This window comes from Candidatus Clostridium eludens (genome assembly GCF_045310515.1).
Taxonomy (GTDB): Bacteria; Bacillota; Clostridia; order Clostridiales; family Clostridiaceae; genus Clostridium_B; species Clostridium_B eludens.
Genome location: NZ_JBJHZX010000025.1, coordinates 1 through 81,165 on the forward strand (window position 1 = coordinate 1; position 81,165 = coordinate 81,165).

General features: G+C 31.3%; 74 protein-coding genes and 4 pseudogenes. 71 read left to right on the plus strand and 7 right to left on the minus strand.

Features of this window, described 5'->3' with window-relative positions:
* Window positions 1-241: 241 nt before the first annotated feature.
* From ACJDU8_RS16000 to leuB, 4 genes are read left to right on the plus strand one after another with little or no spacing between them, the layout of a single operon-like run.
* Complete coding sequence (locus ACJDU8_RS16000; RefSeq protein ID WP_406793156.1) at window positions 242-1,792, plus strand: 2-isopropylmalate synthase; 1,551 nt, start codon at window positions 242-244, stop codon at window positions 1,790-1,792.
* Window positions 1,793-1,819: 27 nt separating this feature from the next.
* Window positions 1,820-3,085, plus strand: a complete 1,266-nt coding sequence (gene leuC, locus ACJDU8_RS16005) for a 3-isopropylmalate dehydratase large subunit (protein WP_406793157.1) — start codon at window positions 1,820-1,822, stop codon at window positions 3,083-3,085.
* Window position 3,086: 1 nt separating this feature from the next.
* A complete protein-coding gene (gene leuD, locus ACJDU8_RS16010; protein WP_406793158.1) occupies window positions 3,087-3,581 on the plus strand; it encodes a 3-isopropylmalate dehydratase small subunit in 495 nt (164 codons plus the stop codon).
* Complete coding sequence (leuB, locus tag ACJDU8_RS16015) at window positions 3,578-4,642, plus strand: 3-isopropylmalate dehydrogenase (RefSeq protein WP_406793159.1); 1,065 nt, start codon at window positions 3,578-3,580, stop codon at window positions 4,640-4,642. Before leuD ends, leuB begins: the two co-directional genes overlap by 4 nt.
* Window positions 4,643-4,714: 72 nt before the next feature.
* On the opposite strand, the gene ACJDU8_RS16020 is transcribed toward leuB, so the two are convergent.
* The 3 genes from ACJDU8_RS16020 to cooS are packed head-to-tail and all read right to left on the minus strand — an operon-like array spanning window position 4,715 to window position 8,329.
* On the minus strand, window positions 4,715-5,977 hold the full coding sequence (locus ACJDU8_RS16020; RefSeq protein ID WP_406793160.1) for an NAD(P)/FAD-dependent oxidoreductase: 1,263 nt from the start codon (window positions 5,975-5,977) through the stop codon (window positions 4,715-4,717).
* Window positions 5,974-6,429, minus strand: a complete 456-nt coding sequence (locus tag ACJDU8_RS16025) for a 4Fe-4S dicluster domain-containing protein (protein ID WP_406793161.1) — start codon at window positions 6,427-6,429, stop codon at window positions 5,974-5,976. Before ACJDU8_RS16025 ends, ACJDU8_RS16020 begins: the two co-directional genes overlap by 4 nt.
* 19 nt (window positions 6,430-6,448) lie before the next feature.
* Window positions 6,449-8,329: an anaerobic carbon-monoxide dehydrogenase catalytic subunit gene (gene cooS / locus ACJDU8_RS16030; protein ID WP_406793162.1), complete on the minus strand. Its 1,881-nt coding sequence runs from the start codon at window positions 8,327-8,329 to the stop codon at window positions 6,449-6,451.
* 264 nt (window positions 8,330-8,593) lie between these two features.
* Here cooS and ACJDU8_RS16035 point away from each other — a divergent pair, with 264 nt between their 5' ends.
* The 5 genes from ACJDU8_RS16035 to ACJDU8_RS16055 all read left to right on the plus strand — a co-directional run bounded on the left by ACJDU8_RS16035 (window position 8,594) and on the right by ACJDU8_RS16055 (window position 14,719).
* Window positions 8,594-9,718: an SLC13 family permease gene (locus ACJDU8_RS16035; protein WP_406793163.1), complete on the plus strand. Its 1,125-nt coding sequence runs from the start codon at window positions 8,594-8,596 to the stop codon at window positions 9,716-9,718.
* A 176-nt stretch (window positions 9,719-9,894) separates the two neighbouring features.
* Entirely contained in the window at window positions 9,895-10,356 is a 462-nt protein-coding gene (locus ACJDU8_RS16040; RefSeq protein WP_406793164.1) for a DUF4342 domain-containing protein, read from the plus strand.
* Between the two features lie 130 nt (window positions 10,357-10,486).
* Window positions 10,487-11,170, plus strand: coding sequence for a response regulator transcription factor (locus ACJDU8_RS16045; protein ID WP_406793165.1), 684 nt, complete (start codon window positions 10,487-10,489; stop codon window positions 11,168-11,170).
* Between the two features lie 205 nt (window positions 11,171-11,375).
* A complete protein-coding gene (locus ACJDU8_RS16050; RefSeq protein WP_406793166.1) occupies window positions 11,376-12,335 on the plus strand; it encodes a sensor histidine kinase in 960 nt (319 codons plus the stop codon).
* 125 nt (window positions 12,336-12,460) lie between these two features.
* Window positions 12,461-14,719 carry an MASE3 domain-containing protein gene (locus ACJDU8_RS16055; protein ID WP_406793167.1) on the plus strand — a complete coding sequence of 753 codons (2,259 nt, stop codon included), beginning with the start codon at window positions 12,461-12,463 and terminating at the stop codon, window positions 14,717-14,719.
* Between the two features lie 61 nt (window positions 14,720-14,780).
* On the opposite strand, the gene ACJDU8_RS16060 is transcribed toward ACJDU8_RS16055, so the two are convergent.
* Window positions 14,781-15,692 carry a peptidoglycan-binding domain-containing protein gene (locus tag ACJDU8_RS16060; protein ID WP_406793168.1) on the minus strand — a complete coding sequence of 304 codons (912 nt, stop codon included), beginning with the start codon at window positions 15,690-15,692 and terminating at the stop codon, window positions 14,781-14,783.
* A 317-nt stretch (window positions 15,693-16,009) separates the two neighbouring features.
* Here ACJDU8_RS16060 and ACJDU8_RS16065 point away from each other — a divergent pair, with 317 nt between their 5' ends.
* The 8 genes from ACJDU8_RS16065 (at window position 16,010) to ACJDU8_RS16100 (ending at window position 30,809) form a co-directional block, all read left to right on the plus strand.
* Window positions 16,010-17,959, plus strand: a complete 1,950-nt coding sequence (locus ACJDU8_RS16065) for a DNA gyrase/topoisomerase IV subunit B (RefSeq protein ID WP_406793169.1) — start codon at window positions 16,010-16,012, stop codon at window positions 17,957-17,959.
* A gap of 141 nt (window positions 17,960-18,100) precedes the next feature.
* Window positions 18,101-20,977: a DNA topoisomerase IV subunit A gene (locus ACJDU8_RS16070; RefSeq protein WP_406793170.1), complete on the plus strand. Its 2,877-nt coding sequence runs from the start codon at window positions 18,101-18,103 to the stop codon at window positions 20,975-20,977.
* A gap of 319 nt (window positions 20,978-21,296) precedes the next feature.
* Complete coding sequence (locus ACJDU8_RS16075; protein WP_406793171.1) at window positions 21,297-21,857, plus strand: DJ-1 family glyoxalase III; 561 nt, start codon at window positions 21,297-21,299, stop codon at window positions 21,855-21,857.
* A 34-nt stretch (window positions 21,858-21,891) separates the two neighbouring features.
* The gene (locus ACJDU8_RS16080) at window positions 21,892-23,127 is read left to right on the plus strand and encodes a M16 family metallopeptidase (protein WP_406793172.1); all 1,236 of its coding nucleotides are present in this window, start codon (window positions 21,892-21,894) and stop codon (window positions 23,125-23,127) included.
* Between the two features lie 95 nt (window positions 23,128-23,222).
* Window positions 23,223-25,010 (plus strand): single-stranded-DNA-specific exonuclease RecJ, encoded by a 1,788-nt coding sequence (gene recJ, locus ACJDU8_RS16085; protein ID WP_406793173.1) that lies wholly within the window; start codon window positions 23,223-23,225, stop codon window positions 25,008-25,010.
* 290 nt (window positions 25,011-25,300) lie between these two features.
* Complete coding sequence (locus ACJDU8_RS16090) at window positions 25,301-26,362, plus strand: undecaprenyldiphospho-muramoylpentapeptide beta-N-acetylglucosaminyltransferase (protein WP_406793174.1); 1,062 nt, start codon at window positions 25,301-25,303, stop codon at window positions 26,360-26,362.
* Between the two features lie 300 nt (window positions 26,363-26,662).
* A complete protein-coding gene (nifJ, locus tag ACJDU8_RS16095; protein WP_406793175.1) occupies window positions 26,663-30,172 on the plus strand; it encodes a pyruvate:ferredoxin (flavodoxin) oxidoreductase in 3,510 nt (1,169 codons plus the stop codon).
* Between the two features lie 283 nt (window positions 30,173-30,455).
* Window positions 30,456-30,809, plus strand: coding sequence for a DUF1292 domain-containing protein (locus ACJDU8_RS16100; RefSeq protein ID WP_406793176.1), 354 nt, complete (start codon window positions 30,456-30,458; stop codon window positions 30,807-30,809).
* 95 nt (window positions 30,810-30,904) lie between these two features.
* Here the strand turns inward: ACJDU8_RS16100 and ACJDU8_RS16105 are convergent, their stop codons facing one another.
* Window positions 30,905-31,546, minus strand: coding sequence for an HAD-IB family hydrolase (locus tag ACJDU8_RS16105; RefSeq protein ID WP_406793177.1), 642 nt, complete (start codon window positions 31,544-31,546; stop codon window positions 30,905-30,907).
* Between the two features lie 204 nt (window positions 31,547-31,750).
* On the opposite strand from ACJDU8_RS16105, the gene ACJDU8_RS16110 reads away from it, so the two are divergent.
* From ACJDU8_RS16110 to hepT (ACJDU8_RS16320), 43 genes and pseudogenes are all read left to right on the plus strand, one after another.
* A complete protein-coding gene (locus ACJDU8_RS16110) occupies window positions 31,751-32,590 on the plus strand; it encodes an aminotransferase class IV (protein WP_406793178.1) in 840 nt (279 codons plus the stop codon).
* A 157-nt stretch (window positions 32,591-32,747) separates the two neighbouring features.
* Window positions 32,748-34,700, plus strand: a complete 1,953-nt coding sequence (locus ACJDU8_RS16115) for a DUF342 domain-containing protein (protein WP_406793179.1) — start codon at window positions 32,748-32,750, stop codon at window positions 34,698-34,700.
* A 93-nt stretch (window positions 34,701-34,793) separates the two neighbouring features.
* On the plus strand, window positions 34,794-35,240 hold the full coding sequence (locus tag ACJDU8_RS16120) for a chemotaxis protein CheW (RefSeq protein ID WP_406793180.1): 447 nt from the start codon (window positions 34,794-34,796) through the stop codon (window positions 35,238-35,240).
* Window positions 35,241-35,265: 25 nt separating this feature from the next.
* Window positions 35,266-35,754 (plus strand): chemotaxis protein CheD, encoded by a 489-nt coding sequence (locus ACJDU8_RS16125; RefSeq protein ID WP_406793181.1) that lies wholly within the window; start codon window positions 35,266-35,268, stop codon window positions 35,752-35,754.
* 23 nt (window positions 35,755-35,777) lie between these two features.
* The gene (locus ACJDU8_RS16130) at window positions 35,778-36,857 is read left to right on the plus strand and encodes a protein-glutamate methylesterase/protein-glutamine glutaminase (protein ID WP_406793182.1); all 1,080 of its coding nucleotides are present in this window, start codon (window positions 35,778-35,780) and stop codon (window positions 36,855-36,857) included.
* 4 nt (window positions 36,858-36,861) lie between these two features.
* Window positions 36,862-37,629 (plus strand): CheR family methyltransferase, encoded by a 768-nt coding sequence (locus ACJDU8_RS16135; protein WP_406793183.1) that lies wholly within the window; start codon window positions 36,862-36,864, stop codon window positions 37,627-37,629.
* Window positions 37,630-37,644: 15 nt separating this feature from the next.
* The gene (locus tag ACJDU8_RS16140; RefSeq protein WP_406793184.1) at window positions 37,645-39,717 is read left to right on the plus strand and encodes a chemotaxis protein CheW; all 2,073 of its coding nucleotides are present in this window, start codon (window positions 37,645-37,647) and stop codon (window positions 39,715-39,717) included.
* A gap of 11 nt (window positions 39,718-39,728) precedes the next feature.
* Entirely contained in the window at window positions 39,729-40,328 is a 600-nt protein-coding gene (locus ACJDU8_RS16145) for a chemotaxis protein CheC (protein ID WP_406793185.1), read from the plus strand.
* Window positions 40,329-40,360: 32 nt separating this feature from the next.
* Complete coding sequence (locus ACJDU8_RS16150; protein WP_406793186.1) at window positions 40,361-40,723, plus strand: response regulator; 363 nt, start codon at window positions 40,361-40,363, stop codon at window positions 40,721-40,723.
* Between the two features lie 163 nt (window positions 40,724-40,886).
* Window positions 40,887-41,288, plus strand: coding sequence for a chemotaxis protein CheW (locus ACJDU8_RS16155; RefSeq protein ID WP_406793187.1), 402 nt, complete (start codon window positions 40,887-40,889; stop codon window positions 41,286-41,288).
* Between the two features lie 82 nt (window positions 41,289-41,370).
* On the plus strand, window positions 41,371-42,366 hold the full coding sequence (gene fliM / locus ACJDU8_RS16160) for a flagellar motor switch protein FliM (protein WP_406793188.1): 996 nt from the start codon (window positions 41,371-41,373) through the stop codon (window positions 42,364-42,366).
* Window positions 42,359-43,552: a flagellar motor switch phosphatase FliY gene (gene fliY, locus ACJDU8_RS16165; protein ID WP_406793189.1), complete on the plus strand. Its 1,194-nt coding sequence runs from the start codon at window positions 42,359-42,361 to the stop codon at window positions 43,550-43,552. The genes fliM and fliY overlap by 8 nt, the downstream gene beginning before the upstream one ends.
* 223 nt (window positions 43,553-43,775) lie before the next feature.
* Complete coding sequence (locus ACJDU8_RS16170) at window positions 43,776-44,048, plus strand: flagellar biosynthesis anti-sigma factor FlgM (RefSeq protein WP_406793190.1); 273 nt, start codon at window positions 43,776-43,778, stop codon at window positions 44,046-44,048.
* Between the two features lie 29 nt (window positions 44,049-44,077).
* Entirely contained in the window at window positions 44,078-44,485 is a 408-nt protein-coding gene (gene flgN / locus ACJDU8_RS16175) for a flagellar export chaperone FlgN (protein ID WP_406793191.1), read from the plus strand.
* Window positions 44,486-44,506: 21 nt separating this feature from the next.
* Window positions 44,507-46,450, plus strand: a complete 1,944-nt coding sequence (gene flgK / locus ACJDU8_RS16180) for a flagellar hook-associated protein FlgK (RefSeq protein ID WP_406793192.1) — start codon at window positions 44,507-44,509, stop codon at window positions 46,448-46,450.
* 159 nt (window positions 46,451-46,609) lie between these two features.
* Window positions 46,610-48,022 carry a flagellar hook-associated protein FlgL gene (gene flgL, locus ACJDU8_RS16185; protein WP_406793193.1) on the plus strand — a complete coding sequence of 471 codons (1,413 nt, stop codon included), beginning with the start codon at window positions 46,610-46,612 and terminating at the stop codon, window positions 48,020-48,022.
* Between the two features lie 31 nt (window positions 48,023-48,053).
* Window positions 48,054-48,485, plus strand: coding sequence for a flagellar assembly protein FliW (gene fliW / locus ACJDU8_RS16190; protein ID WP_406793194.1), 432 nt, complete (start codon window positions 48,054-48,056; stop codon window positions 48,483-48,485).
* The gene (gene csrA / locus ACJDU8_RS16195) at window positions 48,486-48,701 is read left to right on the plus strand and encodes a carbon storage regulator CsrA (RefSeq protein ID WP_406793195.1); all 216 of its coding nucleotides are present in this window, start codon (window positions 48,486-48,488) and stop codon (window positions 48,699-48,701) included.
* A 41-nt stretch (window positions 48,702-48,742) separates the two neighbouring features.
* Window positions 48,743-49,126: a flagellar protein FlaG gene (locus ACJDU8_RS16200; RefSeq protein WP_406793196.1), complete on the plus strand. Its 384-nt coding sequence runs from the start codon at window positions 48,743-48,745 to the stop codon at window positions 49,124-49,126.
* A 128-nt stretch (window positions 49,127-49,254) separates the two neighbouring features.
* Window positions 49,255-49,557 (plus strand): hypothetical protein, encoded by a 303-nt coding sequence (locus tag ACJDU8_RS16205; RefSeq protein WP_406793197.1) that lies wholly within the window; start codon window positions 49,255-49,257, stop codon window positions 49,555-49,557.
* A 120-nt stretch (window positions 49,558-49,677) separates the two neighbouring features.
* Window positions 49,678-50,067 carry a flagellar export chaperone FliS gene (fliS, locus tag ACJDU8_RS16210; RefSeq protein WP_406793198.1) on the plus strand — a complete coding sequence of 130 codons (390 nt, stop codon included), beginning with the start codon at window positions 49,678-49,680 and terminating at the stop codon, window positions 50,065-50,067.
* 26 nt (window positions 50,068-50,093) lie between these two features.
* Entirely contained in the window at window positions 50,094-52,406 is a 2,313-nt protein-coding gene (fliD, locus tag ACJDU8_RS16215; protein WP_406793199.1) for a flagellar filament capping protein FliD, read from the plus strand.
* A gap of 37 nt (window positions 52,407-52,443) precedes the next feature.
* On the plus strand, window positions 52,444-52,788 hold the full coding sequence (gene fliT, locus ACJDU8_RS16220; RefSeq protein WP_406793200.1) for a flagellar protein FliT: 345 nt from the start codon (window positions 52,444-52,446) through the stop codon (window positions 52,786-52,788).
* 130 nt (window positions 52,789-52,918) lie between these two features.
* Window positions 52,919-54,595 (plus strand): flagellin N-terminal helical domain-containing protein, encoded by a 1,677-nt coding sequence (locus tag ACJDU8_RS16225; RefSeq protein ID WP_406793201.1) that lies wholly within the window; start codon window positions 52,919-52,921, stop codon window positions 54,593-54,595.
* Between the two features lie 146 nt (window positions 54,596-54,741).
* The gene (locus ACJDU8_RS16230; protein ID WP_406793202.1) at window positions 54,742-56,850 is read left to right on the plus strand and encodes a glycosyltransferase; all 2,109 of its coding nucleotides are present in this window, start codon (window positions 54,742-54,744) and stop codon (window positions 56,848-56,850) included.
* A 23-nt stretch (window positions 56,851-56,873) separates the two neighbouring features.
* Window positions 56,874-58,262 (plus strand): glycosyltransferase family 1 protein, encoded by a 1,389-nt coding sequence (locus tag ACJDU8_RS16235; RefSeq protein ID WP_406793203.1) that lies wholly within the window; start codon window positions 56,874-56,876, stop codon window positions 58,260-58,262.
* A 15-nt stretch (window positions 58,263-58,277) separates the two neighbouring features.
* Window positions 58,278-59,240 (plus strand): NAD-dependent epimerase/dehydratase family protein, encoded by a 963-nt coding sequence (locus ACJDU8_RS16240; protein WP_406793204.1) that lies wholly within the window; start codon window positions 58,278-58,280, stop codon window positions 59,238-59,240.
* Window positions 59,233-60,336: a DegT/DnrJ/EryC1/StrS family aminotransferase gene (locus ACJDU8_RS16245; protein WP_406793205.1), complete on the plus strand. Its 1,104-nt coding sequence runs from the start codon at window positions 59,233-59,235 to the stop codon at window positions 60,334-60,336. The genes ACJDU8_RS16240 and ACJDU8_RS16245 overlap by 8 nt, the downstream gene beginning before the upstream one ends.
* 37 nt (window positions 60,337-60,373) lie before the next feature.
* Complete coding sequence (locus tag ACJDU8_RS16250) at window positions 60,374-61,015, plus strand: acetyltransferase (protein ID WP_406793206.1); 642 nt, start codon at window positions 60,374-60,376, stop codon at window positions 61,013-61,015.
* A 6-nt stretch (window positions 61,016-61,021) separates the two neighbouring features.
* Window positions 61,022-61,891 carry an NAD-dependent epimerase/dehydratase family protein gene (locus ACJDU8_RS16255; protein ID WP_406793207.1) on the plus strand — a complete coding sequence of 290 codons (870 nt, stop codon included), beginning with the start codon at window positions 61,022-61,024 and terminating at the stop codon, window positions 61,889-61,891.
* A gap of 8 nt (window positions 61,892-61,899) precedes the next feature.
* Entirely contained in the window at window positions 61,900-62,571 is a 672-nt protein-coding gene (locus ACJDU8_RS16260) for a metallophosphoesterase family protein (RefSeq protein WP_406793208.1), read from the plus strand.
* A 19-nt stretch (window positions 62,572-62,590) separates the two neighbouring features.
* Window positions 62,591-63,610, plus strand: a complete 1,020-nt coding sequence (locus ACJDU8_RS16265) for an ATP-grasp domain-containing protein (protein WP_406793209.1) — start codon at window positions 62,591-62,593, stop codon at window positions 63,608-63,610.
* A 143-nt stretch (window positions 63,611-63,753) separates the two neighbouring features.
* Window positions 63,754-64,633, plus strand: a pseudogene (locus ACJDU8_RS16270) (AAA family ATPase); the annotation flags it as partial.
* A gap of 79 nt (window positions 64,634-64,712) precedes the next feature.
* The gene (locus tag ACJDU8_RS16275) at window positions 64,713-64,964 is read left to right on the plus strand and encodes a hypothetical protein (RefSeq protein WP_406793210.1); all 252 of its coding nucleotides are present in this window, start codon (window positions 64,713-64,715) and stop codon (window positions 64,962-64,964) included.
* Between the two features lie 113 nt (window positions 64,965-65,077).
* Window positions 65,078-66,172, plus strand: coding sequence for a glycosyltransferase (locus ACJDU8_RS16280; protein ID WP_406793211.1), 1,095 nt, complete (start codon window positions 65,078-65,080; stop codon window positions 66,170-66,172).
* Window positions 66,173-66,347: 175 nt separating this feature from the next.
* A complete protein-coding gene (locus ACJDU8_RS16285; protein WP_406793212.1) occupies window positions 66,348-66,590 on the plus strand; it encodes a transposase in 243 nt (80 codons plus the stop codon).
* Between the two features lie 260 nt (window positions 66,591-66,850).
* Window positions 66,851-66,997, plus strand: coding sequence for a hypothetical protein (locus ACJDU8_RS16290; RefSeq protein ID WP_406793213.1), 147 nt, complete (start codon window positions 66,851-66,853; stop codon window positions 66,995-66,997).
* A gap of 266 nt (window positions 66,998-67,263) precedes the next feature.
* Window positions 67,264-67,512 carry a hypothetical protein gene (locus tag ACJDU8_RS16295; protein ID WP_406793214.1) on the plus strand — a complete coding sequence of 83 codons (249 nt, stop codon included), beginning with the start codon at window positions 67,264-67,266 and terminating at the stop codon, window positions 67,510-67,512.
* A 203-nt stretch (window positions 67,513-67,715) separates the two neighbouring features.
* Entirely contained in the window at window positions 67,716-68,141 is a 426-nt protein-coding gene (mntA, locus tag ACJDU8_RS16300) for a type VII toxin-antitoxin system MntA family adenylyltransferase antitoxin (protein WP_406793215.1), read from the plus strand.
* Window positions 68,128-68,556, plus strand: coding sequence for a hypothetical protein (locus ACJDU8_RS16305; RefSeq protein ID WP_406793229.1), 429 nt, complete (start codon window positions 68,128-68,130; stop codon window positions 68,554-68,556). The genes mntA (ACJDU8_RS16300) and ACJDU8_RS16305 overlap by 14 nt, the downstream gene beginning before the upstream one ends.
* A 78-nt stretch (window positions 68,557-68,634) precedes the next feature.
* Window positions 68,635-68,826 (plus strand): annotated as a pseudogene (locus tag ACJDU8_RS16310) (PD-(D/E)XK nuclease family transposase); the annotation flags it as partial.
* Window positions 68,827-68,834: 8 nt separating this feature from the next.
* The gene (gene mntA, locus ACJDU8_RS16315; RefSeq protein WP_406793217.1) at window positions 68,835-69,260 is read left to right on the plus strand and encodes a type VII toxin-antitoxin system MntA family adenylyltransferase antitoxin; all 426 of its coding nucleotides are present in this window, start codon (window positions 68,835-68,837) and stop codon (window positions 69,258-69,260) included.
* Between the two features lie 28 nt (window positions 69,261-69,288).
* Entirely contained in the window at window positions 69,289-69,561 is a 273-nt protein-coding gene (gene hepT, locus ACJDU8_RS16320; protein WP_406793218.1) for a type VII toxin-antitoxin system HepT family RNase toxin, read from the plus strand.
* 165 nt (window positions 69,562-69,726) lie between these two features.
* On the opposite strand, the gene ACJDU8_RS16325 is transcribed toward hepT (ACJDU8_RS16320), so the two are convergent.
* Window positions 69,727-70,302, minus strand: a complete 576-nt coding sequence (locus tag ACJDU8_RS16325; RefSeq protein WP_406793219.1) for a Uma2 family endonuclease — start codon at window positions 70,300-70,302, stop codon at window positions 69,727-69,729.
* Window positions 70,303-70,571: 269 nt separating this feature from the next.
* On the opposite strand from ACJDU8_RS16325, the gene ACJDU8_RS16330 reads away from it, so the two are divergent.
* The 9 genes and pseudogenes from ACJDU8_RS16330 to ACJDU8_RS16370 all read left to right on the plus strand — a co-directional run bounded on the left by ACJDU8_RS16330 (window position 70,572) and on the right by ACJDU8_RS16370 (window position 76,856).
* Window positions 70,572-70,958, plus strand: coding sequence for a nucleotidyltransferase substrate binding protein (locus tag ACJDU8_RS16330; protein WP_406793220.1), 387 nt, complete (start codon window positions 70,572-70,574; stop codon window positions 70,956-70,958).
* 45 nt (window positions 70,959-71,003) lie between these two features.
* On the plus strand, window positions 71,004-71,183 hold the full coding sequence (locus tag ACJDU8_RS16335; protein WP_406793221.1) for a YjfB family protein: 180 nt from the start codon (window positions 71,004-71,006) through the stop codon (window positions 71,181-71,183).
* Complete coding sequence (locus ACJDU8_RS16340) at window positions 71,183-71,440, plus strand: hypothetical protein (protein WP_406793222.1); 258 nt, start codon at window positions 71,183-71,185, stop codon at window positions 71,438-71,440. Before ACJDU8_RS16335 ends, ACJDU8_RS16340 begins: the two co-directional genes overlap by 1 nt.
* A gap of 218 nt (window positions 71,441-71,658) precedes the next feature.
* On the plus strand, window positions 71,659-72,075 hold the full coding sequence (mntA, locus tag ACJDU8_RS16345) for a type VII toxin-antitoxin system MntA family adenylyltransferase antitoxin (protein WP_406793223.1): 417 nt from the start codon (window positions 71,659-71,661) through the stop codon (window positions 72,073-72,075).
* Window positions 72,068-72,469 carry a type VII toxin-antitoxin system HepT family RNase toxin gene (gene hepT / locus ACJDU8_RS16350; protein ID WP_406793224.1) on the plus strand — a complete coding sequence of 134 codons (402 nt, stop codon included), beginning with the start codon at window positions 72,068-72,070 and terminating at the stop codon, window positions 72,467-72,469. Before mntA (ACJDU8_RS16345) ends, hepT (ACJDU8_RS16350) begins: the two co-directional genes overlap by 8 nt.
* A gap of 213 nt (window positions 72,470-72,682) precedes the next feature.
* Window positions 72,683-74,602, plus strand: a complete 1,920-nt coding sequence (locus ACJDU8_RS16355; protein ID WP_406793225.1) for an OPT family oligopeptide transporter — start codon at window positions 72,683-72,685, stop codon at window positions 74,600-74,602.
* The gene (locus ACJDU8_RS16360; protein ID WP_406793226.1) at window positions 74,592-74,942 is read left to right on the plus strand and encodes a PqqD family peptide modification chaperone; all 351 of its coding nucleotides are present in this window, start codon (window positions 74,592-74,594) and stop codon (window positions 74,940-74,942) included. Before ACJDU8_RS16355 ends, ACJDU8_RS16360 begins: the two co-directional genes overlap by 11 nt.
* Before the next feature lie 69 nt (window positions 74,943-75,011).
* A pseudogene (locus ACJDU8_RS16365) lies at window positions 75,012-76,331 on the plus strand (D-serine ammonia-lyase); the annotation flags it as partial.
* Between the two features lie 6 nt (window positions 76,332-76,337).
* A complete protein-coding gene (locus ACJDU8_RS16370; RefSeq protein ID WP_406793230.1) occupies window positions 76,338-76,856 on the plus strand; it encodes a GNAT family N-acetyltransferase in 519 nt (172 codons plus the stop codon).
* A gap of 67 nt (window positions 76,857-76,923) precedes the next feature.
* On the opposite strand, the gene ACJDU8_RS16375 is transcribed toward ACJDU8_RS16370, so the two are convergent.
* Entirely contained in the window at window positions 76,924-78,405 is a 1,482-nt protein-coding gene (locus tag ACJDU8_RS16375) for a nicotinate phosphoribosyltransferase (RefSeq protein WP_406793227.1), read from the minus strand.
* 141 nt (window positions 78,406-78,546) lie between these two features.
* Here ACJDU8_RS16375 and ACJDU8_RS16380 point away from each other — a divergent pair, with 141 nt between their 5' ends.
* Window positions 78,547-80,553: an ATP-dependent helicase gene (locus ACJDU8_RS16380; RefSeq protein WP_406793228.1), complete on the plus strand. Its 2,007-nt coding sequence runs from the start codon at window positions 78,547-78,549 to the stop codon at window positions 80,551-80,553.
* Window positions 80,554-80,622: 69 nt separating this feature from the next.
* Window positions 80,623-81,165, plus strand: a pseudogene (locus ACJDU8_RS16385) (tyrosine-type recombinase/integrase); the annotation flags it as partial.

Here is an 81,165-nt window from a genome sequence, read left to right on the forward strand (position 1 = left end):
TCAGTGTGCGAGTAGCACAGCCAGTAACATGCCCTTATAGGGCTGAGCAAACCACCCGTTTTACGGGTGGTGATGATATTTAAAATAAGTGTATTTTTAAGGGTTATAAGTAAAATTTAACTATTAGCTTAATAAAAACTGTAAATTCTAAACTATGAATTGTAAATTACAAGCTGTAATTGCGAAATGTGAACTGTGAATTGTGAATTGTATATGTGTATTGTAAAAAAGGAGGATTTTTATGACAAAGAAAATATATATATTTGATACTACCTTAAGGGATGGAGAACAAACACCTAAAGTGAGCCTGAATATAAATGATAAACTTACCATTGCAAAGCAACTTCAAAAATTGTCCGTAGATGTTATAGAAGCTGGATTTCCTAAAGCTTCAGAGGGAGATTTTAAAGCGGTTAAAGCTATTGCTGAAAATATACAGGGACCCGTCATAGTGGGACTTGCAAGGGCTGAAAAAGGAGATATAGATTGTGCCTGGGAAGCTCTTAAAGGTTCCGCAAAACCTAGAATTCACGTTTTTCTTGCCACATCGGATATTCATATGGAGCATAAATTGAAAATGAAACCAGAAGAGGTTTTAAAAAGGGCAGCAGACATGGTAAGGTATGCTAAAAGTTTATGTCCTAGTATAGAATTTTCACCAGAGGATGCCACAAGAACCAGGCCAGAATTTTTGTATAAAGTTTTAGAAGCTGTTATAGAAGCAGGAGCAGATGTAGTAAATATACCAGATACAGTAGGGTATACTACTCCAGGAGAATATGGTGTATTTATTAAAGGAATTAAAGAAAATGTAAAGAACATTGATAATGCAATTATAAGTGTGCACTGCCACAATGATTTAGGCCTTGCTGTAGCAAATTCTCTGGAAGCTATTGGGAATGGAGCGCAGCAAGTTGAATGTGCAGTAAATGGCCTGGGAGAGAGGGCAGGAAATGCTGCTTTAGAGGAAATAGTAATGGCCATTAGTACTAGAGCAGATACTTTTAACTGTCATACAGATATTGTAACAGAAGAGATAACTAAAACTAGCGGTCTTGTAAGTCATATAACCGGTATGCAGGTTCAAGGAAATAAGGCAATAGTGGGAGCTAATGCTTTTGCCCATGAATCAGGTATACATCAGCATGGGGTATTAAACTGTAGAGAAACCTATGAAATTATGACTCCAGAGTCTGTGGGATTAAAGCAAAATTTTATAGTTCTTGGTAAACATTCTGGAAGACATGCTTTTGTAGAGCATTTACATGAACTAGGATATTCAGATTTAGATAAAGATAAAATAGATGAGATTTTTAAAAAATTTAAAGAGCTGGCAGATAAGAAGAAACATGTGTCAGATGAGGATATAGAAAGCCTTGTAAAAAATGAAATATTTCATGTGCCAGAAGTGTTCAAATTAAAGTATTATCAAGTTTTTACAGGAAATACCGTAGCATCCACATCTACTGTAGAAATTCAATGTGAGGGAAAAAATATAAGAGAAGCTTCCTGTGGAGATGGACCTGTAGATGCTACATTTAAAGCTATTGAAAAGGCTACAGGTATAGATGTAACCTTAAATGATTATTTTATAAAAGCAGTGGGAAGTGGGAAAGATGCACTAGGAGAAGTTACCGTAAGAATTGAGAAGGAAGGAAAAATATTTTCCGCCAAAGGGGTAAGTACAGATATTGTGGAAGCCAGCAGTATAGCTTTTATAAATGCTGTAAATAAATTGTACTATGCAAACAATTCAAAGGATTTACAAAAGACTTCAATAATGAACAATTAATATAAAATTTTGATAGGAGTGATTTACATGGGAATGACCATGACGCAAAAAATACTAGCTTCTCATGCAGGGATAGATAGTGTAAAAGCAGGACAATTAATAAAAGTAAAATTGGATTTAGTACTTGGAAATGATATAACTACCCCGGTAGCTATAAATGAATTTAATAAGATTGGAAGCCAGAAAGTTTTTCACAAAGACAAAGTAGCTATTGTTCCAGATCATTTTACTCCTAATAAGGACATAAAATCGGCAGAGCAGTGCAAGTGTGTAAGGGAATTTGCCAGAGACATGGATATCAAAAATTATTTTGAAATTGGTCAGATGGGAATTGAGCATGCACTGATTCCTGAAAAAGGATTGGCTGTATGCGGAGATGTAATAATAGGGGCAGACTCACACACCTGTACTTATGGTGCTTTAGGGGCTTTTTCCACAGGAGTGGGAAGTACAGATATGGCTGCAGGAATGGCCACTGGAGAAGCCTGGTTTAAAGTGCCTGAAGTTATAAAATTTGTATTAAAGGGAAAATTAAGTCCCTGGGTAAGTGGAAAAGATATTATTCTCCATATTATTGGAATGATAGGAGTAGATGGAGCTCTTTATAACTCTATGGAATTTACAGGAGAAGGGGTAAAAGAATTATCTATGGATGATCGATTTACCATATCTAACATGGCTATTGAGGCAGGGGCCAAAAATGGAATTTTTCCAGTAGATGAGAAGACTATAGAGTATGTAAAAGAACACTCAAATAAAAGTTATACTGTATATGAAGCAGATGAGGACGCAGAATATAAGAAAGTTATAGAAATAGATTTATCTAAAATTCGTCCTACAGTAGCATTTCCGCATATACCTGAAAACACTAGAACTATTGATGAGGTTGGAGATGTAAAAATAGATCAGGTGGTTATAGGATCCTGTACCAATGGAAGAATTGGGGATCTTAGAGCTGCAGCTAAAATTCTGAAAGGAAAAAAGGTGAATTCTAATGTAAGGACCATTATATTCCCTGCAACGCAAAAGATATATCTTCAAGCCATGAAAGAAGGACTTTTAGAAATATTCATAGAGGCAGGAGCTGTGGTAAGCACACCTACTTGCGGCCCATGTCTTGGAGGACATATGGGCATACTGGCAAAGGGAGAAAGAGCTGTAGCCACTACAAATAGAAATTTTATAGGAAGAATGGGACATGTAGAAAGTGAAGTCTATTTAGCAAGTCCAGCAGTAGCAGCAGCTTCTGCTGTAACAGGAAAGATTTCATCACCAGAGGAGGTAGTAAAGTAAAATGATAAAGGGAAAAACTATTAAATATGGAGACAATATTGATACAGATGTTATAATTCCAGCTAGATATTTAAATACCAGTGATGAAAAGGAACTTGCTTCTCACTGTATGGAAGATTTAGATAAAGATTTTTTAAAGAAGATAAATAAAGGAGATGTAATTATAGCAGGTAAAAATTTTGGATGTGGTTCTTCAAGAGAACATGCCCCTATAGCTATTAAGGCAGCGGGAATTAGCTGTGTAATAGCAGAAACTTTTGCCAGAATATTTTTTAGAAATTCTATAAATATTGGGCTTCCTATAATGGAATGTGAAGAAGCCGCAAGGGATATAGAAGAAAAGGATGAAATATCTATAGATGTAAATTCAGGAGTAATTACAAATATAACCAAAAATAAAACCTATAAGGCATCACCTTTTCCTGAATTTATGCAAAAAATAATAGAATCCCAGGGACTTATAGGTTATATAAAAAAAGAGGTGGAAAACAAGTGAAAATAGCTATTATACCAGGAGATGGAGTTGGAAGAGAGATAATTGTACAGGGAAAGAAAGTTTTAAAAGCTGTGGCTGATAAGTATAAATTTGATTTCCAATATGAAGAGGTACTTCTAGGGGGCAGTGCAGTAGATGAAAAGGGAACTCCTCTGCCAGATGATACTGTAGAAGTTTGTAAAAATAGTGATGCAGTACTTTTGGGAGCAGTAGGGGGACCTAAATGGGACAAATTACCGGGGAATTTACGACCTGAAGCGGGGCTGTTAGGTATAAGAAAAGCTTTGGGAGTGTTTGCAAATCTAAGGCCAGCTATATTATTTTCTGAACTTAAGTCTGCCTCAAATTTAAAGCCGGAGGTACTGGGAGAAGGACTTAATATAATGATAGTTAGAGAGTTAACTGGAGGGGCATATTTTGGAGAAAAAAATAGGGTAAATATAGAAGGAGGACAAAAAGCTTGGGATACTATTAGTTATTTCAGTTTTGAAATAGATAGAATTGCCAGAAAATCCTTTGAAATTGCTAGAAAAAGGGACAAAAAACTTACTTTAATAGATAAGGCAAATGTGCTTGAGAGCTCTAAATTGTGGAGAGAAGTTGTAGGTGAGATTGCAAAAGAATATAAAGATATAGAATTAAATTATATGTACGTAGATAATGCTGCCATGCAGCTTATCAAGAATCCCAAACAGTTTGATGTAATTTTAACGGAGAATATGTTCGGGGATATTTTAAGCGATGAGGCTTCGATGCTGACAGGATCACTTGGAATGCTGCCTTCTGCCAGTGTAAGAGAAGATTCTTTTGGATTATATGAACCTATACATGGCTCTGCACCGGATATTGCAGGTCAGGACAAAGCCAATCCCATTGGCACATTGATGAGTGTGGCCATGATGCTTAAATATAGTTTTAACATGGAGGCTCCATCACAAAATATAGAAAATTCCATATCTAAAGTGTTAAAAGAAGGCTATAGAACTTTAGATATTGCCACAGAAGGTTCAAAAATTGTGGGAACAGAGGAAATGGGAGATTTGGTAGTTAAAAATCTGTAGTTTACATTATAATGAAGGAACTGTATAAAAAGATTTATTTATGTTTTTATACAGTTCACTTGATGACTTGATTTACACGCTCAGTTTATAGCTGTACTCACCATCTTCTTTTACATTATAAAAGTCAGAGTAATCTATATCAAAAATATTTTTGTGAATATGACTTATATCTATTTTATTCTTTATAAGATGTTCAAGTACTCCGCAGTACGATATATCACCTACTAACAGAGAAGCTGTAATTATACCGTTTTTGTGAATTATCTTTTTATAAACACCCTCCCATTCTAGGATGTTTACAGTATAAGTGTCATCGAAGGTATTGACTTTTCCAAGGGATACGCAAGGAACCCCCAGTAAATTCATAGAATTTTTCATGCCAAAATTATCATCCAATTCTTTTTTTATAGATGCCATGTTGTAAGCAGCAATTATACCTTGTTTTACTGCTATGGGCCATATTGGTGCAGTGAAGGTCACGTCTCCTGCTGCATATATGTCATCTGCTGTAGTTTTACAGTATTTATCTATTAAAATTCCCTTTTCAAATTTTATATCTGTATTTTTTATAAAGTCTATATTGGGACGTACACCAGCAGCTACAATTATCATGTCACAATCTATAGAAGATGAATTTGACAGCACTGCTTTTTGAACATAACCATCTTTATCTAGAATTACTTCTTCCAATTTGGTTGAGGTAAATATATCCACATTTTTTTCTTTCAAAAGTTTTTCGTATATTGAGGAGGCCTTCTTGTCAAGCTGAAGAGGAAGAATTTTATCTCCCATTTCCACCAGAGATATTTTAATATCTTTTTCCATAATACCTAAAAGTGCGTCTATTCCAACTAATCCGGCACCAAGTATTACTGCATTTTTGGACTCTTTGACTCTTTCTTTTATAGAAATCACATCTTCAAAATTTCTAAGACAGTATACGCCCTTTCCTTCCCTTAAATTTTTAACAGGAGGAACAAAAGAAGAGGCTCCGGAAGCTATAAGAAGCTTGTCATATTTAAAGTTCCTTGTATCTTTCAAGTTTACTTTTTTACTTAAACTGTCTATATGGTCAACTTCAGCACCTTCTATCCAATTTATGTCGTACTTTTTGAAGAAGTCATCTTCTATAAAACTTATGGTGTTTAAATTTCTGCTTCCATCAAGTACTCTGTGGAGCATGCACCTTGAATAGATACTTTTGTCTTTTGATATGATTGTTATGCGGGAGTTACCATCCAGTTTTCTCAAGGTTTTGGCAGCATTTATTCCAGCGGCACTGGCTCCTATTATCACATATTTGTTGGGGTGCAGTTTTTTTATTAAATTCTTCATAAAAGTTCTTCCTCCTTTTCCACATAAATTGCTCCTGTAGGACAATTTTCAACACATCTTGGAGTATCTCTGTCACCGCACAAATCGCATTTCACCACTTTACTCTTTGTTTTGGTATCTGGTTTCAAGACTCCATATGGACAGGACATAACACACATGAAGCAGCTGGCACATTTGTCTTCATCATAGGAAACCAGGCCAGTTTCAGCATCCTTGGTCATAGCTCCACTCATACAGGTTATCACACATTCAGCATCATCACAGTGGCGGCAAAATATGGGAAGTTTATTTCCATATTCATCTTTGGCTATATGATTTCTGCTTTCAAGAGAAATGTCCTCAAGATCCATAACAAAAAAGGATTTACCATTTTTGTTATGCTGTGCCATACAGGCCAAAGTGCAATTTAAGCATCCGGTACATAAGTCTTTATTTATCATTATCCTTTTCATAAAAACCACCCTCTAAATTTTAATTAAGACCTAAACTTTTTCTTCTTTCAAGTATGGTTTCTTCTAATTTGTCCGCAGCTTTTACTATATCGTCCTCCACTATAAGTTTTCCACCTGTAAGATTTACCATATCTTCACAGAGAACTTTTGTAACAACTTTGCTTCCTCCTATGAATGGAGATATGGCAAGATGAAGAGGGAGCCCAAGTGCAAGTCCGAAACTTCCGTCTGCCAGAGCTTGTTCTTCAAGCCACTGAGGTGCTGAAAGAACTAGTGGAAGCTGAGGAATATCTATATTTAAGTACTCGGCCAATTCCTTTGCTACAATTTCAAGTCTTCCAATGGCAAGACAAGGACCAAAATTTAATACAGGCGGTATACCAAGACTTTTACATACTTCTTTTAAGCTGTCTCCTGCAAGTTCGGAAGCTTTAGGTGACATAAGCCCTACATTTTCAAGACCACCGCTGGAACACCCTGCAGAGAGAATAATTATATTTCTCTTTATAAGTTCTTTTGTAAGTTCTACTGTAAATACATCGTGGCCTTTAGCGGTTAGATTTGAGCAGCCTACTATTGCCGCTACACCTTTTATTTTTCCAGCAGCTATGAGATCCACAAGAGGTTTCCAGCTGCCCCCTAAAAATGATTTCAGTGAAGTTTCACTTACACCAGTTATTACATCATCAAAACCATGATTTTTAGGAATATTAATTTTGATCTTAGGTCTTCTTTCTTTATAGCTTTCAAGTGCTTCATCTATAATATGACTGCTTATTTTTTCTCTATCTTTGTAGGAGTATTCTATATATTCTGCATTGGATTTTTTACTTACATCGTCAAGACATATCATTTTAACCAGGAACTTATCGGTTATTGGCTCAATACCAGGAAGAGTACAGTTAAATTCTGATACTATGGCATCTATGCCTCCTGTAGCTATTAGAGCTTCACTTGTAAAGTTATTTCCGGCATGACCTGAAAAAACTTCAGCATAGTGTTTACCTCTTAATTGTAAATCCTGTCCAACACAAGTACAGCCTACCAATCTAAAGCCTTTTGCACCAGCTGCCTGAGCTTTTTTGATAACTTCAGGTTCTATAAGCTTATCCTGGAGATGAGCAATCATGGAGTGCTGGTGACCTGTTATCATCAAGTTTATATAATCCGGATCTACTACTTTAAAACCAACCTTTGCAGGTCTTATTTCAGGCTCACCTAAAATGATGTCGTTTAATAAATTGGTAAGGGTAAGGCCGTAAATTCCAGTGGATATTCCAAGTTTTAAACAGGTTAAAAGCATGTTGACAGGATCACTATTTAAATTGGTGGAGGTTTCTACTATGCCGTCAAAAACCTCTGATTTTGCACCTCCAGGCATTATGTTTAATTCTTCCCAGTTCTTCAGTCTAGGTCCATAGGCTATTTTATTTATAACTTCCATTTTTTCGAATTTTGGCTTGTATAAATCCTTCAGTACTTCATCAGCTACTAATACAGCCTTTTTGTGGCTATCTGCTTCTGTTATACCGAGTTTTTCTGCCAGATTATTTAAGGCATTCATTCCTTTTATCTCTCCACCGGTTTCTCCTAGGGATTTTATATTCCTAGCTGTGTTTTCCACTATATGAATATAACATCCGCTTCCTGCAGCTACAGCTCGTAGAAAGTTTCTGGCAACTATGGTATCTGCATTAGCACCACATATTCCTTTTGGTGATGCAGGTGTTATTCTACAAGGACCGTTGGCACACAATTTGCAGCATACCCCTAGTTGTCCAAAACCACATTTGATTTTCTGACTGTCCACCCTATGGTGTGAAGTTTGTACATTATCTAAAGAGCTTATAAAATTTTCTAATACTTTATCTGCTGATTCACAAATTTTATTATTTGACATATTAAAACCTCCAAAATTAAACGTTGTTAATATTACTTATTATTAAATATAAATAATCTACAAATATTATTTATCCATAGCTTCACTATAAACCCTTATAAAAGTTTTGTCAATATAAAACTGTAAAATAATCCAAGGCAATATCATATGGATATATGCGTTTTTAATATATAATTTCTGCTATAATAGTTATTGTTGCTTTTACAAGTCATATGGTATTTATGTACTTTTAAAATACAAGAAATATATCATAAGGAGGAATTTATGCTGAATATTATTCATATATTTATGGCGAAATTAAAAAAAGAAAAAATATTTAGTATATCATTAGTACTGGCAGTTTTCACTTCTCTTTTAGTACATCCCCAAATATCCTATATAAACTTTAAAGTCCTTGTATTATTATTTAATTTAATGATAATAATTTCTGCTTTTCAGAATTTAAAGGTTATGGATAAGATTGCCCTAGAAATTTTATTGAAATGTAAGAATACCAGAATGCTTTCTATGGTATTTGTAATAATAACCTTTTTTGCTTCCATGTTAGTGACAAATGATGTGGCACTGATTACTTTTGTTCCTCTATGTATACTTACATTTAAAAAGGCAAAAGAGGATTCGATGAAAACAATAATATTTCAAACGCTAGGAGCCAATATAGGAAGTAGTCTTACACCTATGGGAAACCCACAGAATTTATTTTTATTTACCTATTATAATTTAGATGGAGTTCAGTTTTTTTTCGTGACAATACCTTTTGTTGTCTTTGGTGTGTTATGGCTTATTTTATTGAACAAAAGAATTTTAAAGCAAGAAATTCAACTCTACCCAGAGATTGTGCATACAGAGGATAAAAAGAGAATTATAATATATTTAATTCTTTTTGTGATGATAATATTTTCTGTATTTAATGTTATAAACTACATGTATGCTTTTTTGGTTACAACTATATGCATAATTTTTATGGATAAATATTTAATAAAACAAGTAGATTATTTTTTATTAGCTACTTTTGTATGTTTCTTTGTATTTATTGGAAATATTTCTAATATTGAATTTATACAATCATATTTAAGGTATTTTTTACAAAGACCAGATATGCCATATTTCTTTTCATTGATATTGAGCCAAATAATAAGTAATGTACCTTGTTCTATATTGGTGTCAGGATTTACTGATAACTGGAGAGAAGTGCTTTTAGGAGTTAATATTGGAGGTATGGGGACACTTATAGCTTCGCTGGCAAGTCTTATTTCTTACAAAATATACATAAATGAATATAAAGAAAAAAATAAAATGTTTTTTAATAAATTTAACATATATAATTTTATAAGTTTATTTTTGTTTGCTTATATAAACTATTTGTATATTCACCTTGTATTTAAATAATAAAGTCTAAATTAATTTTCTAATCAAATTCTAATCTTTTACTAATTTCCCTCTAATGAAGTCCCTTTATTATATGAATATAGACATACATCAAATGAGATTGGCTATAAGCGCTATTAAAGCATATTTGAATAAAATTTAGTAGCTATAGTAAAAATGAATTGGAGGAGTTTAAAATGTCAGTTACCATTGAACAAATTGATCTATTAAGAAAAAGAGCTAATGTAGGGTATAAGGAGGCAAAAGAAGCACTTGAAAAATGTAATGGAGATGTAGTTGAAGCACTTTCCTATCTTGAAGAACAAAATAAGATTAAGCCTGAACAGGAGCCTTTTAAAAGTTCTACTTTTGTTAGAAAAGTTAAAAATTTAATTTCTAAGGCTAATAAAATAAGACTTGTAATATCGAAAGATGAAAAAACTATATTGAATTTACCATCTACTTTAGCAGTAGCGTTTGTTGTATTTGCAATGCCTGTTGTAATAGTATCCTTAATAATTACTTTAGTTACAGGTTGTAAAATAAGATTTCATAAAGAAAATGGAGAAAATTGCAGTATTAATAATAAAATAGATAAGGTTACCAATGTAGTTACCAGCGTTAAGAATAAAATAACAGAAGAATTCAATAATGCCTAAACCGATGCCTGCTTATGATTTTTCATAAAGCAGGCTTTAAATTTTGTAGTATGTAGTATAATGAATTTAGCATACACTAAGTATAGTAAATTGTGCATTGTGAACTGTGAATTGAAAAGAGGTGCATATAATGGCTGATAAAAAAATTCTTATTATTGAAGATGAAATAAAAATAGCTAGATTTGTTCAGCTGGAACTTCAACATGAAGGATATATAGTTGAACAAACTCAAGATGGAAGAGTGGGATTAGACAGAGCCTTAAAGGGAAATTATGATCTTATAATACTTGATGTTATGCTTCCATCTCTTAATGGAATGGAAGTGCTTAGAAGATTAAGGCAAACTTCAAAAGTTCCCGTTATTATGCTTACTGCAAGAGATGAGATTACAGATAAGGTTATGGGGCTTGATATAGGTGCAGAAGATTACATGACAAAGCCTTTTGCAATAGAAGAACTTCTTGCGCGCATTCGTGTTATTTTTAAGTTTAAAAGCAATACTAATATTAAATCCCATGTTATTAGTTCCGGTAAATTACAAATTGACACCAGTAAACACATTGTTACATATGAGGGTATCACTATAGATTTGACAAAAAAGGAATTTGATTTGCTTAGCTATTTAATGCTAAATAAAAATATTGCACTTACAAGGGATAATATTTTAGAAAGGGTTTGGGGGTATGACTATCAGGGTGATACAAATGTAGTAGATGTGTATATTCGTTATCTAAGAAGTAAAATTGATGATAAATTCAAGGAAAAATTCATTTATACTATCCGAGGAGTGGGGTATCAATTTAAATATGAATAGTATAAAGTCTGTTTTCAAATTAATATGTAAAATTATAAAATTTTCTTTTTTAATTGCAAGGCTAATCATAAATTTTTTATATAGTACAATAGATAATATTATTGAAAACATTGCAGAAAAGTTTAGATTTTCTATAACTTTTAAAATTACAATAACTTATATTTGTACCTTTTTTATAATTTTTTCACTAATGAGTGGAGCCATAATGGCTAGTTTTAGATATTATATAGACAAGGGAATAAATGTTGATTATGTGTCAATTTTAGGGGCTATTCTCGTAATATTCAATATTATAGGCTTATTTATTATTATTTTTATTGGTTCAAGAGCTAGTAAAAAGTTTTTATCTCCACTGCAAAATATGACTGATACTGTAAAAGAAATATCTATTAATGCATTAGATAAACGTATTAATGTAAAAGGTTCAAAAAATGAACTGAAGGACCTGGCAAAAACGTTCAATGAAATGCTGGACAGAATTGAAAGTTCTGTAGAACAACAAAATCAATTTGTGTCTGATGCATCTCATGAATTAAGGACACCTATTTCTGTAATACAGGGATATGCAAACCTTTTGTACCGCTGGGGAAAAGATGACAGAGAAATTCTTGAAGAATCTATTTCTGCAATTAAAAGTGAATCCCAGAATATGAAAGAACTTGTGGAAAAGCTTTTATTTCTTGCACGAGGAGACAAAAATGCTCAAAAAGTTGAAAAAAAAGAATTTGTACTTAGAGAGCTTATTATGGAATTAATAAAAGAAACCAAATTAGTTAATAAAAATCACCAAATAGAAAGTGATTATAATGAAAATTTTATTATTTATGCAGACAGGAAGCTTATTAAGGAAGCTTTAAGGATTTTTATTGATAACAGCGTTAAATATACTCCTGAAGGAGGAGTCATTAAGTTAGACTGCTATTTGAAATACAATACAGCTGTTATAACTATAGCAGATACAGGTATAGGTATTTCAAAAGAGGATATTTCCCATATATTTGAGAGATTTTATAGGGCGGATAAGTCTAGAACAAAATCCAGTGGTGGAACAGGACTTGGGCTTTCTATTGCAAAATGGATACTTGACAAACACAATGGAAAAATAGATGTCTGGAGCAAATTAGATATAGGAACAGTTATAAAGATTGGGATTCCTGTAAAGTAAAAAATGTATAATAAAATATGTTTAAAAAGATTACATATATTTACATAAGCTATTCCGTTAAATGTATATTTATGATATTATAAACAATATATACATTTTTTAAATTTAAGGGGGGAGCAAAATTAATGCTGGCTGATATTACTATCCGTAACTCAACAAATTCTATAAAATCCTTAATGCTGCAATACTTTGAAACGCTAGCTCTATCTTTTTTTATTGCATTATTTATACATAATACTTGGATTGAATCTCTAGATATATATCATACAATATTAGAGTTGATCTGTGTATTTATAGCCATGGCCATATTTGTATCTGTATGGTTCTTATATAACCGCAATTCAGTAAGCTGTAATGTACTGGGTCTTGGTTATTTAGCAATTGGCATTTTTGATATTTTACATACCTTTTATTTTCTAAAGCTAAATTTAGTTTCTAGCTCATACTTTGACCTTTCTACAAAATTTTGGATATTAGGCAGACTTACTGAAGCAGCAGTTTTACTGTTATCAGTACAGCTGGTTTCACTGAAATTGAATAAATGGATAAACTTACTTGTTGTTTTGGGAACAACTTTAGGTATATCCTGTTTTATAGTTATTTATGGAAATCACTTGCCTGTATTATTAACTTCTCAGGGAGTTACTCCTCTAAAGATGATGCTGGAGTATGGAATTATTTGTTTATATGCAATAAGCCTATATAAAATAAAGGATAAGTTAGACTGCAGGGGAGTAATAACATATAAATATATTTTCATATCGCTGCTTATGAGTATTTCCTCAGAATTTTGCTTTACCATATATACCTCGGTAGATTCAATTTCATGGACTGTTGGACATATCTTAAAAATTACTTCTTACTTCTTTCTTTTTAGGGGGATTTTTATCAGCATAATAGTTTATCCATATAATCAATTGGAAGCTGGGCATAAAAATTTAGAGGAAACAACCAAAAAGTTAAAATACACCAGTGAAACTTTAAGTGATTTGTTAGATGCGCTTCCAATAGCGGTAAAAGAACATGATCTTAGTGGAAGAGTAAAGTATGTTAATAAAAAATTTGAAGAATTATTTGGCTGTGGAAGAGATGAATTATATGGACTTACAGAGGAAGAACTTTTAGAAAAGTTTCCAAGAATTGAAGGAGATGAAAGGCAGCTTCCTCATAGGGTGATCCAGGATGGAAAAGATACAAAGACTATAGTGAGAACTTATAGGGATCTAAAAGGTGACAATATTAAGCTTTCAATAAATTCCGAAAGGGTTAGAAATGGTGTTTTGATATTTTTTAGTGAGACAAAAAAAGAGCAGGAGCTTGAAAATTTACATATACAAACTGAAACTATACTTGAAGCTGTAGATAATTGCATATTGATGGTAGATAAAAATGAAAAGGTTGTTCTTTGCAATAGAGCACTGGAAGAAGTTCTTGAAACAGATAAGAAATATATTTTAGGTATGGATATAAATAAATTTAAAGAATTAATACAATTTCAGCTTAAAGAAAATCCTTATTTAATTTCAAAAGATTACATAAAAAGACGACTTTATGAGGTGTCTTTAGTTTCTTTAAAAGGAAGCGAAAAGCATATGCTGCTTTATTGTACCAATATTAGGAATGTTGATGGAGATCTAATTGGAAATATAAACATAAGTACAGATATAACTACACTAAAAAAAGAACAGCAGAAGCTAATGCAGCAGGAAAAACTAGCGCTTCTCGGTCAAATGGGTGCAGCAATTGTGCACGAAACTCGAAACTTTCTTACAACAATTAAGGGAAGAAGTCAATTGATAAGTTCATTGGCAAAAAATGAGGATGTTAAGAAGCATGCTCTAAAAATCAATGAAGAAGTTGATGAGGTGAATAGAATTATTAGTGAATTTTTGTTTCTGTCAAAGCCAAGAAAAACTGAGATGACGGAAGTTTCTATGATTGATATATTTCAATCTATAGAAAGCATGGTCAAGTCATCCTCTCTTGTAAAAGGCATTGATGTTGATTTTCAGTTATCTAAAGAAGAACGCTATGTTATGTGTGATGAAGCAGAATTAAAACAGGTGATATTAAATATTTGTAAAAATGCTGCAGATGCCATGGCTGATAAAAACAATGCAAGGTTGAAAATTGAAACTGGATTTAATGAATCCACAAATGAGATGTTCATAAGAATAACCGATAATGGAGAAGGCATATCTGAGGAGAATTTAGCCAAAATAGGTACTCCTTTTTTTACTACAAAGAAAAATGGTACAGGCTTAGGTTTAAATGTATCTTATAAAATAATAAAAGAACATAAAGGAAAAATAGAAGTAAAAAGTAAGCTTGGAGAAGGAACAACTTTCTCTATTATACTGCCTGCTATAGATGATGAGGAATAGCATGGAGATGTCAGCAGGTTAAAATGTTTGCTAAATGGCATTAGCAAACATTTTTTATGTACTAAAATATTTTTATAGTTGTCCCACTAGGAAGACTGCTTAAAAACTCAGCATCTTCCTTCGAAACTCTAATGCCATATCCCGAGTCTGATGCTGCAGAATAAAAAACATTCAACCCGTCAATTTGGACGAAGTTCTTCATTTCTATTCCATTAAAATTAATATGTTCGCCATGAATTCCCAGTCCATAAGTTCCATTATTGATTTTTCCAGAAAATATATTAAAACATCTAGTTTGTGTCCATTTATTCTCAGATTTTTCGTAAATTTTGCAAATATGATCTTCGGAGTTAACTAATATATAGTAACTAGTATGGGAACTGAAATTTACTGTTTCATCTGTATTTTCTTTAGTCTTTTCATTTAGCTTATCTACCAGGTTAATATCTACTTTGCCTGTTATAGGAAGACAGTTTTTATTTTGAAAGTCCTTTAAAGCAGTGACCGTATCCATACTAGATAAATCTCCATTTACTTTTATATTATAGCCTAATAATAGAAGTTTTTCTTGAATATAAGTTGGTACGGGACTATATCCATCATTGTTTAATTTAGGATAATTATTGTCAATATAGTTTAATAAAGCATTAGCTGTGACAGCTCCAAATATACCGTCTACATTTACACCTAATATTTTTTGTACATTTTTTACGGATTCTGTGGTTAGTTTTCCATATATGCCGTCTTCAGCAAGTCCAGCTCCAAAATATAGGTTTAAAGTACTTTGGATGTTTTTTATAATTTTTTTATTATAGTTTTGTTTTTGAGTTGTTATAAAATTTACATCTAAATTATATGAAGGTTGTTCTTTAATTTGACTGGTTGATGTTTGTTGTGCATGCACGGATTTCCCACTTAAGGTGATACCTGCTGTTATTGCAGCTATCATCAGGAATTCTTTAGCATTTTTCATAGTTAATATCCTCCTTAAGGTATATTGAATGTAGTAATGTTTGTGTAACATTATAGAAAGTAATTCAACATTTAGTGATAGTTTTTTTGTGGATAAATGTTGAAACATACTATACATATATTACTTACGAAATAAATTGTAGAAATTAGGGGGTACACAATAATCTAATAAATTTTTTAATGATTTGTTCATATTCTTAAAATAAATTTGCATAATCCAAATATTATTTATATAATGATTTTAAAGTTGTATGCCTTCTCCATTTTTTAGAAGGTATTTTTTCTTAGACTAGTATGAGTACTTGAAGGAGGAATTTTGTGGAAGGTAAGGTAAGTAGTGTTTATGACGTTAATTCATTAACTTCACTAGAGAAACTTGAACCGGTACGTGTCAGGCCTGGTATGTATATAGGATCTACCGGTAGTAAAGGTCTTCACCATTGTATATGGGAAATTCTAGATAATTCTATAGACGAAATTTCCAATGGATTTGGTGATAGTGTATGTGTGGTGTTAAATGAAGGTGGAAGTGTATCTGTAATAGATAATGGAAGGGGAATACCCACGGGAATTCATCCCATAAAGAAAAAAAATGGAGTAGAGATGGTGTTTACATCCCTTCATACAGGTGGCAAGTTCAATAATGATGTATATAAAACTTCAGGAGGACTTCATGGTGTTGGAGGGGCCGTGGTAAACGCTCTATCCAAGTGGATGGAAGTAGAGATAAGTCAAAATGGACATATATACAAGCAGAGATTTGAATATGCTTATGATAAATCACTTAAAAAAAATATGCCGGGAACTCCTGTAACTGGCCTTAAAATAATAGGAGATACAGATAAAACGGGAACTAAAGTTACATTTATGCCGGATAATGAGGTGTTTTCTACAGTAGACTTCAATTTGGACATGATAGACGAAAGATTAAAAGAACTGGCTTTTCAGAATAAAGGTATAACTCTAAAATTTATATATATGGAAGGAAAAAGTGAAATTCAAAGAGAATATCATTCAGAAAGGGGACTTCTGGATTTTATAGAATATTTAAATGAAAGTAAAACTCCTCTGCATAAAGAGCCTATATTGTTTCAGGGGGAAAGAAGCGTTGATGATATAAAAATGCAGGGAGAGGTGTGTATTCAGTTTACAGATTCTACTACATATCACATAGCAAGTTATGTAAACAATATTCCAACTACAGAATCAGGAAGTCATGAAAGTGGATTTAAAACAGGTATGACCAGGGCCTTTAAGGAATGGGCTAAAAAGTTAAATTTATTAAAGGAAAAAGACAGGGAATTTGAAGGTGAGGACTTAAGAGAGGGAATGACAGCTATAGTCAAGGTAAAGATAAATAATCCTGTATTTGAAGGTCAGACCAAGACAAAGCTTGGAAATAGCGAGGCATATACCATGATGAATGATCTTTCTTATACTAAACTTTCAGAGTGGATAGAGGATAATAAAAATACTGCTTCTATTATAATAAACAATGCCCTTCATGCTGCGGCAAGAAGAGAAAAAATAAAAAAGATAAATGATGCCGAGAAAAAGAAAGTAGGTAAGGGGGCAGCACCTCTTGCAGGGAAAATTGCGGTATGTACTTTAAAAGATCCTTTAAAATGTGAATTTATAGTGGTGGAAGGAGATTCGGCGGGAGGATCTGCCAAGCAGGCAAGGGATAGAAGATTTCAGACCATAATGCCTTCTAAGGGAAAGATAATGAATACAGAAAAACAGAAATTGGAAAATGTTCTTGGAAGTGAAGAACTAAAAATATTTAATACAGCTGTAGGTACGGGAATACTTAAAAATTATAATGAAAAGGATCTTAAATATGATAAAGTTATAATATTAAGTGATGCGGATGTGGATGGGTATCATATAAGAGCTCTTTGGATGACCTATATATATAGATATATGAGAGAACTTATTTTAAATGGACACCTGTACATAGCACTGCCTCCCCTTTATAAGGTGTATAAACAGGCTAAGGGTAAGGAGACAGTTAAGTATGCTTATAGTGATAGCGAGCTCCTGCAGGCAAAAAAAGAAATAGGCTCCAAAGCTCTGATACAAAGGTATAAGGGTCTGGGAGAGATGAATTCAGATCAACTATGGGAGACCACCTTAAATCCTGAAACCAGGACGCTGCAGCAAATAACTATAGATGATGTTGTAAAAGCAGAAAAAATGGTATCTTTGCTTATGGGAGACGTGGTAGCACCTAGAAAAAAATATATGTACAAACACGCAGAATTTTAGACAATTCACAATTTACAGCTCACAATTGATGAAGTTTTGCCCTGAGGCAAAATCAATCCAATTAATTTTTCAGCACAAACTGAAAAATTTCCACAATTGTGAATGGTGAATTATGCATTAAACAAAAAGGGGGAATTTTCCTTGGTAAAAAGTACACTAATTCCAAAAGATAATAATATAATAAAAATTCCAATAGAAGAAGCAATGCCGGATAATTATATTCCCTATGCAGTGGAAGTGGCAAAAGACAGAGCACTTCCTGACGTTAGAGATGGATTGAAACCTGTACATAGAAGGATAATATATGGAGCGTATATATTAAAGGCATTTCCAGATAGGCCCTATTATAAATCTGCCAGGATAGTAGGGGATATACTTGGGAGATATCATCCCCATGGAGATACATCTGTTTATGATGCCATGGTAATACTAGCTCAAAATTTCACCACTAGAATGCCTATCATAGACGGTCATGGCAATTGGGGGAGTCAGGATGGAGATAGTGCTGCAGCTATGCGTTATACAGAAGCTAGGCTTACACCTATTGCTATGGAAATGATTGAAGGTATAGAAAAAGATGTAGTAAATATGGTAGACAACTATTCAGGTTCTGAAAAAGAACCAGAAGTTCTTCCAGCAAGATACCCTAATTTACTTGTAAATGGAGCTTTTGGAATAGCTGTAGGACTTGCTACTAATATACCGCCTCATAATTTAAAAGAAGTAATAGAAGCTGCCTGTGCTTATATTGACCAGCCTGAAATCAGTACGGAAGAACTTATGGAGTATATTAAAGGGCCTGATTTACCTACAGGAGGGATAATCATAGGTAGGAAATCTCTGATTTCTGCCTATACTACAGGAGAAGGCAGAGCTACCCTAAGGGCTAAAACTTCCATAGAAAAGTTAGAGAATGGTAAATTAGGAATAGTTATAACAGAGTTTCCTTATAGGAGGAGCAAGGCTAAGTTACTTCAGACCATTTCTGAAATGACAGCAGATAAAAAACATATGAAAGTACTAGAACCAATATCTGATATAAGAGATGAATCTGATAGAAAAGGTATAAGGGCAGTAATAGAATTTAAAAAGTCTACTGATATAGATTTAGCTGAAAAGGTATTAAAGTACTTATTAAAAAAGACAGATCTTCAGTGTAATATATTTTTTAACATGGTAGCCCTAGCTAACGGGAAGCCTGTTACTATGGGATTAAAACTCATACTTAAACACTACATAGATTATCAAAAGGAAATAATAACAAGGAGAACTAAAACAGAATTAGATGCAGCAGGGCGTAGGTTTCATATTGTGGAAGGATTTATAAGAGCACTGGCAGTAATGGATGAAATTATCCAGACTATAAGGAGTTCTAAATCCAAAAAAGATGCTGCCTCAAATCTTATGGAAAAATTTCAATTTACCAATGAACAGGCAGAAGCTATATTAGAACTTATGCTCTATAGACTTACGGGGCTTGAAATAATATCCTTTGAAAAGGAGCATAAAGAACTTTTAAAGATTATAAAAAGACTTACAAAAATATTGGATAGTGAAAGAGAAATTTTAAATATTATAAAAAAAGAACTATTAGAAATTAAAGAAAAACATGGAGATGAAAGAAGAACTCTGGTTATTGAAGAGGAGGAAGAGGCAAAAATAGATGTAGAAGAGCTTATAATAGATGAAGATATAGTTATTACCATGTCTAATGAAGGATTCATAAAAAGAATTTCTTTAAAAAGCTTCAATCGCTCTACCAGAGAAATTAAAGATATAGAATATAGAGAAGGAGATTTTAATAAATATTTTATAAATTCCAGTACCAAAGATATAGTTGTGTTTTTTACTGATAAAGGAAATATGTATAAAGTAAAAGGAATAGATATTCCGGAATTTAAGTGGAGAGAAAAAGGAGAAAAACTTGGCAATATAATAAAAGGTATTAACCTGTCAGAAGAAAATATTGTGGCAATTTATAGTATAGATGATTTTAATTCTGCACTGGATGTAGTGTTTTTTACTACTCTTGGTGGTATGAAGAGGAGCAAAATAGATGCCTTCGTTACAAAATATACGAAACTCATGGCATTAAAATTAAAAAAGGAAGAGGAACTTGTAGATATAAAATTGGTGGATAGAAATAAAGAAATAAACTTTGTTAAAATAAATACAGAAATTGGACTTGAATTTACTGTAAAAGTTCCTGAACTAAACTTAGAGGACAGAAATACAGTTACTACAGAGCTTTTTCCTTTAACTTATGAAGATAAAGTAATAAAAGTAGACTTTTCAGAAAAACCTCAGTATAAAAAATTTCATATAAATATAAATAAATCAGGAATAATTAAAGCTTCAAACAGCGGCAGGGCTTTTAAAAATACCCTTACAAGTTCCTCAAGTACGGTATTAATATTTACAGTAGAGGGGAAAGTTTTTTCTATGCCTGCTTTTATGATTCAGGAAATTGAAAATAGAGGTATAAGTATTAAAAAATTAATGGGGGATATAAGTGCCTCCGATATATTAAAAATAATTTCTATAGAAAATTTTAATTGTGGACATATTTATTTTTTTACTAAATATGGTATGATAAAAAAGACAGAACTTAAAGATTTTAAGGATGTAATTCAATGGAGCATAGCTTATAAATTTAAGGATAATAAAGATTATCTTATAAATGTAGAGTACAGTGAAAAAGAAAAAAATGAAATACTTTTAATAACTGAAACAGGAATGGGCATAAAGTTTCAGGGAGATTTTGTGAATTCTATGGGCAAACTTGCAGCGGGGGTAACAGGTATAAACTTAAAAAGCGAAGATAACATAGTATACTCTATGATTATAGAAGAAAAAAAAGATTATAAATTGAACTTGACTTCTATTAAAGGAAATAAGAAACAGATAAAGTTAAAAGACATAGTCCTGCAAAATAGAGGCGGCAGGGGCACAAGTATTATGCTTGTAGTTATGGAGGATAGAATTACAGAAGTTAAACCGGTATCAAGTGATTCTTAGGTTCAGATGGAGTTTGCTTATAAGGATGACTCTCTCCAGCTGAACCTTAGAAGAACTTATCCAGGCGCGTACCAGTGCTTATCCCCCACTTTAATAGAAAAGCATAGAACCAAAATTTTTAATTTTGTGTGAATCGCTTTCACAGAGTGCGATGAGGGTGTTGGCAATGGTAGCGATCGGATAAAATTATTTTTAATTAAGAGTTAAGAATGAATAGTTAAGAGTGAAGGAAAAATTTTTTTAACTTTGTTAAAAAAATTAACCATAACTTTTAATTCATAACTCTTAACTCATAACTATAAGAAGAGGTGTTTTAATAATGAAAAAAGCTGTGGTTTTACTAGCTGAGGGTTTTGAAGAAATAGAAGCATTAACTTGCGTAGATGTTTTAAGGAGAGCAAATATACATTGTATAACTTGTTCTATAAACTCTAAAAAGGATGTAACAGGTGCACATGGCATAAGTGTAAATGCAGACAGCTTATTGGAAGCTGTAAATGTAGATGAATATCATGCTGTTATACTGCCGGGAGGTATGCCTGGCACAATTAACTTAAGAGATGATGAAAAAGTTATAGAGTTTATAAAAAAGCTTCATACTGAGAATAAAATAGTAGCTGCAATATGCGCAGCACCTATAGTTTTAAAAAAAGCAGGAATAATTGAGGGTAAGAAGGTAACTTCATATCCGGGATTTGAAGAAGAACTTGCCTCTGACAATTATAGTGAAGAAAGTGTAGTTCAGGAGGGAAATTTAATAACAAGCAGAGGGCCTGCTACAGCCATATATTTTGTCTTTAAAATTTTAGAAAACCTTGTTGATAAAAATATTGTGGAAAATTTAAAGAAAGATATGCTTTTGGATTTAGTTAAGAGTTAAGAATGAATAGTTAAGAGTACAGGCAGGTGAAATAATGGAGAAATATGTATTTGATAATGGACTAAAGTTAATATATGAATATAGGCCCGGAAAACTATCTTCTATCTGCATAGGCTTTAATGCAGGAGCTTTAGAAGAAGGTGAACAATTTCCAAAAGGTACTGCTCATGCACTGGAACATGTTATATCAAAGGGCACAGAAAAAAGAAGTGAATGTGACATAAATAGTGAGTTTGATAGGTTATTCGGATTTGAAAATGCCATGACAAATTACCCCTATACTATTTATTATGGAACTTGCTTTTCAGAGGATTTAAATAAGGCAGTTGAATTATATAGTGACATAATTTTAAATGCTGCTTTTAAAGAGACAGGTTTTAAAGAGGAAATGAATATAATACTTCAGGAATTAAAAGAATGGAAGGATAATATCTATCAGCATTGTGAGGATGTGCTTTTTAAAAATTCATTTCAGTACAGAAGAATAAAAGAACTTATAATAGGGAATGAAGACAGCATTAAAAATATTACTTTGGATGAAATAAAAAGATTTTACCTCAAATTTTATGTTCCTGAAAATTGTGTTATATGTGTTTGTTCTTCCTTGGAGTTTACCCACGTACATAATATAATAGAAAATTATTTTGCACATTGGAAAACAGAAGTTCAGGAAAATTTTATAGTGCATAGTGAAAGTTTAGAAGTATTATATGAAAAAAATAAAAAAGGCATATTTATAGAAAATGCACTTGGCGTAAGAGGAGTTAGAATACAGTATATATTTGATATTCACCGTTTAGACCGTAAAGAATTTGAAGCACTTATTCTATTTAATGCCATTTTCGGACAGGGAAGCGGAAGTATACTTTTTAATGAAATAAGAACTTATAAAGGACTTGCCTATGAAGTTGGAAGCAGTATAAAAAATGAAAGGGGAATAAAACTTTTCTCCATAAAAATGGGAACCTCTGTGGAAAATATAGATAAAGCTATTACAATAGTAAATAATACAATAGATAAGTTGAAATATCCTTCTATATATTTTAAAAAGGATAAACTAAGTGATCTAATTAAAAATATAAGGTTAAAAGGTGAAATTAAAAGAGAAAGATCTATTGAATTTTGTAAGGAGGCTGTTATACATGAGCTTATGTACGGCAGTTGTAATTTTGATGAAATAGAAAAATTGAATGAAATTAAAGCACAAGATGTAGTTCGTGTTGTAAATAAATTCATGAATGATCCTTCTGTACAGATTTTAAAAGAATAAGCAAATAGAGGTCGGTCATATGGTGAATCACTTAATGGCTTGACTTTTAATATATTCAATATTTTTTTGTTAACCAAAAAGGGGTGAAGGAATATTTGACAGGGAAATGGATGCTTAAAAGGTGTAATAAAGATGTAAGATATATTTCACAAAAAGCAGGAATAAGTGAAGTTATGGCAACAATTCTTGCAAATAGAGGAATTGTTGGAGAAAGCCAAATAAAAGATTTCTTGAATCCTTCCATGGATAATCTACAAAATCCTATGTTTATGAAGGATATGGAAAAAGGTACTGACATAATATACAAATCCATAGTGGAGGATAAAAATATAGCCATATATGGTGACTATGATGCAGATGGTGTAATGAGTACCTATATATTATACTGTGGACTTTTAAGGTGTGGAGCAAAAGTTAAATATCATATACCAGATAGAATAGAAGAAGGTTATGGCATAAATATAAAGACTATAGAACAGTTAAAACAAGAAGGAATTGAAATTATAATAACCTGTGATAATGGTATTTCTGCACTAGATCAAGTTAAAAGAGCTAAAGAGCTTAATATGACTGTGGTAATTACAGATCACCACGATATATTTTTTGAGGATTTGGAAAATGGTGAAAAAAAACACCTAATACCAGAGGCAGACGCAGTAATAGATCCTAAACAAGGAAATTGTTCATATCCATTTAAACATCTCTGTGGGGCTGGTATAGCTTTTAAGTTTATTCAGGTGCTTTACAAGAAATTTGGCATAAAAAAAGAAGAGGCATATAAATTTATTCAATATGCTGCCATAGGTACTATATGTGATGTAGTGGAGCTGGTAGGTGAAAATAGGATAATAGTGAAAAATGGACTTGAAATGATAAATAACACTGAGAACTTAGGGATAAAAGCACTTATAGAGGAAACTTCTCTGAAAGATAAGAATATAAGTTCTTACCATATAGGTTTTATTATTGGTCCCTGTATAAATGCCACAGGGCGGCTGGAAAGTGCAGCCATGGCTTTGGAACTTTTGCTGTGTGAAAATTCGGATAAGGCCTTTAAACTTGCAAAAAAACTTCATGAATTAAATATACAAAGACAGGATATGACAGTTAAAAGTTTAAATGAAATAGTAAATAAAGTAGAAAATTCAAGTTTAAAAAAGGATAAGATTCTTGTAGTATATCAGGGGGAAACCCATGAGAGTATAGCAGGTATAGTAGCAGGGAGGCTTAAAGATAGATACAATGTACCCTCTATAGTAATAACAAGAGGGAAAACTTTGCCAAAGGGTTCAGGCAGGTCTATTGAAGGCTACAATATGTTTGAAGAACTTGTAAGGTGTAAAAATTTAATTAAAAAATTTGGAGGACATCCTTTGGCAGCAGGATTATCCATAGAAGAGCAAAACATAGATAAACTAAGGGAAGAGTTAAATAAAAATTGTAATCTCACATGTGAAGATTTAGTACCTAAGATTAGAATAGATAAAAACATATCTCTTGAAAATATATCTTTTAGTATGATAGAAGATATAAAAAAACTTGAACCTTTTGGAAAAGGTAACTCAACGCCTTTATTTGGAGAAAAAAATATAGATGTATTTAGAATTTATTTTATGGGAAAGGATAAAAATGTATTAAAGTTACTTTGCAGACTAAAGAATAGTTTGAAAAAAATTGATGCAGTAGCTTTTGATGGGGGCAAGAAATTTAAAGAATTAATACTTGAAGTTTATGACAGACAGTATGCAAGTAAGATTTTTAGTAATAATTTCAGCAGTTTGAAAATGGATTTTATATTTTTACCCTGTGTTAATGAATTTAACGGCAGCAAAAATCTTCAACTTTTAATAAAAGATTTTAGGTTAACTTCAAAAAGTAAATAAAAAAAGGTAGACATAAATGAGTTTTTAATTTAACATAGAATTACTTGTTATTAAGTTGACAGCTGACGGTTAAAGGTGTACAGTAACAGTTGACAATTTAAAATAATAGTTTTAAAATTTTTATATTTGAATTTTATCAGGGTTATTATGTAGTAAATTTCCAAATGAAAATCACAGAATTTTCTGTATGTATCAAATTTGCTAAATTAAACTTGCAAATTGTAAGATTTCCCTAAAATCAGAAGCTTTATTTGTAGAATGTAATAAATTATATGGGGAGGAATTACACTTTGAAAAAAATAATACTAACAGGTGGTGGCTCCGCCGGTCATGTTACACCTAACCTTGCATTAATACCCAAGTTAAAAGAGTTAGGCTATGAAATACAATATATAGGAACAGAAGATGGCATTGAAAGAGAAATAATAGAAAATGAAAAAATAAAATACCATGCAATCTCAAGTGGAAAACTTAGAAGATATTTTGATGTAAAAAACTTTACAGATCCATTTAAAGTACTTAAGGGAATATTTCAGGCTATATTTATAATGAGAAAAGAAAAACCCAATATAGTATTTTCAAAAGGAGGGTTTGTTTCAGTTCCAGTAGTTTTTGCCGCATATATAAATGGCATTCCTGCTATTATTCATGAGTCTGATATAACTCCAGGGCTTGCAAACAAGCTATCTTCACCTTATTGTACTAAGCTTTGTGTTACTTTTCCAGAATCATTAGACAGCATAAGAGGCAATAATGCTGTTCTTACAGGAACTCCAATAAGACAGGAACTTTTAGACGGAAGTAGAATAATAGGCAGGAGAATGTGTGGATTTGAAAATGACAAGCCGGTGTTACTTATAATAGGGGGGAGTCTAGGGTCAAAATTTATAAATAATACCATAAGGAATTGTTTAAATGAGTTATTGCAAATGTATAACATAATCCATATATGTGGAAAGGGAAATTTGGAGGAAAAGCTTACAGAGAGAAGGGGATATGTGCAATTTGAATATGTAAGCGAGGAAATGCCTCACATAATGAATGCAGCGGATATAGTAATATCAAGAGCCGGGGCAAATGTTATATTTGAACTTTTAGCTTTAAAAAAACCAAATTTACTTATACCGCTATCCAAAAAATCCAGTAGGGGTGACCAGATTCTAAATGCAGATTCCTTTGAAAAAAGTGGGTATAGTATGGTATTGCAGGAAGATGACATGACCCCTGAACTCCTTTTAGACAAGCTGAAAAAATTAGACATGTCAAAACAGGAATATATAAATAAAATGAAGGCAAGTTCTGCACAAGATGCAACAAATAAAATTATAAATCTAATAGAAAAATATAATTAATTAAAAATATTTAGTATAAATAAAATAAATAGTATGTACATATCATGATAAATGTTATATCATAAATTAATATACATGATATATATGCTGTATTTATATTATATAGGTTGAAAAAACATATAAAAAAATGATATATTATTTATAAATAAAGTTTATTTTCCAGGTTAGGCATTTATAGTATATTGCTTGTGCTAGCTTATAAAATTTAGTTTATAAAAAATGCAGTTGTTTTGCACTGCAATCTTAATTTATAAAAAATTCAATTGTATATCAAATATTAAATCAAGGAGAGGAATTTTTATGAGTAAAATGAAAACTATGGATGGAAATACTGCTGCGGCTTATATATCCTATGCATTTACCGATGTAGCAGCTATTTATCCAATAACTCCATCGTCCCCTATGGCAGAACATGTTGATGAATGGGTTGCCCAGGGTAAGAAAAATGTTTTTGGACAACAAGTAAAGGTTATGGAAATGCAATCAGAGGCAGGCGCTGCAGGTGCTGTACACGGATCTTTACAAGCAGGGGCACTAACTACTACTTATACTGCATCTCAGGGACTACTGCTTATGATACCTAACATGTATAAAATTGCCGGTGAATTATTACCAGGAGTATTTCAGGTATCTGCCAGAGCCATAGCAGCAAACTCTCTTAACATATTTGGAGATCACCAGGATGTTATGGCTACAAGACAGACAGGATTTGCACTGCTTGCAGAGAGTTCAGTACAACAGGTTATGGACCTTGCAGCAGTAGCGCATTTGTCTGCAATAAAAGGAAGAGTTCCTTTTGTGAACTTTTTTGATGGATTCAGGACTTCACATGAAATTCAGAAGATTGAAGTATTAGAATATGAAGATTTAGCAAAATTAGTTGATTATAAGGCTGTAAGTGATTTTAGAAGAAGAGCTTTAAATCCTGATCATCCTGTAACCCGTGGTACAGCACAGAATCCAGACATATATTTTCAGTCAAGAGAAGTTTCCAATAGATACTATGAGGCACTTCCTGAAATAGTTGAAGAATATATGAAAGAAATAACTAAGTTAACAGGCAGAGAATACCATACATTTAATTATTATGGAGCAAAAGATGCAGACAAAGTTATAGTAGCTATGGGTTCCGTTTGTGAGGCTATAGAAGAAGTAATAGACTATTTAGTAGCAAAGGGCGAAAAAGTTGGATTAATTACAGTTCACTTGTATAGGCCATTTTCAATAAAACACTTCCTCAATCAAATGCCAAAAACTGTTAAGAAAATTGCAGTTCTTGATAGAACAAAAGAACCAGGTTCAATTGGAGAACCTCTTTACCTAGATGTTAAAAATGCATTCTACGGAAAAGAAGGACAGCCAGTAATAGTTGGAGGAAGATATGGATTGGGATTAAAAGATACCCTTCCATCACATATTCTTTCAGTATTTGAAAACTTGAAGTTAGACAATCCAAAGGATGCGTTTACAGTAAGCATAGTGGATGATGTTACAAACACTTCCTTAGAAATAGGAGAAGATATAAATACAACACCAGAAGGAACTACAGCTTGTAAATTCTGGGGACTTGGCTCTGACGGTACTGTTGGTGCAAATAAGAGTGCTATAAAGATTATAGGAGATCATACCAATATGTATGCTCAAGGATACTTTGCATATGACTCTAAAAAATCCGGCGGTATAACAGTTTCACATTTAAGGTTTGGTAAATCTCAGATAAAATCACCTTATCTTATAGATAAAGCTGATTTCATTGCAGTTCATAATAAATCCTATGTTCACAAGTACAATGTGCTTGAAGGACTTAAAAAAGGCGGTAAATTCTTATTAAATACTACTTGGACTCAGGAAGAACTGGACAGTGAATTACCAGCTTCAATAAAGAAGTATATAGCAAATAATGATATTGAATTTTATATATTAGATGCGGTTAAAATAGCTGAAGAAATTGGTCTTGGCGGAAGAATAAACATGATATGTCAGGCTGCATTTTTTAAACTTGCGAATATTATACCTGTAGAAGATGCTGTAAAATATCTAAAAGATGCTGTTGAAAGTTCCTATAGTAAAAAAGGACAAAAAATTGTAGATATGAATAATGCAGCTATAGATAAGGGAGTTAACGCACTTGTTAAAGTTGATATTCCAGATTCATGGAAGAATGCTGAAGAAGGTGAAGCGGCAGCTGCCCTTGCAGTACCGGAATTTATATCAAAGATAGTTTATCCAATGAATAGACAAGATGGAGATAAACTTCCTGTAAGCACTTTTGTTGGAATGGAAGATGGTACATTCCCACAGGGAACAGCAGCTTATGAAAAGAGAGGCATAGCTATAAATGTTCCAGAATGGCAGCCAGATAAATGTATACAATGCAATCAGTGTTCTTTTGTATGCCCTCATGCAGCAATAAGACCAGTTCTTACAAATAAAGAAGAACTAGCTAAAGCACCAGCTGGATTTGAGGCAAAAGCTGCCAGCGGAGCAAAGGGACTTGAATTTACCATAGCTGTTTCACCTCTTGATTGTACAGGATGTGGAAATTGTGCTGATATATGTCCGGCAAAAGAAAAAGCACTGATTATGAAACCTATAGATACACAATTAGATAAGACAGAGGCTTGGGATTATGCTGTGTCAGTATCTTATAAAGATAATCCTCTTAATAAATTTAGCATAAAAGGAAGTCAGTTTGAAAAGCCGCTTCTTGAGTTCTCAGGAGCTTGTGCAGGATGTGGAGAAACTCCATATGTTAAGCTTGTAACTCAATTATTTGGTGACACAATGATGGTAGCTAATGCTACAGGCTGTTCATCAATTTGGGGAGCATCAGCTCCGGCTACTCCTTATACAACTAATCACAGGGGACATGGTCCATCCTGGGCTAACTCCTTATTTGAGGATAATGCTGAATATGGACTTGGAATGTTTCTTGGAGTTAAACAAGTAAGAGAAAAAATTGCATTAAATATGAAAGAAGCATTAAAAGGTAATTTAAGTAAAGAACTTAAAGCTGCTCTTGAAGACTGGCTTGAAAATTTTGATAATGGAAAAGGTACTAGAGAAAGAGCTGACAAGATAGTAGAATTACTTGAAGGACAGAAGAAAAAAGATGCTTTGTTAAATGAAATTTATGACAATAAGGATTTTCTAATTAAGAGATCTCACTGGATGTTCGGTGGAGATGGATGGGCTTATGATATAGGATATGGCGGATTAGATCATGTTCTAGCATCTGGAGAAGATGTAAATGTACTTGTAGTTGATACAGAAGTTTATTCAAATACAGGGGGACAATCTTCAAAAGCAACTCCTACAGCTGCAGTAGCTAAATTTGCTGCAAGTGGTAAGAAGACTAAGAAGAAAGATCTTGGAATGATGGCTATGACTTATGGATATGTTTATGTAGCACAGATTGCTATGGGAGCAGATAAAAACCAGACATTAAAGGCTATTCAGGAGGCAGAAGCTTATAAAGGACCATCACTTATAATAGCTTATGCACCATGTATCAACCATGGATTAAAAGATGGAATGGGTAAGAGTCAGAGCGAAGCTAAAAAAGCTGTTGAGTGTGGATATTGGGCACTATACAGATATAATCCAGAATTGAAAGAGCAAGGTAAAAAATCCTTTAGCTTAGATTCTAAGAAACCAACTGCAGATTTTAAGGAATTCTTAATGGGCGAAGTTAGATATTCTTCACTTGCTAAACAATTCCCAGAAACAGCAGAACAATTATTTGAAAAGACTAAAAAAGATGCATTAGACAGAATTGCAGGCTATGAAAAACTTTCAAATGAAATTTAACAACTAAAAAATACGGTATAGCCCGGTATTTTTTCAAATGTCAAAGTTTAAATGTCAAGGTTCAAATCTTCATTATTTGTTCTTTGAACTTTAAACTTTGTTCTTTATTTTAAGCATTTGTTAAATAAAAAATATTTTTTTTAAAAATGCTTTTATTATAGAACAATTAAGGTTAAAATTAGAACATAACAGTAAAAGGAGGTGAAGATTCCTGATATACTATGCGGCAAAATAATTCTAATTTTTAACATAATTGTGCTAAAAAGTAAATCGGGTAAACTTTATGGATGATAAAAATTTAAATAGCTGCCAATGCAGCCCTAAAGAAGAGAATTGTGGTTGTGAAAACCATGAACATGATGAGGTACATGATTGTGACTGTGGTTGTGAAGACCATGAAAATCTTGTAGTAGATTTGGAAGATGAGAATGGAAATTTAGTTTCTTGTGAAATAATTGATGAATTTGAATATAAAAATAAACAGTATGTTTTAGTTCAAAACCCTGAAAATGACTCTGTATATTTATTTAAAGCAGAAATGGGAGATGATGAGCAGGAGCTTGTTATACCAGAAGATGAAGAATTTGAAGAGGTCTCTGCCTATTATGCAGAATTAGTAGAAAAATCAGAAGATTAGACATCATAAAATCAAGTGATTCTGAAGTTTAGGTGGAGTTTTATCAAATAATGATTTTCTTCACTTAAACCCCAGAAGAACTTATTTGTGCGCATTTATTTCCATTTCAATATTTTTATTTTATTGTGGTTTTTTTTATAATTTATAAGATAGGGATTTCCTACCATGTTTAACAGGGGTAAGTCAGATAGAGAATCTGAGAACATATAGGAGTTTTTGAAATCAACTTCTATATTATCTTTTTTTAACGACTCCATAAGTCTCTTTACTTTTTCCTCTCCCTTGCAGTTTTCGCCTGAAATTTTTTTACTATGTTTCCCTTCTGATACAGTAAATCTAGTACCTAGTATTTTATCTACTTCTTTTATGTTATATAGTTCATTTAAATAAAATTCCGCCGATGCAGATATAAGATATATCTTACATCCTTCACTCTTTAGTTTTTTTATAGTTTCCAGTGCATCCGTATAAATTATTTTACTTAGCCTTTTTTCATAAAACTCTTTTACTAGCAGTTTCATGTCATTTTCATCTATTCCGTTTATAAATGCAATAAAATTTTCTTTGGTTTTCCCCGCAGGAAATAATTTTAGAAGGTATAAAATAGAAGAAAGAATACTAAAAGGTGCATATAGTATAAGTTTTGGCTTTTTCTTTACCATGAATATGTAAAACTCCAACAGGGTTTCTCTCTTGGTTAAAGTGAAGTCCACATCAAATATAGCCAGTTTTTCCAAATAAATCACTCCTTCGTTCTATGTTATAATATCATAACTTTAAAATGATTGGAAATATAATTTGTATTTTTAAATAGAATATATTTTATATAAATGGAGGAAAATTTCTCTAGATAATGCTAAAATAAATCTAAATAATATTAATATTTAGTTAAATATAATTAAATATTATGTGTTAAATTTGATTTTAAAGAAGGGATTAAAGTGAGAGAATGTTCGAATGAATTTTTTTTGTATAATGATGAAATAAAAAGGAAGGAAGAATTCACAGAGGATGTATTTAAAGAAGGTAAATCTATATATGAAGTTATACGTGTAATAGATGGAAAACCTCTGTTTTTAAAACCACATTTAGAACGTATGGAGAATTCTTTTAAAATAACCTGTTTGAAAATTTGGCTTACAGGAGAAGAAATCAAAAATAGTATAAATAAGCTTGTAAAGGTAAATAAAATTTACAATGGCAATGTAAAAATTGTATTTAATTTTTCAAAGAAAAATATATTTTTAGCATACTTTTCAAAGCATTATTATCCACCATTAGAATGGTATAAAGAGGGGGTAAATACTATCTTTTTCCACGGGGAAAGAAAAAATCCTAATGCCAAGGTGATAAATAATACATTTAGGGAAGAAGTAGATAAAAAGATTAAAGATAACAATGTGTTTGAAGCAATACTTGTAGATAATAAAGGCAATATTACAGAGGGGAGCAAGTCCAATATATTTATGATAAAAAGTGAAAAAGTAATAACAGCACCCATAGAGGATGTACTTCCAGGGGTTACAAGGGATATTATAATAAAAATTTGCATCCGCCTGGGTTTTGAAGTGGTGGAACAAAAAATAAATTATAGAGAAATAGAAAAATTTGATGCTCTTTTTATATCAGGTACTTCTCCTAAGGTATTACCTATAAAGAAAGTAGAAAATATTAAATTTAGTTCTCCAGAGAACAAAGTGTTCATAAGTATAATGGAAGAATACCAAAGGGAAATAGATAGAGATATACAGGAATTTACGTATTCTCACGGAGATAAATAGATGATAGTTAAGAGTTAGGAGTATAATTTTTCAAAGTTTAAAGTTCAAATATAAAAGTTCAAATTTGGTGGATTTTCGGTATTCACCGAAAATCTTCATAATTTGTTCTATGTAATTTGTTCTTTATACTTTTTTAGTCCATAAAAGGAGGAAATTTATGAAAAAACTATTTAGAGGGACTTCACTGGAAAATTGCCTGCAGCTTGCAAGATGTGAATTAAAAGTTCCCGAAGATAAAGAATTAAATTATAAAATATTGGAGGATAAAAAATTATTTTTTAGAAAAAGGGTAGTAATAGAGGTACTTTTTGAAGATGAAATTCAAGGACAAACGAATTTTAAAGAAGATTACAAGATAAATAAAAATGAGGGTACTGTAAAAGTTGTAGGAGGTAAATTAATTGTGAAAGACCCCTTAGAAGGTGGAAAACCCGCTGTAATACGAAAAGGAAAGAATATGTCATTTTTTATAGATGGAGTTTTAGTAGAAAAGGGGTGTGAAGTTTTTAGCAGCAGCAATATAGTGGTAAATTTTGAACAAAATGAGCCTAAAAGGCAAATGGATATATATGTATCAGACGATAGCATGGAAGCCTATGTAAAAGTTACCTATATACCTGAAAATGTTTATGCATTAGGGGATAGCAAAGAGGGACATATGATAAATTTAGATGCTGTTATAGTTAAAACTATAAATCCACCTAAATATACTGCAGAGGACATAAAAAATGAATTATCTAATAATAAAATTATTTATGGTATAATAGAAGAAAATTTAGAAAATACCATAAAAATCAATAAAAAAGTATTAGTGGCAAAGGGAAAAAAACCTGTAGATGGACAGGATGATTTTATAGATGTAAAGTTTCAAAATTCTGTAGATTTTAAACAAGATAAAAAGGGAAATGTGGATTTTAAAAGTATAGGAACTATAAATGCAGTGAAAAAAGGTGATATTATTGCAGAAATACATAAAGGATATGAAGGTGAAAATGGATTTGATGTAAGAGGAAAACTTTTGAAGTGTAAAAAAGGTAATGCTAAAAAACTTAAAGCAGGGAAAGGATGTATAATTAAAGCTGAAAATACAGTTGAAGCTGTTGTAGATGGAAAGCCTTTTATAAAAAACGGTGTTTTTCATGTACATCCAGTCCATGAAATTAATAAGGATGTGGATTTAAGTACGGGTAATATAAAATTCACAGGAGATGTGGTTGTACAGGGGAATATAAGAGAAGGAATGGAAGTTGAATGCGGTGATAACCTTATTGTATATAAAGAAGTAGAAAGGTCCAAGGTAAAAGCAAATGGAGATATTTTAATTAAAGGGAGCATTGTAGGATCGGATATATATGGCGGAGGAGATTGTGTAGATAAGATAAAGTCTCTAGATTACCTTGCGGAATTCAATAAAAATTTAGAAGAATTAATTAAAGCTGTAAAAGAAATAAAAACCTATGATTTATTGGGCGAGAATAGAAAAGATGGAGAGATAATAAAAGTACTATTAGAAAATAAATTTAAAGTACTTGTAAAACTGGGCGTAAATATAATTACAGATTTAAATATGGAATCTGATGAGTGTGAGGAAAATACAGAAAAGGAAATAGTTGAAATCATAAGGACAAAACTTATGGGTATAGGACCAATAAGTATAACAAACTATTTGGAACTAGAGGATTTAAATGATAAGGTTAAATATAAGATACAATATTTAAAGAATTCACTGGCACTTCCTGTAGATGTAACCATATCCTATTGCCAGGACTCTCATATAGAAAGTTCTGGCAATATAATAATTACAGGAGAGGGAGAATATGTATCTGAAATTACGGCAAATGGCTCTATTGAATTCTTACAGGAAAAAAGTGTGGCCAGAGGGGGAGTTTTAAAGGCAAAAAAAGCGATTAAATGTAAAATTGTAGGGAGCATGGCAGGGGTGTCTACAATACTTCAAGTAGAAAATGAAGGTCACATATGGGCTGATGCAGCATATCACAATACTGTATTCAAGGTGGGAAAAAGAAAAGTGATGTTGGATTCTCCAAGTAAAGATGTACATGTTTATATTGAAAATAACAACATTATTGTGGACAAATTTCTTCTCTAAAAGCCTATTATAAATACATGAAATTATGCTATAATTGTGTAACAAATTGAATTAAATGCAAGTTTTAAATATTATTTTAAGGAGGATATTTAAATGAGCCACAAAGAAATAAAAGTATTAATATTTAGCATAAATGAAGAATATTATGCTACAGATATTATGGAAATAGAGCGAATTTTAGGATATGAAGAAACTACGAAACTACCAGATTCTCCTGATTTTGTAGATGGAGTTATAAATTATGAGGGAAATATACTTCCTGTAATATCTCTCACTAAAAAATTTGGATTTTACGGAGAACAAAAAAATGATCAGTCTAAGATTATAGTTACAAAACAAGATGGAAATAAAATAGGTATAATAGTTGACGTAGTATCTGAAGTAAGTGATGTAAACACAGATAACATTGAAGCACCTCCAGATATAGTAGCAGGAATATCTAAAAGATATATTAAGGGGCTTATTAAAATAAATGATAAAATAATAATCTTTCTAAATCTTTCTAAAATACTAACGGAGGAAGAGAAGGAACTTATATAATTTAAAATCGAAAGGTGCAATATTTATGGAGATAAGAGAGATAAAGGTAGGAATAGCGGATATGAATACTGCCAGCTCACCCCATAGACTTATAACTATAGGCCTAGGTTCCTGTGTTGGTATAGCTTTATATGATAAAGTAAATGGTATAGGTGGATTAGCACATATAATGCTGCCGGACAGCACACAGTTTAGCAATTTAAAAAATCCTGTAAAATTTGCAGATTTGGCTGTCCCTCTTTTAATAAAAGATTTAGAAAAATTAGGCTCAAACAGGAGAAATCTAAAAGCTAAAATAGCAGGGGGAGCATCCATGTTTAATTTTTCAGATAAAAATATGATTATGGATATAGGTAATAGAAATAGCACTGCAGTAAAAAAAATATTAAAGGAATGCTCTATTTCTATATTATCTCAGGAGCTAGGTGGGAATAAAGGCAGAACTATGATATTTGATACCTGTAATGGATTGGTAAAGATACGTACAGTAGGAATGGGGATAAAAGAAATTTAAAAATTTAATGGAGTGATAGCAGCTTGAAAAAGATTAAAGTTTTAGTGGTAGACGACTCTGCACTTATGAGAAAAATTATCTCAGACATGATAAAAGAAGATATCTCTATAGAAGTAATAGGTACTGCACGAAATGGACAAGATCTTATGGATAAATTTTCTTCAAATTTTTATAAAACTATGCCGGATGTGATAACTTTGGATGTAGAAATGCCAAAGATGGATGGTATAACGGCGCTTAGGGAACTTAAAAGGAAAAATATAAACATACCTGTAATAGTTTTGAGCAGTATTTCAAAAGAAGGTACAAAACTCACTATGGAATGTCTGGGGGCAGGAGCTTTCGATTTTTTACCTAAACCATCTGGAACCATATCTCTTGATATAGATAAAGTGAAAATTGAATTGATACAAAAGATAAAAGTTGCCCATTCAAGCATATCCAAGGAAAGCAAAAATGCTGAGAATACTCATGTAATACGTGAAAATAAAAGTTACACAGAGGCCGCTGCTGATAAAATTCAAACTAAAAGAATAGATGCTGTAGTAATTGGAGCATCTACAGGAGGGCCTAAGGCACTGACCACGGTTATAACAGAACTTCCTGAAGATATAGGAATACCAGTATTTGTAGTACAGCATATGCCTGTAGGTTTTACAAAAGCTTTTGCAGAGAGACTGAACTTAAGTTCTAATATAAAGGTAGTAGAAGCACAGGAAGGCATGAGTGTTGATAAAAATATTGTATACATAGCTCCTGGTGGATATCATATGGAAGTATGGAATGATAAAAAAATACATTTAAATAAGGAACCTGCAATCTGGGGAGTGAGACCTGCAGTGGATAAACTGTTCATATCTGCTTCAAAGGTATATAGAGAAAATATTATCAGTGTAGTTTTGACGGGCATGGGAAAAGATGGGGCGGAAGGAACTGTAGAAATTAAAAAAAATGGGGGTGTTACCATATCCCAGGATGAGTCTACCTCTACCATTTATGGTATGCCTAAAGTTGCATATGAAACGGGAAAAGTAGATTTTGTTTTGCCAATACATCAAATAGCAAGAGAAGTTTTAAAAATAACTAAAGTTGGTAGGGGGTAAAGTTATGGATATGGCCTATTTTGAGCAGTGGGTTTTAAAAGAATTCAATATAAACCTATCAGCCTATAAATCAAATCAGCTGCATAGAAGAATAAACAGTTTAATGTCTAGAGTAGGTGTAGGCAGCATAGATGAGTATATATCCCTCTTAAAAAGAGATAGTACGCAGAGGCAAAAATTTCTAGATTTTATTACAATAAATGTATCTGAGTTTTTTAGAAATCCAGATATATTTGAAGAACTTAAGGTTATATTAAAACAAGAATTGTTTCCTAAAAACAGTTCTTTAAAGATATGGAGTGCAGCTTGTTCAATTGGAGCGGAACCTTATTCTATAGCTATATATCTAGATGAATTATCAAAAGGTGGAAGACATAAAATACTGGCTACAGATATAGATAACACTATAATTGAAAGAGCTAAAAAGGGTGAATATACTTTATCAGAAGTAAAAAATGTGAAAAAAGAATATTTAAGCAGATATTTTACACTAAAAGATGATAAATATATTATAAATTCTAGTATAAAGAGTTTAGTTAATTTTAAAAAACACGACTTAATATTAGAGAGTTATGAAAGTAATTTTGATTTAATAATATGTAGAAATGTGGTAATATATTTTAATCAGGATATAAAAAACCAAATATATAAAAAATTTAGTCAAGCGTTGAAAAAAGGTGGGTTATTATTTGTTGGAGCCACTGAAAGTATATATAATTTTAAGGATTATGGCTTTGAGAAGGCTTCTACCTTTATATACAGAAAGTTATAAGGAGGGAAAGGAATAATGGATACATCACAGTATATGTCTATGTTCTTGGAAGAAGCAATGGACAATTTACAGATTTTAAATGAATCACTACTCCAACTTGAGCAAGAACCTGACAATATAGACAAAGTAAATGAAATTTTTAGAGTGGCACATACATTAAAAGGCATGGCAGCTACCATGGGATTTAATGAAGTGGGAGAATTGACCCATAAAATGGAAGATGTTCTGTCACGATTTAGAGATGGTAAGTTAAAGGTTACTCAAGATGTAGTGACAGTTTTGTTTAAGTGTCTGGATACCCTTGAACAAATGATAAAAAATATAGAAAATGGTGTAGAAGAAAATATTCCTATACAGGGCATTATAGAGGAATTGGAAAATATATCTAATGTAAAAGATGATATGGATGAAAAAGAAAATGTGAAACAGGAAATTCAGAAAGATAAAGATGGTAATTATCCAAAGGATACTAAAAATTTACAGATAGAATTAAATGAATATGATATAAATATAGTTAAACAGGCACAAGATAAGGGATTTAATTCATATCAAATAAGAATAGTACTTAGTGAAAATACATTATTAAAATCTGCCAGGGCGTTTTTGATATTTAAGAGCCTGGAAGAAATGGGAGAAATAATAAAGTCTGTTCCAGGCACGGAAGATTTAGAGAATGAAAATTTTGATTTTGAAATAGAGCTTACTTTTTTAACTACCAGTGACAAAGACAAAGTATATGAAGCTTTAATGAATATATCTGAAGTAGAATCAGTATCCGTAGAGAAGGTAGATGTAAAAGTAGAAAAGATAAAGAAAATGCAGGTTAAAGATGGTGAAAGTGAAGAAATAAAATCAGCCATTCAAAGTCAGGCTGCCCGGGCACAAGCTATAAAACCAAAACCTGCCCTTGTACCTGACAAAGAAAATAAAAAGACTGTTAAGAAAGAATCCAATAAGAAGATACATCAGTCTGTAAGAGTAGATTTAGAGAGACTGGATAAATTTATGAATATGGTGTCAGAATTAGTTATAAACAGGACAAGACTTGAACAAATAAGCAGTAACTACAAATTAAATGAATTAAATGAAACTTTAGAGCAAGTGGCCAGAACTACTTCAGACCTGCAGGATTTGGTTATGAAAATTAGGATGCTGCCTCTTGATACTGTATTTAACAGGTTTCCAAGGATGATAAGAGATTTATCTGTAGAGCTTAACAAAGAAATGGAACTTGTAATTGAGGGAGCAGATACAGAACTTGACAGAACAGTAATAGATGAAATAGGAGAACCTTTAATTCACTTAATCAGGAATGCCGCAGACCATGGCATAGAGTCAAAAGAAGAGAGAATTGCAAAGGGAAAAAATGTGGCTGGAAAGATAAGTCTTATTGCATATCAGGAAGGCACTAATGCAGTAATAAAGGTTGTAGACGATGGAAGTGGAATACCTGTAGATAAAGTAAGGCAAAAAGCAGAAAACATGGGGATAAATACCGAGGGAATGTCTGATAGTGATGTGAAAAACCTTATATTTTTACAGGGATTCAGTACCAATACTGAAGTAACAGATATATCTGGCAGGGGAGTGGGTATGGATGTGGTTAAAACAAAAATATCTGCCCTGGGAGGAACTGTAGATGTTGTAAGTGAAAAAGATCAGGGTTCTGCATTTATAATAAGGCTTCCACTTACACTGCAGATAATTCAAGTGCTGTTGGTAGGTGTAGGTAATGAAACTATGGCTATATCCTTAAGTTATGTAGATAGAGTTATAGACTATAAGGATGACTTAATAAAAATGACCAATAACAAAGAGGTTATAATACATAATGGAAATGTAATATCTCTTGTAAGGTTATATAATAAGTTGGGAGTTGAAAAATCTAAAAGCAATAAAAATTATATAGTAATAGTGAAAGTGGGAGAAAAGACTGTAGGACTTATGGTAGATTCCCTGCTGGGTCAGAGAGAAATTGTTATAAAACCTTTAGGAAAGACATTACAAAATTTAAAGGAATATATGGGAGCAACAATACTTGGAGATGGTCTTGTAACATTAATACTGGATGTTGCTGCTCTGGTATAAGGAGGATGTATATGGACTATAAAAGCCTTACACCCATGCAACTTGATGCGCTAAAGGAAGTTGCAAATATAGGTACGGGAAATGCAGCTACAGCCCTGTCACAGCTTATAAATAAAAAAGTTGACATTACAGTACCAGATATAAATATAGTACCCTTTAATGATATTTTTACAAGTATTGAGGGAGACGAAATAGTTGTAGGTGTAATAGTTAGAATTTTAGGAGATACACCAGGAAATATATTATTTATATTTGAAAAGGAAACGGCACTGGATTTAATTTCCATGATGATAGGGCAGAGGGAAGAATATTTAAGTGATATGGGAAATTCTGTACTCTGTGAAGTAGGCAATATAACATCCAGTTCATATATGAATGCAATAGCCAAATTTACAGGGTTGTATATGATACCTTCAGTGCCTGCAGTTACCTGTGATATGTTAGGAGCAATACTTTCCACTACATTTATAGAATCTGGACAATTTGATGAACATGTATTGGATATAGAAACATTATTTATGCAAAATAACTCTAAAATAAGCGGGCATTTTTATTACGTACCCATGCCCGGTTCGCTGGGAAAAATTTTTAATGCTTTAGGAATAGGATAAATATTAGTAGTAAATAGTTTGGAGGGAAAGAAATGGCTAAAATATTAATTGTGGATGATGCTGCATTTATGAGAATGATGATAAAGGACATACTAGAGAAAAATGGTTTTGAAGTAGTAGGAGAAGCTAATAACGGAATAAAGGCTGTAGAGTTATATAAAAAGGAAAAACCGGATGTGGTTACTATGGATATAACAATGCCTGATATGGATGGTATTGAAGCAGTAAAGCAAATAAAGGCTATTGATGCAAGTGCAAAGATAATAATGTGTTCAGCTATGGGACAGCAGACTATGGTTATGGATGCCATAAAAGCAGGGGCCAGGGATTTTATAGTAAAACCCTTTCAGCCAGATAGGGTATTAGAAGCAATAAATAAAGTTGTGGCTTCATAAATTAAAATTTTATAATTTATATAAAGATACTGTAGGTTATAACGAAAACATTAAATGTGGGTAAATTTTTTATTAAACTCTAAAGAAAAATTAAATCTGCCATTTAGTATAGATGGCATTTGTATACATAGTTTTGTGTATCTCTACACAAGGAGGTGTAAATATGCAGGTTGTTATATTTAGATTAAACAATGAACAATTTGCCGTGGAAACAGCTAAAGTCCAAAGTATAAATGATGCCATGGAAATAACTAAGGTTCCCAAGGCACCAACTCATATAAAAGGGCTTATAAATTTAAGGGGTAATGTAATATCCCTCTTAGATATAAATTTTCTCATGGATATTCCTAAAAGTGATGAAGGTGAAGCAAATGTAATAATACTTGAGATGGAAGATGAACTTGTAGGAATAAGTGTAGATCAGGTAGATGAAGTTTTAGATTTGGAAGAAAATGTTATAGAAAAGGAAAATGATGAAAGGAAACAAGCCTATATAAAGGGAATAATAAACTTTAAAGATAGAATAGTTACTTTAATTGACATAGATAGACTTCTTTCGGATTAAGGCATCCTTAAATAAATAATTAGTTTGGTTAGTTATTTGTTTAAAAATAACTAAAATTTTCTTAAGAAATGGGTGGAGTAAAATGGCAGATATATTATCCCAGAATGAGATAGACGCCCTCTTAGCTGCTCTGTCTACAGGGGAACTTACTCCAGATGAAGTGCCCCAGGAGGAAGAACAGCAAAAGGTAAAACCATATGATTTTAGAAGTCCCCAAAAATTTTCTAAAGATCATATAAGAACTCTTGAACTTATTCATGACAATTATGCCCGAATAATTTCTAATTATCTGACTGCACAGGTCAGGAGTAATGTAAAAGTAAAAATAGAATCGGTGCAGCAGATAACTTATGAGGAGTTTATTCATTCTGTGCCAAACCCTACTATTTTAACTATATTTAAAATGCCACCTTTAAGTGGAACTGTGCTATTTGAAATAAATCCTCAATTTGTGTTTGAAATTATAGATTTGCTTTTAGGGGGAAGTGGAGCTGGAAAGTATAAGGCTAGAGAATTTACAGATATAGATAAAAATATTATAAAAGTAGTAAATGAAGGGCTCATATCTAACTTAAAGTTGGCTTGGGACGATGTAATGGAAGTAGAAACAGAAGTAGAAGGAATTGAAACCAATCCTGCATTAAATCAGACCCTTGCACCTAATGATCCTGTTGCCCTTATAAGTTTTTCTGTAGAAATGGGTAAGACTACTACTTTCATAAATATATGTATTTCTTATTTGAGTATAGAAAAAGTATTGGACAAATTAGTAGTTCAGTACTGGTTTCAGGACAGCAGCGAAGATGCATTAGAGGATTCCAAGGAAAAACTTAGGGAGAGATTAAATATAGTTGGAATTCAGCTTACCGCCCTGCTTGGAACTACAGAAATAACAGTAGATGAATTTTTAAATTTAAATATAGGTGATGTGCTGGCTTTGAAGGAAAAAACTACAGATCCTGTAAAGTTGATGTTGGAAGATAAGATATACTATTATGGGAAACCCGGTTTAATAGGAAAGAATATGGGGGTTGAGGTATTAGATATTATAGATAAGGATGTGGAAAATTATGAGTAATGGCTTTCTTTCGCAGGAAGAAATAGATGCACTTTTAAATGGGGGACAACAGGATAATAGTGCTTCTCAACCAGAAACAGCTGCTGATGTTGAAAATACGTCAGAATTGTCAGATATAGAGAAGGATTTACTTGGAGAAATAGGCAATATATCTATGGGGTCTGCTTCCACAGCACTTTCTACAATAATAAATCAACAAGTAAACATAACTACTCCGGTGGTGACATTGACTACTCTGCAAAAATTAAAAGATGAATTTGAGATCCCAAATGTTGCCTTGGAGGTTAAATATACAGCAGGTATAGTTGGAGAAAATCTTTTAGTTATGAAGCTTACAGATGCATATGTAATAGCAAACCTTATGATGGGCGGAGACGGAAGAATTGAAGAAAGCATTAATGAACTCAGTGAAATAGAAATCAGTGCAGTATCTGAAGCTATGAATCAGATGATAGGCTCTGCAGCTACTTCTATGGCTACCATGTTTTTGAGAGAAATAAATATATCTCCGCCTGTGTCTAATATATGGGCTGATGATACGGAACCTTTATCAAAGGAAATATCTGAGGATGAAACAATTATAAAAGTATCCTTTTCTCTTAAAATAGGAGAGTTAGTAGACAGCCATATAATGCAGCTATTTCCAGTAAGTACTGCTAAAAAGATAATTTCCATAATGATGGGAAAGGAAGAGGATGAAAAAGAAAGTGGTGTAGAAAAAAATTCAGAAGTTTCTAAAGAGCAAGATACACAATCTCCTGCTGCAGCAGGGACTTCTTCTGGTACCCAACCAGAGGTCTGGCAAGAAGAAACTTCACATAATATATATGAAAAACCTATAGAAACCAATGTAAATAAGCAACCGGTAGAAGTACAAAAGGCAGTTTTTCAACCTTTGGATACTTCACCATCAAAAGGCAGCATGCCTAGGAATATAGATTTAATACTGGATGTACCTCTTGAAATATCTGTAGTACTTGGGAGGACCAAAAAGAATATTAGGGATATATTGAATCTGGGTACAGGCTCTCTGGTAGAATTGGATAAGCTAACTGAGGAACCAGTAGAGATCCTAGTAAATGGGAAAAAAGTGGCTTATGGAGAAGTAATCGTAATAGATGAGAACTTTGGGGTAAGAATAAAAAGTATTGTTAGCAATGAGGATAGAATTAGTTCTCTTAAATAAGCGGGGATTAGATCCTGTAAAATAGGATCAATCCCCTATTTTAATTTTTTATATTATTAAATTTACAGTTTCATTAAAGTGGGAAAATAAAGGGATTTTGGGCTGAAATTAAACTGTTTATCTTCAATTGAAGGTATAAATATTAAATTCACATACCCGATAATATTAATAATTATTGAAGAAAGAACATTTAAAGCTGTTAAGTTTAAGGAGTGTATTTTATATGAAGATTAATGGAATCAACTTGAACAAAGTACTAAATATCTATGGAGGAAATAAAAAAGAATATGGAACAACTAAGGTTACAGGACAGAAGGATTCCATTGAAATTTCATCTGTGGGAAAAAGTTTAAGTTCCTATATTCAAGGGGATGAAGCTATAAATTCTAAGGAAAAGATAGAAAATATAAAAAAAGCTGTAGAAAATGGTACCTATAATGTGGATAAAAAATTAGTTGCGGCTAAAATTATGGAATCTATGAAGGAAAAAATATAATGTACCCTACTACAGGGAGGTGAAGCAGAGTGCTTTTGGAATTAAAGCATATAATGGAAGAGGAATACATAGTTTTGAAAGAACTTTTAGAAGCCTTAATAGAGCAGAATAGATATCTTATAAGAAAAGAGGTATTTAATCTAGATAAAATAGTAAAAGTTTTAGAAGAAAAGAGTAAAACCGTAGCCCTCTGGGAGACGAAAAGAAGAAAGCTAACTAAAAATAGGTCCATGAGAGAAATAATAGCAGAAGCAAAAGATAAAAATTTAGAAACAATCTATAAAGACATAGTGGAAATACTTCGGAAAATGGAATTTCAAAAGGATACAAATGAGGCCCTTATAAAGCATGGCATGATTTTTACCCACCAGATGTTAAGAGCTCTCAATCCAAATATGGAGGCAAAGACCTATAATGCAGTTGGAAGGAGCAGATAATTGAAAAAAGGAGATGATTAAATGCCGGGTTTATTTTCGATATTTAATACGGCAAAAAGTGGACTTTTTGCCCAGCAAACCGCGATAAATGTTACTTCTCATAATATAGCCAATGCACAAACGGATGGATATTCAAGGCAGAGAGCAAACCTTGTTACTACCACACCATATACCATGCCAAATATGAACAATGCGGCTAGTGCAGGACAGCTGGGAACAGGGGTAACAGTGGCATCAATAGACAGAATAAGAGATAGTTTTCTGGATTACCAGATAAGAGTGGAAAATGGAGTTAATGGACAGTATACAGCCAAGGATAAATACCTGAGCCAGGTTGAAAATATACTGAATGAACCAACAGACAGCGGTATATCCTCTCTCATGAGTCAGTTTTTTAGCTCATGGCAGAACCTGGCATCCTCTTCTCAAAACAGCAGTACTGTAGCCCAGCAAGCTTACCAGCTTACCAACAATTTAAACAGTACTTATTCACAGCTTACAAGTCTTAAGGATGATACTAACAGTGAGATAAAAGGTACAGTAACGGATGCAAATAGCATACTTACTCAAATTTCACAGTTAAACCAGCAAATAAAGGATGTAAAAATGACGGGAAATAACCCCAATGATCTTTTAGACAGCAGGGATTTGCTCTTAGATAAACTAAGTAATGAATTTGGAATAAATATAAATCAAAAAAATTATGATGGTATAGATGTAACTACTTCTAACAGTTCTATATATGGAGATGCAAGTGATAATGGTGCTGCACCTTTAGTTTCAAATGGAGGGTCACCCCTTAATATAGTTCAATCTGATAATCCAGATGATACAAATGTGGCTACTTTTTCTTATGTAAGCAGCATAACTCCTGTTACTGATACTAATGGAAATCCTGAGGTTGTTGGTACGGACAGTAATGGTAATTCTATATATCAGTACACTGTAGTTTATTATAAAAAAGGGGATACTACTACAGATGCCAACAAGGTTACTATAACTGTAAATATGACATCGGATGAAGCAAAAGAGTTGGATGAAAGCAGGGTGCTCTGGGCTGATAATAGTGGAACAGCATATAGCGTTACCAATAAAGATTCTTCAGGAAATCCAATAAAAGATTCTTCAGGAAATGCAGCTGAAGCAATTAACGGAAGTCTAGATGGAACAGGAGGTACCGTCGATTTTGACCAACTTGCACTTTTCAAACCACCATCTGGAGAGTTAAAAGGATATACCTCAGTTCAGAATAATATAGACGATTATCAGGATGAACTGAACAAGCTGGCTAAATCTATGGCTCTTTCTGTAAATGCCATAATAAGTCAGAGCAGCACCTGGGTGGCAGATGGTAGCGGTTCCCCAGAAGGGGGGATAAACAATTTTTTTGTAAATGGAGATCAAACAGATCCGTCCCAATATTCAGCAACTGATGAAAATAATATAACTGCAGGCAACATAACTGTAAATGTGGCAATATTAAATGATCCTTCTAAAATAAAGTTAGCCACTAAATATGATTCCAATGGTAATTCCTTAGGCACTGATACAGACGGCAACAGGGCACTGGCTGTGGCACAGTTGGCAAACAGCCTCATGAATATTCAAAGTGTAACCGGGAGTTCCACAAGGGAAGACCTTATAGGAAGTACTTTTGCTGCAGATAGTACTTTAAACAATGTATATTCTGTGGGAACAGTAAATGGTGGATCTACTTTAGATAATTATTTTACTGATCTTGTAAATAAGGTAGGTATGAATGAGCAGGAAGCAAAAAAACAGGTGGATTACGAAACTACCCAGCTTGACAGCTTTAACCAGTCCAAGGAATCAAATTCAGGAGTTTCCATGGATGAAGAAATGACAAACCTCATTCAATTTCAGCACTGCTATCAGGCAAATGCAAAGATGATATCTACTATAGATGAACTTTTGGATGTGGTGATAAATGGACTTAGAAAATAGTTAACAGTATACAATTCGCAGCTTAGGAAAATAATTCATTAAAAGAATGTAAAGTAATATGTAAAATATTAAGTTCAATAGTTAAAACAACAAGAAAAAACTGTGAACTCTAAAATAGTGAATAGTGAACTGTGAATTGAAGAAAAAGGAGGAAAAGTTTTGAGAGTAACAAATAAATATCTTGTAAACAGTTTTCTCTCAGATATGCAGAGAAACCTTAGTAATTTAAATACAATTCAGCAGCAGATGTCTTCTACTAAAAATTTTTCCAAACCCTCTGATGATCCTCTAAATGTACAGAAGGCTATGCAGCTCCAAACTTCCATAAATGCTAATGACCAATATGGTACAAATATAAAGACTGCATTAACCTGGATGGAAACTACAGATACGACGTTGGGACAGATAGGAACTGTTCTTACTAATATAAGAAGCAATTTGGTACAAGCAGGGAATGCAGGGTATGGACAGGATGATAGAGATAAAATTAATGATGGAGTAAACCAACAGGTATCTCAATTAGCCGGGCTTTTAAATACAGATTTAGGTGGAGAGTATATATTTGGAGGTACTCAAGGGTTGTCAAAGCCTGCAACAACGGATACCTATAATATAACACGTGAAGTAACAAACGAAGACGGTACTACAACTACTGATACCTATAATGGATGTGTGTCTTTAGAATATGCTGATAAAGATGGGAGTGTGTTAAAAGCCCTTCCGGAGGTGGTGTCAAAAGATTTTAATGTAAACAATTGGACAGGTAACGGCATAACTTTTAATGTAAATGGAACGGATTATTCATTAACTGTAAATTCTTCAGATAAGAATGTAGATGATGTGGTAAAGGATTTGAATACTCAAATACAAAGTAATTCTAATCTTAAAGATAAAGTGAATGTGGTGAAGACTAATGACGGAAATATAAAATTTTTAGCTGTAAATAGTAGTGATGTTATAAATATCACTACAAGTATATCCGATATGTCTTCTGTTACAGGAAAACAGCTTTCAAATACAGCTGTGGACAACATAGGTTCTGACAAAAATGTAGAGGTATCTCAGGGAGTAGTTCTTTCCTATAATGCCACAGCAGTAGATGTTATGCAGTATGGAGATGGACAGGATAATAGTATGGGGGCACTTATGGATAGAATAGTACATCATTTAGCTGGCCAGGTTCAATCACAAACAGATGCTAGTGGGAATACAGTAACTAAAGATACAGCAGGCGCAATACTGGGTTCTGATGGTAATTATTATGTGTGGAAAGATGATGAAAGCGCAGCGACACAGGCACTTAGCAATCAAGATCTTACGGATATAGATGCAGCTTCTAAACAGGTACTTAAAGTTCGTTCCCAAATAGGTGCAAAGGAGAGCAGAATGAGTGACCTAAGTGATCAAAATGATTCTACAAAGGTAAGCCTAACTGATACCCTTTCAAACATAGAAGACATAGATGTAACAGAGAAAACCGTAGAATATTCCAGTATGGTTACAGTATATACAGCTTGTCTTCAAACCAGTGCGAAGATAATGCAGAAGACTCTTATGGATTATCTTAGTTAATTATAAACTGTTAATTTAAAGGGGATTGATTATGAAATTAAATACACAATACCACGATGTGTTAAACTATGAGGAAAAAGATATAATAACCTTTAAAAGGGGTATTCCGGGTTTTGATCATTTAAGAAAATTTATACTGGTTCCAGTAGAGGAGAACAATTCCTTTTATATACTTCATTCTATTGAAGATAATACTATTGGAATTGTAGTGGTCTCACCTTTTGATTTATTTAAAAATTATGAATTTGACTTAAGTGAGGATAAGGCAGCTGAACTGAAGATAAAAAGCGAGGAAGATGTATTTGTAGTAAATACGGTCACTTTGAACTCTAAATTAGAGCATATAACTATTAATCTAAAAGCTCCTATAGTCATAAATATAAACCAAAATGTTGGGGAACAATTAATACTGGATAAAGCTGAATATCCCATAAAATACCCACTTTTTAAAGGAGGAGTTTAGTTGTTAGTTATAAGTAGAAAAAAAGGGGAAGCTCTACTTATAGGTGAGGATATAGAAATAACAGTTACAAAAATAGAAGAGGGTACCGTTAAGCTTTCCATATCTGCACCTAGAAGTGTTACTATACTTAGAAAAGAACTCTACAGGGAAGTAGAAAAGGAAAATAAAAATGCAGCAGCTTTAGATATAAGCATATTGAAAAAATTAAGAAAGTAATTTGTATAATAAATAGAAACTAAATTTAAAGAGGTGTTAGCATGGAAGTTAGAGATATAGGTCAAGGAGGACAGGTATCTTTTGGCACAGGTAATAATGGTAGTGCAGAAAATTCAGGCAGCATAGGTAGTACAATTGCAGAAAATAGCAATGTGGATACTAAAGCAGTAAATAAACAAAGTAATGGGGAAAAAAATATAAAACCTGAAGATGCAAAAAAAGCGGTAGATAAGTTGAATAAATTAATGGAAGACACCCCTACCCACTTGGAATATGAAATTCATGGAAAATTTAATGATGTAATAGTAAAAGTTATAGATGATAAAACTAAAGAAGTTGTAAAAGAAATACCCTCGAAAAAGATAGTGGATATGGTAGATAAACTTTGCGAGCTGGCTGGACTTTTTATGGATAAAAAAGTATAACAATGATTTAAGTTAATAGTTAATAATTAATAGTGAATAGTTAAGGATATTTTTCTACGAAAAATTGATCATTAGCTCTTAATTTTAAATTCTTAACTATTAACTAAAAACAAAGTGGGGTGATTTTCATGGAATTTAGATTAAATAAGGTAGACCTAGAGGTTCGACACAGGGTGAAAGAGACTACAAGTGCGGGGAAAGTCCATAACAAAAGAGGAATTTTTATAAATAAGGAGTATAAAGACAGGGGAAAGGACAGACAGGGAGATTTTCGTTCTGAACTTAATAAGTATAAACAAGGGAAAAATAAAAAGCGTATTTTAGTGAAAGCTGTTAAAGTAGAAGAAGTAGAAATAAAGGCCTTTAAAAAAGAAAAGGACAATATTTCCAAAGATACCACAAGGGGAATTATTTTGGATGTGAAGAAATAGTTAGAAACAGTTAGGAATTGAAAGTAAATGAAGAAATTTTTTAACATAGTTAAAAGATTTCAACATTTACTGTTCACTCGTAATTATGAACTATTAACTTAAAAAAGGAGAGTTTAGAGTATGTATACAGCTAATGCTTACAGCACATATAAAAATAACAGTGTGAATTATGCATCCAAAGAGCAGTTGCTTTTGATGCTGCTAGATGGGGCAGTTAAGTTTGCAAAAATAGGTAGACAAGCTATTCAGGAAAAAAATATACCCAAAGCTCATGAAAATATAGTGAAAACCCAAAAAATTTTTTATGAGCTTATGATGACACTGGATTTAGAAAAAGCGGAAAACTGGGGAGCACGGCTTATGAGTCTATATGATTTTATAGTTAGAAGACTTATAGATGCAAACATAAAAAAAGATATAAAAATTATGGATGAAGTAATTCCATTTATAGAACAGGTTAAGGATATGTGGCAAGAAGCCTATAAAGTTTCCAAAGGAATAAAAAAATAATCAAAAACTAAAAAGGAGGATTGAAAATGACAACTATAAATAGTAGCAGCAGTACTAGTAGTGCCACTACTAGTACTTATAATAGTGGAAGTACTATGAGAATTACTGGTATGGCTACTGGACTTGATGTAGACAGTCTTGTAAAAGCCATGTTAACTTCAGATCAGACTAAAATAGATACAGCTAAGCAAGCTCAGCAGACAGCTCAGTGGAAGCAGGAAGCATATCAAAGTATAATCACAGATATAAAGAGTTTACAAAGTACTTATTTTGATATAACCAATTCAACTAATTGTTTAACCACATCGAGTAATTATAATTCATTAACTGCATCAAGTACAGAGGGTTCAATAGCTACTGCAACTACGAATTCAACTGCTGTACAAGGAACTTATAATGTCACTGTAGGGGCAATAGCAAAATCAGCAACTATGCCTAGTAGTAAAATTATTGCCAGCCAGGTACAATTAAATGATGGCTGGAGTGGGAAAACTATAGCACTTAGTGATGGAAATAGTTCAGATAATGAAAGTATAACAATTGATTCATCCTTTTCAGGGAGTATTGATGATTTAGTAACATCTCTTAACACTAAATTACAGGCCACAACAAACTATACAGATTTAACTGTAAGTAATGATAATGGAAAATTAAAATTCACCAATGGCTCAACAAGTAATGCCATAACTATAGATGGTTCCAGCATTCCAGATATAGGAACAACTAAAACTGTTGCTGCAAATAATGGCACTTATGAAACATCTGGATTTGACAATTCTATATTAAGCGGTTGGAGTGGTAAAAGTATAAGTTTTGATATAAATGGTGATACTACAAACCCTGTTACTATAACTATACCTAGTACTGGTATAAGTTCAGCATCAGATTTAGTAAGTTCTATTAATAATCAAATAAGTTCGCAAAGTAAATTGAGTGGATTATCTGCATCACTTATAACTGATGGCAGCACTAATTATATAAAATTTAATGTTTCAAGTAGTAGTACTAGTACAATAGCAATTGATTCATCAAATACTACTGTAAGTGGTTTGAGTTCAATAAGTAGTATTTCTAGTTCTTCTTCAAACATTAAGTTAACCTCGTTAGATAGTTCGCTTAATAGTAGTCTAGTATTAAACTTAAAATATGATGGTAATGATGTAGCTGTTACGCTTGATAATACCAAGGGTGGAGCAACTATAAATAGCTTGCTTCAAGCAATAAATACAGCTACAGGAGGAAAGGTTACAGGGAAAATAGATGATACCACCGGAAAACTTACTCTTCAAACTTCAGACACAGGAAGTATTGCTAGCTTGGAAATTGAAGATACTTATACTAAATCAGATGGAACAACAAGTGCTGCAACAACAAGTGCTTTATTAACGGCCCTAGGTTTGAGCAGTGGTACAACAGCTAAAGGTACTGATGCCACGGTTACAATTACTGAACCAGGTGGAACTGCAAAAACATTAACAGAAACGTCTAATAGTTTCACTATAAATGGTGTTAATTATAACCTTGTATCTGCAGGAACTACTAGTTTGTCAGTGACATCTGATACTCAAGCAATTTATGATAAGATTAGCGGTTTTTTAGATAAATACAACAGTTTGGTAAGTGAAATTTACACAAAACTTACCGAAAAGAAAGATTATGATTACCCGCCTTTAACAGATGCTCAAAAAAGTGGAATGACTGATACTCAAATAACAGCATGGGAAACTAAAGCTAAAACAGGAATATTAGCAAATGATAGCAATCTTGAAAATTTGTTAACCGATTTAACCAGTGCTTTTACTATGCCTGTAACAGCTTCCGGCAGCAATATATCATCATTGGCTTTTGGTAACTATGGTTCATCATCTATAGGCATTGATACATCTAATGACGTAACTGATGGAGGTCAAGTTACTATACAAGATGCTACCAAACTCAAAGCTGCTATAGCTAATAACCCAGATCAACTTATTAAGCTTTTTACGAATTCACCAGGTAGTACAGTTACAGATACTACTGAAAAGTTTAATGAATCCGGAATATTCCAAAGAATAAGTACTATACTTACAAATAATGTGGGAGTAACTGGCACTACATTAAATAATGCAATATTGACTCAATATGCTAATCTTCAAGATGACTATAGTGCAACAGGAGGATCGGGTACAGGTACTATTCCAGATCAAATTTATGATCAACAGCTTTTAATTACGCAATATACAGATAAATATAATACAGATCAAACTAATTATTATAATAAGTACTCACAATTAGAATCACTTATCACTCAAATGAATGCTCAGCAATCAGCGATTAGTTCAATGTTATCCAGCGGCTAGAGCTAAAATCTAATTCAATTTAGGAGAAGTTTTAAATATGGAAGAAAATTTAAAGAGTGTTTTAATTAAGTATAGAGATTGTACATTAGAAATTATGAAACTACTAGAAAAAAATGATATAGATTCTGTTGATGATCTTGTACGAAAAAGACAAAATGTATTGGATGAAGCAATGGGGATTAAATGTTCCAAAGAAGAAACTAAATTAGTAAACGAAGAACTTAAGTTGCAGCAACTTCAAGATCAGGTAAATGTTTTAATATTCAAAAGACTTAAGGAAATTAAAGATGCCATGCAAAAAAATTCAGATAATAGACATGCAAATATTGCCTATAGAGGAGTAAATGGTAACATGCCTAGAATATTTAGTAAAAAAATATAAAAAAATGAGAAAAAATTATAAAGTTAAAATTTATTGCAACGAATTATATAGTATGGTAATAACAATTAAATTTAAATAAATTAAATAGTGGACAAGGAAGTTCACTAGAAAAATCAAGGAGGAAAATATTATGATAATTAATCACAACCTTATGGCAATGAATGCCAACAGAAACATAGGTATTAACTCTAATAATGCAGCAAAGTCTATGGCAAAACTCTCATCAGGTCTTAGAATAAATTCAGCAGCGGATGATGCAGCAGGATTAGGTATTTCTGAAAAAATGAAAGGTCAGATTAATGGCCTAGATCAAGCGACAAGTAACGCTCAAGATGGTATTTCAATGGTTCAAACAGCTGAAGGTGCTTTAAATGAAACTACTTCTATTCTTCAAAGGATGAAACAGTTAGCAACACAAGCAGCCAATGGTACAACTACATCTGACGACAGATCTTCTATACAAGATGAAATGAATCAGTTAACATCAGAAATAAACAGAATAGGAAACACAACTGAATTTAATACTCAAAAGGTATTAAATGGTGGAATTGGATCAACTGATACAACTAAGATAACTCAAGCTACTAGTGCAGCAGTTACTATTGGTTTTGCAGCTGCCGCAGGTACTTTATCAGGAAAATTAACAGTAGACAATGTAACATTTGATTTATCTACTGTAGCTACTACAGCAAGTGAAACTGTAGATACTTTAATAAGTAGTTTGGACAATGTAACTTCTGGTGGAACTAAGTTATCTGATTTAGTTGATATTACAAAAACTGCAAGTGGAGGAATTGAATTTACAGACAAGGCAAGTGGAGCATCAAGTAAAATTACTCTTCATACTGCAGCTGGTGGTGCACTTCCAGCTACTGCCACCACTATTACATCAACAGGTAATCCAACATTAATTGAAAAAGCAGGATTACAGGCTACAACTACTTTAGGTGCAACTGCAGATACAACTATAACAAAGGATGCAACATTAAAAATAACTATAGGCTCAGATAGTGCAGTTGAAGTTAGCTTAGGTGATGGAGTAACGGACAAAACCTATTTAACTAAGACTGGTACAGACGCTAATGCGGATAAGTCTGCAATGAATGATCTTATAACAGATTTAAATGCATCACTTCAAAAAGCAGGATTATCTGATAAAGTTCAAGCTTCATTATCTAAAGATAATACAGTTCAATTTATATCAACCACTGGTCAAGATATAAGTGTTGCAAATGGAACAGGTACAGCTTTAGCTAGTCTAGGGTTTACTAGTGGAACAGATGCAACTACAGTTAAAAATGTGGAACAGGTTGCAGGACCAGGAGCAGCAGGAACAGGGTTTACCACAACCTTTCAAATTGGCGCTAATACTGGACAGACAATGACTCTTACAATAAATGATATGAGAGCAGCAGCACTTGGAGTAACAGGAAATGCAGGACAAAGTGGGTTTACTTCAACAAATACTGTAACAGATGGAACAACTAATGTTGAACAGGAGGCTGCATTAAATGTAATGACAACTACAGATGCTTCTAATGCAATCAGTACTATAGATAAAGCTATATCAACTGTATCAACTGAAAGAGGTAAATTAGGTGCAACAGAAAATAGATTAGATCATACGATAAATAATTTAGGAGTTGCATCACAAAACTTAACAACAGCTGAATCAAGAATAACAGATGTTGATATGGCTTCAGAATATGCTAACTATTCAAAATATAATGTAGAGAGCCAAGCTGCTCAAGCTATGCTTGCACAAGCTAATCAGCAGCCACAACAAATTTTACAATTATTAAGATAGTTTTTAAATTTAAGTATAGGAGTAGAGAGGAAACTCTACTCCTTATTTAATAAATATTGTTTTTATAGAGAATTCTAATTAGGAATTTTGCATAAAGATATTATTATGAATTTGCATTGAATTCTATTTTGAAAGGATTGAAATATATGAAACTTAGCATATGTATGATGGTGAAAAATGAAGAAAAAAATCTTGACATGTGTCTTGATAGTCTTAAAACTATTATGAATAAAGTATCTTCAGAACTAGTCATTGTGGATACAGGCTCAGAAGATAATACAGTTAGGATTGCTAGAAAATATACAAAAAAAACTTATTTTCATAAGTGGAATAATGATTTTTCTTCCATGAGGAATATTACCATTAATTATGCTAAAGGAGAATGGATTCTTATTATTGATGCGGATGAATTTATAGAAGACTGCAGTGAAATTTTGGTGTTTTTAAATTCAAAATATATAAATGAGTATAATTGCTGTAATTTATATGTAAAGAGCATAATGAATGAAAAGGAAAATGAATATGTTGTATCTCCATCGCCTAGAATGTTTAGGAACGATGGGTATTTTCACTATGAAGGAAAGATACACAATACACCAGTATTTAAAAGGCCTATTTTAACTTTAAATACTACTTTAATTCATACAGGATACATAGTTACAGATAATGAACTTATGAATAAGAAATTTGAAAGAACCAGTAATATTCTAAAGAATGAATTAGAAAAGAATCCTGATAACATATATTATGGCTATCAACTTTCTGTATCATATTCTATGCATAAAGATTTTAAAGAGGCTCTGGAGCAAATAGAAAAAACTTATGAAATTTTATCCAAAAGAAAGTCTGAAAAGACTGAATATATATACATATATTATCAGCTTGCCATGTGTAACTTGATGCTTGATAGTGTAGAATCCTATCAAAAAGCTGAAAAATATTGCTTAGAGGGATTGGAAAATGAAGACGAGCATATAGATTTGTATTTCTGCCTTGGAAAAACCTATATGTTTATGGATAGATACGAAGATGCCATAAAACAATACTTAAAATATATGGACCTTGTAGATAATTATGAAAATTTAAGAATAAGATATAATGGTTTAATTGAAGTATATACTATAAGTAGAAAAGAAGAAGTTTATCATGATATTAGTTATGCTTATTATAAATTATGCGATTATAAAAATTGCATAGATTATGCTAATAAAATTAATGGAGAAAAATACTTAAAAATGATAAGCAGAGCTGCCATAACAGCATTTATAGAAGAAACTAATTTTAATGGCTTAAAAGAATTTTATAATAGGATACTTGAGGTATCAGAAAAAAATGATATATTAGATTTTTTATCTATCCTTGAAAATTTTATATTGAAATTAGAAAAAGAAAAATATAAAAAGTATATAGATTGCTTTTCTGAAGGAAATGATACTTATTGTTATTTAAACAAAATAAGAAAAATGTATGAGGGCAATGAATATAGTTATGGTAACCTAATAACTCAATTTACAGATGAATTTACTCTTGCTGATCAACCAAATTATTTTGGAGATTTTATTTATTTTAAAATGACAATAGAAGAAGATATTTACAACATTTTATCTAATGTTATGGTTAATAAAATAGAGGAATTTATTGTATATATTACCAATAAATATAAAAATTTTAGCGAAGTAGTATACAATTACATATATAAAAATATCAATAGTAATTTCCATACGGTAAGAGTAAATAGACTATTTGAAAGATTTATTCTTGTCTTAGACAAAATTAATACTGAACAGTACAGAGATATTTTCAGTGATTATATAAATTGTGGAACAAAGTATATAAAACACATTTATAATAATGAAATATTAGATGAAAGAATAATTTATGATGTAAAAAATGAAGAAGATGCATTTTTTATATTTATGTATAAAGCAAATGAAGTTAAGAGCTATGATGAGAAAGAATACTTAACTTATTTAAGAAAGGCACTAGCAGTGTATCCTTTTATGAAAAAAGGAATAGAAATGCTTTTGGAGGATTATAAAAGGGAAGTAAATAGTACTAATGTTGAGTTTGAACAATATAAAGTTCAAGTAAAAAATACGATAAAAGCATTAATAGAAAATAATAAGTTAGATGAAGCCAGTAAAATTATTCAGGAATATGAACAAATAGTCAAAGATGATTTGGAGATAGTTTTATTTAAGTCTGAAATATCTCTAAAGAAACTTAAGAATGTTGATGTAAATTATAAGATGTAGAATCTTTAAGGGTGGAAAATATAATGAAGAATAAGATGGATTTGCTGAAAGGACAGTTAAAGAAGAATATACAGAAACTTGTGGATAGTGGTAATTTAAAAGAAGCTAAAGAATTAATAGATGAATATAAAAAGATGGTTGTTGATGATATAGATATTTATTCTATGTATGGAGTAATAGCAATTGTTGAAGGGAAGTTTTTAGAAGCGGAAAATATATTAAAAGACGGGTTAGAAAAAGAGCCTTACAATAAAGATTTACTATTTAATATGAGTTATTTAATGGATAATAATAAAAAAGATAAGAAGGCTTTGGAGTATTTTTGCAGAGCAAAACTGTTTAACAATAATGATAGCAATGTAAAAGTTGAAGATGTACTTTCTAATTTTAAGTCTACAGGTAATAATAGTCTAAGAGTTATTCATGGAACAATGGAAATCGCAAATCAGATGCATACTATAACAGAAGGATTAAAAAAATTAGGGGTTGATGCTAAAACGTTGAATTATTATCCTAATTATTTAGGGTATAAATCAGATTATAGTTTGAATGTGAATTCCTTTAAAGATATTAATGAAGCAAATATAGAAGCTAAAAAATTGGCTTCAAAAATGATTGCAGAAAATGATGTTTTCCATTTTTTGTTTGGAACAAGCTTGACATTAGATTATAGTGATCTTCCCTTGTTAAAAGAATTGAAAAAAAAAGTAATAATGCAGTATGTAGGTTCTGATGTTAGAATGTATTCAAAGGCAATAATATCAAATAAATATGTTAAAGTAAAGGATATGAATGAAGACAACATAAAAAGAAAATTAGAATTAATATCCAGGTATGTTCCAGATTGTTTAGTAGATTATGAACTTGCTGAGTATGTCAAGGATTATCATTCTAATATCCACTATACAAGAGCTGCGATAGATTTAAATAAATATAAATTTATAGGGCAAACATCTAACAAGAAATTTAAAATAGTTCATGCTCCAACTTCACCAGAGATTAAAGGTACAAGGTATATTTTAAAAGCAATTGAAGAACTAAAAGAAAAATATGATTTTGATTTTGAACTTGTTCAAGGAATGTCACATGAACAAGCTACTAAAACGTATGAGAAAGCAGATTTAATTATAGATCAAATATTAGCTGGATCACATGGATTGTTTGCAGTTGAATCAATGGCAATGGGAAAACCAGTAATTTGCTGGATAAGTGATTTTATGAGAGAAAGATATCCTAAAGAACTGCCTATAATATCGGCCAACCCAGATAATATTAAAGAAAAAATGGAATATGTTATTCAAAATAAAGATATGCTTAAAGAAATTGGAATAAAAGGTAGGGTATACGTTGAAAAATATCATGATATGAATAAAATAGCTACAGACATGATGGAAATATACAAGGGCTTATAGTTTGGGAGGTATAATATGATACAAGATAAAAAAATTTTACTGACAGGTGGAGCAGGGTTCATAGGTACAAAATTATGTAGCTTGCTTAGCGATAATAATGAAATATTAATATACGATAATTTAAAAAGAAACTCAATAAAAGATACAGATTTATTAAATAAAAGTAATATCACATTAAATCAAGGAGATATCCTTGATTTTAATCATATAAAGTCAGTAGTAGATGAATTTAAACCTAATGTTGTAATTCACTTAGCAGCAGTAGCAGGTATAGATACAGTTATAAAAAGTCCAGTAAATACTATGAAAGTTAATATGATTGGTACATATAATATTTTGGAAGCAGTAAGAGAACATAAAATTTATAGATTTATAGATTTTTCAACATCTGAAGTATTCGGATCTTATGCATATAAAGTTGATGAACAGCATACGACAAACTTAGCCCCAGTAGGTGAAGCAAGGTGGACTTATTCTGTATCTAAACTTGCAGGGGAACATTTGGCACATAGTTATTACAAAGAATATGATATGCCAGTAGTAACAATAAGGCCATTTAATATTTATGGAGCAGGACAAGTTGGAGAAGGTGCTATACATCAATTTGCTGTGAGAGCTATTAAAAATGAAGAAATACAAATTCATGGTGATGGTGATCAAATACGTTCTTGGTGTTATATAGATGATTTTGTAGATGGTATAATACTTTGTTTAGAAAAGAAAAATGCAATAGGAAATGCCTTTAACATAGGCAATCCAAGGGGAACTGTTACTATCTCAATGCTTGCTCAATTAATAAAAAGAATTGCTAATTCTAAGTCTAAAGTAGTTTATATACCTAAGAATTATGTGGATGTAGAACTTAGAATCCCAAACATAGACAAAGCTAAAGAAATATTAGGTTACGATCCTAAGTACGATTTAGCTGAGGGACTTGAAAAAACAATTGAGTGGTATAGAGGTGTTATAAATGATTAAACTTGCAGTTCCAGATATAGGAGATGAAGAATTAGAAGAAGTAAAAAAGGTTTTTGATTCAAAATATTTGGTCCAAGGAAAGTGGGTAGAAGAGTTTGAAAATGCAGTTAAAGAATATTTAAATGTAAAGCATGCTATTGCAGTAAGTAGTGGTACAGCTGCATTACATTTGGCATTGGTGGCTTTGGATGTAAAATCCGGAGATGAAGTTCTAGTACCTGATTTTACCTTTCCAGCTACTTCTAATGTTGTCGAAATTGTAGGAGCTACGACCAAATTTGTAGACATTAAGTTAGATAGCTTGTGTATGGATGTGGAAAAAATTGAAAATAAAATTACAGACAAAACAAAAGTCATAATTCCTGTTCAAGAGTTTGGTCAATCTTCTGATATGGATAAAATAATGGATATAGCTAAAAAATATAATCTTAAAGTTATAGAAGATGCTGCCTGTGCTTTAGGTGCAGAATATAAAGACAGTAAGGTTGGAACTATTGGAGATATAGGATGTTTCAGTTTACATCCAAGAAAAGCTATAACTACTGGTGAAGGTGGAATTATAGTTACTAATAATGATGAGCTTGCAGAGAAGATTAGAATACTTAGGAATCATGGCTTGAGTTATATAAATGGAAAACCTCAATTTGTAATGGCGGGATTTAATTATAGGATGACAAATATTCAAGGCGCTATTGGTGTAGTTCAAATTAAAAAATTAAGGGACATAATTCAAAAAAGGATAGAAATAGCTCACAAATATAATGAATTACTAAAAGATATAAAAGATATAACATTGCCAAATGAAAAAAGTTATGGAAAACATGTATGGCAGACCTATCATATAATTTTAGATGAAAAAATTGATAGAGATCAACTAATTGAAAAACTAAAGGCTGAAGGTATAGAAACTAATTTTGGTGCATATGCCGTTCATGAGCAGCGTTATTATCAAGAAAAGTATAAATATATGAATGATCAGTATGTAAATTCAATTAGCGCATATAGACAGGGATTGGCACTTCCTTTATATACTGATTTAAATACACAACAATTAAAATATGTTGTTGAAATATTATTTAAGCTTTTAGAAAAATAGTTTGCAATAAAGCTTAAAGGTAGGAGGCATGTAGCATATGCTTTATAAGGATAACTTTATTTATAAAGTAAATGGTATTAATGTTTTTGGCGGGGGAGCAATATATGAACAGGTAAAACCTTTACTGAATAATGAAAATATCATAATTAAAAATGTTTTTGATGATGGCTTTATAGAAGAAAAATATGATATTAATAAAGTAAATATGAAAAATATTGATTTGTTATATTGCGTCGGGTATAGCAATATGAAAAAAAGGTATAAAAGATATAAAGAAATTAAAGAAATGAAAGTATCGTTTATATCATTTATAGCAGATAATGCTATCATTTCTTCTGAAACAAATATCGGCAATGGAACAATAATTAATCAGGGAGTAATAGTAGATAATTATGTAACAGTAGGAGAATGTAGTTTTATTAATATTGGTGCTACAATATCACATCATTCTAAAATTGGAAACAATGTTTTTATTGCTCCAGGTGTTAGTATTGCAGGATGTGTTAATGTTAATGAAGGTGTTTTTATCGGTACAAATGCGACTATAATAGATTGTATAAATATTGGAAAAGATTCTGTTGTTGCAGCGGGTGCAGTGGTCATCAAAGATGTTCCTTCAAATTGTTTAGTAGCTGGAAATCCAGCAGTTATAAAAAAGTTATATAATGTTTCGGAGTGATTTATATTGAGGAGTATATTGATAACTGGAAGTAATGGTTTTATAGGAAAAAATATTAAGATGAAATTGGAAAATGATAAAAAAAATAAATATTTTTTTGGAACAACTTCTGATAATGTAAGTTGCATAAAATTTGAAAAAAATTATAATGACATAGGAGAAAGGTTACAAAATGAAATTATTGAATGTGTGGTCCATTTGGCATCAGCGATACCGTCTTCATTTGAAAATGTAGAATTTAATAATGTTTTTTTACCTAATGTACTAATGATGGATAATTTATATAAATTTTCACTGAAGAGAAATATTAAAAAGTTTATTTATATATCAAGTTTTGGTTCAATGAAAGATTATAAAAATTATAAAATAGAGGACTATTATACTTTATCGAAGATTCATGGTGAGCATGTTTGTGCTATGATGGAAAATAACGGAGTTGAAACTGCGTCATTAAGAATTTCATCACCTTATGGAGCATATTCAAATTCTAAAAGTGTAATAAATATATTTATTAAAAATGCTTTAATAGATTTGGATATTAATGTATATGGCACTGGTAAAAGAGAACAAAATTTTATTTATGTTGATGATGTGATAAATTCAATTGAAATGTTTATCAATACTAATAATAAAATAAATGGAGTATATAGTATTGTTTCTGATAATAATACATCTATGTTGAATTTAGCTAAAATAATAAAAGATATATGTAAATCGAAATCTAAAATTAATGTTGGAGAGTATATTGATATACAGGAAAATTTCAGACCGATTTATGATTATAATAGAGCATATAAGGAAATAGGTTTTAAACCAAATTATGATATTTATACTGGATTGAAAAGATATATAGAATGGTATGTGAATAATAAATGAGGATAGCTGTGATTTCGGATATTCATTCTAATTTTAATGCGTTGGAAAAGGTTGTTGATGAAATAAATAAATTAGGTTGCGATTTTAAAATATGTTTAGGAGACATGGTAGGATATTATGATAAACCTAATGAAGTTATTGAATGTTTAAAATATTATGATTTTAAATGTGTTAAAGGTAATCATGACAAATTTATCTTAGGTGAAATAAAATATAAAATAGAAAATGAAAAAATATATGGAGTTAATAGACATAGAAAATTGTTAAGTAATAAAAATGTTTTATTTTTAAAAAAATGTTCAGAATCTATTGATTTTGAATATAAAAATAAAAAGTATTGTTTTTGTCACTCATTTAAAGATGATTGTCAGTTTTATTTAAAGGGTAAAGATGATATTTTAAATAAATTTAATGATATAAAAATATATGATTATTATTTTCACGGCCATACTCATAGAAAAAATTATCTGAATGTTAAAAATCATATAATAATAAACCCAGGTTCAGTTGGTCAGCAAAGAGATAACACTTGGAAACCATCATTTTGTATAATGGATTTAGATAAAAATAAATGGAAAATAATAAGTGTTGAATATGATATTAAAACATATGTTTATAATTTAATGAATAACGGATATGATAAAATGTTGATAGATATATTTACAAAGAATATAGATTAATAATTAAGGTGGTGATTGTATGGATGATACTAATATTTTAATAACTGGCATTGGTGGTGCAGGTTTTGGTGAACAAATATTAAAAGCTTTAAAGATATCTGACTTAAAATTATTCATTGTAGGAACAGATATAACAGATATATGCTTTAATAAGAAAGATGTTGATGAATTTTTAACAATACCACCTGCATCAGATTTTAAGTATGAGCAAAATATAAGAGATATAATAATAAAATATAATATAAAAGCGATTTTTCCAGGCTCAGAACCAGAATTAAGATTTTTTAATAAAAATAGAGAAAAATTTAATGATGTATACATTGCTATTAATAGTAGAGAAATCATAGAGTTATGCATGGATAAATTTGAAACATATGAAAGGTTAAATAAATTAGGAATTTTACTTCCTAAATATAATAAAATTAATTGCATATCAGCTATAGAATCAATTGATTATTTTCCAGTTATTTTAAAACCAAGTACTGGTTCGGGAGGATCTTCTCATGTATATATTGCTTTTGATAGTTGGGAATTAAAGCTATTTACTGAGTATATGTTAAAGCTTGATATTGATATAGTAGCTCAGGAGTATATTGGTTATGATAATAATGAATATACCATAGGAATTTCTTCAGATAAAAATGGAAATGTAATTAGTTCTATAATTTTAAAGAGAATAATAAATAATGGTCTATCTACGAGTAAAAAAATAAATGTTAATGGTAAATCCATGCTTATTTCATCCGGTATTTCTCAAGGTGAATTTATACATGATGAAAATATAAAAAAACAAGCAGAATTAATTGCAAAAAAGCTCAATTCAAGAGGCCCAATTAATATTCAAGGAAGAGTTAAAAATGATAAGCTTTTAATTTTTGAAATAAATCCTCGATTATCAGGAACAACGTCTTTAAGAGCAATAGTAGGTTATAACGAACCTGCAAATATGATAAGACAAAACATACTAGAGGAAAATGTGAGTTTTAATTACAGCGATAAACTTATTCTTAGGAGCATTATAGAAAGTGATATAACATAATTAAAGATTACATTTAAATTAAAGATACATCATGACTTAAGATTTTATTATATAAAACAATGAGAAAAAGTTATTTATTTTAAGGGCACATGTAGAAGAATTAGATGTACCAAGTATATATATACTTGGATAAGTTATAGGGAGTAAAATTAGATAAGGAATACTTTTCGGAAAGACTTCATTTTTATACTTCAGGGTATCCTTTCCTTGTAAGTAAGCTCTGTAAGATAATAGATGAAAAAATAATGCCAGATAATGATTTACAGTGGAAAAAAGAATATATGGATGGGGCTGTAAAAAAGATTTTACGAGACAGTAATACAAATTTTGAAAGCTTAATTAAAAATATTGAAAACAATAGTAAATTAAAAAAATGGTAAAGAATCTAATTATAGATGGAAATAAAATTAATTATAATATGAATAATCCAATTATAAACATAGGAATACTTTATGGAATATTTAAAAATGAAGATAATAACTTAAAAATAAATAACAGAATATATGAGCAGATAATATATGATTACATGAGTTCCATAATAGAAACATCAAGTGATGTAAGTTTTTATAATGAAAAATCAAGCTTTATAAAAGAAGATGGAAGTTTAGATGTAAAAAAAACACTTATAAAATTTCAAGAATTTATGAGTCATGAGTATTCAGAAAAAAGAGAGAAATTTTTAGAAGTGGATGGTAGGTTACTCTTTTTAGCTTTTGTAAGCCCAATAATAAATGGCACAGGTTTTGCATTTAAAGAAGTGCAGGGTGGAGAAGAAAAAAGATTCAATATAGTTATAACTTATAATAATAAAATGTATATATTAGAGTTAAAAATATGGCGTGGTGAAGAGTATCATAACAAAGGACTTCTTCAATTGGGTGAATATTTAGAGCAATATGGATTAGATGAAGGATATTTATTAATATTTGATTCTAGAAAACTTAGAAAAGAATCAGGAAAAGTAGAAGAAGTTAATGTTAATGTAGGTAATAAGGAAAAAAGGTATTAGAAGTTTACTGCTAGATAATTTTTAAGTTTTAAAGCATCCCACTACTAATGTAACTATGATGTGTAAAAAATAATAAATAAATGAGTTGATGTGATGGATGAAAAAGAAGAACTAAAGCAAGAATTAGAACAGGAACTTCAGTGGGTAAAGTACAGGATGAAGATGCTGGATTTAATTGACAAAAAACTAATGCAAATGAGAGAAATAGAGGAGTATGCTAAAGAAGGAAATAAGACAAAAGAGGAACTTGAAGTCCTAAATGCTAAACTGAACAACCTAGCAACGCAGGTTAATGCATTGGATGAAGAAAGTAGAAAAACTGAAAATGGTGGAATGATTAAATGAGCATCATCAGCTGAAGTAAGCTGCTGATGATTGTTTTTTGTGTTTAAAGAAAAGTGAATGTGGTAAAATATATATAAATAGAAAGTATACTGTTAAGGAGTAAAATAATAAATATGGAAACTAGCAAAAAAAGTATTTTAAGTTTATGTATGATAGTTAAAAATGAGGAAAAGAGTCTAAAAAACTGTCTTTCAAAAGTAGCGGCCTTTGTAGATGAAATAATTATTGTAGATACAGGGTCTACAGATAATACAAAGAGCATAGCATCAGAATTTACAGATAAAATATATGATTTTCAATGGTGTAATGATTTTTCTAAGGCCAGAAATTACTCTATATCGAAAGCACCAGGTGAATGGATACTTGTGTTAGATGCAGATGAAGTTGTTACTGACTTTTTTAGATATTCTGTGGATAAATTTATGAATAATCATTCAAATGAAAATAAAGTTGGCAGGTTAAAAAGAATAAATATAATGGAAGAAGCTTTTGAGGGCAAGAAATATACAGAGTGGGTTAATAGGCTTTTTAACAAAAGGTATTTTTATTATGAAGGAATAATACATGAGCAAGTAGCTTCTAAAGATGGACAGAATTACGAAACAGAACGGCTAGACATAACATCAGATCATATAGGTTACACAAAAGAAGTTTTAAATAGAACGAATAAAATTAAAAGAAATATTGATATGTTAAAATTAGCTATAAGCTTAAAAACCGAAGATCCATATCTTTACTATCAATTGGGAAAATCCTATTATCAGCTAAAAGATTATAAAACTTCTGCTTTATATTTTGAAAAGGCGTTAACCTTTGACTTAGATTATTATTTAGAATATGTATCAAATCTTGTAGAAACCTATGGATATTCATTGATTAACAGTGAAAGGTGTTCTGATGCTTTAATTCTTGAAAATGTTGCAGAAATTTATAAGAATAATCCGGATTTTAATTTTCTTATGGGATTAGTATATATGAATAATGCTATGTTTGAAAAAGCAGTAGAAAGCTTTTTATATTGTACAAGGTTTCCATATGGAAAGGTAGAAGGAGTTACCAGTTTTTCAGCCTATTATAATGTAGGGGTTATATATGATGTACTTGGTGTTAAGGATAAGGCTTTAGAGTATTACAGAAAGTGTGGAGAATATGAGCCAGCGTTAAAAAGGATTAGGGCACAGATGAATTTAAACAACTTCCAAGAGTAGCTGTGAGTGCACAAAGATAAAGGCTTTGCCATGGTAAAGTCGATATGTTAATTGAGAAGCTCAGCCGTTCCGCCTTCGCAGGGGTAACTGTGACTTGGAAAAAATAGTGAATGATTAGAAGTAAGAGAGATGTCAATAATTCTTCTTAAAGAAATAAATGTAATAGGAGAATGAAATGGCTAATAAAAAATTAATATGGTATCCTAATGCAATGTATCATGTAAGCAGTAGGGGGAATAGACGAAGTGATATATTTAAAGAAGAAGAGGATTATTTAGTGTATTTGGAGAATTTAAAAGAAGCACTAGAATATTATGAAAAAAGATATGAAATTATTTCATATACACTAATGACAAATCATGTTCATCTTCAAGTAAAAACAAAAGATAAACATATAAAAAAGAAATATCAAAATTAAGTATAGATGTAATGAATGTAGCTTCTAATCTAAATACTCTTGAGTATCTCCTAGCACCTCTGAGGTGATTACTTATTTTGAAAATAATTTTAAGTAGAAACTTGATGTGGTTTATTTTGGCAGATTTAAGTTCCTAGTATACCTTTTATGTAAATACTGAAAAATTCTCTTAAATAGTTGTCAGTTGTAATATACACTCTGGTAGCTATTTTTTAAGTGTTTAAATCATGGATATGTGATAAAATGTAAGAGCTGTAAAAATGCTAAAACGAGGAGATAGCATAGCAGATATAGTTGATATAACTGAGCTGTCTAAAGAAAAGGTAATACAACTAAAAAAGAAATATCAAAAATTAAGCATAGATGTAATGAATGTAGCTTCTAATCTAAATACTCTTTGGATGTAAGTGCTTAGCTCTGATGGATAAAAAAGAGAAACTAAAGCAACAATTGGAGAAGGAATTGTAGTGGATGCAGCGCAGGTTAGAGCATTGTACGAAGAAAGTATAAGAACAGAAGATGAAAAAATATTAAAATGAGCATCAGTAACTAGAGAAATAGCTATTGGTACTCATTTTGCTATGGGGATTTGCTTGATAGGGACTATATAATATGAGATGGCTTAAAATATTGATATTATGTTATAATAATTGTTAAATAGGGAGGCGTTCTCATGGAATTTAAAAAAAATACTAATAAAAATATTCCTAATGATGATTATAATGTAGTTCTAATACCTGATGATGTATTGGAAATCATTGAAACAAAATTAGAAGAAGAAGTACTGCTTGTTTATGATGATGATACAAAGGAACTTGCATTAATAAAAAAACCTAAATCTTTTGCTAAGTCACTAAGAGGGCTAGGAAATGTAATTAATGTAGATTCTAATCTAGGTACTCTTTGGATCCTAAGTGACTAGTTCTCGTATTTTTTAAGTGTCTAAGTTCTGGGTAAGAAGAATAGAGTATGAAAAACATTAGAATGAGCACTAATGTTTAGAAAGTAGCTATGATAGCTTATTGTTTTTGGTGTTTAAACTATATGCAATGTGGAAAAATATATATAGTAGTATTTTAAGTATATGCTAGTTTTATAGAATGTAAAGGAAGTGACAATATTATTATGGATAGTGGTAAAATAAATATATTAGATAAGCTAAGATCAAAAGAGGCAATAGATATATTTAAACAAAATAGAATAAACACAGCTATAGTATTTGGTAGTATTCTAACAGAGAATTTTCAAGAATATTCTGATGTAGATATTGCAATTTTAAGTAAAAATAAAATTACTACTGATGTAATAATGATTATGGAAGAATTTTTTGAAAAACTTTTAAATAGAGATGTAGATATAGTTGATTTAAAATCAGAAGATACTCAGTTAAATATGAAAGTTAGTATATATGATAACGGAAAAATTATATATGATGATGACCATTGTAATTTATATGATTTAGATTATATGGAAGTGGAAAGGGTATATAAGGAAAATGAAACCTTTAGATTTTTCAGAGAAAGGGATTTGATTTTTGATGAACAAGCTTAGATTGTATGATTTGATAAAAAACATAGAAGAAACAATGACTCTTTTAAATAAAGCGCTACTTAAATTAGAGGAAATTGAAGATGAAGATTTAAATAGTTTAATAAAATCATCGGTAAAACAAACTTTTTTAGAGTATTTTATATTAATTGAGAGTTTTACATCTATGTGTTTAAAAGAATTAAAATTGTATAAGATTAGCGATGATATGGAAAAGTCTTTAATAAAACTATACGAGAGTAAAATCATAGATAAAAATTTACTGGATTTTTTAAATATATATAGAAGATATAGAAATAGAATAGCACATATTTATAAGCAGCCTAGTATAGAAGAAATTATAATTTTTTTAGAAAAGAATAAAGATAAAATGGGAGAAGTAGTAGATATAATGAAGAAAATTTATAGGAAATTGTAAGCTTAATGCAGGGAACTGAAGGAACTAAATGCGAGGTTAAATATTTAGCACAGGTCAGAGCACTAATGGCTGGAAATAGTGGCTGTAGGTGCTTATTTTGCTGCAGGGGACTATTATCCTAAAGTAGACTTTGCATTTAAGAAATTATTTGCAAGCTCTGAAAATAAGGACATATTAATTTCATTTATGAATTCAGTGCTTTCAGAAGATGAACAGGCTAAAGATATAGAATTAAAAAATTCATATAACATAGCAAGCTATAGAGAAGGTGGTTACAAATGGAGCATATTATAGATGAAGCTAAACATTTTATTGAAAAGATAAATAAAAAATACAATATAAAATTTGCTTACATTTTTGGCTCACAAGCAAATGGTAAGGCTTTGGAAAGTAGTGATATAGATATAGCAGTATATTTTGCAGAAGAAATCTCTCTTGTAGAAGATGCTTATATAAGAGGAGATATTATAGAAGAGGGGAAGGCTTTTTTTAAGAAAGATGTAGATATAGTTTCTTTGAATAATGCACCTTTGTTATTAAAATATGAAGTAATTTACAATGGAATAGTCATTAAAGATCATGATGAAATAGGTGATTTTGAATCCTTAGCTCTAAGAGAGTACTTTGATTTTAAGTATTATTCTGATATATATGATAATGCTATGATTGAAAAAATAAAAAAGGGAGAATTTTTTAGAGGATGATTATGGAGCTGCTGAAAGGTTTCTTCATTTGAGTATTGAATGTATTCTTGATATAGGAAATCATGTCATATCAGATATGGGATATAGAAAACCAGAAAATAACAAAGATATATTTTTAGTTTTATATGAAAATAATATACTTGATGAAAAAATAAAAATAAACTTGTGTAACATGGCTGGATTCAGAAATATCCTAGTTCATGATTATATGAAGTTGGATAGAGGATTGGTGTATGAAATAATAAACAATAATTTAAGAGATATGGAAGAGTTTACAAAAATAATAATAGAATATGTGTAATTTTAATTTCATAGTATACCATTTTCTTAAGTTAGAGCGCTAAAAGGAGAAAGTAGAAAAATAGAATCTGCAGGTTAAGGATATAGAATTAAAGAATCCATTTTAACAAAAGGTTATTGTGAAAGCGTGTTCAAATTCTATGCTTTCACAATAATTATACATGTATTAAATGGAAGCAAATACTAGATTTAAATCAATTATAAGATCAGAAAAAATAGATACTTCGATAAAATCTTCCTCTGTATACATTTCGGGTCTTCCATATTTTTTGTTTTCCTGTAGCTTGAATACACTTACAAGTTTTAAGTCAGGTTCAATCATCCAGTATTCTTTTACACCTGTGGCTTCATATTTATTTAACTTATATAATTTGTCTTTTCTTGCAGTTGAAGGGGATAATATTTCTATTATTAATGGAGGTGTACCATAGTAACCTGTATCTTTTAATCCTTTTTTATCACATATAACTACTATGTCGGGCTGAACAACCGTTGTAGTTTCATTATCATTTTCGTTTTCATCTGGTAACCTTAAATCAAAAGGTGCATGAAATACCCTACATGGTTTATTTTTTAAGTAGTTTGAAAATTGGGTAATTAATTCCGTTGATATACTTTGATGTTGCCACGATGGTACAGCTTGCATATAGGGTATTCCATCTATCAATTCAAATTTTTCTTCTTCTGGCCATGCTAAATAATCGGCATAAGTATATTTTTTCTTTTCTTGTGGTAATGACATAAAATCACTCCTTTTTGTCCTCAGAATTAAAAAACGAAATTTAAGAAAAAATGTTTTTTGAATTTACTGGTGATAGTGAATCTCTGAATATACTTGATGAAGTCCTTTTATCAATAATTATATATATAGTATATCAAATACTCTGAAAATCACAAGGTGCTGTAACTTGTGTCAATAATTATAGAATTACTAAAATCACTTTAACTTATGAATGAAGGAAAAAGAGGAATTAATAGATAATATACTAAGGGAAGGTGTTATTATATATAATGAAGAAATTGGATGAAAGGATATATGATTTTATAAATGCATTGAGAAGATTAAGAGAAGCTTTAGAAAAAGACATTACAGACGATATAATAATAGACGGCATTATTCAAAGATTTGAATTCACATTTGATCAGAGTTGGAAGGCCATGAAGATATATTTAGAGAATCAAGGAGTATTAGATGAAGCTTTATCGCCAAGAAGCACTATAAGAGTAGCTTTTAAGCATAAGATAATATCTAATGGAGATTTGTGGATTGAGATGATGTTAGATAGAAATAGAACATCTCATGTGTATGATGAAGCAACTGCTAAAAGCATAGTTGAAAGGATTAAAAAAATGTATATTGATGAATTTAATGATTTGGAAAAATTGTTAAAAGGATGATGAACTTTGTTTATGAGATTAAGATAAATATTTGGAGGGATTATTATGGATATAGCAGCACTATCAAGTGTAATGAGCCAATCAAAGGTACAGCAATCAGCTGGCATAGCAGTAATGAAGATGGCTATGAATGATGGCGAAAAAAATGCTGCACAGATGACAGAAATGATAAAAAATGTTGCAGTAAACCCTAATTTAGGCAGCCATCTGGATGTCACTGCCTAATGAAGATGGATGAAAAAGAGGAACTAAAGCGACAATTGGAGCAGGAATTACAGTTGGTGCAGTACAGGCAGAGGATGCTGGATATTATTGAAGGAAAGCTTAGGCAAATGAAACAATTAGCAGAGCAAGCTAAACAGGGGAATTTTACTGAAAAGGAACTGAAAGAACTAAATGTTACGCTAAATTATTTAGCAGTACAGGTCAGAGCACTAGATGGAGAAAGTAGAAGAATAGAAGATGGAAAAATATTAAAGTGAGCATCAGTAACTAGAGAAATAGCTATTGGTGCTCATTTTGCCGTGGGGATTTGATTGAAATTATGATATGAAATGGTTTGAATATTGATATTATGTTATAATAATTGTTAAATATGAAAGTTTAAAGAAAAATAAAAGATAAGGAGGGACTGCTACTTAGCAGTAAAAATCTTTATATGGATATGTTTTACATATTTTAAGTAGCAGATGTTAATTATATGAATTCATTGAATATAAGTGAAAACAATATAGATATAATAATTAAATTTCTTATAAAGAATGTAAATCCATGTTTAATATATTTATTTGGGTCAGCTATAAATGGAATTTTTAGAGAAGATAGTGATATAGACATAGCTTTTATAAGTGATAATGAATTTACATCTTATGAAGTGTTTATGTTGGCACAGAAACTTGCAGACATATTGAAAATGGATGTTGATCTGATTGATTTAAATAAAGCATCTACGGTGTTTAAAGTTCAGATAATAGCTAGAGGTAATAGTATATACTGTACTGATGATAAGAGAAGAGCCTACTTTGAAATGTATGCATTTAAGGAGTATGCTACTTTAAATGAAGAAAGAGAAGTAATATTAAAAAGTATAAAAGAGAGAGGTGGCGTATATGAGTGATGTAATATTAAATAAAATAGCCATTATTGAAAGATGTATAAACAGGATAAATGAGGAATATGACAATAATCCTGAAAATTTAAGGAATTATACCAAGCAGGATTCTATAATTCTAAATATTCAAAGAGCATGTGAAGCTTCCATAGATTTAGCTATGAATATAATATCAGAAAGAAAGCTTGGTATACCCCAAAGCAGCAGGGATGCATTCGAATTCTTGTTCTATAACAATATTATAGATGCAAAACTTGCCAGTAATTTGAAATCTATGCTTGGGTTTAGGAATATAGCCGTCCACGATTATCAAACAGTAAATTTGGATATAGTAAAAGAAGTAATTGAGAATCATATATATGATTTAAAAAAATTTGCAACTCTAATGATTGAAAGATGAAAAAGAAAATTTAGATTGACATTGGAATTATAGTTAAAAAATAAAAATCAGATAATTACATGCATTGCTTTTTTTTTGCTTTTATGATGAAATATAAATAAGCACTATTTTATAAATATCTTATTAATAATAGATGTTCTAATATTAGGAGGAGGTTATAAATGGGAGATAGAACATCATAAGTGTTGCAAAAATTAAAAAAGGAGGTATATTATGAATAAAAAATTATCTAAAGGTGCTTATGGCGGCATATCTGGTAAAGATTATGTTCCCTATATTTCCAGTGGTTCTAAATCTGGTGGAAATGCTGCTGTGTTAATAATCGGTATTCTTCTAGCTGTGCTATTTGCAGCATCTACTGCTTATTCAGGTATGAAAGCAGGGCTTACAGTTGCCGCAGGCATACCTGGCTCTATATTAGGTTCCGTATTTATAACTATATGTGCTAAACAAAAAGGTATCCTTGGTAAAAACTTACTTCAAGGTATGTCAAGTGGTGGAGAATCCATTGCTAGTGGTATGATATTTGTTTTACCAGCAGTCCTTTTAATAGGTTCAAAAGTTTCTTTCTTAGAAGGTTTTGTTGTTGGTGTAGGTGGAGCTTTATTCGGTATAGGAATAGCTTCCCTTGTTTACAATTATTTAATAGTTGAAGAACATGGTAAATTAATGTATCCTGAGTCAATGGCTATATCTGAAACACTTGTTGCTTCAGAAGGTGCTAAAGAATCAATCAAGTACATGGGAATTGGATTTGGAATAGGCGGTGTTATAACTGTTTTAACTAGTTCATTTCTAAATGTGGCTAACAATGTTATAAGTTATGTAAACGAATCCTTTTACAAGTGGAAATTTGAAGTTGAAGTTAACCCACTATTATTAGGTATAGGATTTATAGTTGGTATGGAAGTAGCTTTGACTATGTTTGCTGGCTCTATATTATCTAATTTTGCTGTTATGCCTTTAATAGGCTACTTTACCTCTTTGGGACAAGGTGGTTCATCAGTATGGAATAATCCGCATGTTGCTATAAACGCTATGCAGGTTAAAGACATAGCAGGTAGTTATGTAAAATATATCGGGGCAGGTATGATGCTTTCTGGCGGCTTGATAAGTGCTATAAGACTTATACCAACTATAGGGTCTTCTATAAAGGAAACTCTTAATGCCAAGTCTTCAAAGGGGACAGGTAGTTCATCTGCTGAAAACCTAATATTACTGGGTGGTATATTAATAGGTTTTATAGGCGGTTTTATGGTATCTGGTGGTAACATATTAATGGCGATAATTGCTTCTATTTTATCACTATTGTTATCCTTGCTATTTGTTATAGTCACCGGTCGTTTAACTGGTACTATAGGAACTTCAAACCTTCCTGTATCTGGTATGACTATAGCTTCTATAGTTATTGTCACATTATTATTTGTAGGAATGGGATGGAAAAACATTGGAGATAACAGATCTCTGCTATTATTTGGTACATTTATAGTTACTGCCATAGCTGCAGCGGGTGGTTACAGTCAATCACAAAAAGTTACTTTTATAGTTGGCGGTGACAAGAATGAAATGCAAAAATATTTTGCCATAGCTAGTGTAGTTGGTGTTGCAGTAGTTACTGGTGTCATATTATTACTTTCAAGTCAACTTGCAATGACTGGTGATAACGTACCGTTTGCACTACCTCAGGCTAATTTGATGTCAACGTTGACTGCAGGTATAATGTCAAATAAATTACCATGGGTCATGATAATTGTTGGAGCTGTTATGGGAGCTGTTCTATTCTTGGTAAAACTTCCTGTAATGACAGTTGCTATAGGATTCTATCTACCGATATCTACCACTTCTATAATATTAATAGGTGCATTCGTTCGTTTATTCGTGGAAAGGATTTCTAAAACTGAGAAAGAGAAAGAAGCTAAAGTTTCTAATGGTGTAAGTTTATCATCCGGACTTGTTGCCGGTGGATCTATAATAGGACTTATTGGTATAATACTTCAAGTATCAGGCATTGTAAAAGGAAATGGTCCAAGCGGATTTGCAGCTACTAATGGAATGGCATTTGTAATGTTAGTAGTTCTTGTAATAGTGTCCATGATACCTATACTTAAAACTAAAGTAAAAAATGATGAATAACAACGAGGACGTTTTAAATATAATATTTAAAATCTCAGATAACTTGGAATATGAAGTTGATGAAGACCATATTGTGACTATACTTGAAAAACAAGAGCACAAGATCCAAAAGTTTTTTAGAAAGCTTAAATTCAGAATCCCGGAATATAAAAAAATTACTATGGATGAGTACGGAAGTTATGTATTTCTACAAATAGATGGTAATAAAACTGTAAAAGATATTGGGGAAAATCTAGAAGTAAAGTATGGTGATAAAATTCATCCAATCTATGAAAGGTTATTACTATTTTTAAATCATATTGATGTTAATTGTCATTATATAGAAAAAACAAATTTGTAATAAAGAAGATGGCAGCATATTACAGCTGTCATCTTTTAGTAAACATGCTAAACGGGAGAAAAACTATAAATGGAGAATAGAACAATTCAAGGAAAAACCATTGAACAATGGATATCAGAATATCCCCTTATGTCCAGTATAATTGCAAAAGAAGAAGTACTTTGGGTCAATCCATTATATGAGCAATTTGAGGATGCTATGAGGAAAATACCATTGTCGGAGAAAGATGTAAATGCTGCAGAAGAAAGGCTAAAGCGATTTAAATCCTACATTGTGAAAGTTTTTCCGGAAACTAAAAGTACAAATGGAATTATAGAATCACCTATAGCTAAAATACCACATATGCATAAAAAAATAGAAGAAATGTTTGAGTTAGATATTCCAGGTGAATTTTTGTTGAAATGCGATAACAAGCTTCCCATATCTGGGTCTATTAAAGCAAGAGGTGGTATATATGAAATATTAAAGCATGCAGAAGATCTGGCAATTAAAAATAATCTACTTAAAGTTGAAGATGACTATTCTATTATAGATAGCTGCAAATTTAAAAAATTCTTTTCAAAATATTCTATTGCAGTAGGTTCTACTGGAAATTTGGGGTTGAGTATTGGAATAATGAGTGCCAGACTTGGATTTAAAGTGTTTGTACATATGTCAAAAGATGCAAGACAGTGGAAAAAGGATCTTTTAAGAAGCAAAGGGGTTACTGTTATTGAATATGATTCTGATTACAACGTTGCTGTAAAGGAAGGCAGGCAGCAGGCACAAAAAGAACCCAACATGTATTTTGTGGATGATGAAAATTCAATTAATTTGTTTTTGGGATATGCAGTGGCAGCCTATAGATTAAAAGAACAATTAAATAAAATTCATGTTATGGTAGATGAAAAACATCCTCTTTTTGTATATCTTCCCTGTGGAGTGGGAGGAGGACCGGGAGGAGTTGCCTTTGGATTAAAGTTAATATTTAAGGACAATGTGCACTGCTTTTTTGCAGAACCCACTCATTCACCATGTATGCTCATTGGGATTATGACAGGAATGCATGATAAAGTATGTGTCCAGGATTTTGGTATTGATAACATTACTGCAGCAGACGGCCTGGCAGTTGGAAGACCATCTGCATTGGTTGGGAAAACCATGGAAAATTTGATCAAGGGATGCTATACAGTACAGGATGAAAAATTGTATAAGCTTTTAAGTGCTATGATAGATGAAGAGAGTATTGAACTTGAACCTTCTGCACTAGCAGGGGTTTATGGCGTGGTTAGTTTGGCAAAAGATAATGAGCTTAAAGGAAAAATGAAAAATGCCACTCATATTGCGTGGGCCACGGGAGGAAGTATGGTTCCAAAAGATATAATGAAGACTTATTATGAAAAAGGCAGAAGGAATATGCCATTGTATCTACAAGATGGCTATATAATTAAGTCTCTTACAATAGAGGATATTCAAATAACTGAGGCTTTGTGTATTAAATGTTCAGATTATTACATATTACATTATGGGTTATTACCATCTATAGAGAAAATAAAAGAAATCTTTACGGAGTTACCTCCAAATAAAAGTTATGAAGATAAGTTTGTTTTGGGAGTATTTAAAGATAACAATGAATTAATAGGAATTATTGATATTGTTAGGAATTTTCCTGATATTGGGGAATGGATGATTGGACTAATGCTTATTGCCCCAGAAGAGCGAGGAAATGGGTTAGGTAAAAAGATACACAAAGCAGTGGCTCTATGGGCAATTAAATTAGGAGCAAAGTTTTTTAGGATAGGTGTTATTGCAGATAACTATAAAGGAATTAATTTTTGGCATGGTTTAGGATATATAAAAATAAAAGAAGTGAGTATGGATCTTGAAAATAAAACGCATATTGTAAATGTAATGACTTTGCAAGTTAGTGAATGATCATGATACATGTTGAAGGGACTATAAATTTTAAAAATTTATAGTCCCTTCAAGTATTTAAATTAAACTATTCTTCATAAGTAGCGGAATACTTATGAAGTAATTGTTGTTTTAAATTCCAAAGATTTTGAGATAAGTCTACGTAATAATGGTGAGGATTTTCAAATCTTAATATTTCTGGCCAAAATTTAGTTATTTCTTCTTGTACTATATTTCTTATATTCATTACACTTGGACTTTCATATACAAGTTCTCCTTTATCAAATACCTTTACCAGTAGTTCTTTTGCGTAATAATCTTTTATTTTTTTCTTTTTCCATGTAAAAGTAGGATCAAATAATTCAATAGGTTCCGCTATATTTATTTTCTCGTTACCTAGAGCTATCAAATCTCCAATAGCTTTATTTTCTTTTTTACTAAAGATTCTATATATCTTTTTAAATCCTGGATTGGTTATTTTCTCTTCGTTTTCACTTATTTTTATTTTAGGTATTATGCTTCCATCTTCACTTTCTACAGCAACCAGTTTATATACTCCACCAAATACAGGTTCGGATTTAGCAGTTATTAACCTTTCGCCTACTCCGAAGGAGTCAATACAAGCACCTTGACTTAGTACATCTCTTATAATAAATTCGTCCAGAGAGTTTGAAATAACTATATCTACATCCTCAAGGCCGGCTTCATCTAATATTTTTCTGCACTTTTTAGTTAAATAAGTTATGTCTCCACTGTCTATTCTTATACCCTTAGGTTTATGTCCATTTGGAATTAAAATTTCTTTGAAAACCTTTATAGCGTTAGGCAGACCAGATTTTAATACATTATATGTATCTATTAAAAGTATACAGTTGTCAGGGTATACTTTTGCCCAGGCCTTAAAGGATTCATATTCGGAAGGAAACAGCTGTATCCAGCTGTGGGCCATGGTACCTACTGCAGGAATGCCAAACATCTGCTCTGCTATAGTGCAGGCAGTAGAACTACATCCCCCTATTACCGAAGCCCTAGCACCATATATAGCACCATCGTAACCTTGGGCACGTCTGGAACCGAATTCCATTACAGGTTTGCCGGAGGCTGCCTTACAAATTCTACTTGCTTTTGTTGCAATTAGGGTCTGGTGATTTATGGTTAAAAGTATCATAGTTTCAATAAATTGAGCCTGAATAGCAGGACCTCTTACAGTTAGCAGGGGTTCATTGGGAAATACAGGAATGCCCTCTGGTACTGCCCATACATCACAACAAAATTTAAAATTTTCCAGGTAATTTAAAAACTCTTCTGAAAATTGATTTTTGCTTCTCAGATAGTCTATATCATCCTTTGAAAACTTTAAATTAGACAAATATTCAATTACCTGTTGAACACCTGCCATAATGCAGTATCCTCCTCCATCTGGAACACTTCTAAAAAACATGTCAAAATAAGCAATCTTAGTGCCTATATTATTTTCGAAATATCCATTGTTCATGGTAAACTCGTAAAAATCTACCAGCATAGTAAGATTCCTTCCGTTTCTTACGTCGAAGTTCTTTGCGTTCTCCATAATAAAAATCTCCTCTATTTATGTTTTAATTCACACAATTGTGACAAAAATTAAGTATATATAAGTATTGTAATACTTAAAAGAAAATATTACAAGACTGGAGTTTAACACCCTATGAAGCATGTCTGAGGAGGTTGAAATATGATAAATAATTTAGATATGAATCAAATGGAAGCAGTCCATACTAATTTTAAAAATGTAATGATTTGTGCACCACCAGGTTCCGGTAAAACTACAGTTATTATAAATAGAATATATTATTTAACAAATGTAATAAATATAGATACTAAAAATATAGTAGTAATAACTTTCACTAGGGCTTCTGCAATTGATATGAAATGCAGATATTTATCAATTATAGATACAAATTCTATACCTTTTTTTGGCACTTTTCATTCTCTGTTTTATAATATATTAAAGAAATATAAAGGTAAAATAAGTATAGTAGAATCCTTTAAAGCTCATAATTTGGTTAGAAATGTGCTTATGTCGTATTTGGATTCCATAGGAGATGAAAAAGTAAAGGAGGTTTTAAATGACATATCCCTTTTAAAAAATACAGGTGAAAGTATAGAAAGCTTTAATAGTAAAATTGATAAACAGGTATTCATTAATTGTTTTAGAGAATATGAAGATTATAAGCTTAGGAATGATCTGATGGATTTTGATGATTTACAGCTAGAGGTTAAGAATATTTTAGAAACAGATAAAAATATTCTTAAATATTATAGAGATTTATTTAAATATATATTAGTAGATGAATTCCAAGATTGTGATAAACTTCAAATAGATATTTTAAAATTAATTGGGAGAAATGGTTCTATATTTGCAGTGGGTGATGAAGACCAGTGCATATATGGATTCAGAGGCTCTGACCCAGGATGTATGGTGAATTTTGATGAATATTTTAGTGGCGGTAAAAAGCTGTTTTTAAAGATAAATTATAGAAGTGTAAGTAATATAGTAAAAATATCACAGCGTGTTATATGTAACAATAAAAATAGAAATTCCAAAATTATTGAAAGTAATAAATTACATAGAGGGGATATTAATTTCAAAATTTTTGAAAGGGAGAAAGAACAGGCTTATTATGTGTCCAATTCTATAAAAGAGCTTATAGAAAAAGGTAAGTATCAGTATAAAAATATAGCTGTGCTATACAGGACTAATATAGAATCCAGAAGTTTAATAGATAACCTTTTAAAATACAATATAAAATTTAAACTCTTAGATGGGCAGTATAATTTTTATAATCATTTTATTTGCAGAGATTTAATAGCGTATCTCAAATTAGCTGTGGATATGTGTCATAAGGGCAGCTTTATAAGAATAGTAAATAAGCCTTTTAGGTACATAGGAAAAATGAATATAGAAAAAGTGAGAAATAATGGGATAAGGGAAAATTGTTTTGAAATTTTAAAGAATATAGAGGGCATTCCTATTTTCCAAATTAAAGCTATAGATAGACTTCAAGGCAATATAAAAAAGTTAAATAAAATGAAAGCAGAAAAAAGAATAGAATTTATACTAGATAAATTAGAATATATGGATTACTTACATATGTATTGTAAAAAGTTGAATACAGACATGGAAGAATTTAAGCATATTATACATGAATTTAAAGAGGCATGTGAGGATTTCAGTAGTATTGATTTATTTTTAGAACATATCAAAAATACAGAAGAATCCTTAAATAAAAATTTAGATGAAGAGAATGCAGTTATATTAAGTACTATTCATGGAGTGAAGGGAATGGAGTTTGAAAATGTATTTATAATAAACTGTAGTGAAGGATTAATTCCCCACTCAAATAGTATCTTAAATAACCTAGAAGAGGAGAGAAGACTTTTTTATGTAGGTATTACAAGGGCTATAGATAATCTGTATTTGTGTTTTAGCAGGACTATAAAGGGCAAAGCGGTAGAAGTATCCAGGTTTATAAGGGAATGTAATTTGCAGAGTTCAGAAGATTTTCAGCCAGAATTCAGTTTGAAAGTAGGGGATTGTGTGGCTCACAAAGTTTTTGGACAGGGAAAAATAACTGGTAAGAAAAACGAATATATAAATGTATTGTTTTTAGATAATATTGAAAGAAGATTTTATAATTCTGTGTTTTACAGCGGACAGTTGTCAATCGAAAAGAAATAAGAGTGATATGAAGAAATTTGTTCCATCCATTTGAGTAGATAAACTTTAGATATAGAGGGTGGAATAATTATGAGTCGTAAAAAGTTGACAGATATAGTAAAAAAGCAGGATAAGATGATTAAGGAAGTTTATGATGAATACTTGAACTATTGCGTATCCGTAGGACAATCACATGGAACGATAGAATCGAAAAAAATATTTTTCAGATATTCTCTTCCTAAAATTGTAAACATAGAAGGCGAAATATCTGCTTTTACAAAAGATAAATTAGAAAATTATATAGTATGGATGGGGAAAGAAGGTTATTCGGGCAATTATTATCAAACAACTGTTATCAAAACCAAAGCATTTTTAACATATTGTTTTAATCATCAATATCTTAAAAAGTTTGAGGTTAAAATTCCTACTGTAACTCAAAAAAAGAAAGAAATTTATACGGAAGAAGAACTAATAAAACTTTTAAAGAAACCAAATTTAAAAACATGCCTTATAGGCACTTACAAAAGTTGGGCTACAATAAATTTTTTAATAGCAACAGGATGCAGGGCAGAAACATTATTAAATACATTGGTTAAAGATATAAATTTTGGAGAAAAGAGTATTTTGTTTAGG

Coding starts and splice junctions, on each gene's coding strand:
- ACJDU8_RS16000 (WP_406793156.1), top strand. CDS start 242: ATGACAAAGAAAATATATATATTTGATACTACCTTAAGGGATGGAGAA.
- leuC (WP_406793157.1), top strand. CDS start 1,820: ATGGGAATGACCATGACGCAAAAAATACTAGCTTCTCATGCAGGGATA.
- leuD (WP_406793158.1), top strand. CDS start 3,087: ATGATAAAGGGAAAAACTATTAAATATGGAGACAATATTGATACAGAT.
- ACJDU8_RS16020 (WP_406793160.1), bottom strand. CDS start 5,977: ATGAAGAATTTAATAAAAAAACTGCACCCCAACAAATATGTGATAATA.
- ACJDU8_RS16025 (WP_406793161.1), bottom strand. CDS start 6,429: ATGAAAAGGATAATGATAAATAAAGACTTATGTACCGGATGCTTAAAT.
- cooS (WP_406793162.1), bottom strand. CDS start 8,329: ATGTCAAATAATAAAATTTGTGAATCAGCAGATAAAGTATTAGAAAAT.
- ACJDU8_RS16035 (WP_406793163.1), top strand. CDS start 8,594: ATGCTGAATATTATTCATATATTTATGGCGAAATTAAAAAAAGAAAAA.
- ACJDU8_RS16040 (WP_406793164.1), top strand. CDS start 9,895: ATGTCAGTTACCATTGAACAAATTGATCTATTAAGAAAAAGAGCTAAT.
- ACJDU8_RS16045 (WP_406793165.1), top strand. CDS start 10,487: ATGGCTGATAAAAAAATTCTTATTATTGAAGATGAAATAAAAATAGCT.
- ACJDU8_RS16050 (WP_406793166.1), top strand. CDS start 11,376: ATGGCTAGTTTTAGATATTATATAGACAAGGGAATAAATGTTGATTAT.
- ACJDU8_RS16055 (WP_406793167.1), top strand. CDS start 12,461: ATGCTGGCTGATATTACTATCCGTAACTCAACAAATTCTATAAAATCC.
- ACJDU8_RS16060 (WP_406793168.1), bottom strand. CDS start 15,692: ATGAAAAATGCTAAAGAATTCCTGATGATAGCTGCAATAACAGCAGGT.
- ACJDU8_RS16075 (WP_406793171.1), top strand. CDS start 21,297: ATGAAAAAAGCTGTGGTTTTACTAGCTGAGGGTTTTGAAGAAATAGAA.
- ACJDU8_RS16080 (WP_406793172.1), top strand. CDS start 21,892: ATGGAGAAATATGTATTTGATAATGGACTAAAGTTAATATATGAATAT.
- nifJ (WP_406793175.1), top strand. CDS start 26,663: ATGAGTAAAATGAAAACTATGGATGGAAATACTGCTGCGGCTTATATA.
- ACJDU8_RS16100 (WP_406793176.1), top strand. CDS start 30,456: ATGGATGATAAAAATTTAAATAGCTGCCAATGCAGCCCTAAAGAAGAG.
- ACJDU8_RS16115 (WP_406793179.1), top strand. CDS start 32,748: ATGAAAAAACTATTTAGAGGGACTTCACTGGAAAATTGCCTGCAGCTT.
- ACJDU8_RS16120 (WP_406793180.1), top strand. CDS start 34,794: ATGAGCCACAAAGAAATAAAAGTATTAATATTTAGCATAAATGAAGAA.
- ACJDU8_RS16125 (WP_406793181.1), top strand. CDS start 35,266: ATGGAGATAAGAGAGATAAAGGTAGGAATAGCGGATATGAATACTGCC.
- ACJDU8_RS16135 (WP_406793183.1), top strand. CDS start 36,862: ATGGATATGGCCTATTTTGAGCAGTGGGTTTTAAAAGAATTCAATATA.
- ACJDU8_RS16140 (WP_406793184.1), top strand. CDS start 37,645: ATGGATACATCACAGTATATGTCTATGTTCTTGGAAGAAGCAATGGAC.
- ACJDU8_RS16145 (WP_406793185.1), top strand. CDS start 39,729: ATGGACTATAAAAGCCTTACACCCATGCAACTTGATGCGCTAAAGGAA.
- ACJDU8_RS16150 (WP_406793186.1), top strand. CDS start 40,361: ATGGCTAAAATATTAATTGTGGATGATGCTGCATTTATGAGAATGATG.
- ACJDU8_RS16155 (WP_406793187.1), top strand. CDS start 40,887: ATGCAGGTTGTTATATTTAGATTAAACAATGAACAATTTGCCGTGGAA.
- fliM (WP_406793188.1), top strand. CDS start 41,371: ATGGCAGATATATTATCCCAGAATGAGATAGACGCCCTCTTAGCTGCT.
- fliY (WP_406793189.1), top strand. CDS start 42,359: ATGAGTAATGGCTTTCTTTCGCAGGAAGAAATAGATGCACTTTTAAAT.
- ACJDU8_RS16170 (WP_406793190.1), top strand. CDS start 43,776: ATGAAGATTAATGGAATCAACTTGAACAAAGTACTAAATATCTATGGA.
- flgK (WP_406793192.1), top strand. CDS start 44,507: ATGCCGGGTTTATTTTCGATATTTAATACGGCAAAAAGTGGACTTTTT.
- fliW (WP_406793194.1), top strand. CDS start 48,054: ATGAAATTAAATACACAATACCACGATGTGTTAAACTATGAGGAAAAA.
- ACJDU8_RS16200 (WP_406793196.1), top strand. CDS start 48,743: ATGGAAGTTAGAGATATAGGTCAAGGAGGACAGGTATCTTTTGGCACA.
- ACJDU8_RS16205 (WP_406793197.1), top strand. CDS start 49,255: ATGGAATTTAGATTAAATAAGGTAGACCTAGAGGTTCGACACAGGGTG.
- fliS (WP_406793198.1), top strand. CDS start 49,678: ATGTATACAGCTAATGCTTACAGCACATATAAAAATAACAGTGTGAAT.
- fliD (WP_406793199.1), top strand. CDS start 50,094: ATGACAACTATAAATAGTAGCAGCAGTACTAGTAGTGCCACTACTAGT.
- fliT (WP_406793200.1), top strand. CDS start 52,444: ATGGAAGAAAATTTAAAGAGTGTTTTAATTAAGTATAGAGATTGTACA.
- ACJDU8_RS16225 (WP_406793201.1), top strand. CDS start 52,919: ATGATAATTAATCACAACCTTATGGCAATGAATGCCAACAGAAACATA.
- ACJDU8_RS16230 (WP_406793202.1), top strand. CDS start 54,742: ATGAAACTTAGCATATGTATGATGGTGAAAAATGAAGAAAAAAATCTT.
- ACJDU8_RS16235 (WP_406793203.1), top strand. CDS start 56,874: ATGAAGAATAAGATGGATTTGCTGAAAGGACAGTTAAAGAAGAATATA.
- ACJDU8_RS16240 (WP_406793204.1), top strand. CDS start 58,278: ATGATACAAGATAAAAAAATTTTACTGACAGGTGGAGCAGGGTTCATA.
- ACJDU8_RS16245 (WP_406793205.1), top strand. CDS start 59,233: ATGATTAAACTTGCAGTTCCAGATATAGGAGATGAAGAATTAGAAGAA.
- ACJDU8_RS16250 (WP_406793206.1), top strand. CDS start 60,374: ATGCTTTATAAGGATAACTTTATTTATAAAGTAAATGGTATTAATGTT.
- ACJDU8_RS16265 (WP_406793209.1), top strand. CDS start 62,591: ATGGATGATACTAATATTTTAATAACTGGCATTGGTGGTGCAGGTTTT.
- ACJDU8_RS16275 (WP_406793210.1), top strand. CDS start 64,713: ATGGATGAAAAAGAAGAACTAAAGCAAGAATTAGAACAGGAACTTCAG.
- ACJDU8_RS16280 (WP_406793211.1), top strand. CDS start 65,078: ATGGAAACTAGCAAAAAAAGTATTTTAAGTTTATGTATGATAGTTAAA.
- ACJDU8_RS16285 (WP_406793212.1), top strand. CDS start 66,348: ATGGCTAATAAAAAATTAATATGGTATCCTAATGCAATGTATCATGTA.
- ACJDU8_RS16290 (WP_406793213.1), top strand. CDS start 66,851: ATGCTAAAACGAGGAGATAGCATAGCAGATATAGTTGATATAACTGAG.
- ACJDU8_RS16295 (WP_406793214.1), top strand. CDS start 67,264: ATGGAATTTAAAAAAAATACTAATAAAAATATTCCTAATGATGATTAT.
- mntA (WP_406793215.1), top strand. CDS start 67,716: ATGGATAGTGGTAAAATAAATATATTAGATAAGCTAAGATCAAAAGAG.
- ACJDU8_RS16305 (WP_406793229.1), top strand. CDS start 68,128: ATGAACAAGCTTAGATTGTATGATTTGATAAAAAACATAGAAGAAACA.
- mntA (WP_406793217.1), top strand. CDS start 68,835: ATGGAGCATATTATAGATGAAGCTAAACATTTTATTGAAAAGATAAAT.
- ACJDU8_RS16325 (WP_406793219.1), bottom strand. CDS start 70,302: ATGTCATTACCACAAGAAAAGAAAAAATATACTTATGCCGATTATTTA.
- ACJDU8_RS16330 (WP_406793220.1), top strand. CDS start 70,572: ATGAAGAAATTGGATGAAAGGATATATGATTTTATAAATGCATTGAGA.
- ACJDU8_RS16335 (WP_406793221.1), top strand. CDS start 71,004: ATGGATATAGCAGCACTATCAAGTGTAATGAGCCAATCAAAGGTACAG.
- ACJDU8_RS16340 (WP_406793222.1), top strand. CDS start 71,183: ATGAAGATGGATGAAAAAGAGGAACTAAAGCGACAATTGGAGCAGGAA.
- mntA (WP_406793223.1), top strand. CDS start 71,659: ATGAATTCATTGAATATAAGTGAAAACAATATAGATATAATAATTAAA.
- hepT (WP_406793224.1), top strand. CDS start 72,068: ATGAGTGATGTAATATTAAATAAAATAGCCATTATTGAAAGATGTATA.
- ACJDU8_RS16355 (WP_406793225.1), top strand. CDS start 72,683: ATGAATAAAAAATTATCTAAAGGTGCTTATGGCGGCATATCTGGTAAA.
- ACJDU8_RS16360 (WP_406793226.1), top strand. CDS start 74,592: ATGATGAATAACAACGAGGACGTTTTAAATATAATATTTAAAATCTCA.
- ACJDU8_RS16370 (WP_406793230.1), top strand. CDS start 76,338: ATGCCATTGTATCTACAAGATGGCTATATAATTAAGTCTCTTACAATA.
- ACJDU8_RS16375 (WP_406793227.1), bottom strand. CDS start 78,405: ATGGAGAACGCAAAGAACTTCGACGTAAGAAACGGAAGGAATCTTACT.
- ACJDU8_RS16380 (WP_406793228.1), top strand. CDS start 78,547: ATGATAAATAATTTAGATATGAATCAAATGGAAGCAGTCCATACTAAT.